Annotated in this window: 115 protein-coding genes and 2 tRNA genes (2 of these 117 cut by a window edge); 36 read left to right on the top strand and 81 right to left on the bottom strand. The window is 69.3% G+C overall.

Features of this window, described 5'->3' with window-relative positions; translation table 11 throughout:
* The 8 genes in view from JMJ56_RS11070 to JMJ56_RS11035 are tightly spaced (at most 47 nt apart) and all read right to left on the bottom strand, a layout consistent with a single transcriptional unit that may run on beyond the window.
* Positions 1–502 carry the beginning of a hypothetical protein gene (locus JMJ56_RS11070; protein ID WP_202831663.1) on the bottom strand. Its footprint begins 653 nt before the window's first position, so only the first 502 of its 1,155 coding nucleotides appear in the window; it begins with the start codon at positions 500–502; its stop codon lies off the left edge, out of view.
* 47 nt (positions 503–549) lie between these two features.
* A complete protein-coding gene (gene tolR / locus JMJ56_RS11065) occupies positions 550–1,053 on the bottom strand; it encodes a protein TolR (protein ID WP_202831662.1) in 504 nt (167 codons plus the stop codon).
* A gap of 4 nt (positions 1,054–1,057) precedes the next feature.
* A complete protein-coding gene (gene tolQ, locus JMJ56_RS11060) occupies positions 1,058–1,816 on the bottom strand; it encodes a protein TolQ (RefSeq protein ID WP_328702348.1) in 759 nt (252 codons plus the stop codon).
* Positions 1,817–1,830: 14 nt separating this feature from the next.
* Positions 1,831–2,265: a tol-pal system-associated acyl-CoA thioesterase gene (gene ybgC / locus JMJ56_RS11055; RefSeq protein WP_202831661.1), complete on the bottom strand. Its 435-nt coding sequence runs from the start codon at positions 2,263–2,265 to the stop codon at positions 1,831–1,833.
* A complete protein-coding gene (ruvB, locus tag JMJ56_RS11050; RefSeq protein WP_202831660.1) occupies positions 2,262–3,347 on the bottom strand; it encodes a Holliday junction branch migration DNA helicase RuvB in 1,086 nt (361 codons plus the stop codon). The genes ybgC and ruvB overlap by 4 nt, the downstream gene beginning before the upstream one ends.
* Positions 3,344–3,952: a Holliday junction branch migration protein RuvA gene (ruvA, locus tag JMJ56_RS11045; protein WP_043364802.1), complete on the bottom strand. Its 609-nt coding sequence runs from the start codon at positions 3,950–3,952 to the stop codon at positions 3,344–3,346. The genes ruvB and ruvA overlap by 4 nt, the downstream gene beginning before the upstream one ends.
* 46 nt (positions 3,953–3,998) lie before the next feature.
* The gene (gene ruvC / locus JMJ56_RS11040) at positions 3,999–4,514 is read right to left on the bottom strand and encodes a crossover junction endodeoxyribonuclease RuvC (protein ID WP_043366574.1); all 516 of its coding nucleotides are present in this window, start codon (positions 4,512–4,514) and stop codon (positions 3,999–4,001) included.
* A complete protein-coding gene (locus tag JMJ56_RS11035; protein ID WP_202831659.1) occupies positions 4,511–5,260 on the bottom strand; it encodes a YebC/PmpR family DNA-binding transcriptional regulator in 750 nt (249 codons plus the stop codon). The genes ruvC and JMJ56_RS11035 overlap by 4 nt, the downstream gene beginning before the upstream one ends.
* Before the next feature lie 120 nt (positions 5,261–5,380).
* Here JMJ56_RS11035 and JMJ56_RS11030 point away from each other — a divergent pair, with 120 nt between their 5' ends.
* Positions 5,381–6,010, top strand: a complete 630-nt coding sequence (locus tag JMJ56_RS11030; protein ID WP_202831658.1) for an MSMEG_1061 family FMN-dependent PPOX-type flavoprotein — start codon at positions 5,381–5,383, stop codon at positions 6,008–6,010.
* Here the strand turns inward: JMJ56_RS11030 and JMJ56_RS11025 are convergent, their stop codons facing one another.
* From JMJ56_RS11025 to JMJ56_RS11015, 3 genes are all read right to left on the bottom strand, one after another.
* Complete coding sequence (locus JMJ56_RS11025) at positions 6,011–6,211, bottom strand: hypothetical protein (RefSeq protein WP_043364805.1); 201 nt, start codon at positions 6,209–6,211, stop codon at positions 6,011–6,013. It abuts the gene before it with no gap.
* Positions 6,212–6,293: 82 nt separating this feature from the next.
* Positions 6,294–7,661, bottom strand: a complete 1,368-nt coding sequence (locus tag JMJ56_RS11020; RefSeq protein WP_202831657.1) for a nucleotide sugar dehydrogenase — start codon at positions 7,659–7,661, stop codon at positions 6,294–6,296.
* A 144-nt stretch (positions 7,662–7,805) separates the two neighbouring features.
* Positions 7,806–9,170 (bottom strand): calcium-binding protein, encoded by a 1,365-nt coding sequence (locus tag JMJ56_RS11015; protein WP_236037641.1) that lies wholly within the window; start codon positions 9,168–9,170, stop codon positions 7,806–7,808.
* Positions 9,171–9,604: 434 nt separating this feature from the next.
* On the opposite strand from JMJ56_RS11015, the gene JMJ56_RS11010 reads away from it, so the two are divergent.
* The 7 genes from JMJ56_RS11010 to JMJ56_RS10980 all read left to right on the top strand — a co-directional run bounded on the left by JMJ56_RS11010 (position 9,605) and on the right by JMJ56_RS10980 (position 19,625).
* Positions 9,605–10,471 (top strand): calcium-binding protein, encoded by an 867-nt coding sequence (locus JMJ56_RS11010; protein WP_236037640.1) that lies wholly within the window; start codon positions 9,605–9,607, stop codon positions 10,469–10,471.
* 95 nt (positions 10,472–10,566) lie between these two features.
* Positions 10,567–12,753, top strand: coding sequence for a glycosyltransferase family 2 protein (locus tag JMJ56_RS11005; protein ID WP_202831654.1), 2,187 nt, complete (start codon positions 10,567–10,569; stop codon positions 12,751–12,753).
* 5 nt (positions 12,754–12,758) lie between these two features.
* On the top strand, positions 12,759–14,003 hold the full coding sequence (locus JMJ56_RS11000) for a glycosyltransferase family 4 protein (protein ID WP_202831653.1): 1,245 nt from the start codon (positions 12,759–12,761) through the stop codon (positions 14,001–14,003).
* A gap of 95 nt (positions 14,004–14,098) precedes the next feature.
* Positions 14,099–14,815 (top strand): hypothetical protein, encoded by a 717-nt coding sequence (locus JMJ56_RS10995; RefSeq protein WP_202831652.1) that lies wholly within the window; start codon positions 14,099–14,101, stop codon positions 14,813–14,815.
* A 4-nt stretch (positions 14,816–14,819) separates the two neighbouring features.
* Positions 14,820–16,556, top strand: a complete 1,737-nt coding sequence (locus JMJ56_RS10990; RefSeq protein ID WP_202831651.1) for an ATP-binding cassette domain-containing protein — start codon at positions 14,820–14,822, stop codon at positions 16,554–16,556.
* A complete protein-coding gene (locus tag JMJ56_RS10985) occupies positions 16,553–18,250 on the top strand; it encodes an ATP-binding cassette domain-containing protein (RefSeq protein WP_202831650.1) in 1,698 nt (565 codons plus the stop codon). The genes JMJ56_RS10990 and JMJ56_RS10985 overlap by 4 nt, the downstream gene beginning before the upstream one ends.
* Complete coding sequence (locus tag JMJ56_RS10980) at positions 18,234–19,625, top strand: HlyD family type I secretion periplasmic adaptor subunit (RefSeq protein ID WP_202831649.1); 1,392 nt, start codon at positions 18,234–18,236, stop codon at positions 19,623–19,625. Before JMJ56_RS10985 ends, JMJ56_RS10980 begins: the two co-directional genes overlap by 17 nt.
* Before the next feature lie 22 nt (positions 19,626–19,647).
* Here JMJ56_RS10980 and JMJ56_RS10975 read toward each other — a convergent pair whose 3' ends face one another.
* Positions 19,648–20,739, bottom strand: coding sequence for a TRAP transporter substrate-binding protein (locus tag JMJ56_RS10975; protein ID WP_202831648.1), 1,092 nt, complete (start codon positions 20,737–20,739; stop codon positions 19,648–19,650).
* 134 nt (positions 20,740–20,873) lie between these two features.
* Between JMJ56_RS10975 and JMJ56_RS10970 the strand changes: the two genes are divergently transcribed.
* From JMJ56_RS10970 to JMJ56_RS10955, 4 genes are all read left to right on the top strand, one after another.
* A complete protein-coding gene (locus JMJ56_RS10970; RefSeq protein WP_202831647.1) occupies positions 20,874–21,626 on the top strand; it encodes a glutaredoxin domain-containing protein in 753 nt (250 codons plus the stop codon).
* Entirely contained in the window at positions 21,623–22,690 is a 1,068-nt protein-coding gene (locus JMJ56_RS10965) for an LLM class F420-dependent oxidoreductase (RefSeq protein ID WP_202831646.1), read from the top strand. The genes JMJ56_RS10970 and JMJ56_RS10965 overlap by 4 nt, the downstream gene beginning before the upstream one ends.
* On the top strand, positions 22,687–23,463 hold the full coding sequence (locus tag JMJ56_RS10960; protein ID WP_202831645.1) for an enoyl-CoA hydratase-related protein: 777 nt from the start codon (positions 22,687–22,689) through the stop codon (positions 23,461–23,463). Before JMJ56_RS10965 ends, JMJ56_RS10960 begins: the two co-directional genes overlap by 4 nt.
* A gap of 85 nt (positions 23,464–23,548) precedes the next feature.
* Entirely contained in the window at positions 23,549–24,499 is a 951-nt protein-coding gene (locus JMJ56_RS10955; RefSeq protein ID WP_202831644.1) for a Bug family tripartite tricarboxylate transporter substrate binding protein, read from the top strand.
* Here the strand turns inward: JMJ56_RS10955 and JMJ56_RS10950 are convergent, their stop codons facing one another.
* Positions 24,500–24,961 carry a TspO/MBR family protein gene (locus JMJ56_RS10950; protein ID WP_202831643.1) on the bottom strand — a complete coding sequence of 154 codons (462 nt, stop codon included), beginning with the start codon at positions 24,959–24,961 and terminating at the stop codon, positions 24,500–24,502. It lies immediately after the preceding gene.
* A gap of 23 nt (positions 24,962–24,984) precedes the next feature.
* On the opposite strand from JMJ56_RS10950, the gene JMJ56_RS10945 reads away from it, so the two are divergent.
* Positions 24,985–26,067, top strand: a complete 1,083-nt coding sequence (locus JMJ56_RS10945) for a phosphotransferase family protein (protein WP_328702346.1) — start codon at positions 24,985–24,987, stop codon at positions 26,065–26,067.
* 31 nt (positions 26,068–26,098) lie between these two features.
* On the opposite strand, the gene JMJ56_RS10940 is transcribed toward JMJ56_RS10945, so the two are convergent.
* Positions 26,099–27,802, bottom strand: coding sequence for an electron transfer flavoprotein-ubiquinone oxidoreductase (locus JMJ56_RS10940; RefSeq protein ID WP_236037639.1), 1,704 nt, complete (start codon positions 27,800–27,802; stop codon positions 26,099–26,101).
* Between the two features lie 94 nt (positions 27,803–27,896).
* On the opposite strand from JMJ56_RS10940, the gene JMJ56_RS10935 reads away from it, so the two are divergent.
* From JMJ56_RS10935 to JMJ56_RS10920, 4 genes are all read left to right on the top strand, one after another.
* Positions 27,897–28,700 carry a uracil-DNA glycosylase gene (locus JMJ56_RS10935; RefSeq protein WP_202831642.1) on the top strand — a complete coding sequence of 268 codons (804 nt, stop codon included), beginning with the start codon at positions 27,897–27,899 and terminating at the stop codon, positions 28,698–28,700.
* 136 nt (positions 28,701–28,836) lie between these two features.
* Positions 28,837–30,699, top strand: a complete 1,863-nt coding sequence (locus JMJ56_RS10930) for a lytic transglycosylase domain-containing protein (protein ID WP_236037638.1) — start codon at positions 28,837–28,839, stop codon at positions 30,697–30,699.
* A 27-nt stretch (positions 30,700–30,726) separates the two neighbouring features.
* Complete coding sequence (moaB, locus tag JMJ56_RS10925; RefSeq protein ID WP_202831641.1) at positions 30,727–31,266, top strand: molybdenum cofactor biosynthesis protein B; 540 nt, start codon at positions 30,727–30,729, stop codon at positions 31,264–31,266.
* Between the two features lie 279 nt (positions 31,267–31,545).
* A complete protein-coding gene (locus tag JMJ56_RS10920; RefSeq protein WP_202831640.1) occupies positions 31,546–32,979 on the top strand; it encodes a DEAD/DEAH box helicase in 1,434 nt (477 codons plus the stop codon).
* A 3-nt stretch (positions 32,980–32,982) separates the two neighbouring features.
* Here the strand turns inward: JMJ56_RS10920 and JMJ56_RS10915 are convergent, their stop codons facing one another.
* The 3 genes from JMJ56_RS10915 to JMJ56_RS10905 all read right to left on the bottom strand — a co-directional run bounded on the left by JMJ56_RS10915 (position 32,983) and on the right by JMJ56_RS10905 (position 36,590).
* Positions 32,983–34,641 carry a Na/Pi cotransporter family protein gene (locus JMJ56_RS10915; RefSeq protein ID WP_202831639.1) on the bottom strand — a complete coding sequence of 553 codons (1,659 nt, stop codon included), beginning with the start codon at positions 34,639–34,641 and terminating at the stop codon, positions 32,983–32,985.
* Positions 34,642–34,654: 13 nt separating this feature from the next.
* Positions 34,655–35,311: a bifunctional nicotinamidase/pyrazinamidase gene (gene pncA, locus JMJ56_RS10910; protein WP_202831638.1), complete on the bottom strand. Its 657-nt coding sequence runs from the start codon at positions 35,309–35,311 to the stop codon at positions 34,655–34,657.
* Between the two features lie 217 nt (positions 35,312–35,528).
* Positions 35,529–36,590: a zinc-dependent alcohol dehydrogenase family protein gene (locus tag JMJ56_RS10905; protein ID WP_202831637.1), complete on the bottom strand. Its 1,062-nt coding sequence runs from the start codon at positions 36,588–36,590 to the stop codon at positions 35,529–35,531.
* A 147-nt stretch (positions 36,591–36,737) separates the two neighbouring features.
* Between JMJ56_RS10905 and JMJ56_RS10900 the strand changes: the two genes are divergently transcribed.
* Positions 36,738–38,270 (top strand): UxaA family hydrolase, encoded by a 1,533-nt coding sequence (locus JMJ56_RS10900; protein ID WP_202831636.1) that lies wholly within the window; start codon positions 36,738–36,740, stop codon positions 38,268–38,270.
* 250 nt (positions 38,271–38,520) lie between these two features.
* A complete protein-coding gene (locus tag JMJ56_RS10895) occupies positions 38,521–40,290 on the top strand; it encodes an ABC transporter ATP-binding protein/permease (RefSeq protein WP_202831635.1) in 1,770 nt (589 codons plus the stop codon).
* A gap of 165 nt (positions 40,291–40,455) precedes the next feature.
* Here the strand turns inward: JMJ56_RS10895 and mnhG are convergent, their stop codons facing one another.
* The 9 genes from mnhG to JMJ56_RS10850 all read right to left on the bottom strand — a co-directional run bounded on the left by mnhG (position 40,456) and on the right by JMJ56_RS10850 (position 49,996).
* Complete coding sequence (gene mnhG / locus JMJ56_RS10890) at positions 40,456–40,812, bottom strand: monovalent cation/H(+) antiporter subunit G (RefSeq protein WP_202831634.1); 357 nt, start codon at positions 40,810–40,812, stop codon at positions 40,456–40,458.
* Positions 40,809–41,090, bottom strand: coding sequence for a K+/H+ antiporter subunit F (locus JMJ56_RS10885; protein ID WP_202831633.1), 282 nt, complete (start codon positions 41,088–41,090; stop codon positions 40,809–40,811). Before JMJ56_RS10885 ends, mnhG begins: the two co-directional genes overlap by 4 nt.
* Positions 41,087–41,578 carry a Na+/H+ antiporter subunit E gene (locus JMJ56_RS10880; protein ID WP_202831632.1) on the bottom strand — a complete coding sequence of 164 codons (492 nt, stop codon included), beginning with the start codon at positions 41,576–41,578 and terminating at the stop codon, positions 41,087–41,089. The genes JMJ56_RS10885 and JMJ56_RS10880 overlap by 4 nt, the downstream gene beginning before the upstream one ends.
* Positions 41,575–43,179 (bottom strand): monovalent cation/H+ antiporter subunit D, encoded by a 1,605-nt coding sequence (locus tag JMJ56_RS10875; protein WP_202831631.1) that lies wholly within the window; start codon positions 43,177–43,179, stop codon positions 41,575–41,577. The genes JMJ56_RS10880 and JMJ56_RS10875 overlap by 4 nt, the downstream gene beginning before the upstream one ends.
* On the bottom strand, positions 43,176–43,520 hold the full coding sequence (locus JMJ56_RS10870) for a Na+/H+ antiporter subunit C (RefSeq protein ID WP_202831630.1): 345 nt from the start codon (positions 43,518–43,520) through the stop codon (positions 43,176–43,178). The genes JMJ56_RS10875 and JMJ56_RS10870 overlap by 4 nt, the downstream gene beginning before the upstream one ends.
* Entirely contained in the window at positions 43,520–46,468 is a 2,949-nt protein-coding gene (locus JMJ56_RS10865; RefSeq protein WP_202831629.1) for a monovalent cation/H+ antiporter subunit A, read from the bottom strand. The genes JMJ56_RS10870 and JMJ56_RS10865 overlap by 1 nt, the downstream gene beginning before the upstream one ends.
* Before the next feature lie 56 nt (positions 46,469–46,524).
* Positions 46,525–46,989, bottom strand: a complete 465-nt coding sequence (locus JMJ56_RS10860; protein WP_202831628.1) for a PTS sugar transporter subunit IIA — start codon at positions 46,987–46,989, stop codon at positions 46,525–46,527.
* 584 nt (positions 46,990–47,573) lie between these two features.
* Complete coding sequence (locus tag JMJ56_RS10855; protein ID WP_202831627.1) at positions 47,574–48,770, bottom strand: LLM class flavin-dependent oxidoreductase; 1,197 nt, start codon at positions 48,768–48,770, stop codon at positions 47,574–47,576.
* A gap of 68 nt (positions 48,771–48,838) precedes the next feature.
* Positions 48,839–49,996, bottom strand: coding sequence for a YncE family protein (locus JMJ56_RS10850; RefSeq protein ID WP_202831626.1), 1,158 nt, complete (start codon positions 49,994–49,996; stop codon positions 48,839–48,841).
* 125 nt (positions 49,997–50,121) lie between these two features.
* On the opposite strand from JMJ56_RS10850, the gene JMJ56_RS10845 reads away from it, so the two are divergent.
* Positions 50,122–50,982 carry an FkbM family methyltransferase gene (locus JMJ56_RS10845; RefSeq protein WP_202831625.1) on the top strand — a complete coding sequence of 287 codons (861 nt, stop codon included), beginning with the start codon at positions 50,122–50,124 and terminating at the stop codon, positions 50,980–50,982.
* Between the two features lie 37 nt (positions 50,983–51,019).
* Here the strand turns inward: JMJ56_RS10845 and rplQ are convergent, their stop codons facing one another.
* From rplQ to JMJ56_RS10660, 37 genes are all read right to left on the bottom strand, one after another.
* Positions 51,020–51,448, bottom strand: coding sequence for a 50S ribosomal protein L17 (rplQ, locus tag JMJ56_RS10840; RefSeq protein WP_202831624.1), 429 nt, complete (start codon positions 51,446–51,448; stop codon positions 51,020–51,022).
* A 26-nt stretch (positions 51,449–51,474) separates the two neighbouring features.
* The gene (locus JMJ56_RS10835; protein ID WP_043364839.1) at positions 51,475–52,491 is read right to left on the bottom strand and encodes a DNA-directed RNA polymerase subunit alpha; all 1,017 of its coding nucleotides are present in this window, start codon (positions 52,489–52,491) and stop codon (positions 51,475–51,477) included.
* 71 nt (positions 52,492–52,562) lie between these two features.
* Positions 52,563–52,964, bottom strand: coding sequence for a 30S ribosomal protein S11 (gene rpsK / locus JMJ56_RS10830; RefSeq protein WP_043340413.1), 402 nt, complete (start codon positions 52,962–52,964; stop codon positions 52,563–52,565).
* Position 52,965: 1 nt separating this feature from the next.
* The gene (rpsM, locus tag JMJ56_RS10825; RefSeq protein ID WP_043340414.1) at positions 52,966–53,343 is read right to left on the bottom strand and encodes a 30S ribosomal protein S13; all 378 of its coding nucleotides are present in this window, start codon (positions 53,341–53,343) and stop codon (positions 52,966–52,968) included.
* Positions 53,344–53,518: 175 nt separating this feature from the next.
* The gene (locus JMJ56_RS10820; protein WP_202831623.1) at positions 53,519–54,172 is read right to left on the bottom strand and encodes an adenylate kinase; all 654 of its coding nucleotides are present in this window, start codon (positions 54,170–54,172) and stop codon (positions 53,519–53,521) included.
* A 23-nt stretch (positions 54,173–54,195) separates the two neighbouring features.
* Entirely contained in the window at positions 54,196–55,554 is a 1,359-nt protein-coding gene (gene secY / locus JMJ56_RS10815; RefSeq protein WP_202831622.1) for a preprotein translocase subunit SecY, read from the bottom strand.
* Between the two features lie 117 nt (positions 55,555–55,671).
* Positions 55,672–56,172, bottom strand: coding sequence for a 50S ribosomal protein L15 (rplO, locus tag JMJ56_RS10810; RefSeq protein WP_202831621.1), 501 nt, complete (start codon positions 56,170–56,172; stop codon positions 55,672–55,674).
* A 16-nt stretch (positions 56,173–56,188) separates the two neighbouring features.
* A complete protein-coding gene (gene rpmD, locus JMJ56_RS10805; RefSeq protein ID WP_043340421.1) occupies positions 56,189–56,377 on the bottom strand; it encodes a 50S ribosomal protein L30 in 189 nt (62 codons plus the stop codon).
* On the bottom strand, positions 56,370–57,020 hold the full coding sequence (gene rpsE / locus JMJ56_RS10800; protein WP_202831620.1) for a 30S ribosomal protein S5: 651 nt from the start codon (positions 57,018–57,020) through the stop codon (positions 56,370–56,372). The genes rpmD and rpsE overlap by 8 nt, the downstream gene beginning before the upstream one ends.
* A gap of 11 nt (positions 57,021–57,031) precedes the next feature.
* On the bottom strand, positions 57,032–57,394 hold the full coding sequence (rplR, locus tag JMJ56_RS10795; protein WP_043364845.1) for a 50S ribosomal protein L18: 363 nt from the start codon (positions 57,392–57,394) through the stop codon (positions 57,032–57,034).
* Positions 57,394–57,927, bottom strand: coding sequence for a 50S ribosomal protein L6 (gene rplF / locus JMJ56_RS10790; RefSeq protein ID WP_202831619.1), 534 nt, complete (start codon positions 57,925–57,927; stop codon positions 57,394–57,396). Before rplF ends, rplR begins: the two co-directional genes overlap by 1 nt.
* Positions 57,928–57,941: 14 nt before the next feature.
* Positions 57,942–58,340 (bottom strand): 30S ribosomal protein S8, encoded by a 399-nt coding sequence (gene rpsH / locus JMJ56_RS10785; protein ID WP_202831618.1) that lies wholly within the window; start codon positions 58,338–58,340, stop codon positions 57,942–57,944.
* Positions 58,341–58,352: 12 nt separating this feature from the next.
* Positions 58,353–58,658, bottom strand: a complete 306-nt coding sequence (gene rpsN, locus JMJ56_RS10780) for a 30S ribosomal protein S14 (protein ID WP_043340433.1) — start codon at positions 58,656–58,658, stop codon at positions 58,353–58,355.
* A 50-nt stretch (positions 58,659–58,708) separates the two neighbouring features.
* Complete coding sequence (gene rplE / locus JMJ56_RS10775; RefSeq protein ID WP_202831617.1) at positions 58,709–59,392, bottom strand: 50S ribosomal protein L5; 684 nt, start codon at positions 59,390–59,392, stop codon at positions 58,709–58,711.
* Positions 59,389–59,709, bottom strand: a complete 321-nt coding sequence (gene rplX / locus JMJ56_RS10770) for a 50S ribosomal protein L24 (protein ID WP_202831616.1) — start codon at positions 59,707–59,709, stop codon at positions 59,389–59,391. The genes rplE and rplX overlap by 4 nt, the downstream gene beginning before the upstream one ends.
* 2 nt (positions 59,710–59,711) lie before the next feature.
* Positions 59,712–60,080 carry a 50S ribosomal protein L14 gene (gene rplN, locus JMJ56_RS10765; protein ID WP_043340437.1) on the bottom strand — a complete coding sequence of 123 codons (369 nt, stop codon included), beginning with the start codon at positions 60,078–60,080 and terminating at the stop codon, positions 59,712–59,714.
* Complete coding sequence (gene rpsQ, locus JMJ56_RS10760) at positions 60,077–60,349, bottom strand: 30S ribosomal protein S17 (protein WP_043364849.1); 273 nt, start codon at positions 60,347–60,349, stop codon at positions 60,077–60,079. Before rpsQ ends, rplN begins: the two co-directional genes overlap by 4 nt.
* Before the next feature lie 16 nt (positions 60,350–60,365).
* Complete coding sequence (gene rpmC / locus JMJ56_RS10755) at positions 60,366–60,581, bottom strand: 50S ribosomal protein L29 (RefSeq protein WP_202831615.1); 216 nt, start codon at positions 60,579–60,581, stop codon at positions 60,366–60,368.
* Between the two features lie 4 nt (positions 60,582–60,585).
* Positions 60,586–61,008 carry a 50S ribosomal protein L16 gene (rplP, locus tag JMJ56_RS10750; protein WP_043340441.1) on the bottom strand — a complete coding sequence of 141 codons (423 nt, stop codon included), beginning with the start codon at positions 61,006–61,008 and terminating at the stop codon, positions 60,586–60,588.
* A 13-nt stretch (positions 61,009–61,021) separates the two neighbouring features.
* Positions 61,022–61,699, bottom strand: a complete 678-nt coding sequence (gene rpsC, locus JMJ56_RS10745) for a 30S ribosomal protein S3 (RefSeq protein ID WP_043340443.1) — start codon at positions 61,697–61,699, stop codon at positions 61,022–61,024.
* Position 61,700: 1 nt separating this feature from the next.
* A complete protein-coding gene (rplV, locus tag JMJ56_RS10740) occupies positions 61,701–62,102 on the bottom strand; it encodes a 50S ribosomal protein L22 (RefSeq protein WP_202831614.1) in 402 nt (133 codons plus the stop codon).
* A gap of 4 nt (positions 62,103–62,106) precedes the next feature.
* The gene (rpsS, locus tag JMJ56_RS10735; protein WP_043340447.1) at positions 62,107–62,385 is read right to left on the bottom strand and encodes a 30S ribosomal protein S19; all 279 of its coding nucleotides are present in this window, start codon (positions 62,383–62,385) and stop codon (positions 62,107–62,109) included.
* Positions 62,386–62,390: 5 nt separating this feature from the next.
* Positions 62,391–63,227, bottom strand: a complete 837-nt coding sequence (gene rplB, locus JMJ56_RS10730; RefSeq protein ID WP_202831613.1) for a 50S ribosomal protein L2 — start codon at positions 63,225–63,227, stop codon at positions 62,391–62,393.
* A 3-nt stretch (positions 63,228–63,230) separates the two neighbouring features.
* Positions 63,231–63,557 carry a 50S ribosomal protein L23 gene (locus tag JMJ56_RS10725; protein ID WP_202831612.1) on the bottom strand — a complete coding sequence of 109 codons (327 nt, stop codon included), beginning with the start codon at positions 63,555–63,557 and terminating at the stop codon, positions 63,231–63,233.
* Entirely contained in the window at positions 63,554–64,171 is a 618-nt protein-coding gene (gene rplD / locus JMJ56_RS10720) for a 50S ribosomal protein L4 (RefSeq protein ID WP_202831611.1), read from the bottom strand. The genes JMJ56_RS10725 and rplD overlap by 4 nt, the downstream gene beginning before the upstream one ends.
* A 12-nt stretch (positions 64,172–64,183) precedes the next feature.
* Positions 64,184–64,870, bottom strand: a complete 687-nt coding sequence (rplC, locus tag JMJ56_RS10715) for a 50S ribosomal protein L3 (RefSeq protein ID WP_202831610.1) — start codon at positions 64,868–64,870, stop codon at positions 64,184–64,186.
* Between the two features lie 21 nt (positions 64,871–64,891).
* The gene (gene rpsJ, locus JMJ56_RS10710; protein ID WP_007004401.1) at positions 64,892–65,200 is read right to left on the bottom strand and encodes a 30S ribosomal protein S10; all 309 of its coding nucleotides are present in this window, start codon (positions 65,198–65,200) and stop codon (positions 64,892–64,894) included.
* 34 nt (positions 65,201–65,234) lie between these two features.
* Positions 65,235–66,422 carry an elongation factor Tu gene (gene tuf / locus JMJ56_RS10705; protein WP_202831599.1) on the bottom strand — a complete coding sequence of 396 codons (1,188 nt, stop codon included), beginning with the start codon at positions 66,420–66,422 and terminating at the stop codon, positions 65,235–65,237.
* A 27-nt stretch (positions 66,423–66,449) separates the two neighbouring features.
* Entirely contained in the window at positions 66,450–66,926 is a 477-nt protein-coding gene (gene rpsG, locus JMJ56_RS10700; RefSeq protein ID WP_043337545.1) for a 30S ribosomal protein S7, read from the bottom strand.
* A 13-nt stretch (positions 66,927–66,939) separates the two neighbouring features.
* Positions 66,940–67,311, bottom strand: coding sequence for a 30S ribosomal protein S12 (gene rpsL / locus JMJ56_RS10695; RefSeq protein ID WP_043337543.1), 372 nt, complete (start codon positions 67,309–67,311; stop codon positions 66,940–66,942).
* A 325-nt stretch (positions 67,312–67,636) separates the two neighbouring features.
* Positions 67,637–71,791, bottom strand: a complete 4,155-nt coding sequence (rpoC, locus tag JMJ56_RS10690) for a DNA-directed RNA polymerase subunit beta' (RefSeq protein ID WP_202831609.1) — start codon at positions 71,789–71,791, stop codon at positions 67,637–67,639.
* A 76-nt stretch (positions 71,792–71,867) separates the two neighbouring features.
* Positions 71,868–76,046 carry a DNA-directed RNA polymerase subunit beta gene (rpoB, locus tag JMJ56_RS10685; RefSeq protein WP_202831608.1) on the bottom strand — a complete coding sequence of 1,393 codons (4,179 nt, stop codon included), beginning with the start codon at positions 76,044–76,046 and terminating at the stop codon, positions 71,868–71,870.
* 201 nt (positions 76,047–76,247) lie between these two features.
* Positions 76,248–76,631, bottom strand: a complete 384-nt coding sequence (gene rplL / locus JMJ56_RS10680) for a 50S ribosomal protein L7/L12 (protein ID WP_202831607.1) — start codon at positions 76,629–76,631, stop codon at positions 76,248–76,250.
* 77 nt (positions 76,632–76,708) lie between these two features.
* Entirely contained in the window at positions 76,709–77,239 is a 531-nt protein-coding gene (gene rplJ / locus JMJ56_RS10675; protein WP_202831606.1) for a 50S ribosomal protein L10, read from the bottom strand.
* Between the two features lie 285 nt (positions 77,240–77,524).
* Positions 77,525–78,226, bottom strand: coding sequence for a 50S ribosomal protein L1 (gene rplA, locus JMJ56_RS10670; RefSeq protein WP_202831605.1), 702 nt, complete (start codon positions 78,224–78,226; stop codon positions 77,525–77,527).
* Positions 78,227–78,230: 4 nt separating this feature from the next.
* Positions 78,231–78,665 carry a 50S ribosomal protein L11 gene (gene rplK, locus JMJ56_RS10665; protein ID WP_202831604.1) on the bottom strand — a complete coding sequence of 145 codons (435 nt, stop codon included), beginning with the start codon at positions 78,663–78,665 and terminating at the stop codon, positions 78,231–78,233.
* Positions 78,666–78,826: 161 nt separating this feature from the next.
* A complete protein-coding gene (locus JMJ56_RS10660; RefSeq protein ID WP_202831603.1) occupies positions 78,827–79,090 on the bottom strand; it encodes a GlsB/YeaQ/YmgE family stress response membrane protein in 264 nt (87 codons plus the stop codon).
* A gap of 140 nt (positions 79,091–79,230) precedes the next feature.
* Here JMJ56_RS10660 and JMJ56_RS10655 point away from each other — a divergent pair, with 140 nt between their 5' ends.
* Positions 79,231–79,803 carry a YidB family protein gene (locus tag JMJ56_RS10655; protein WP_202831602.1) on the top strand — a complete coding sequence of 191 codons (573 nt, stop codon included), beginning with the start codon at positions 79,231–79,233 and terminating at the stop codon, positions 79,801–79,803.
* 38 nt (positions 79,804–79,841) lie between these two features.
* Here the strand turns inward: JMJ56_RS10655 and JMJ56_RS10650 are convergent, their stop codons facing one another.
* The 5 genes from JMJ56_RS10650 to tuf (JMJ56_RS10630) form a co-directional block, all read right to left on the bottom strand.
* Positions 79,842–80,810 (bottom strand): Bug family tripartite tricarboxylate transporter substrate binding protein, encoded by a 969-nt coding sequence (locus JMJ56_RS10650; RefSeq protein ID WP_202831601.1) that lies wholly within the window; start codon positions 80,808–80,810, stop codon positions 79,842–79,844.
* A gap of 92 nt (positions 80,811–80,902) precedes the next feature.
* Complete coding sequence (gene nusG / locus JMJ56_RS10645) at positions 80,903–81,436, bottom strand: transcription termination/antitermination protein NusG (protein ID WP_202831600.1); 534 nt, start codon at positions 81,434–81,436, stop codon at positions 80,903–80,905.
* A gap of 14 nt (positions 81,437–81,450) precedes the next feature.
* Positions 81,451–81,645, bottom strand: coding sequence for a preprotein translocase subunit SecE (secE, locus tag JMJ56_RS10640; RefSeq protein ID WP_043339530.1), 195 nt, complete (start codon positions 81,643–81,645; stop codon positions 81,451–81,453).
* 127 nt (positions 81,646–81,772) lie between these two features.
* Positions 81,773–81,848, bottom strand: a tRNA-Trp gene (locus JMJ56_RS10635).
* 139 nt (positions 81,849–81,987) lie between these two features.
* Positions 81,988–83,175 carry an elongation factor Tu gene (gene tuf, locus JMJ56_RS10630; RefSeq protein WP_202831599.1) on the bottom strand — a complete coding sequence of 396 codons (1,188 nt, stop codon included), beginning with the start codon at positions 83,173–83,175 and terminating at the stop codon, positions 81,988–81,990.
* A gap of 211 nt (positions 83,176–83,386) precedes the next feature.
* Here tuf (JMJ56_RS10630) and JMJ56_RS10625 point away from each other — a divergent pair.
* Together JMJ56_RS10625 and JMJ56_RS10620 are read left to right on the top strand one after the other, a co-directional pair.
* Positions 83,387–83,462, top strand: a tRNA-Gly gene (locus tag JMJ56_RS10625).
* 36 nt (positions 83,463–83,498) lie between these two features.
* On the top strand, positions 83,499–83,717 hold the full coding sequence (locus JMJ56_RS10620; RefSeq protein WP_202831598.1) for a hypothetical protein: 219 nt from the start codon (positions 83,499–83,501) through the stop codon (positions 83,715–83,717).
* A 70-nt stretch (positions 83,718–83,787) separates the two neighbouring features.
* Here JMJ56_RS10620 and crcB read toward each other — a convergent pair whose 3' ends face one another.
* Positions 83,788–84,159 carry a fluoride efflux transporter CrcB gene (gene crcB, locus JMJ56_RS10615; protein WP_202831597.1) on the bottom strand — a complete coding sequence of 124 codons (372 nt, stop codon included), beginning with the start codon at positions 84,157–84,159 and terminating at the stop codon, positions 83,788–83,790.
* A gap of 192 nt (positions 84,160–84,351) precedes the next feature.
* On the opposite strand from crcB, the gene ilvD reads away from it, so the two are divergent.
* Positions 84,352–86,208, top strand: coding sequence for a dihydroxy-acid dehydratase (ilvD, locus tag JMJ56_RS10610; RefSeq protein WP_202831808.1), 1,857 nt, complete (start codon positions 84,352–84,354; stop codon positions 86,206–86,208).
* Between the two features lie 69 nt (positions 86,209–86,277).
* Here ilvD and JMJ56_RS36195 read toward each other — a convergent pair whose 3' ends face one another.
* Both JMJ56_RS36195 and JMJ56_RS10600 read right to left on the bottom strand, forming a co-directional pair.
* Positions 86,278–86,916 carry an NAD/NADP octopine/nopaline dehydrogenase family protein gene (locus tag JMJ56_RS36195; protein WP_202831596.1) on the bottom strand — a complete coding sequence of 213 codons (639 nt, stop codon included), beginning with the start codon at positions 86,914–86,916 and terminating at the stop codon, positions 86,278–86,280.
* Positions 86,917–87,258: 342 nt separating this feature from the next.
* Complete coding sequence (locus JMJ56_RS10600) at positions 87,259–88,596, bottom strand: LLM class flavin-dependent oxidoreductase (RefSeq protein ID WP_202831595.1); 1,338 nt, start codon at positions 88,594–88,596, stop codon at positions 87,259–87,261.
* A 190-nt stretch (positions 88,597–88,786) separates the two neighbouring features.
* Here JMJ56_RS10600 and JMJ56_RS10595 point away from each other — a divergent pair, with 190 nt between their 5' ends.
* Genes JMJ56_RS10595 through JMJ56_RS10585 form a run of 3 tightly spaced genes read left to right on the top strand, consistent with a single transcriptional unit; the run spans position 88,787 to position 91,050 of the window.
* On the top strand, positions 88,787–90,355 hold the full coding sequence (locus tag JMJ56_RS10595) for an ABC transporter substrate-binding protein (RefSeq protein WP_202831594.1): 1,569 nt from the start codon (positions 88,787–88,789) through the stop codon (positions 90,353–90,355).
* A gap of 3 nt (positions 90,356–90,358) precedes the next feature.
* Entirely contained in the window at positions 90,359–90,712 is a 354-nt protein-coding gene (locus JMJ56_RS10590; protein ID WP_202831593.1) for a Lin0512 family protein, read from the top strand.
* Positions 90,709–91,050 (top strand): Lin0512 family protein, encoded by a 342-nt coding sequence (locus JMJ56_RS10585; RefSeq protein ID WP_202831592.1) that lies wholly within the window; start codon positions 90,709–90,711, stop codon positions 91,048–91,050. The genes JMJ56_RS10590 and JMJ56_RS10585 overlap by 4 nt, the downstream gene beginning before the upstream one ends.
* Here JMJ56_RS10585 and JMJ56_RS10580 read toward each other — a convergent pair.
* Genes JMJ56_RS10580 through JMJ56_RS10570 form a run of 3 tightly spaced genes read right to left on the bottom strand, consistent with a single transcriptional unit; the run spans position 91,025 to position 93,470 of the window.
* Positions 91,025–91,756 carry an N-formylglutamate amidohydrolase gene (locus JMJ56_RS10580; RefSeq protein ID WP_202831591.1) on the bottom strand — a complete coding sequence of 244 codons (732 nt, stop codon included), beginning with the start codon at positions 91,754–91,756 and terminating at the stop codon, positions 91,025–91,027. The genes JMJ56_RS10585 and JMJ56_RS10580 overlap by 26 nt on opposite strands.
* The gene (locus JMJ56_RS10575) at positions 91,753–92,559 is read right to left on the bottom strand and encodes a transglutaminase-like domain-containing protein (protein WP_202831590.1); all 807 of its coding nucleotides are present in this window, start codon (positions 92,557–92,559) and stop codon (positions 91,753–91,755) included. The genes JMJ56_RS10580 and JMJ56_RS10575 overlap by 4 nt, the downstream gene beginning before the upstream one ends.
* Positions 92,560–92,579: 20 nt before the next feature.
* Positions 92,580–93,470, bottom strand: coding sequence for a transglutaminase family protein (locus JMJ56_RS10570; protein ID WP_202831589.1), 891 nt, complete (start codon positions 93,468–93,470; stop codon positions 92,580–92,582).
* Positions 93,471–93,736: 266 nt separating this feature from the next.
* Here JMJ56_RS10570 and JMJ56_RS10565 point away from each other — a divergent pair, with 266 nt between their 5' ends.
* Positions 93,737–94,192 carry a DUF6481 family protein gene (locus tag JMJ56_RS10565; protein ID WP_202831588.1) on the top strand — a complete coding sequence of 152 codons (456 nt, stop codon included), beginning with the start codon at positions 93,737–93,739 and terminating at the stop codon, positions 94,190–94,192.
* 3 nt (positions 94,193–94,195) lie between these two features.
* On the opposite strand, the gene JMJ56_RS10560 is transcribed toward JMJ56_RS10565, so the two are convergent.
* A complete protein-coding gene (locus tag JMJ56_RS10560; protein ID WP_202831587.1) occupies positions 94,196–95,821 on the bottom strand; it encodes a flavin-containing monooxygenase in 1,626 nt (541 codons plus the stop codon).
* Between the two features lie 104 nt (positions 95,822–95,925).
* On the opposite strand from JMJ56_RS10560, the gene JMJ56_RS10555 reads away from it, so the two are divergent.
* Complete coding sequence (locus JMJ56_RS10555; RefSeq protein ID WP_202831586.1) at positions 95,926–96,612, top strand: substrate-binding domain-containing protein; 687 nt, start codon at positions 95,926–95,928, stop codon at positions 96,610–96,612.
* 3 nt (positions 96,613–96,615) lie between these two features.
* Here the strand turns inward: JMJ56_RS10555 and JMJ56_RS10550 are convergent, their stop codons facing one another.
* Complete coding sequence (locus JMJ56_RS10550; protein WP_202831585.1) at positions 96,616–97,410, bottom strand: IclR family transcriptional regulator; 795 nt, start codon at positions 97,408–97,410, stop codon at positions 96,616–96,618.
* A 95-nt stretch (positions 97,411–97,505) separates the two neighbouring features.
* On the opposite strand from JMJ56_RS10550, the gene JMJ56_RS10545 reads away from it, so the two are divergent.
* The 5 genes from JMJ56_RS10545 to fahA are packed head-to-tail and all read left to right on the top strand — an operon-like array spanning position 97,506 to position 103,108.
* Positions 97,506–99,176: an FAD-dependent oxidoreductase gene (locus JMJ56_RS10545; protein ID WP_236037637.1), complete on the top strand. Its 1,671-nt coding sequence runs from the start codon at positions 97,506–97,508 to the stop codon at positions 99,174–99,176.
* 10 nt (positions 99,177–99,186) lie between these two features.
* Positions 99,187–99,414, top strand: a complete 228-nt coding sequence (locus JMJ56_RS10540; protein WP_202831584.1) for a DUF2783 domain-containing protein — start codon at positions 99,187–99,189, stop codon at positions 99,412–99,414.
* A 23-nt stretch (positions 99,415–99,437) separates the two neighbouring features.
* Positions 99,438–100,418 carry an MBL fold metallo-hydrolase gene (locus JMJ56_RS10535; protein ID WP_202831583.1) on the top strand — a complete coding sequence of 327 codons (981 nt, stop codon included), beginning with the start codon at positions 99,438–99,440 and terminating at the stop codon, positions 100,416–100,418.
* Positions 100,419–100,430: 12 nt separating this feature from the next.
* The gene (gene hmgA / locus JMJ56_RS10530) at positions 100,431–101,780 is read left to right on the top strand and encodes a homogentisate 1,2-dioxygenase (protein ID WP_202831582.1); all 1,350 of its coding nucleotides are present in this window, start codon (positions 100,431–100,433) and stop codon (positions 101,778–101,780) included.
* 5 nt (positions 101,781–101,785) lie between these two features.
* On the top strand, positions 101,786–103,108 hold the full coding sequence (fahA, locus tag JMJ56_RS10525; protein WP_236037636.1) for a fumarylacetoacetase: 1,323 nt from the start codon (positions 101,786–101,788) through the stop codon (positions 103,106–103,108).
* A gap of 138 nt (positions 103,109–103,246) precedes the next feature.
* Here the strand turns inward: fahA and JMJ56_RS10520 are convergent, their stop codons facing one another.
* On the bottom strand, positions 103,247–104,221 hold the full coding sequence (locus tag JMJ56_RS10520) for a Bug family tripartite tricarboxylate transporter substrate binding protein (protein ID WP_202831581.1): 975 nt from the start codon (positions 104,219–104,221) through the stop codon (positions 103,247–103,249).
* Between the two features lie 85 nt (positions 104,222–104,306).
* Here JMJ56_RS10520 and JMJ56_RS10515 point away from each other — a divergent pair, with 85 nt between their 5' ends.
* A complete protein-coding gene (locus tag JMJ56_RS10515; protein WP_202831580.1) occupies positions 104,307–105,179 on the top strand; it encodes a shikimate dehydrogenase in 873 nt (290 codons plus the stop codon).
* Here the strand turns inward: JMJ56_RS10515 and JMJ56_RS10510 are convergent.
* Entirely contained in the window at positions 105,149–105,802 is a 654-nt protein-coding gene (locus tag JMJ56_RS10510; RefSeq protein WP_202831579.1) for a TetR/AcrR family transcriptional regulator, read from the bottom strand. The genes JMJ56_RS10515 and JMJ56_RS10510 overlap by 31 nt on opposite strands.
* A 69-nt stretch (positions 105,803–105,871) precedes the next feature.
* Here JMJ56_RS10510 and JMJ56_RS10505 point away from each other — a divergent pair, with 69 nt between their 5' ends.
* Positions 105,872–106,669 carry an SDR family NAD(P)-dependent oxidoreductase gene (locus JMJ56_RS10505; RefSeq protein ID WP_202831578.1) on the top strand — a complete coding sequence of 266 codons (798 nt, stop codon included), beginning with the start codon at positions 105,872–105,874 and terminating at the stop codon, positions 106,667–106,669.
* Positions 106,670–106,742: 73 nt separating this feature from the next.
* On the opposite strand, the gene arfB is transcribed toward JMJ56_RS10505, so the two are convergent.
* The 3 genes in view from arfB to JMJ56_RS10490 are tightly spaced (at most 2 nt apart) and all read right to left on the bottom strand, a layout consistent with a single transcriptional unit that may run on beyond the window.
* Positions 106,743–107,165, bottom strand: a complete 423-nt coding sequence (gene arfB, locus JMJ56_RS10500; protein WP_202831577.1) for an alternative ribosome rescue aminoacyl-tRNA hydrolase ArfB — start codon at positions 107,163–107,165, stop codon at positions 106,743–106,745.
* Complete coding sequence (gene eutC, locus JMJ56_RS10495) at positions 107,162–107,890, bottom strand: ethanolamine ammonia-lyase subunit EutC (RefSeq protein WP_456318786.1); 729 nt, start codon at positions 107,888–107,890, stop codon at positions 107,162–107,164. Before eutC ends, arfB begins: the two co-directional genes overlap by 4 nt.
* 2 nt (positions 107,891–107,892) lie before the next feature.
* On the bottom strand, positions 107,893–108,630 hold the 3' portion of the coding sequence (locus JMJ56_RS10490) for an ethanolamine ammonia-lyase subunit EutB (RefSeq protein WP_202831575.1). The gene runs 627 nt beyond the window's last position; 738 of the gene's 1,365 nt are visible here — the last part of the coding sequence; its start codon lies beyond the right edge, outside the window; the stop codon is at positions 107,893–107,895.

The raw sequence follows: 108,630 nt of genomic DNA, 5'->3' as shown, positions 1-108,630 counted from the left end.
CGGGCGGCGTCGGCGTGGGCGGCGTCGGGCGCGGCGGCTCGGGCACGGGGGGCGGCGGCAGGGGCAGCGGCGCGACCTCGGCGACCTGCTGCTGCGGCTGCGGGCGGGGCGGTGCCGGGGCCGGCGGCGCCGGGGCGGGTTGCGGCGGCGCGGGCGTCGGCGGGCTCGGGCGCGGCGGCGCGGCCTGGGCCTGGGGCGCGGGCGGCGGCGGGGCAGCCGCGGGCGGAGGCGGCGGCGGAGGTGGCGGGGTCGGCAGGCGATCCTCGCGCGCCGGCTCCGGCGCCGGCGGCTCGGGCCGCGGCGGCTGCGGGACGGAGGTGGGGGCTGCGACGGGCGCCGCCTCCGACGAGCCCTGGGCCTGCTGGGCGGGCAGGCTGGCGACCAGCTCGACGGCGATGGCCTCCTCCTTCGGCTCATCCAGCTTGGGAGGCAGGCCGAAGACCAGGCCGAGCAAGAGGGCGACGACGTGCAATGCCGCCGAGACGAGCCCCCAGAAACGCATTCCCCTATTCTGCATGACCGCGCCCCCGCGCGTGGCCTTTCTGTCGCTTAGCGGGTCGGACGGGTGGCGGGGCGGGCGGCCGGGGCCGCGCCGGTGGCTGGCCGGCCGGCCGGCTGCTCGGCGAGCAGCGCCACCTTGCTGAAGCCGCCGGCGCTGATGACGCCCATCACCTCCATGACCCGGCCATAGCTGATTGCCTTGTCGCCTCGGACGAAGATGCGGCGCTCCTGCGCGTTCGGCCCCTGGGCGTTGGCGCCGGCGATGGCCTGGAGCTGGGCGACCAGGTTCTCGAGCGGCACCTCGGTCTCCTGGAGGAAGATCTTGCCCTCCGGGTTCACCGTGATGGTGATCGGCTCGTTGTCCTGGTTGAGCGCGCTGGCCTGGGTCTTCGGCAGGTCGACGGGGACGCCCACCGTCATCAGCGGGGCCGCCACCATGAAGATGATGAGCAGCACGAGCATGACGTCGACCAGCGGCGTCACGTTGATCTCGGCCATCGGGCGGTAGCGGCCGCGGCCTCTGCCACGGCCGGCGTTCAGGGAAGCGGCCATGGGGCTATTCCGCGACCGCGGCGGGGGTGCGGGTCTCGGTGCCGATCACCGCGCTTTCCGACTGGCGGGAGAGGATGCCGCCGAACTCGGCTGCGAAGCCCTCGAGCCGGCTGGCGAAGCGGGCGAGGTCGGTGCTGATCTTGTTGTAGGCGAGCACCGCCGGGATGGCGGCGACGAGGCCGATCGCGGTGGCGAAGAGGGCTTCCGCGATGCCCGGCGCGACGACGGCGAGGTTGGTGTTCTGCATGCCCGCGATGGCGGCGAAGCTGTTCATGATGCCCCAGACCGTGCCGAAGAGACCGACGAAGGGCCCGACCGAGCCGACCGAGGCGAGGAAGACCATCCAGCGCTCCAGGCGGTCCATCTCCCGCTGCACGGCGAGGTTCATGCTGCGGTCGATGCGCTCCTTCAGCCCGGCGGCGACGAGGTCGGAGCCGGCGAGGCGCTGGGCGCTGCGGCGCCATTCGCGCATGGCGGCGGCAAAGACGGCGGCCATGGGGTGCGAGGGCTGCTCGCCCTCCTTGCGGAACAGGTCGTCGAGGCTGCCGCCGGACCAGAAGGCGTCCTCGAAGCCGTCGGCCGCGCGGTTGGCGCGGCGGAGGCTGGTGACCTTCTCGAAGACGATGGCCCAGACCCAGACGGAGGCGAGCAGCAGCCCGACCATCACGAGCTTCACCACCCAGTCGGCCTGGAGGAACAGTCCCCACAGGGACAGGTCGTGCAATGCGCCGCCCAGATCCGTCGCCGTCACGCTGCGGTCCACCGCCTCTCTCCTCTCTATCGAGCCGCGCCCGGCGCGTCGGCCAGGGCCGCGCGCCAGGGTTCGGGTATGCGCTTCGGCCGCAGCGTGTCCCGGTCGATGCAGGCCAGTTCCACATGCAGGGCGGCAAGCGCCTCCTCCGCCCAGACCATGCGCTGGTCGAGCAGGAGGGTAACGCCGCGCACCGCCATCACCCGCGTCTCGACCACGATTGCGTCATCGAGCCGCGCGGGGCGCCAATACTCTACTTCGATGCGACGCACCACGAGTATCGAATGATGACGCTCCATCATCAGTTGATGCGGCAAGCCCATGTCGCGCAAGGATTCCGTGCGCGCCCGCTCGGCCCAGCGGAGGTAGTTGGCGTGATAGGCGACGCCGCCCGCGTCGGTGTCCTCGAAATAGACCCGAATCGGGAAATGGTGGGCTTGGCCGGGTGGAGGCGTCTTCACGGCTCGCCGCCCGAGAGCAGGTCAGGTTGGATGGCGAAGCTGGCGGGCGGGCTGAGGCCGAGATGGGTCCAGCCGGGCATGCCGAGCATCCGGCCGCGCGGGGTGCGCAAGATGAGCCCCTCCTGGATCAGGTAGGGCTCGATGACGTCCTCCAGCGTGTCGCGCGCCTCGGCCAGCGCCGCGGCCAGGGTCTCGACACCGACCGGGCCGCCATTGTGGTGCTCGGCGATTCGCCGCAGGTAGCGGCGGTCCATGGCGTCCAGCCCCTTGCTGTCCACTTCCAGCCGGTTCAATGCGCCATCCACCATGGCGCGGTCGGCGGGGATGCCGGCGACGCTGGCGAAGTCCCGCACCCGGCGCAGCAGCCGGCCGGCGATGCGGGGGGTGCCGCGCGAGCGCCGGGCGATCTCCCAGGCGCCGTCCTCCGACAGGACGAAGGACAGCTTCTGCGCGCCGCGGGTGACGATCCGCAGCAGCTCCTCCGGCGTGTAGAATTGCAGGCGGAGCGGGATGCCGAAGCGGTCGCGCAGCGGCGTCGCCAGCAGGCCGGCGCGGGTCGTGGCGCCGACCAGGGTGAAGGGGGGCAGGTCGATCCGCACGGTGCGGGCGGCCGGGCCCTCGCCGATGATGAGGTCGAGCTGGAAATCCTCCATCGCGGGATAGAGGGTTTCCTCCAGCGCCGGCTGCAGGCGGTGGATCTCGTCGACGAAGAGTACGTCGCGGGGCTGCAGGTTCGTCAGGATGGCGGCGAGATCGCCGGCGCGTTGCAGGATGGGGCCGCTGGTCGCGCGGAAGCCGACGCCCAATTCGCGGGCGACGATCTGCGCCAGCGTCGTCTTGCCGAGGCCGGGCGGACCGTGGAGGAGGACGTGGTCGAGCGCCTCGCCGCGGGCGCGGGCGGCCTGGATGAAGACGGCGAGGTTCTCGCGGAGGGATTGCTGGCCGGTGAAGTCGGCCAGGACCTGCGGGCGGAGCGTCGCCTCGGCCGCGTCCTCGTCGGTGCTGACGGGGGTGGTGATGCGGTCGTCGGCTTCGCTCTCCGGCGGGGGCGGTGGGGGCGGACGACGGCGGGAGCCGCTCATCGGGCGAGCTCCTTCAGGCTGTCGCGGATCAGGGATTCAAGCGGCACACCCTCGCCGAGGCGGGCCTGGGCACGGTTGACGGCGGCCTGGGCCTCGGGGCGCTTCCAGCCGAGATTCATCAGCGCGGAGACGGCATCGGCGGCAGCGCCGGCCGGAGGCGCGGCGGTCGCTGGGCCGGTAGCGATGCCGCTCGGCGGCTGGATGCCGCCGGCCCAGTCGCGCAGCTCCGTCACCAGGCGGTCGGCGAGCTTGGCGCCGACGCCGTTCGCCTGGCGGAGGCCGGTGCGGTCGCCGCGGCGGACGGCCTCGGCTAGGTCCTCGGGGCCGAAGGCGGAGAGGATGTCGAGCGCCAGCTTGGTGCCGACGCCCTGGACGGAGGTGAGCTTGCGGAAGGTGTCGCGCTCCGCCGCGCTGCCGAAGCCGACGAGGACGATGGCGTCCTGGCGCACCTGGGTCTCGACCAGCATCGCTGCCTGGCCCTGCACGTCGCGCAGGCGGTCGAGGGTCTTGGTGGAACAGGACAACAAATAGCCCACGCCGTTGACGTCGAAGATGCAGCCGCCCTCGAGTAGCCCGTCCAGCTTGCCGGTTAGTTTCCCGATCATGCCTGCCTCCCGGTGGCGGCAGGGCCGGAAGGCCGAAGCGGCGGGCTCATGCGGGTACGTAGCCCTTGGCATAGGCGAGCTTCGTGCCGCGGTGGTGGGCGTGGCAGATGGCGACCGCGAGCGCATCGGCGGCGTCGGAGCGGCGGATGGTGGCACCGGGAAGCAGGCGGCGGACCATCGCCTCCACCTGCGCCTTGTCGGCATGGCCGGTGCCGACCACGGCGCGCTTCACCTCCATCGCCTGGTATTCGGCGACTTGGATGCCGGCGAGGGCGGGCGTCACCAGCACCACGCCGCGCGCCTGGCCGAGCTTGAGCGCGGCGCCGGGGTTCTTGTTGACATAGGTATGCTCGACGGCGGCCTCCTGTGGGCGCCACTGCTCGATCAGGGCTGCCAAGCCGCGATGGAGGGTGCAGAGGCGCTCGGCCAGCGGCTGGTCGGCATCGGTGGAGATGACGCCGTCGGCCAGGTGGCGGAGCCGGTTGCCGATGCTCTCCACCATGCCCCAGCCCGTATGCTGCAGGCCGGGGTCGAGGCCGAGGAGGCGGACGGCGCCCGTCAGGCGGAGAGCCGCTGCGACACGGCCTCCGACACTTCGAAATTGGCGTAGACGTTCTGCACGTCGTCGCTCTCGTCGAGGCGGTCGATCAGCTTGAGGATGTCCCCCGCCTTCTCCTCGTCGAGGTCGATGCGGATATTCGGCACCCACTCGATCCGGGCGCTCTCCGGGCTGCCGAAGCGGGCCTCGAGCGCGTCGCGGACGGCGAAGAAGTCCTCCGGCGCGCAGGTGACCTCGTGGCCTTCCTCATCGGACTCGACGTCCTGGGCGCCGGCCTCGATGGCGGCTTCCAGCATCGCCTCCTCCTGGCCGGGAAGGCCCGGGAACCAGAGCACGCCCTTCCGCTCGAACTGGAAGGAGACGCTGTTGGTCTCGCCGAGCGCGCCGCCCGCCTTGGCGAAGGCGCTGCGGATGTCGCCAGCCGTGCGGTTGCGATTGTCGGTCAGGGCTTCCACGATGATGGCGACGCCGTAGGGGCCGTAGCCCTCGTAGCGCACCTCCTGGTAGTCCTCGCCCTGGCCGGCCTGGCCAGCGCGCTTGATGGCGCGGTCGATGGTGTCGCGCGTCATGTTCGAGGTGAGCGCGGCCTTGACCGCGGCGCGCAGCCGCGGGTTCATCGCCGGGTCCGGCAGGCCCATCTTGGCGGAGACCGTGATTTCGCGGATCAGCTTGCCGAAGGCGCGAGCCTTCTTGGCGCCCTGGGCCGCCTTGCGGTGCATGATGTTCTTGGCGTGCGAGTGGCCGGCCATGGCCCCAGCCTTCTCCCGTTCCTGAGATTCCGAATGAAGAGCGGCTTATAGCGAGCGCGGAGGCCGAGCGCCACGGGGAGGCTTGCGGATGGGGGCCGCGGGCTGGCAGGCTTCCCCTCCATGGACGCCCTGCCGCCTGCCGATCCCTTCGCCGTCGCCACGCTCGAGGAGCTGGCGCGGCATTACGACCCGCCGCGCGAACTGGTGCTGAAGAAGGTGATCCCACGGCTGGAGGCAAAGGCGATGGCCTTCATCGCCGCCTCGCCCTTCGCCATACTGGCGACGGTCGGGCCGGAGGGGGTGCATGCGACGCCGCGCGGGGATGCACCGGGCTTCATCCAGGCGCTCGACGACCGGACGCTCGCCCTGCCGGATCGGCGGGGGAACAACCGGCTGGATGCGCTGAGGGACATCATCGCCAACCCGGAGGTCGCGCTGCTCTTCCTCGTCCCCGGGGTGGGCGAGGCGCTCAGGGTGAACGGGACGGCGCGGATCACGGCCGACCCGGCGCTGCGCGGGCGCTTCGAGGAGCGGGGGAAGCTGCCGGCGACCGTGGTGCTGGTCAGCCTGCGCGAGGCCTATATGCAATGCGCCAAGGCGGTGATGCGCTCCAAGCTCTGGGGCGAGCGGGAGCGGCCGCAAGCGGTGCCGAGCATGGGCGAGATCATCGCGGCCCATACCGACGGCATGGTCGACCCGGCCTCCTATGACAAGGAGGCGCCGCAGCGGCTGATCGATACGATGTATTGATCAGGCCTCGGCCGGCTCGCGCTCGCGGCGGGGCTGGGTCTGCGGGGCGGGAACGGGGCGGAGCTGGCCGGCCTCGCGGCGGCGGGCGGCCGTCTCGCGGGCGACGGCGTCGCGAAGTGCGCCCTCGTAGCTCAACCCGCCGGCGGCGCCGCCAAGAATCGAATTGCCGGGGCCGAAGCGGCGCGTGTCCTGGCGGTCCATCTCTGCCATCCCTGGCTGCCCCGCGGATTCGTGCACACCCGAGGGGGTGATCGCGATGACAAGAGCGTGATCGGAAGGGAACTTACGCCTTGACGATATGTGGTCCGGTGAGGCCGAGCCGCGCGCAGGCATTGCGGGTATCGACCAGCAGGGGCAATGCGGCGACGAGGCCGGCATAGTCGATGCCGTCATGGTCGGTGACGATGAGGCCGGCCTGGATGCCGGCCAGCGCCTCCGGCCCCGGCGCGATGCCGCGGCGGCCGACGAGGCCAGGGTGGTCGGGCTGGGGCGGGATGACCGGCACCAGCGGGTCGAGATGGAGGACCTCGGCGCCGCGTGCCTCCAGCATCTCCATCAGAACCAAAGCGGGGCTGTGACGGAGATCCTCGAGGTTGCGCTTGTAGCCCAGGCCGATGACGAGAATCCGGCTGCCGCGGAGGCCCCTGCCCTGCTGGCGGTCCAGCGCCTCCGCCAGGCGGTCCAGCACATGGCGGGGCATCGCCGCGTTGATCTCGCTGGCGAGGTCGATGAAGCGGGTGGCGACTCCATGCGCCCGCGCCTGCCAGGTGAGGTAGTGCGGGTCGACCGGGATGCAGTGGCCGCCGAGTCCCGGGCCGGGGAAGAAGGGCATGTAGCCGAAGGGCTTGGTGCGGGCGGCCTCGATCACCTCCCAGATGTCGATTCCCATGGGCTCGAAGACAAGCTTCAGCTCGTTCATCAGGGCGATGTTGACGGCGCGGAAGGTGTTCTCGGTGAGCTTCACCGCTTCCGCCACATCGGCCGAGGCGACGGGGACGGTGTGGGCGACGAAGGCACCGTAGAGGGCGAGTGCCAGGTCAAGGGAGGCCGGGTCCGTGCCGCCGATGACGCGGGGGATGCTGGCGGTGCGGTGCTGGGCATTGCCCGGGTCCTCCCGCTCCGGCGCGTGGGCGAGGAAGAAGTCCTGGCCGCAGCGGAGGCCAGACTGCTCCAGCAGCGGCTGCATGACGCCGCGGGTGGTGCCGGGGAAGCTGGTCGATTCGAGGATGACGAGCTGACCAGGGCGGAGATGCGCGGCGATCAGGCGGGTGGCGGATTCGACGGCTGAGAGGTCCGGCTCGCGGTGCGGGCCGAGTGGGGTTGGGACGCAGACGAGGATGGCATCGGCCTCCGCCAGCGCCCCGCCCTCGCCGGTGAGGCGGAGCCGGTTGGTGCGGAGGGCCGCCAGGACCTCGCCGGACGCGATCTGGCGGAACGGGCTGTGGCCAGCGGCAAGATCGGCGAGGCGCCCCGGATCGGCATCGAGGCCGATGGCGTGGAAGCCGGCCTCGACCAGGGCGAGGATCAGCGGCAGGCCGACATAGCCGAGCCCGATGACGGCGATGGTCGCCTCCCTCTGGCGGAAGCGGGCGGCAAGCGGCCGCATCCGACCGGGGAAGCGTGGCAGGCACGGCGGGAGCGAATCCGGCATAGCTCATCAATGCGAAATCGATACGTAAAATTCAACCGAAATCGGAACGTATTTGTTAAGGAGAGGCCAAGCAAAAAGGCCGGGCTTTGGGGCCCGGCCTTCGCAAAGGAGTGGGTGGAGGAGCGAACGCCCCCCGGCCCGGCTTCAGCTGAAGATGAAGTCGCTGATGCTGAGGTCACCATCGGACAGGATGGTGATGCGGTTGTCGCCGAAGGCCACTTCGCCATCCGCGGTGAAGGTGACCTGGGCGGCGGTGATGCCGTCGAATTCCAGCTTGTCCACGCCCACCTTAAAGTCGAGGATCAGGTCTTCGCCGAACTCGCCGGCGAAGACGAAGGTGTTGGCCCCGTCGCCACCGGTCAGCACGTCGCCGCCCGAACCGCCGACGATCGTATCATTGCCGGCGCCGCCGGAGATGTCATCGTTGCCGGCGCCGGCATCGAGCTGGTTGCCATCGTCGTTGCCGATGATGGTGTCGTTGCCCGTGCCGGTCTTCGCGCCTTCGATCGAGACCAAGTTCAGGTCGAGGGCAGGGCTGACCGGCTGGCTCAGGTCGATCGTGAGAGCAGTGGTCGACTGGCTGTTGTCGAGCGTGTCGATGCCCGCGCCACCTTCCAGCGTGCCGCGGTAAAAGTTGTGGAAGGTGTCGGCGCTGGAGCTGCCGACATAGCGGCCCACGATGGCCGGGTTGTAAGCGACGCTGAAGCCCGAGCCGGTGATGCTGCCATGGCCCCAGATATCGGCACCGCCGGCGGCAAGGGACAGGTCGAGGGTGTTCTCGGCGCCGTCGGCCGCGACGGTGTCGTCGCCCAGGCCTACCATGAAGACGTTGCTGCCGGCGCCGCCGGCCAGGTAGTTGCTGCCCGTGCCGCCGTCGATGGTATCGTTGCCGGCGCCGCCGATGACAATGTCATTGCCCACACCGCCCAGCAGATTGCTGGCGGTGTCGCTGCCGTGGATCTCGTCGTTGCCGGCGCCGCCGTCGACGGTAGCCAGGGAGCCCCAGACGGTGTCGTTGAAGTTGGTGCCTACGATCTTCTCGAAGCCCGCGAAATACACGGTGGAGCCGGCGATGCCGCCAGCCGCGGAGTAGATCTCATGACCGGCGGATGACCTGGACAGGTCTAGCGTGTCGGTGCCGCTGCCCGCGAGGATGGCACCGCCAACGCCCTCGACCCAGTAGACCTGGTTGTTGCCGTTGCCGGCGTTGATGTAGTTGTCGCCGCCGCCGGCCTCGATGGTGTCATTGCCGCTGCCGGTGATGATGGTGTCGCCGAGGGCGGCCGGGCCAACATCGGAGGCGGCGCTGACGAAATGGTTGCCATCGCTCAGATGCGCCACGTCGGCACCCGTGCCGAGATCGATGGTGTTGTTGCCGAGCGCGGCCCAGATGGTGTCGTTGCCAGCGCCGGCGAAGATGGTGTCGTCACCGGTCTGCGGGAAGAAGAGGTCGTCACTTGTGGTGCCCGTGAGACTGTCGGGTCCAAATGTCCCAGGAATGGTAGCCATCGAGGCGCCTCCAAAGGCTGCGAAGCGAATAGGAGCCGACCCCCCCATGGGACGCCCCATTCAACCGATACCGGCGCCTTATACGTCGTTCACAACCGCTGGTGAAGAAGGCAAGCCGTCTCAATTTGTACCAGCGATAGAGACATCTCCCTGTAATTCACGGTTAGGGACTGCCCGGAGTAGTTTTATCGCGATTTCGTGATGACGTTACCGACATGATCCGCCGGCGATGATTTCGTTGGCGCGACAGCAAAGGCGCTTATCCTTCGCACTGCACCATGAGATTTCGGCGCCGCCTCCGTCACGCCACGGCCGGTGTAAAGACTTGTCGCCTCGGTTGCCTCCAGATTGACCAGACTGCAACCACTGGTTAAACACTAACCTCATAGGACGGCGCCTTATCGGTGCCTGACATCGGCGGTGGGGTGATTGTCATGGCGGATTTCGCATCGATAGCCGGGGGGCAACGGTTCGACCTGGCCCAGTTCGGCGACGTGCCGAGCGGAGTTGATGCTTTCTATCATATCGAGACCGGCGGCCTGTTCATCGACCGCGGCCTGTCGGCCGGCGAGACCTTCGTCGATGCCAAGGACGCCAGCGGCGGCATCGCCTTCAAGGACGGCTCCGCCGGCAACAGCCTGGTGGATGACGGGGGCAACGTCCTCGGCTTCTACGGCAGCCGCTTTGCCGACACAGTCAACGCCGGCGGTGGCGACGACAGCATCTCCGCTGGCAATGGCAACAACTATGTCAGCGCTGGCGACGGCAACGACTCGATCACCGCGGGCGACGACAACGACACGCTCATCGGCGGCTCGGGCGACGATCAGATCCTCGGTGGCGACGGCCGCAACAACATCCAGGGCGGCGGCGGCAACGACACGCTCTCCGCCGGTTCTGGCAATGACAGCATCTCCGGCGGCGTGGGTAACGACAGCCTCTGGGGCGGCGACGGCAACGACACGCTGCTCGGCGGCGACGGCATGGATACGCTGGCCGGCGGCGCGGGCAACGACCTGCTGAACGGCGGCGCCGGGCCCGACTACTTCGCCTACGAGGATGGCTTCGGCGGGAACGACACGATCCTCGGCTTCAGCTACGGCGAGGACTTCGTGCAGATCAAGGCCGGCATGGACGGCATCGACAGCCTCGACGACCTCGCCGGCAAGATCACCGTCGAGGGCTCGAGCGTGAAGATCTCGCTGAGCAGCGGCGACACCATCCTCATTAAGGGCATCAGCGGAACCACCGCCCAGGATATGGCCGCCCATCCGGAGAACTGGATCAAGGGTCTCGGCTAGCGCTGGACCGCGCCGGCATAAACACAGCGGAAAGCATTCTCTGATACCCGTGTCTCATGATGACGGGGGCAAGGGTTCTGGATACCTTCGAACCAATGCCGGCGACATCCTCGGATGTCGCCGGTGGCGCTTCTGCCGTGCTTCTCGCACTCTCGCCCGGCGCCGTGCTGCTCGTCCTGCGGGACGGGCTTCCCGGCATCGATACGGGCAACCTCTTCCTCGCCTCGGCCCGTGGGCCGATCGAGCCGCCAATGTCCTGGCAGACCGTGCCGGGGACGGCGCTTTCCCTCCTTCTGCTGAAGCCGCAACCGGGGCTCGCCGTGGGCGAGTGGCTCGATGCCGGCGATGAGGCGGGCGGGCGGCTGCGGCTGCTGCCCGAGGCCGGCAGCGTCGAGGACTGCTTCGGCAACCTGTCGCCGGCGGCCCTGCTGCGTGTGGCGGGATTCCTCGCCGCACGCGGCCGCCGCCTGCTGCGCGGCGCGGAGGATGCGGCCCTCGCCGCGGCCTGCCATGCCGTGGCCGGGCTTGCCCAGGCACCGGAGCGGGGCGCCCGGCCAGCGGTACTCTGCGGTACGGATACGCTGCTCTGGTCCCTCCCCCGCGGCCTCGCGGCGGAGGCGGCCACCTCCTATGTCGTCGGCCGGGACCGGTTGCGGCAGGTGGGACATACGCGCCATGCGCTGATCCTGGACGACCGAAGCTTCGAGGGCGGCTTCCTGCTGCCGGCCGGGGCGGAGGGGCCGATCCATCTCGCGCCGGCGCCGGCCGCGCTGCCGACACTCGGTGACCTGGCGCGCCGGCAGGACGCGGCGGGGCGCGGCCTCTATCGCCTGGCGACGACCGAGCTCGCCCGGCGCGCAGCGACCGAGGAGGCAGCGCGGCGGCTGCTGCGGGACCATCAGCTGGTGCAGCCGGCGCAGCCGGCGGCGCAGGTCAGCCAGCCGGGCGAGCCCTTCGGCGGCGCACTCGAGCTGGCGGTGGACGATCATGCCGGCGGGCTTTTCCTGCGCGGCTGGCTGCGCGATCCGCTGGGACTCGTCGCGCGGCTCACCCTGCAGGGGCGGTTCGGCGAGCAGCGGCTGGCGCCGGAGCAGATGATCCGCTTCCCGCGCCCGGACATCGGCAAGAAATACGCCGAGGCACCGCACGGCGGAGCGGAGCTGAAGGCCGGCTTCATCGCCCACCTGCCGCGGGCGGCATTGCGGCCCTCGGGGCAATGGCGGCTGCAGGTGCGGCTGAGCACGGGTGACGAGGTGGCGCTGGTGGCGCAGCCTTCCATCACCACGCCGCTGCTGGCGCGCGATCGGGTGCTGGGCGGCATCGCCCCGGTGCATGTGACGCCGGAGATCATGGCGCGCTGCATCGCCCCGCCCGTGGAACGCCTGCATCAGCGGGTGATGGCGGCGCGGCAGACGCCCGAGGTGGTGCAAGTCGGCCGGCCGGTGGCAGCGCCGGCGGTCAGCCTGGTGATCCCGATCTACCGCAACGTCTTTTACCTGCGGCATCAGCTGGCGGCCTTCGCGCGGGATGCGAGCCTCGACGAGGCGGAGCTTATCTTCGTGCTCGACAGCCCGGAGCAGCGGGAGGACCTGGAGCACAACCTGCGCGGCTATCACGGCATTGGCGGGCGGCCCGTGACGCTGGTCGTGCAAGCGGCCAACTACGGCTATGGCAGCGCCTGCAACGCCGGTGCGGCGGAGGCGCGGGCGCCGGTGCTGCTGATGATGAACTCCGACGTGGTGCCGGCGCGACGCGGCTGGCTGCGGCCGCTGCTCGGCATGCTGGAGGCGGCACCCGGCCTCGCCGCGGTGGGGCCGAAGCTGCTCTACGGCAACGACTCGCTGCAGCATGCGGGGCTCTATTTCGAGCAGCTTGGCGGCGACGGCGACTGGTACAACAGCCACTACTTCAAGGGCCTGCCGCGCCGCCTACCGGCGGCGAACGAGGCGCGGGAGGTGCCGGGCATCACCGGCGCTGCCTTCTGCGTGCGGCGGTCGGCCTTCGAAGCGGTGGGCGGCGTCACCACGGACTACGTCGTCGGCGACTACGAGGATTCCGATCTCTGCCTGAAGCTGCGGGCGGCGGGGCATGGCATCGGCTATGTGCCGGCCTCGGAACTCTACCATTTCGAGCGGCAGTCCATCGCCCTGCATGGCGGCTACACCAAGACGCTGACGGCGGCCTACAACCGCGGCCTGCACCACCGGCGCTGGGCGGGGGACATCGCGGCGCTGATGGCGCGAAGCTGGCCGGCGGGCACCCTGCCCGGCGGGACGGAGTGACGGCCATGCGCGTGCTCTTCCTTTGCCACAACCATCCCACGCTCCAGCCCGGAGGGACCGAGGTCTTCTCCCGCAACCTGTTCCGCGAGCTGCGCGACCGGCACGGGGTGGAGGGGCTGTTCCTCGCCGCCGTCACCAGCAGCCACCGCGAGCCGCTGCCGGGCACGGTGGTGCAGGCAGTGGGCCAGGCGACGGATGAGATGCTGCTTTGGCTGGATAATTTCGACCGGTTCTTCCTGACGCAGCCGGATACCTATGGGCTGGCGACGCTGGCGCCGCTGATCGAGGCGCTGGCGCCGGATGTGGTCCATGTCCATCACGCGTTGCAGCTCGGCACGGAGACGATCGACCTGGTGCGGCGGTTGGCACCGAGGGCGCGCTTCATCTTCACCGCGCACGACTTCTTCCCGATCTGCCCGCAGGAGGGGCAGCTGCTCACCACGGATGGCCGGCTCTGCAACGGGCCGACACTGGATGGCTGCCTGCGCTGCTTCCCGGACCGGGGGGCGACGGACATCGTCATGCGGCAGCTCGAGCTGCGCGATGTCTTCGCCGATTTCGACCATATCCTGGTGCCGAGCGAGTTCGCCCGCGGCCGCTACGTGGCGAGCGGCTGGTCGCCCGAGCGCTTCAGCGTCATGCCGAACGGCGTGCCGGAACTGCCAGCGGCGCCCTTCCGCACCGTGCCCGACGGGCGGCGGGACCGCTTCGGCTTCTTCGGCCATATCAACCGGTTCAAGGGCAGCCTGATGCTGCTGCGTGCCTCGCACCGCCTGAGCGAGGCCGGGGTGGCGCACCGGGTCACGCTGCATGGCGGGGCGGCCTATCAGTCCGAAGCCTTCATGGCGGAGTTCAACACCGCCCTCGCCGCGGCGCCGGCGGTGCATTACCGCGGCGCCTACGTGGCGGAGGAACTCGCCGGACTGATGCAGCAGGTGGACTGGGTCGTGATCCCCTCCATCTGGTGGGAGAACGCGCCGCTGGTGGTGCAGGAAGCCTTCCGCCATCGCCGCCCGGTCATTTGCAGCGGCATCGGCGGCACGGCCGAGATGGTGCGTGACGGCGTCGATGGGCTGCATGCGCCGGTGAAGGACCCGGCCGGGCTCGCCGAGGTGATGCGGCGGGCGATCGAGACCGAGGGGCTTTGGCAACGGCTGGTCGAGGGCATCGCCCCGCCGGTGACCCTGGCAGAATCCGCGAACCGGCACCTTAGGTTGTATGAAGCTGCACTGGCCGTCGCTTCCGTTTAGAATGTGGCCTGGTTCAGGGCCGGTCTCGCCTGGCCCGCTGTTTCGATCGAGCGATTTCCCCCGGTCAGGGGGCTGCTCCAAGGGAATCTTCGCCGATGTCGATGGATGCCACCCTGGCCGAGGACGCCCCGCTGGCTGAGGAGACGGTCGCGCCCTCCGATATTCGCGGGCTGATCGACAACGCGACGGCCGACAGGCTTTATGGTTGGGTCTGGGATGCGGCCCATCCGGGATACCGCGTGAAGGTCGAGTTGCGCCTGGAGGGCAAGGTGGTGGCCACCGGGGTCGCGAGCAATCCGCGGCCGGACCTCGCCAAGCACGGCATCGGCGATGGCAGCCATGCCTTCGAATTCCCGCTCCAGCGCCAGTGGTTCCGCCAGCTGCGCGACCTCTCGGTCATCGCCTACGGCCGGGACGGCACGACGATGCAGGTGCCGGTGCATGCGCGCCGGCAGGAGGAGGCGCTGGTGCCGGCCACGGCCACGGCGCAGCTCCAGATCGTGGCCGAGACGCTGGTGGCCGAGCAGGCGTCCATGCGCGGGGAGATGGAGGCCATGCGGCGCCGCATGGCCGGCCTGCCGGATGGCGGCGCGCTCGATGCCGTCGCCCAGGCGGGGCAGGAGATGCAGCGCCGGCTGGATACCATGGAACTCTGGATCACCCGGCTGGACGACAGGCTCGCCCAGCTCGTGGCGCCGCCGGAGGCCGGGGCGAAGGGCGGGGTCGATGTCTGGCAGGTGGTGCTGATCGGCCTGCTGGCGGGCCTCGGCTGCGGCGTCATGGCCTTCATCCTCGCCCGCTACGGGATCTAGTCGCTTGGCCCGCGCGACGCTGGAAAGCGGCCTCCAGACCACGCTGTCGGAGGCGATGGGGCCGCTCAGGCTCGGCCTCCGGCGGCTGGTGGCGTTCCTGGTGATGCTGGGGCTGTTCGCCGCGGGAGCGGGCTTCGCCATGGTCGAGGCGGGGGCGACCCTGCTGATCTCGGTGCCGCAGACGCGGAGCCTCGACACCATCGGCACCGTGCTCTGCCTCTGGGCGCTGCTGCTGGTGATCGCCGCCGCGCTCGGCCTGCAGCAGGCGGCGGGGCTGCGGCGGCTCTCGCGCTTCGTCGCCGGACGGCTGGGCGTGGCTGCGGCGCTGGCCATGGCGCAGCGGGCCGGGCGGCCGGAGGCGATCGGCAGCGCGGCGCTCGAGGATCTGGCGGTGCTGCGGCGGGGCGTCGCCGGGCTGGCGGCGCGGGCGCTGGTGCAGATCCTCGCCCTACCGCTGCTGATCCTGCTGGCCTTCGCGGTGCACTGGGCCTTCGCGGTGCTGACCATTCTCTTCTACGGCGTGGCGGGGCTGCTGAGCCATGCGCTGGTCCAGGCGCTGCGGCGGGAGATGGAGCTGACGCGGACCGCGAGTGCCCAGGCGCAGGGGCTGGCCGCCGATGCGATGCGGGCGGGCGAGGCGATCCTCGCCATGGGGATGCTGCCGCGGCTGGCGGGACATCTGCTGGCGACCGGAGCGGAGGCGGCGGGGGAGGCCTTCCTCGCCCGGCGGCGGGCGAGCCGGCTGCGGCTGGCGCTGGAGGTGGTGCTCGGACTGTTCGGCGGTGCCTTCCTCTTCCTGATGGCCTTCCTGGTGCTGGGCGGGGTGGCCGGGCGTGGCGCGGGGATGGAGTATTTCTTCCTCACCTTCGCCCTGGCCACGCCCTTCGCCGCCTTCGTCGGCGGCAGCCGGGAGGTGGCCGAGGCCATGGTGGCCTGGCAGCGGCTGCGGCGGCTGCTGGCGGAGACGCCCAGCGTCCACCGCGGCACGCCCTTCCCCTGCCCACGGGCGCGTCTGGTGGCCGAGCACCTGACCTTCGGCTTCCGCGGGATGCAGCCGGTGCCGCTGCGCAATGTCGACCTCGCCCTGGAGCCGGGCGAGGCGGTGGCGATCGTCGGGCCGTCGGGCTGCGGCAAGTCCACGCTGCTGCGGGTGCTGATGGGGCTTTATCCGCCCGGCGCGGGCGGCGTCTATCTCGACGGCCATGCGGTGCATCAGTGGGACCGCGAGGAGCTGGCGCGGCATGTCGGCTTCCTGCCGCAGCAGCCGCTGCTCGGGCGAGGCACGGTGGCGGAGGCCATCGCCCGGCTCGGTACGCCGGACATGGAGCTGGTGCTCGATGCAGCGCGGCGGGCCGGGGTGCATGAGGCGGTGACGGCCCTGCCGCTCGGCTATGCGACCCCGGTGGCCGGAGCCTGGCCGCTCTCGATGGGGCAGCAGCACCGGCTGGCGCTGGCCCGGGCGCTCTACGGCCGGCCGCGGGTGCTGGTGCTGGACGAGCTGGCGGGCGGGCTGGACATGGCGGGCGAGGCGCAAGTGATAGGCCTGCTCGGCGTCCTGCGGCAGGAGGGGGTGGCGGTGGTCTTCACCACGCACCGGCCGGCGCTGGTCGGTGCGGCGGACCGGGTGCTCGCGCTGCGCAACGGCTCGCTGGTGCCGACCGGGGCGCAGGACGGTCCGCCGCAGGTTGCGGCGGCGGCGCAGGCTCCGCGCCTGGCCAGGCGGAAGGCGGCGGCGGCATGAGCGCGACGGTGCTGCAGCGCCGCGGCTGGCTGCGGGCCATGGGGCTCGGGCCGGGGAGCGTGCTGGCGATCCTGCTGCTCAGCCTTGGCGGGATGCTTGGGCTGTTCGACCTGGTGCTCAGCATCGCGCACATTACCGATGGCGTGCTGGAGAGCAAGAACGGCAACACCGTGCTGGCGCTGATGCTGGTCTTCGCCATGGCGACGCTGCTCGCCGCCTATTACCGGCACCGACGCGAGGCGCTGCTGCAGGCGATGGCGGAGCGGCTGGGCCTTGCCTTGCGGGCGGAAGCCTTGCAGGCGGCGATCCGGCGGGCGGCGCGGCGCGACCTGGTGGCGGGGCTCGACCTGCTCGGGGATGTCGCGGCGGCGCAGCGCTTCGTCGCCGGCGAGGCGGTGGCGGGGCTGCTCGACCTGATGGGGGCGGCGGCGGCGCTGGGGCTCGTCTTCCACCTGCATGCGGGTTTCGGTTGGATCCTGCTGGCCGGGATGGGGGCGACGGCCCTGCTCGGGCTGGTGCTGCGGCGGGTGGCGGGCCCGGCCGCGGCGACGGGCGAAGCGGAGCTGGCGGCTGCGGGCCATGAGCTGGCCGGGCAGCTGGTGCATGCGGACCTGGTGCGCGGGCTCGGCCAGTTGCCGGCGCTGCTCGGGCGCTGGCAGCGGCGCCACGAGGCAGCGCTTGGCCTCGCCGACATGGCCGCGGCGAGGAGCGATGCGATCCGCGAGTTGCAGATGCTGGTCGCGGCGCTGACGATGATGGGGCTGACCGGCTCCGGCGTGCTCCACGTCATTGAAGGGCGCGGGACGATCGGGCTGGTGCTCGGCGCCGTGTTGCTCGGGCAGTTCGCGCTGCGGCCGCTCGCCGGGCTGGTGCAGCATTTCGAGGCCTGGCAGGCCGGCACCCGGGCCTGGGCGCGGCTGCGCCGGGCGCTGGCGGAGGAGGCGCAGGTCACCGCCCGGCCGCCCCTGACCGAGGCGCGGCCGGGGCTGGTCGTCGAGGATCTCGGCTTCCACCCGGTGGGGCGGGACCAGCCGGTCCTGACGGGGCTCGGCCTCGCCCTGGCGCCGGGCGAGGTGCTGCTGGTCGAGGGCGGCAACGGCACGGGCAAGACGACGCTGCTGCGCCTCGTGCTCGGGCTGGTGCCGCCGGATCAGGGACGCGTGCTGCTCGACGGGCAGGACACCTGGTTCTGCGACCGCGGCACGCTCGGCGCGCGGATCGGCTACCTGCCGCAGGACGTCCAGCTGCTGGAGGCGGACATCTTCACCAATATCGGTCGCGGGCCGGGCGCCCCGGCGGAGCTGGTGGTGGCTGCGGCGCGGATGGCGGGTGCGCATGAGATGATCGGGCGGCAGCCGCTGGGCTACCAGGCCCCGGCCGGGACCAGCGCCGGGCTCTCGGCCGGGCAGCGGCGGCTGGTGGGGCTGGCGCGGGCGCTCTACGGCATGCCGCGGCTGCTGGTGCTGGACGAGCCGGAGATCGGCCTCGACGGCGCGGCGCGGCAGGCGATGCGGGCGGCGGTGAGCCAGGCGAGCGCGGCCGGCGCGGTCGTGCTGGTGGCGACGCACGAGCCGGCGACCTGGGCCGACCTCGCAGGGCACCGGCTGCGGCTGGAGGCCGGCGGCACCTTCGAATGGCTCGCAGGCGGGCCCGATGAGAGTGACATGGAGCGGCATCGTGCAGCAGCTGGTTAAGCATGGGGCGCCTGTGGCGCTGCCCCCGGCCCTCCCCTCGGCCCTTCCGCAGGAATCGCTCCAGAAGCAGCTGGAGCGGGCGGTGCAGAGCCCGCCGGTCCATCGGCTGGTACGGCGCTCGCTGCTGACGCTGGCCATCACCCTCCTGCCGATCGCCGGCTGGGCGACGATGACCGTCGCCGAGCGGGCGGTGCTGGCCAGTGGACAGCTCGTCCCCGAGGGGCGGCGGAAGACGGTGAACCTGCTGGAGCCGGGCATCCTGCGGCGCCTGCTGGTGCAGGAAAGCTCCGTGGTGCAGGCGGGCCAGCCGCTGCTGCAGCTTGACGTGACGCAGGCGGAGGCGACGGCGGGGCAGGCCAAGGCCGCCTATTGGAGCGGGCGGGCGCGCGTCGCCCGGCTGCGGGCGGAGCAGGCGGAGCAGCGGCAGCTGGCCTTCCCGGTCGATCTGACGGCGGCGGCGGGGGCCGATCCGGCAATCCAGGTCTTCGTCCGCGCCGAGCAGGCGCTCTTCGCCGCGCGCTGGGCGGCCTTCGACGGGCAGGTCGGCGTGCAGGAGCGCGCCATCACCCAGTTGCAGGAGCAGGTGGCGGGCGCCCAGGCGCAACGCGAGGGCGCCGGGCGGCAGCTCATGGCCGTGCGGGAGCAGATCGCCGGCTACAGCCGGCTGCTGACGCAGGGCTTCGCCTCGCGCTTCACCGTGCTCAACCTGCAGCAGCAGGAGGCGGGGTTCGTCGCCACGATCGGGCAGGCGAATGCGCAGGAGGCGCAGCTGCGCGAGGGCATCATCCAGGCGCAGCGGCAGCTGGAGGGGCTGCGGCTCGCCCGGCTCTCCGACATCGCCACCGACATGCAGACCACCGAGGCGACGACGGCTGCGGCCCTGCAGCAGCTGCGCGCGGCGCAGGACGTGCTGGCGCGGCGCGAGGTGCTGTCGCCCGAGGCCGGCAAGGTGACGAATATCCAGGCCTTCACGCCGGGGGCGACGATCCAGACCGGGCAGCCGATCCTCGACCTGGTGCCGCTGAACGACCGGCTGGTGGTCGAAGGCCGGGTGCAGCCGACCGATATCGAGCAGGTCTCGGTGGGGCAGCGGGCGAATATCCGGCTGAGCAGCTACCGCACGCGCAACGTGCCGATGCTGGAGGGGCGGGTGATCGTCGTCGGCGCCGACGTGCAGGTGCCGCCGAACAACGGCGGCGACCCGTATTTCCTCGTCCGGCTGGAGTTCGATCCCGGGCAGCTGGAATCGGTGCCGGATCTGGCACCGGTCGCGGGCATGCCGGCGGAGCTCTACATCCTCGGCGAGAGGCGGACGCCCCTTGCCTATCTGTGGACACCGTTGAGCGCGGCGGCGCGGCGGGCGCTCAGGGATTAGGAGGGGCGCCAGGCCCCTCCCCTCACCGCCGCTGCGCGGCCTGGGCGATGTAGTTGTCGAAGGACAGCTCGGCGACCCGGAACCAAGCCCGCATGTCGTCGCGCGCCTTCGACCACGCAGCGTGGATCTTGGCATATTCCGGGCTCTTCTGGGCGAGTTCCGCCTCCAGCGCCATGGCCTCGCGGTAGCAGGCGTCCATCACCTCGCGCGGGAAGGCGCGGAGCTGGGTGCCGGCGGCGAGCAGGCGGCGCAGCGCCTCCGGGTTGCGGGTGTCGTAGCGGGCGACCATCCAGTGCGTCGCCTCGGCGGCGGCGGTGCGGATGGCGGCCTGGTAGCTCTTCGGCAGGGCGTTCCACTGCTCGAGATTGGCGACGAAGGTGGTGTTGGCCGCGCCCTCCCACCAAGCGGGATAGTAGTAGAATGGCGCGACCTTGTTGAAGCCAAGCTTCTCGTCGTCATAGGGGCCGAGCCATTCGACCGCGTCGATGGTGCCGCGCTCGAGCGCCGGGTAGATGTCGCCGCCGGCCAGCTGCTGGGGGACGCCGCCGACGCGCTGGAGCACCGTGCCGCCGAGGCCGGCGATGCGCATCTTGAGGCCGCGCATGTCCTCGACCGTCCTGACCTCCTTGCGGAACCAGCCGCCCATCTGCGCGCCGGTCGTCCCCAGCGGCAGGGCGTAGGTGTTGTACTGGCGGAACAGCTCGTTCAGCAGGTCGATGCCGCCGCCCTCGTACATCCAGGCATTCTGCTGGCGGGTGTTGAGGCCGAACGGCACGCCGGTGGCGAAGGCGAAGGCCGGGTTCTTGCCGATGTAGAAGGAGCAGGTTGTGTGGCAGCACTCCACCGTGCCGGTCTGGACCGCGTCCAGCGCCTGGAGGGCGGGGACGACCTCGCCAGGGCCGAAGACGCGGATCTGGAAGCGGTCCTCCGTCAGCTCGGCGACGGTGCGGGCGAAGACATGGGCGGCGCCGTGGATGGCGTCGAGGCTGGTCGGGTAGCTGCTGGTCAGGCGCCAGCGCAGCGCAGGCGTGGATTGCGCGAGGGCGGGCGTCGCCAGGGGGATGGCGGTGGTCGCGGCGAGCGCGGTCTGGCCGAGGATGGCTCTGCGGTTCATTCCTTGGTTCCCTCCGGGGTGCTTTCGGGGCCGGGAAGAACCATGGATGAGGCCGGCGGGGAAGCCCCTGCAACCGGGCTGGTCGGATGGCACGAGGCGTATAGACTGCGGGAAAATCCCGGAGGAACGCCGCCATGCCCGACGATGTGCGGGTCTATTGGATGACCGGCTGCACCAGCTGCCTGCGCACCAAGGAGTTCCTGGCGCGGCACCGGGTGCCCTTCGCCTCACGCAACGTGCTGGCCGACGAGGCGGCCTATGCGGAGCTCGAGCGCTTCGGGCTGCGGCAGGTGCCGATCGTGACGCGGGGCGAGGCCTGGGCGAACGGGCAGGTGCTGCGGGACGTGGCGGAGCTGGTCGGGATCGACCTTGGGGCACCGCAGGTGCTGCCCGTGGCGGAGCTGCGGCGGCGGCAGGAGGCGATCCTCGCCGGGGCGGCGCGCTTCGCGGCGCAGCTGCCTGAGGAAAGCCTCGGGACGCTGCTGCCGGACCGGCCGCGGAGCCATGCCGACCTCGTCTACCACATCGTCAACATCGTCGATGCCTTCCTCGAGCATGAGGCAGGCATTCCGCTGCGCTACGAGGCCTATTTCCGGCTGCCGCCCAGGGCGGAGCGGGCCGCGCTGCTGGCCTATGCGGCGGATGTGGAGGGGCGGCTCGCGGCCTGGTTCGACGGGCCGGGGCGCGGACGGGATTGGACGGAGGCGGCGCAGGTCTATTACGGCCGGCAGTCGCTGCACGAGTTCCTGGAGCGCACCGTCTGGCACAGCGGGCAGCATGCGCGGCAGCTGATGTGGGTGCTGGAGCGGATGGGGATCGCGCCCGACGGGGCGCTGGGGCCGGAGGTCTTCGCCGGCCTGCCGATGCCGGAGGAGGTGTGGGGATGAAGCTCGGGCTCTCGATCGGATATTCAAAGGCGCAGCTGGACGTACCTGTCGCGCTCGTCCAGCGGGCGGAGGAGCTCGGCTACGACTCCGTCTGGACGGCGGAGGCCTATGGCTCGGATGCGGTCTCGCCGCTGGCCTATCTGGCGGCGGTGACGAAGCGCATCCGTCTCGCCACGGGGGTGATGCAACTCGCCGCGCGGACGCCGGCCAATGCGGCGATGTGCGCGGGCACGGTCGACAGCCTCGCCGGCGGCGGGCGGTTCATTGCCGGGCTTGGGGTGAGCGGGCCGCAGATCGTCGAGGGCTGGTACGGCCAGCCCTGGGGCAAGCCCTATTACCGGGTGAAGGACTATGTCGCGATCATGCGGAAGATCTGGGCGCGCGAGGCGCCGGTGACGCATGACGGGCCGGAGATCCCCCTGCCCTATACCGGCCCGGGCGCGCTCGGCATCGGCAAGCCGCTGAAGTCGATCCTGCACATGAATCCCGCCATCCCGGTCTATCTGGGGACGGAGACGGATGCGATGGTGCGGCTGACCGGCGAGATCGCCGATGGCTGGTTGGCTCTCGGCTTCGTCCCAGGCACGCTTCCCCATTTCATGCCGCTGCTGGAGGAGGGTTTCCGCCGCGCCGAGAAGGCGACGGGCCGGCCCAAGACGCGGGCCGACTTCACTATCCATGCCAGCGTGCATGTCGAGGTTTCGGACGACGTGCGCGGCGCGCTGGCGAAGCTGAAGCCGGAGATCGCCCTCTATGTCGGCGGCATGGGCCACAAGGACAAGAATTTCCACCGCGACATGATGGAGCGGCGCGGCTTCGGCGAGGCCGCGGCGCGCATCCAGGAGCTGTACCTGGCCGGCCGGAAGGAGGAGGCGATCGCCGCCGTGCCTGACGACTGGGTGGACATGAAGTCGCTGGTCGGGCCGCCGGCGCGGATCAAGGAGCGGTTCCGCGCCTGGGCGGAGAGCGGGGCGGATGCGCTCAGCGTGCGGTCGCGCCAGCCGGCGGCGATCGAGGTCATGGCGGAAGCGGCGGGGCTGGCTTCGGCGGGAGGCGTGACATGAGCGAGGCTGTGCTGTTCGAGATGGTGGAGCCGCATGTCGCGCTCGTCACCATCAATCGGCCGGAGGCACGGAACGCGGTGAATGCCGCGGTCAGCGCGGGGATGGAGGCGGCGGTCGACTGGGCGGAGGCGGACGCGGAGATCCGGGTCGTGGTGCTGACCGGGGCGGGGCCGCACGCCTTCTGCGCCGGGGCCGACCTCAAGGAGGTTTCGGCGGGGCGGAGCACGGCACTGGCCGGGGCGAGATATGGGTTCGGCGGCTTCGTCAAGGCACCGCGGACCAAGCTCTGGATCGCGGCGGCGCAGGGACATGCGCTGGCGGGTGGGCTGGAGCTGCTGCTGGCCTGTGACATGGCTGTGGCGGCGGAGACGGCGACATTCGGCCTGCCGGAGGTGAAGCGGAGCTTGGTCGCCGCAGCCGGCGGAATATTCCGGCTGCCGCGGGCGCTGCCGAAGGCGATCGCCATGCAGATGATCGCCACCGGGGAGCCGATACCGGCGGCGCTCGCCTTGCAGCATGGCCTGGTGAATGCGGTGGTGCCGCAGGGCGAGGTGCGGGAGGCGGCGCTCGGCCTGGCGCGGCGGGTCACCGCCAATGCGCCGGTGGCGGTGCGGGAGAGCCTCGCCATCGCCCGGCAGGCGCTGGTGCTGGATGACGACACGCTTTGGGCGATGAGCCGATCGGCGAGCGAGCGGATCAAGCAGACCGAGGACTTCCAGGAAGGCCCCAGGGCCTTCGTGGAGAAGCGCCCCCCACGCTGGGTGGGGAGATAGGCTCGGACCGGTCCAGGCCGGGTTCCGGCCTGATGGGTGGGGTTCGGGGAGGGCAAAGCCCTTCCTGTGAGGGAGGAACGAAGCAATGAAGCGCAGAACCCTGCTCGGCGGGATGACGCTTGCCATGCCCGCCCTGGCCCAGACGGAGCGCTGGCCAAGCCGGGAGATCAGCCTCGTTACCGGCTTCGGCCCCGGTGGCGGGACGGATGTGGTGGCGCGGGCAATCGCTGCGCATATGGAGAAGACGCTCGGCGTCGCCATCCCGGTGCGGAACACGCCCGGGGCGGGCGGGACCCTCGGGCCGGGGCGGATCGCGCAATCGCGGCCGGATGGCTACACCTTCGGCCTGGTCGGGCTCTCGGCGCTGGTGGTGGCGCCGCTGACCATGGACCTGCCCTACAAGCCCTGGGAGAGCTTCGACTTCCTCGGCTGCACATCGGAGCTGCGGATCGCGGTGCCGGTCGGGCCGTCGATGCCGCAGGTGCGGACCTTGGCCGATTTCATCGCGGAGGGGCGGCGTCGGCCCATCACCGTCGCCAGCACCAATCCGGGCTCGGCGGTCAGCTTCTTCGACTTGGCGCGGCTGGCGGGCATCCAGATCAGCTACGTGCCCTTCGGCAGCATCACCGAGGCGGCGAGCCAGGTGGCAGGCGGGCATGTCGATACCTATTCCGGCACCTCGGAGATGATCGGCCTCGTGCGGGGAGGGCAGCTTCGGATGCTGGCGAGCGCGAGCGTCGACCGCTGGCCGGACTTCCCCGAAGTGCCGACGCTGATCGAGCAGGGCTATCAGACGGCGACGCGGCAGCTCATCATCTGGGCCGGGCCGGCGGGCCTGCCGGCGCCGATCCGCGATCGGCTGGAGGCCGCGCTGATGGCCGCGGCGAGGGACCCGGAGGTGCTGGCGCGGCAGGCGGCGGGTGGAATCGCCAGCCGGGTGATCGACCGGGCGGGGACGGTGGCGGCGATCCGCGAGGTGCAGCCGGGGGTGGAGGCGGCGCTCATCGCCTCCGGCATGAGCCGGAAGCGAAGCTGATCAGGCCGGGCGCGGGTTTCGCTGCCAGATGGCGAAATTCAGCGCGCCGGCGAAGGTCACCCAGGCGAGGTAGGGCACCATCAGCCAGGCGGCCGTCGTGCTGATGGGGGCGAAAAGCAGGATGCAGCCGAGGATCGAGAGCCAAAGCAGCACCAGCTCGCCGAAGGCGAGGTCGGGGCGCTTCAGACCGAAGAAGACGGCGGACCAGCCGGCGTTCAGCAGGAGCTGCACGCCATAGAGGGCCAGCGCCGGGACAAAGCCAGCCTCGCGCCAGACGAGCCATCCAGCGATGGCGATCAGGATGTAGAGCAGCGTCCAGGCCGGGGCGAAGAGCCAGTTGGGTGGGTTCCAGCTCGGCTTCGCCAGGTTCTCGTACCAGTCGCCGGGGCGGAAGACGGCACCCGAGCAGGCGACGAGGAAGCAGGCCGCGAAGAAGCCAAGGAAGGCGAAGGTGCTGTTCATCGGTGCAGGATAGCGCAAACCGGGTGGAACGGTTGCCCACGCCCCTCGCCCCGGCCATGCTCCCGACAGATGGGGAGGAGACGGGCATGGGCGAGGCGCCTGAATTCGAGGCCGCGCGGCTGGATGGCTTCCTGCGGGAGGCCATTGCAGGGCTCCAGGGTGAGATGGCCATCGAGCGCATCTCGGGCGGCCAGTCGAACCCGACCTTCTTCGTCACCTATGCCAACCGGCGCCTGGTGCTGCGCAAGAAGCCGCCGGGCGAGGTGCTGCCCTCGGCCCATGCGGTGGACCGGGAGGCGCGGGTGCTGCGGGCGCTGGCGGGGAGCGAGGTGCCGGTGCCGCCGGTGGTGCTGTTCCACGAAGGGGCTGAGGTGGTGGGGACGCCCTTCTACGTGATGGACAGGGTGGAGGGGCGGGTCTTCGGCACCTGCGACCTTCCGGGGGCTTCGGCCGGGGAGCGGCGGGCGATGTACCTATCCTTCGCCGAGACGCTGGCGCGGCTGCACGATGCCGACTGGCGCGCGGCGGGGCTCGAGGGGTTCGGGCGGCCGGGCAGTTATTTCGAGCGGCAGGTCGGGCGCTGGACGAAGCAGTGGGAGGTGCAGCGCTTCCGCGACATCCCGGAGCTGGCCGAGCTGGCGGGCTGGGTCGCGGCGCATATTCCGCCCGACGACGGCGAGGCGGGCATCGTCCATGGCGACTACCGGCCGGGCAACGTGATGTTCGCGCCCGATGGCCCGCAGGTGGTGGCGGTGCTGGACTGGGAGCTCTCGACCATCGGGCATCCGCTGGCGGACCTCGCCTTCAGCACCATCCCCTGGCGGAGCACGCCGGAGGAGTATGGCGGGATGCGGGGGCTCGACCTCGATGCGCTCGGGATTCCGGGCGAGGACGAGTATGTGGCGCATTACTATGCCTGCCGACGGACACCGGCGCCGCGGCTGGAGCCTTTCCACCGGGCTTTCGCCATGTTCCGCTTCGCGGTGATCTTCGAGGGCATCGCGGTGCGGGCGCGGACGGGGACGGCGGCCTCGGCGGATGCGGCGAAGGTGGGCGAGCTATCGGTGGCCTATGCCCGGCGCGGGCTGGAGTGCGTCGAGGGGTAGCGGCACCCGGAGGTGCCGCTACCCTGCTCCCTCACATGCCGCCGATGTAGTTCGGCCCGCCGCCGCCCTCCGGCGTGCGCCAGTCGATGTTCTGCGTCGGGTCCTTGATGTCGCAGGTTTTGCAGTGGACGCAGTTCTGCGCGTTGATGACGAGGCGTGCGCCGGCATCGCCCGCTTCGACATCGCCGCCGGGGCCGGTGGCCTCGGGGTCGGGCGTGCCTTTCAGCTCGCGCTCGGCATCGGGGCCGACGGCCTCGTAAACCGCTGCCGGGCAGTAGCGGCTTTCGGGGCTGCGGAACTGGTCCCAGTTCACGCCCTTCCAACGGTCCGGATCGCGGAGCTGGAGGTGGGCGGGCTGGTTTTCCTCATGGTTGGTGTTGGAGAGGAAGACCGAGGAGAGGCGGTCGAAGGTCAGCACGCCGTCCGGCTTCGGGTAGGTGATGCGCTTCGCCTGGGCGGCAGGCTTCAGCGTCTCGTGGTCGGCATGGTGTGGCCAGGTCCAGGGCGCCTTGCCGCGGAAGACGTAGGTGTCGAGCGCGGCATTGGCGAGGCCGCCCCAGAAGCCGTACTTGGCGAAGCCCGGGCGGATGTTGCGGACGCCCTTCAGCTCCTCCCAGACCCAGCTTGCCTTGAGGGCTGTGGGGTAGCTGTCGAGCACCGGCGCGCGCGTCTCGCCGGCGATCGCCGCGGCGGCGGCCTCGGCGGCGAGCATGCCGGTCTTCATGCTGGTATGCGTGCCCTTGATCTTCGGCACGTTGAGGAAGCCGGCGCAGTCGCCGATCAGCGCGCCGCCGGGGAAGACCAGCTTCGGGATGGCCTGGAAGCCGCCCTCGTTCAGCGCGCGGGCGCCATAGGCGACGCGCTTGCCGCCTTCCAGCATCTTCCGCACCTCGGGGTGCGTCTTGAAGCGCTGGAACTCGTCGAAGGGCGAGAGCCAGGGGTTCGAGTAGTCGAGGCCGACGACGAAGCCGATGGAGACCAGGTTCTCGCCCAGCATGTAGAGCCAGGAGCCGCCATAGGTGTCGGAGGTCAGCGGCCAGCCGGTCGAATGCCAGACGAGGCCGGGCTTGTGGTTCTCCTTCGGGATCTCCCAAAGCTCCTTCATCCCGAGCGCATAGGTCTGCGGGGCGACACCCTGACGCAGGTCGTAGCGCTCGAAGAGCTGCTTGGTGAGGGAGCCGCGGCAGCCCTCGGCGAAGAGGGTGTAGCTGGCGCGCAGCTCCATCCCCGGCTCGTAGGCGGGGCCCTTGGTGCCGTCCTTCTGGATGCCGGCGACGCCCGCGACGACGCCCTTCACCTGCCCGTCCTCGATGATCGTCTCGGAGGCGGCGAAGCCCGGATAGATCTCGACGCCCAGCGCCTCAGCCTTGGCGCCGAGCCAGCGGCAGACATTGCCAAGCGAGACGATGTAGTTGCCGTGATTGTTCATCTGCGGCGGCGTCGGCAGCTTGAAGGCGCGCGTCTCCGTCAGCAGCATGAAGCGGTCATCGGTGGCAGGCGTCGCCAGCGCCGGCGGGTCCTCGCGCCAGTCCGGCAGCAGTTCGTCGAGGGCGCGGATCTCGAGCACGGCGCCGGAAAGGGTATGGGCGCCGATCTCGCTGCCCTTCTCGACCAGGCAGACCGTGGCATCGGGCGCGACCTGCTTCAGCCGTATCGCGGCGGCGAGACCGGCGGGGCCGCCCCCCACGATCAGCACATCGAATTCCATTGCTTCGCGCTGTTCGGCACCGGACATGCCTGGCTCCTCCTGGTTCGTCTCCGCATGTAGCGTCGCTTCGGGTTGCACGGAACCCCGGGGGCAGGAATATAGGCCGTTGGCGGGGGCGCGGATGGAGGCTGAGACACAGGAGACGCTGATCGCGGCCCTCAGGCTCCAGCTCGACTGGGGCGTGGACGAGGCGCTCGAAGCGGAGCCGCAGGACCGGGCGGCGCGCGCCTCGGAGCGCGCGGAGGTGCCAGCGGCGCGCTCCCCTTCCCCCGCTCCTGCGCCGTTGCGCGCCCAGCCGCAGCTGCTGCCGGCCTCCGTCGCCGGGACCCGGGCGCAGGCCTTGGCGGCTGGGGCCGACAGCCTACCGGCGCTGCGCGAGGCCATGGCGCAGTTCGAGGGTAGCCCGCTCAAGGAGACGGCGATGAACCTCGTCTTCGCCGATGGCGTGGCGGAGAGCGGGCTGATGTTCATTGGCGAGGCGCCCGGGGCGGATGAGGACCGGCTGGGACGCCCCTTCGTCGGCGTCTCAGGCCAGTTGCTCGACCGGATGCTGGCCTCGGTCGGGCTAAGCCGGGAGCGCGATTTCTACATCACCAACATCCTGCCCTTCCGCCCGCCCGGCAACCGGACGCCGACGGATGCGGAGATCGCGCTCTTCCTGCCCTTCATCCTGCGGCATATCGAACTCGCACGGCCGCGGCTGGTGGTGCTGCTGGGCGGCGTCTCGGCCAAGGCGCTGCTGCGCTCGCGGGAGGGCATCACCCGGCTTCGCGGTCGTTGGCATCAAGTAACAATCAATGAAGGGCAAGCCTTGCCGGCACTCGCCACATTGCATCCTGCCTATCTGCTGCGCACACCTTCGGCCAAGCGCGAGGCCTGGAACGACCTGCTGATGCTGCGGCGGAAGATCGACAGCACAGATTAGATGCCAACGGGATTGTTATACATGCCATTGGCCATGGCATCGCTGCGAATGCACGCCCAGGTGGAAACGATCTTATCTTGATCCCGCAATTGAGGGGTTGCGCTTCAATGCTCGCGACCGCTAACGGGAACGTGCCATGCGCGCGATCAGACCCATGGCCCGCTGCCTCCTTCGCCCCCTGCTTTGCGGGGTCCTGCTGGGGGGGGCGCTGACGGCGGGGGCCACGGCCTCGGCCCAGGCGCAAAGGGCCCCAGCCTCGACCGCCACTCCGGCCTCCTTCGGCCAGACCGCGATGATCCTGCCCCGCCCCGCCCCCACCGGCGGGGTAGCCGGGCTGCCGCAGGTGCTGGCGCCCTCCGAGGCTGCACGGCTCCGGCGCATCTTTCAGGCGCAGGCGGCGGGCGATCTCACCACGGCGGAGCGCGAGACGGAGCGGCTGGAGGACCGGCGGCTGCTCGGCCAGGTGCTGGCCGACCGCTGGTTGCGGCCGGCAGGGCAGCCGAATCCGGCGGCGCTGCAAACCTGGCTGGCGCATCACCCGGATCATCCGGACGCGCCGCGGATCCATGCCCGGCTTGCCGAGATGCTGCCGCGCGGGACGGCGCTGCCGACCCCGCCCGAGGCGGCGGAGGTGCTCTCGCCCGACCAGTCCCTGGCGCCGGAGGAGCGGGACGGTGCGGCCGTTACCCGCAACCCGACGCTCGACCGGGCGGTGCGGGACAAGGCCCGGGAGGGGAATGCTGCGGCGGCGCTGGCGCTGATCGGGCGGACGCGCGGGCTCTCGCCGGCCTATGCGGCGCTGCTGCGGGCCGACCTGGCGATCGGCCTTTTCCGCGCAGGGCGGGACGAAGAGGCCTTCCGTATCGCCGCCGAGACGCTGCGGCAGTCCGCCGGCAGGGGGGAGAACGGCGTCGCCGCCTTCGCCGCCGGGCTCGCCGCCTGGGGGATGGAGCGCTACGACCTCGCCCTGCCCTATTTCGAGCGGGCGGCGCGGACCGAGGCGGCGGCGCCGGCGCTGCGCTCGGCAGCGGCCTTCTGGACCGGGCGGGCGGCGGTCAGGGCGCGGCAGCCGCAGCTCTACGTCTCCTGGATGACGCAGGCGGCGCAGGAGCCGCGGACCTTCTACGGCCAGGTGGCACGGCGGGCGCTGGGCCTGCCGAACAAATTCGCCTGGGAGGGCGAGCTGGCCGGCGAGGCCGAGACCGCGGCGCTGGCCGAGACGGCGGGCGGCTGGCGGGCCCTCGGCCTGTTGCAGATCGGCCAGGGCGTGCGGGCCGAGGCGGAGCTGCGGCAGCTCTGGGGACAGGCCAGGAACAACCCGACGCTGGTGCGGGCAATGCTCTCCGTGGCCTCGGCGGCGGGGATGAACGGCCTCGCCTCGCAGCTTGCGGCGGCGAGCCAGGGGGCGGATGGGCGGCCGCGGGACTTCGCCCGCTTCCCGCTGCCGCGCCTGCAGCCGCAGGGCGGGTTCCGGGTCGATCCCTCGCTGCTCTATGCGCTCGCCTTGCAGGAGAGCCGCTTCGATGCCGCTGCGGTCTCGCCGGCTGGGGCGCGCGGGCTGATGCAGCTGATGCCGGCGACGGCGAGCTACGTGGCGGGAGATCCCTCGCTCTCGGCGGAGAACCGGGACCGGCTGCACGACCCTGGTTTCTCCCTCGATCTCGGCCAGCGCTACGTGCATTACCTGGCGCGGCAGGAGGGGGTGGCGGGCAACCTCATCCGGCTGCTGGCGGCCTATAATGCCGGACCCGGTAACCTACAGAAGTGGCTGCCGGCGAGCGGGCACCGGGACGACCCCTTCCTGTTCATCGAATCCATCCCGATCGACGAGACCCGGGCCTTCGTGCAGCGGGTGATGGCCTATTCCTGGATCTATGCCAGCCGGCTTGGCCTGCCGGCGCCGAGCCTCGACCAGATGGCCGCCGGGAGCGTGCCGAAATTCGCCGGGCCCGAGGATGTAACGGCCATGCTGCGCCGGCGGCCTGCTGCGCTACGGTAGCGCCCGACGAGCCACGGAGCGCCAGCCATGCCGATCGATGAGAGCCTGCCCTTCATCCCCGTGAACATCGCCGTCCTCACCGTCTCCGACACGCGGGACCTCGCCTCCGACCGCTCGGGGCAGACCTTGCAGGAGCGGATCGAGGGCGCCGGCCACCGTTGCGCCGCGCGTGAGATCGTGCGCGACGAAGCGGATGCGATCGAGTCGGTGCTGCGGCGCTGGATCGACGACCCCAGCATCGATTGCGGCATCACCACCGGCGGGACGGGCATCACCGGCCGCGACGTGACCCCGGAGGCCTTCAAGCGTGTGCTGGAGAAGGAGATCGAAGGCTTCGGCGAGCTGTTCCGCATGCTCAGCTACCGCAAGATCGGCACCAGCACGATGCAGAGCCGGGCGATCGGCGGCGTGGCGAACGGCACCTATCTCTTTGCCCTGCCCGGCTCTACCGGGGCCTGCAAGGACGCCTGGGACGACATCCTGCTGTTCCAGCTCGATGCCCGGCACCGGCCCTGCAACCTGGTGGAGCTGATGCCGCGGCTCAACGAGCATATGCGGGCAGCGTGAAGCCCTTGCTTTCGCAGCTGCGAAGGCGTATGTAGGCGGTACCGGCGGCGCCATGCCCCGGTGGTGCCCGGCCGCGTGAGCGGCCACCCTGTCCGGTTTCAGTCCGCGCGCGGCCCCTTGGGCTGCCTTTGCTGGGCGTAGCGGGACGCGGTCGAACTGCCGGCGCACAGGAAGCCATCTTCCGGATCGACCCAGCCACGCGGGGTCTCCACCTGAAACCCCGCGGCGACCCATGACCGGGTCCGCGTCAGGCGCCGCGTGTCTGGGATTACCGATTTCGTGACAAGCTTTACCGATCTTGGCCTCGCCGCGCCCCTCCTGCGCGCGCTCGATGAGTCCGGCTACACCACCCCGACCCCGATCCAGGCGCAGGCCATCCCGCTCGTGCTCGAGGGGCGCGACCTGCTCGGCATCGCCCAGACGGGAACGGGCAAGACCGCGGCCTTCGCGCTGCCGATCCTGAACCAGCTCATCGCCAAGGGCGGCCGGCCGCCGCGCGGCGGCAGCCGCGTGCTGGTGCTCTCGCCGACGCGCGAACTCGCCACGCAAATCGCCGACAGCTTCAAGACCTATGGTGCGCATCTCGGCTTCAGCGTGACGACCGTCTTCGGCGGCGTGCCGCATGGCGGGCAGCGCCGGGCGCTGGCGGCGGGCATCGACGTGCTGGTGGCGACGCCGGGCCGTCTGCTCGACCACATGGCCGCCGGCACGGCACGCCTCGACCGCGTCGAGGTGTTGGTGCTCGATGAGGCCGACCAGATGCTGGACAAGGGCTTCCTGCCCGCAATCCGCAAGCTGATCCCGGCCCTGCCGAAGGCGCGGCAGACCTTGTTCTTCTCCGCCACCATGCCGACCGAGATCGGCCGGCTGGCGGGCGAGTTGCTGCGCGACCCGGCGCGGGTCGAGGTGGCGCCGGTCGCCACCACCGCCGAGCGCGTGGCGCAGCGCGTGCTGCATGTCGAGACGGCGCGGAAGCGCATGCTGCTGGCGAAGCTGCTGAAGGGCGAGGGCGTCGGCCGCACGCTGGTCTTCGCCCGCACCAAGCACGGCGCCGACCGGGTGGTGAAGCAGCTGGCGCAGGACGGGCTCTCGGCCAATGCCATCCACGGCAACAAGAGCCAGGGCCAGCGCGAGCGGGCCTTGCAGGAGTTCCGGGAGGGCAGCGCGCCGATCCTGGTGGCGACCGACATCGCCGCACGCGGCATCGACGTCGATAACGTCACCCACGTGGTGCAGTACGACCTGCCGGACGTGCCGGAGAGCTATGTGCATCGCATCGGCCGCACCGCGCGTGCGGGCGCCTCGGGCGAGGCGGTGGCGCTGGTCGCGGCGGAGGAGCTGGACAAGCTCTGGGCCGTCGAGAAGCTGATCCGCACGCCGATCCCGGCCGAGGACCACCGGCAGGACCAGTCGAGCCCGGTGACGCGGCCGGTGCAGACGGGGCGTCCGGCCGGGCGTCCGCAAGGGCATCGAGGCGGCGGCCAGGGGCGTGGGCGCGGCGGTGCGTCGCGGCCGCAGGGCCAGCCGGGCGGGCAGCAGCAGCGGCCGGCCGGCAACGGCGCCGCCAACCAGACGCGGCGGCGCGCAATGCCGGCAGCCATCGGCGAGCAGACCCGGAGCGACCGGCGCTGGCGCGACGGCGATTTCCGTGACGGCGGCGGCGCCAAGCCGGGCAGCCGGACGCAGACTTGGCGCGTCGGCGGCGATGACTAAGGTCTAGTCTTCCTGCGCGAGGCGGCTCGGCAGCAATTCGCCGCGCCGCTCCAGCAGCGGGTGGGCGACGGCGGCGAGATGGCCGCCGACGCGACGCAGGTCGCGCACCGCATCCAGCAGGAGGCCGGCGGCGCCGCCGCCTTCCGCGGCCGTCAGAGCACCGGCCTCGGCCATGCGCCGGGCGGCGTCGCGTTCGGCGGCGCGCAGGCCCTCCTTGCCGCGGACCAGGCTGCGGGCAGCCTCGGCATCCTCCATCATGAAGACGGCGATCGCCAGGCGGAGCTGCTCCAGCAGCGCCGTGTGCAGCGCCTCGATCTCCCGCGCTGGCTCGGGGCCGAGGGCCAGGCCGCGGCGCAGGCGCTTGGCCGCATGACGCACCAGGTCCCGTTCCACCACATCGGCGGCGTGCTCGAGGGCGATGGCGAAGGCCTGGATCTCGGCGAGACGGCGGTTTTCTTCGTCGCCCAGCCTCTCGCGCGGGATGCGGGCGAGGTAGGAATGGACCGCGCGGTGCAGCCGGTCCACCACGTCGTCCATACGGTTGATGGCGCGTGCGGCCTCGCGGTCCTGGCCGCGGAAGGCGGCGGCGGAGCCGCGTAGCATCGCTTCCAGCTGGTCGGCGATGCGAAGCACCTCGCGGGCGGCATTGGCCAGCGCGACGGAGGGGGTGGTGAGCGCAGCTTCGTCCAGGTAGCGCGGGGTGCCGGCATCGGCGGCTGCGGCCCGCTCCGGCAGCCAATGACGCAGCAGGGCGGCGAGCGCCGGCACCAAAGGCAGGGCGAGCAGGCCCGTCACCAAGTTGAAGGCGAGATGCGCATTGGCGACCAACCGTGCCGGAGCCGGGTCGAGCGCCTGGAGCCAGCCGGTCGCCTGCGGCAGGAGCAGGAGGCCGAGGGCACAGCCGATCAGCCGGTTCAGCAGGTTGCCGGCAGGGACGCGGAGCCGGGCCCGGTCATCGCGGTCGCCGCCCGCTTCCAACAACGGGTTCAGCGCGCTGCCGAGATTGGCGCCGAGCACCATGGCCAGGGCCGCAGCCGGTGCGACGGCCCCGCTGCCGGCGAGGCCGGCGACGAAGAGCAGCCCGGCGACGCTGGAATGCGCTGCCCAGGCGATGGCGGCGGCGAGCAGCAGGTTGGGCAGGGGCTGGTCCGCCACCGCAGTCAGCAAAGCGCGGAGCGTCGGCGAGGCCTCGACCGGAGCCATGGTGCCGACCAGCTCATGCAGCGCCAGCAGCATCAGCCCGAGCCCGATGGCAACGCGGCCGAGATCGCGCGTCTGCGCCCGGCGGCCGCGGCGGAAGGCGACCACGCCGATCAGCACCAATGCGGGGAAAGCTGCCGTCGCGTCGAAGGAAAGGAGCTGGACGATCAGCGCGGTGCCGAGATTGGCGCCAAGCATCGCCGCCAGTGCCGGCGCCAGCGCCACCGCGCCCGATGCGGCAAAGGAGCCGACCATCAGCGCCGTCGCCGTGCTGCTCTGGAGCGCGGCCGTCACCCCAAGCCCGGCGAGGAAGGCGCGGCCCAGGCCACCCAGGGCAATGCCGAGCGCCTGGCGCAAGCGGCTGCCGAAGGCGCGCTGGACGCCACTCTGGACCATGTGCAGCCCCCAGAGCAGAAGGGCCGCCTCGCCAGCCAGTTCCAGCAGCAGCCTTGCCTCGCCCATCCCGGCCCGCCTTTCAGATGACGAAGTCGGCCGCAGTGATGAAGCGCACTCCGGCCGCGGCCAGCCTCGCCTTCGCCGCCGCGATCGTGTCCCCACCCTCAGGGAGGGGCAAGCCTATGCCACGACAGGCGTCTTCGATGACGCAGACGTGGTAGCCGAGCCGGGCGGCGTCCTCGGCGGAGAAGGCGACGCAGTAGTCGGTGGCGAGGCCGGCGAGGAAGAGGCGGCGGATGCCGCGGGCGCGGAGCCAGCCATCGAGGCCGGTGGCGGTGGTCCGGTCGTTCTCGAAGAAGGCGGAGTAACTGTCGATGGCGGGGCGGAAGCCCTTGCGGATGATGAGTTCGATGCGGCGCTGGTCGAGGCCGGGGTGCAGCTCGGCCTCAGCGCTGCGTTGGATGGCGTGGTCGGGCCAGAGGGTCTGCGGGCCATAGGGCATGGCGATGCTGTCGAAGGGCGCGCGGCCGGGATGGCTGGAGGCGAAGGAGGAATGGCCCGGCGGGTGCCAGTCCTGGGTGGCGAAGACCTGAACGAAGGGACCGGCCAGCAGGCGGTTGATGGCCGGGACCACCTCGTCGCCCCCGGCAATGGCGAGCGCGCCGCCCGGCATGAAGCACGGCTGCACGTCGATGAGGCCGAGCATGTCGGTGTCGGTAGGCCGGATCGACGGCATCGCGGTTGTTCCTTCGGAGACAGCGCGTCGGGCCAGGCGAAGGCGCTTCCGCTGGCCGATGAGGCTGGCGCCCGTCCCCTCCCCTTCAACGCCTGAGGCAGCGCTTCGCCGCCGATCCATCTGATTGGCGGCATCGGGCGGCTTCCGCCTGATTGTGTTCGCGGGAGCCGCCCTGGCTTGCTTTCGGACGGGCAGGTCACCCCGTCCGGGATGTGCCCTAGTTCGGCAGGATGACGCCCTTGCCGGAGGTCTGCTGGTCGAAGAGCTTGTAGGCCTCCTCCGCCTGGTCCAGCCGCCAGCGATGGGTGAAGAGCTTGTCCACCTCGATGCCGCGATCAGCGATATAGCGGGCGCATTCGGCCTGGCCGACCGTCGAGAAGGTCCAAGAGCCGATCAGCGTCACCTGCCGGCGCAGGAGGTCGGGGCTGACATCGAGCGTCACCTCGCCCCCCTCCCCCACATAGCAGGCCTTGCCCCAGGTGCGGATGCAGCGCACCGCCTGGGCCCGCGCCTGGGGCGAGGAGGAGGCATCGAGGGAGAGATGGGTACCGAGGCCATGCGTGGCGTCCTTGATGGCGCCCACGACATCATTGGTCTCGACCGGGTTGATGACGAGGTCGGCGCCGAATTCCTTGGCGCGGGCCAGGCGCTCCGGGCTGGTGTCGAGGGCGATGACGCGGGCGCCCATCGCCGAGGCGAGCTGCGTCGCGGAGAGGCCGACCGGACCCTGGCCGAAGACCGCGATCGTATGGTCGCCCTGCAGGCCAAGGCGTTGCAGCGCCCCCCAGGCGGTGCCGGTGCCACAGGAGATGGCGGCACCGGTCTCGAAGGAAAGCTCCTCCGGCAGGGTCACCACCGTCCGGGCCGGGCAGACCATGTAGTTGGCATGCGCCCCGTGGCCGGTGGCGCCATAGACCTGGTCGACACCGTCGTCGCACAGCTGCATCCAGCCGGTCGAGCATTGCGGGCAGACGCCGCAGCCGACGTAGTGGTGCTGCATCGCCCGCTGGCCGACCTGCGCCTGCTTCGGCGAGACGTTCTTGCCGACGGCGACCACCACGCCGCATGGCTCGTGCCCCCGGATGATCGGGCCGGAGAGCCCCTTGGTGAAGCCGAGCGAGGCGGAGGCGCCGCCGGCCGGGGCGCGGTAGAATTTCAGGTCGCTGCCGCACATGCCGGAGGCCTTGATCTCCAGCACCACATCGTCCGGCCCGGGGGTCGGGTCCGGGAAGTCCTGCAAGGCCAATTGCCGGTCGCCGAGGAAGACCACGCCCTTCATGCCGAATTCCCTCCCATTGCGGGCCGCCTGGCCCGGACGGGCATGATGCGGCGGGATCGGGCCGAGGCCCAGGGGGGATCGGCGGCGAAACCCTGGATGCGGGGCCGGAGGAAGGGGGTTAAACTGTCATCAAAGGGAGTTTCGCCGATGGATGCCATGACCCAGCCGCCCGTCATCCGCCTGCATCCGGAGGATGGCGTCGTCATCGCTCGCCAGGTGCTGCCCCCCGGGACGCCCGTCGCTCCGAACGTCCTCGCCGCGGCGCGCATCCCGGCCGGGCACAAGGTGGCGGTGCGCTTCCACGCACAGGGCGAGCCGGTGACGCGCTACGGGCAGATCATCGGCTTCACCACGGAGCCGGTGACGCCCGGGCAGTGGGTGCATACCCACAACCTCGCCATGGGCGACTTCGCCCGCGACTATGCCTGGGGCGTGGATGCCCGGCCGACCGACTACGTGGCGGAGCCGGCGACCTTCCAGGGCATCCGCCGGGCGGATGGGCGGGTGGCGACGCGCAACTACATCGGCATCCTCACCAGCGTGAACTGCTCGGCGCATGTGGCGGACCTCATCGCCCAGGCCTTCCGGCGCAACCCGCTGACCGGCGAGGACCCGCTGGCGGAGTGGCCGAACGTCGATGGCGTGGTGGCGCTGACGCATAAGACCGGCTGCGGCATGACGCAGGGGGAGCCCCTCAATCTGCTGCGGCGGACGCTCGGCGGCTTCGCGCGGCATGCGAATTTCAGCCATGTCATCGGCATCGGCCTCGGCTGCGAGGTGAACCAGATCGGCGGTCTGCTGGAGGAGCAGCGGCTGGCCGGGCGGCTGCGCAGCATGGACATCCAGGAAATGGGCGGCAGCCGGAAGACCGTGCAGGCCGGCATCGACTTCGTGCGCGAGGTGGTGGCCGAGGCCAACCGGGTGCAGCGCGAGACCGTGCCGGCGAGCGAGCTCTGCGTCGCGCTGCAATGCGGCGGCTCGGACGGGTATTCGGGCATCACCGCCAACCCGGCGCTGGGGGCGGCCTCCGACCTCGTCGTGCGGCATGGCGGGACGGTGATCCTCTCCGAGAGCCCGGAAACCTATGGCGCCGAGCATCTCTTCACCCGGCGCGCGGTCAGCCAGGAGGTCGGGCAGAAGCTGGTCGACGTGATGCACTGGTGGGAGGACTATACATCCAAGCTCGGCGCCGAGATGGATGCCAACCCCTCCCCCGGCAACAAGCTCGGCGGGCTGACGACCATCCTCGAGAAGTCGCTCGGCGCGATGGCCAAGGCGGGCTCGACCAACCTCGTCGATGTCGTGCGCTATGCAGAGGCTGTGACGCAGCGGGGCTTCGTCTTCATGGACACGCCGGGCTACGACCCGGTGGCGGCGACGGGCCAGGTGGCGGGTGGGGCGAACCTGCTCTGCTTCACCACCGGGCGCGGCAGCGTCTTCGGCTGCAAGCCGACGCCCTCCATCAAGCTCGCCACCAACACGCCGATGTACGAGCGGATGGAAGACGACATGGACATCAATTGCGGCACCATCGTCACCGGCGAGGAGACGGTGCAGCAGGTGGGCGAGCGCATCTTCCAGCATATGCTGCGCACGGCGAGCGGCGAGCGGACGAAGAGCGAGGCCTTCGACTTCGGCGGGGCGGAATTCGCGCCATGGCCGATGGGCGCCACCATGTGACAAGGTCTTGCCACATTCGAGCTTTGTGAGGGGGCCGGCGAAAGCTGGCCCCTTTTCGTTGCAGGGGAGCTAGATTGCCAGCAAAATCAAGCGTTTGAAGTTTGCAGTATCGCGCCGCAGCTTGGAGCAGCTGCGTATATGGACGTCACACTCGCCATGCTTCCGCCGCAATCCTGCCTCAATTTCCTTGCGACCCTCATATCGCTTTGTATATCTCATCCCGTACTGATTTCAGACGGGAGATTTCGCCTTGGCCGCTTCCCGCATCCAGCCCCCTTCCCAAAGCGCCTTCCGGCGCATTTTGCGCATGGCGCAAGGCTGGTACGGCTCCGAGGAACGGGGCGTGGCCTGGGGGCTGACGGCGGCGACACTCCTCCTGACCCTGGCGCAGATCGGCACGCAGCTTCGCCTCAATCTCTGGCACCGCGACTTCTTCAATGCGCTCGAAGGACGGCAGGCGGCGGCAAGCGCGGGACAGGTTTCGACCTTCCTCATCCTGGCGGGGTTGAGCATGGCGATCGCCGTCGCGCTGCTCTGGGCGCGGCAGATGCTGGCGCTGCGCTGGCGGCGCTGGCTGGTGCATCATCTGCAGGAGCGCTGGCTGGCGGATGCCTGCCACTATCGCATGGGGCTGATGCCGGATGCGGCGGACAACCCGGACCAGCGGATCAGCGAGAACACCCGCTGGGCGACGGTCATGGCAGTCGACCTGGCGACGGGGCTGTTGCAGGCGCTGCTGACGCTCGTTTCCTTCACCGGCGTGCTGTGGACGCTCTCGGACGCGGTGCGGCTCGGCGGGATGGAGGTGCCGGGGAGCCTGGTGCTGGTCGCCGGCCTTTATGCGCTGGCGGGGGGAACGCTGACCTGGCTGATCGGGCGGCCGATGGTCGGCATCAATATCCGCCGCAACCACGCGGAATCCGACCACCGCTTCGCCCTGCTGCGGCTGCGCGAGAGCGCCGAGGCGGTGGCCCTGATCCGCGGCGGGGCAGATGAGGCGGCGGGGCTGCGCGGCAGCTTCGGGCGCGTCGTCGGCGTGATGCATGAGTTGCTGCGCTCAGAGCGGCAGCTGATGTGGCTCGGCTCCGGCTTCGGGATGGTCGCCGCCGTCATTCCGCTGCTGCTGGCGAGCCCGCAGTACTTCGCCGGCGCCCTGACGCTCGGCGCGCTGATGCAGATGGCGCAGGCCTTCACCGAGGTGGTGCGCGCCCTTTCCTGGTTCCAGGAGAGCTGGCCGCGGCTGGCCGACTGGCGGAGCCATGTGGAGCGGGTCGTAGCGTTGGAGGACAGCCTGGATGCAGCCGAGGCGCTGGGGGCGGCGAGCGGCATCGAAACGGAGGAAGGCGGCGAGGTGCTGGCCTTCGACGAGCTGACAGTGCGCGGGCCGGACGGCAATGTACTGATCGCCGGCGCTTCGGCCGAGATCCGCGCCGGCGAGCGGGTGCTGATCCGCGGCGAGAGCGGCACGGGGAAGAGCACGCTGTTCCGGGCGGCCGCGGGGCTCTGGCCCTGGGGCGAGGGGCGCATCACCGTGCCGGCGCGGGAGGAGACGATGATCCTGCCGCAGCGACCCTATCTGCCGCTGGGGACGCTGCGGGATGCCGTCTGCTACCCGGCGCCGGCGGGGCGATTCAGCGATGCGGCGGTGCAGGCGGCGCTGATCCGCTGCGGGATGCCGGGCCTTGCGGGGCGGCTCGACGAGACGGGACGGTGGGACCGTTCGCTCAGCCTCGGCCAGCAGCAGCGGATCGGCTTTACCCGGGTGCTGCTGCACCGGCCGCGCTGGGTGCTGCTCGACGAGGCGACCTCGGCGTTGGACGACGCCGGGCAGGCAGCGCTGATGGGCCTCTTCTCCACGGAGCTGGCGGAGGCGACGCTGGTCTCGATCGGCCATCGGCCGGGCCTCGCCGAGCACCATGACCGGGTGCTGCAGCTCGAGGCGGGGGCGGCCGGGGCGCGGCTCACGGCGCCCCGCCCGGCGGTGACGCTGCCGGCATTGGTGGTCGCGCCGTACCGGTAGGGCTGATACCTAATCCGCCGATCGGAACCGATGTGCCTGGTCGCGCAGCCCAATGGACATGACGATCCGGGATTGGTCCGGCGAGCCTGTTCGAGGCCTGGTGGATTGATGCCAACCTGACTGGTCCGGTAACCCAGGCCGCAACCCTGAACTGCCAACGCTCGGTCATCGGTGGGAGCGTGGCGGAGGTGGCACGGGCGCCTTCCCCTCGATCCGGTCACGGTAGAGCGCTGCGCGGGTCAGCAACATGAGCGTGACCGGGGTCGTGATCACCACCAGCACCGCAATCAGGACCTCGTGGAGGATGAAGCGGGACTGCACGAGCGAGAAGAACAGCATCGAGGCCACAAGCACGCAACCGATGCCGAGCGTGGTAGCGAGGGTCGGGGCGTGGACGCGCTCGTAAAAGCTCCCGAGCCGCAGCAGGCCGACAGCCCCGACGAGCGCCAGTCCGGCACCGAGCAGCAGCAGAACGGCGACCGACAGCGCCGCCCAGGCGGGAAGCTCGGCGGCGTGCGTCACTCGATCACCTCGCCCCGCATGAGGAACTTGGAGAGCGCAGCCGTCGCAACGAAGCCCACCAGGGTGATCAGCAATGCCGCCTCGAAATAATGCGGGCTGCCCGTCCGGATGCCGAACACCAGCAGCAGCATGGCGGCGATGACATAAAGGGTGTCGAGCGCGAGCACGCGGTCCTGCGCCCGTGGCCCCCGCAGTAGGCGGAACGCGGCGCAGCCCATCGCGGCCACGAGCAGGAACTGCGTCACGAGCACGGCCCATCCGAGCAGCGCGGCACTCATTCGAAGATCTCCATCAGGCGCCGCTCCCACCTTTCCTTGACGATGTGGACCCACTCCGCTTCGTCGACCAGGTCGAGCACATGGAGCAGCATGGTGCCCTCCGCCGAGTCGTAGTCCACCCAGACCGTGCCGGGTGTTGCTGTGAGGATGCAGGCCAGCGCTGCCAGCCCGTAGGGCGCCCGCATGTCGAGCGGGATATAAATGAAGCCGGAGCGCCGCACGCCTCCGTCCGCGGGGTGGACGATGATTCGCGCCACCGCATAATTCGAGCGCATCACCTCCACCAGCACGTCGCCCAACAGGCCAGGCAGCACGGTGAGGCGGCGCAGCCGCGCCCTGGGCGACGCCAGCGAGGCCAGGGTCCAGGAGCCACCGACCGCGAGCACGCCGCCGAGCACCACCGCACCTGGCGAGATGCTCTCCATCAGCAGGAGCCAAGCGCTCAGTAGGAAGAGCGCGAGGAGCGGATGCGGCAGGAAGCGCCTCATCGGCCATCCTCCGGCGTCCCCAGCACGCCGCGCAGGTAGTTTGCCGGTACGTGCAGCGCCTCCGCAGCCGCGGTGGTATAGTCCAGGGCCGGGCCCGCGCCGACGGTCAACGCGACGCAAAGCGCGAGAAGCAGTGCCACGGGCAGGAACTCCACGATGCTGACCCGCTGCGGTCTGCCGGCCGGGGATGCCCAGAAGGCGTCCATCCCGGCGCGCACCATCGCCACCACCGTCGCCAGCCCGGACAGGATCAGCGCGGCCGCCAACACCCAGGCCAGTGGGCGCGGCGCGCCTCCGCCAGGGGCGAAGAGCGGTGACAGGATGGCGAACTTGGCCAGAAACCCGGATAGCGGCGGCAGGCCCGCAATCAGCAGAGCACAAGCCAGGAAGGAGACGCCGAGGGTCGCCACCGTGGCCGGGATCGGCACGCCGATGGCATCCCGCTCTCCGGGTTCGCCGTCCTCCTCGTGCTCGCCGGTGCCGAAAGCCTCGCGCGTCACGGCCAGCACGTCCGCGCCGATGTCGCGCCCGCGCTCGACGAGTTCCACCAGCAGGAACAAGGCGCCGATCGCCAGCACGGAGCCCGCGAGATACAGCAGCGCGCCGCCGGTGACGGCGGCCTGGCCCATGCCGATGGCGGCAAGCAGCGTGCCGGATGAGACGAGCACGCTCGCCCCGGCGAGGCGAGCCAGGTTCTGGCTTGCCAGCACGGCGACTGCGCCGAAGGCGACCGTCAGCAAGCCGCCAGCGGTCAGCGCCGTAGCGCCGAAGGCCGCGGAGGAGCCTGCGCCGTCACCGAACAGCAGCAGCCAGATGCGCAGTACGGCATAGATCCCGACTTTACTGAGGATCGAGAGGATGGCCGCCGCCGGCGCGCTGGCCGCGGCGTAGGTGCCCGGCAGCCAGAAGCCCAGCGGCCACATGGCCGCCTTGATCAGGAACGCGATGCCGAGCACGGCGAGCCCGGCTTCCAACAGCGCCCGGTCCTCGGCGGCAATGTCCGCCACCCGGGCCGCCAGGTCCGCCATGTTGAGCGTGCCGGCGATGCCGTAGACGACGCTGACGCCGATCAGGAACAGCAGCGAGGCGAGCAGGTTGATGACGATGTAGTGCAGCCCGGCCCGCACGCGCGCCGTGCCGGAGCCATGCAGCGCCATGCCGTAGGAGGCGGCAAGCATCGCCTCGAAGAAGACGAACAGGTTGAACAGGTCGCCCGTCAGGAACGCCCCGTTCAGCCCCATGAGCTGGAACTGGAACAGCGGATGGAAATGCGCGCCCGCGCGGTGCCAGCGCGCCAGCGAGAAGACGAAGGCGGCAAAGCCGAGTACGGAGGCGAGCGCCACCATCATGGCCGAGAGCCGGTCCAGCACCAGGACGATGCCGAAGGAGACGGGCCAGTCGCCCAGGCGATAGATCCGCACCCCCGGTGCATCCGCCGTAACCAGCAGCATGGCCGATAGCAGGACCAGCAGCACGGTCGAGGCAAGCCCGAGCCCTGCGAGCAGCCGGCGCCGGCCATTGCCTGCGATCACCGTCGCGGCGCCGGCCAGCATCGGGACAACGATCGGCGCAATCACGAGGTGGTCCGTCCAAGCGATCAACGCTCGCGCTCCCGGCCATCCACATGATCGGTCCCGGTAAGGCCACGCGCGGCAAGCAGCACCACCAGCAGCAGCGCGGTGGTGGCGAAGCCGATGACGATCGCCGTCAGCACCAGCGCCTGCGGCACCGGGTCGGTGAATGCCGCGAGCGTGCCGACCTCGCCGCGTCCCAGGATGGCGTCCGCGCCGATGCGCAACCCGCCGGTCGAGAAGATGAACAGGTTCACAGCGTAGGACAGCAGCGCGAGTCCGATCGTGACCTGGAAGGTGCGCGGCCGCAGCAGCAGCCAGACGCCGGACCCGGCGAGCACGCCGATGGCGAGGGAGACGACGAGTTCCATCAATCGCTTCCTGCCGTGACTCGCGTCCGCTCGGCCCGCGCCGACGACACGAGCGCCCGCGAGGTGGCGCGGCGGCCGCGTACGGACTGGTGGGCGAGGGCGACGAGCATCAGGAGCGTCGCGCCTACCACCAGCGCAAAGACGCCGATGTCGAACAGGAACGCGCTCGCAGTCGGCACCTGTCCAATGACTGGGAGTTCCAGGTAGCCGAAATAGGAGGTGAGGAAGGGACGGCCGAAGCCCAGGGCGGCGAGGCCGGTACCAGCCGCAAGCAGCAGGCCCATGCCGATCCAGATGCGGGGCCTGAGCCAGGACAGCCGGTCCTCGGTCCAGGCCGTGCCGCCGATCATGTATTGAAGGATCACGGCGATCGCAACGACCATGCCGGCGGAGAAGCCGCCCCCGGGAAGGTCGTGGCCCCGCAACAGCAGGAAAGCGGCGACCAGCACCATGACGGGGAAGATCAGCCGGGTGAGGGTAAAGGGTATGAGCAGCCAGTCCGCGACCGGCCCTGCCGTCGTCGGCGCCGGCTCTGCTGCCTCTGCAGAGACCTGGTCCTGCTGCTGCATGGGCGGTTCCAGGCTGTCGGGCGCGGGGCGGAAGCGGCGCAACAGCGCATAGGTGGCCAGGGCGACGGCGGCCACCACGAAGATCTCGCCGAGCGTGTCGAAGCCGCGGAAGTCCACCAGCGTGACATTGACCACGTTGGTGCCGCCGCCTTCCATATAGGCGCGGGCGAGGAAGTCCTGCGCCAGCAGCTCGGGCGGCGTGCGCGTCATGACGGCGTAGGAGAGAGCCGCCAGCCCCCCGCCCGCGCCTACTGCCAGGGCAAGGTCGCGCGTGCGCCGTGCGTGGGTCAGCACCTCCGGTCCGCCGTCTCCGGGAACCTGGATGCGCTTGGGCAGCCAGCGCAGGCCGAGCAGCAGCAGGACGGTGGTCACGACCTCGACCGTGAGCTGTGTCAGCGCGAGGTCGGGGGCCGAGAACCAGACGAAGGTGATGCAGACTGCGAGTCCGGCGCCGCCCGTCAGGATCAGCGCCGCCAGGCGGTGGAACTTTGCAAGCGTCGCAGCCCCAAGCGCACAGGCGCCGCCCACTGTCCAAATCAGGGCCAGTACGGGGTCCACGGCGGAAGGCGGCAGGTTGCCCGGCCCCGGGCCGCGCGCCCACACCGCCAGGCCACCGGCCAGGAAGGCGACGACGATGATCAGGCGAAGCTGTGGCTGGAGCCGACGCGTGCTCGCAATCCCTTCCAGCCGCCGTGCAAGGCGCCAGGAGAGGAAGACCATGGCTCGCTCGAAGATCCGCTTCCCTTCGAAGCGACGCAACAGCGGCTCGCCCTCGATCTCGCTCCGGAACCGCCTCTGCAGCACCAGGTAGAGCGCCACGCCCCCGGCAAGCGCGACCATGCTCATCAACAGCGGCAGGTTCAGGCCATGCCACACCGACAGGCTGTAGTAGGGCACGTTGTCGCCCAGTACGGAACGCATGGCAAGGTTGAGAAAAGGGCCCACCGTTGCGGCCGGCAGCACGCCGACGCCGATGCAGGTCAGAACCAGGATCTCGACGGGGAAGCGCATCCAAGTGTCCGGCTCGTGCGGCGTGTGCGGCAGATCCACGGGGTCGGGACCGAAGAAGGCGCCATGGATGAAGCGAAGCGAGTAGGCGACGCTGAAAGCGCTGCCCAGCATGGCCGCGAAGGGCAGCACATTGAGGAGCCCAAGCGGAGCCTCGGCCGACAGCGCCTCGGCGAAAAACATCTCCTTGGAAATAAAACCGTTCAGCAGCGGCACGCCCGCCATCGCCGCAGCCGCGACCAGGGCCAGCCGGGCGGTAAAGGGCATCGACCGGTTCAGCCCCGACAGGCGCCTGATGTCGCGCGTGCCGGTCTCGTGGTCGATGATGCCTGCCGCCATGAACAGCGAGGCCTTGAAGGCCGCATGGTTCAGGATGTGGAACACCGCCGCGACGAGGGCCAGCTCACTGTTCAGCCCGAGCAGCAGCGTGATCAGCCCGAGATGGCTGATGGTGGAATAGGCCAGCACGCCCTTCAGGTCGTTTTGGAAGATGGCGACATAGGCACCCAGCAGCATCGTCACCAGCCCGGCCGTGCCGACGATCAGGAACCAGGCTTCGGTGCCGGCCATCACCGGCCAGAGCCGTGCCAGCAGGAAGACGCCCGCTTTCACCAGGGTTGCCGAGTGGAGATAGGCCGAGACCGGCGTCGGCGCGGCCATGGCGTTCGGAAGCCAGAAATGGAAGGGGAACTGGGCGCTCTTCGTGAGCGCGCCGAGCAGGATCAGCACCAGCGCCGGCAGGTAGAGCGGGTGCTGCCTGATGCGGTCGCCTGCGGCCAGCACCGCGTCCAGCTCGTAGCTGCCGACGATGTGGCCGAGCACCAGAACGCCCGCGAACAGCGCGAGGCCACCCGTGGCAGTGACAGTCAGCGCCATGCGGGCGCCGTCACGCGCCGCCGTCGTGTGGTGCCAATAGCCGATCAGCATGAAGGAGAAGAGGCTCGTCAGCTCCCAGAAAAAGGCGAGCTGCACGAGGTTGCCCGAGATCACCACCCCCGTCATCGCGCCCATGAAGGCCAACAGGAAGGCAAAGAAGCGCGGCACCGGGTCGTCCTCGGCCATGTAGTAGCGCGCGTACAGCACGACGAGCGCGCCGATCCCCGTCACCAGCCCGGCGAAGAGCCAGGCGAATCCGTCCATGCGAAGCGTGAAGTTCAGCCCAAGCGACGGCATCCAGGCGAAATCCGCCCGCAGCACCCCACCGGTCGAAACGGTCGGATACGCGGCCCAGACCAGCAGCAGGGCGGTCAATGCGACCACGCCGGCCAACGCCGCCGCCGCGTTCCGGGCATGCGTCGGCAGCAGGCCGGCGGCGACCGCGCCGGCGAAGGGCAAGCAGACGAGGATGAGAAGCAGCGCGGCCTCGGACATCGCGGCGGCCTAGCGCCCGGTCCGAGGAACAGGCTCTGCGCCGGCGCTTCGCGGCATCACGTCGCCGCTTCCGGGGATGGGCCGGCAAGAAGCGCCACCACCTCATCCGGTGCCCTCGCCGAGCGCAGCCGCCGGAGCACCTGCGGCTCCCGGAGCGACCCGCAAATCCCCGATAAGGTGGGTAGGAACCCTTCGGGCGAGGCCTCGGGCCAGAGAACAAGGATGACGAGGTCCACGGCCTCCTCGTCACGTGCCTCGAAGTCCACGGGACGCTGCAGCCGCGCCACAAGCACGACCGGCGGAAGGTCTCCCTCCAGCCGCGCATGCGGTAGGGCGATGCCCCGGCCGAGCGCCGTCGAACCCAATCGTTCCCGCGCCTGCAGCGCCTCGGAAATTTCGGCTTCCGGCCGCCCCAGGCGGTTGGCCGCCTCGGTGGCCAGGAACTGCAGGACGGTCCGCTTGTTCGGCGCGTCGAGATCGAGGATGACGTCCGTCGCGGAGAGATGGTCCGTGATGCTCATCGCTGTTCCCTGCTGGAGCCGAAGCGCCCACGGTTCGCGCCGCGCGAACCAAGCGGTCAGACAGGAACGCGTGAGCGAAGCCTTTAGCCCCCGATACCGGGCGTGCCACACGTGTCCCGCATGAATGAGCAGGTGCGGCTACCAGCTAAGTTACCGACAGGCAACCCACCGGACGCAGCCGGATAATCGGCTGGAGAACCCGTGATGGCCAGCCAGGCTCGGGGCAAAGAGAGCCCGCTCATGCCTCAGGCGCCGGCGGATGCGGCACTGGTCTCGGCCGGCGCTCCGTCCGGAAATGATGGCCAGAAGGCGCTCGGCCCGCCTGCCTGACCGAGTTGCCTGGCTAGCCTTCCCCTGGCCCTGCGGTCTGGCATCCCTTGGGAAACGGCTGCGGCTCTGGCATGACATGCCGGCGCGGGCTGCGCGACTGGCAGGGGGCTATGGAGCCGCCTCCAACGCGCACCTCGACCGCCCGGGACGGCACAGCGCCATCGAATTTCAGCGGGCAGACCTTGACGCCGCATCCGGTGCAGCCAGTGGAAGGCCGCGCCCTGAGCGAACGATCCCCTCAGGGCGACCGAAGGCTACAACTCGACCTTGCCGGTGTGGAGGCGAAGCCGGATATGGTCCGGCACCTCCTGCCCGGCATCCGTGAAGGCCTTGCGCAGCGCATTCATGCTCGGGCCGAAGATGCCGCTGCGGTTCTCGCTGCACCATTCGCGCGACTGGGCGGGCATCGTCAGGCTGCCCTGGAAGCGGGGCATGACCCAGCGGGCGAAAAGCTCGTAGCTCCGCAGCGTGTCCTCGCGGTTGGCCCATTCATGGGCGCGGAAGAGCACCGCGCCGGCACCGCCCTCGGTGTATTCGAGCAGGCGCTCGATGCCCTTCGCCACCGTCTCCGGGCTGCCGACCAGGGTGGTGCCGGCCTTCAGCCCGTCGCCAAGCGGGTTCTCGCTGCGCATGGGCGGCCGCCCGAGGGTCTCGCTGAAATAGCTGAGTGTCTCCAGCCGCTCGCCGCGGGCGACGTCGTGGAAAGCGCGCTCGTCCTCCTCGGCGCAATGCATGTTCACGACCAGGCGCCAGCCGTCGCGCGGCATGGTCTTGCCGTGCTTCGCCGCCTCGGCCTCGCCCTGGCGCCAGTGCTCGGCGAGCTTCGCGTTGCCGCCCGGCAGACCGGCGCCGAGGGAGAGCAGGCCGACGCCATGCTTGCCCGCGGTCAGCACGCCGGAGGGGGTGGTGGCGCTGGCGACCGCGATCGGGAAGTGCGGATAGGTATAGGGGGCGAGGTGGAGCCGGGCCTGGTTCAGCTCGAACCAGTCGGTCTTCATCGTCACTGGCTCCTCGCACGCCAGCAGCTTCATGATGGCGCCGAGGCTCTCATCCATCATGCGACGCTGATCCTCGGCCTTGATGCCCATCATGTAGGCGTCGGAAACCAGGGCGCCGGGGCCGCAGCCGAGCATGGCGCGGCCGCGCGTCATGTGGTCGAGCTGGACGAAGCGCTGCGCGACGAGGAAGGGGTGATGGTAGGGCAGCGAGGTAACGCCGGAGCCGAGCTTGATGTGCTTCGTGCGCTCGGCCGCCGCACCGATGAAGATTTCGGGCGAGGCGATGATTTCCCATCCGGCGGAGTGGTGCTCACCGATCCAGGCCTCGTCGTAGCCGAGGGTGTCGAGCCACTGGATCAGCTCAAGGTCGCGGCCGAGAGCGAGGGTCGGGTTGTCGCCCACGCGGTGGAAGGGCGCGAGGAAGATGCCGAAACGCAAGCCGCGATGGGCCATGAGGGTACCTTTCTTCTCGGACGTCGGGACAAGGCTAGGAACGGGCGGCAGGTCGGTCAACCAAGCCGTTATCTCGGCCTGTCGGCCACCCGCAGCGCCACAGAGCCGCCGCCGAGGCGGAGGCGCGGGCCGGCCTCGCTCAGCCTGCCGTCCTCGGTGATGCGGAAGACAGAGATGTCCCGCTCCACCATGTTGCCGACGAAGAGCATCCGCCCGTCCGGCGAGAAGGCGGCGCCCTGGGACCAGGTGCCGACATGAGCCTCCGCGACGACCGAGAGGCGGCCGCTGTCGATGCGCAGCAGCTTCACCAGACCCGGCCCCGCGAAAGGCGAGCCGGAGGGCTTGTTGGAACCGTTCATCACCGTGACCGCGACAAGGCGCGGGTCTGGCCCGGTCTGGATGCCTTCCGGCGTCTGGCCGACGCTCACCGTATCGACGATGCGATAGGGCTCGCGGGTCAGGTCGATGAGGCTGACGGTGTCCGCATCGCCGCTGCCGCGGCCGATATTGGCGACGGTGGCGTAGCGGCCGTCTGAGGTCACCGCGAGGCCGTAGGGGCGGACGCCGGTGGTGATGTCGCGGTCGAGCTTCACTACCCGCTCGCCCTCGATCTGCAGGACATTGATCAGATGGTCACCGTTGCGGGTGACAAGGGCGCGGCGGCCGTCCGGGGTGAAGGCGACATGCGAGACCTCGGAGGAAACCGGGCCGATGTCCACCTTGCCGATGGAGGTCACATGGCCATGGGCGATGCGGAAGACGCCCACCGTGCCCTCCGCGCGGTTGGCGACGAGGGCGAGGGTGCCGGCGCGGTTGATGGAGACGCCCGCGGGCGCCGCGCCGGTCGGCAGGGTTGCCACGACGCGGGGCGGCGAGGCGGTGAGGTCCACCACCGACATGGTGTTGCCGGCGACGAGGCGGGCGGGGTCGGCCGGGTCGCGCTGCTGGTTGTTGGTGACGAGGGCCAGGCGCTCGTCGGACGTGATGGCGACGGAGACGGGCGGGCCGACGACGCTGGCGGGGACGGCGATCTCGGCGCGGATGCGAGGCGCACCGGAGGCAAGGTCGATGACCGTCAACGTATCGGGTGGGGATTCACGGAGGGTGCGGGCGACGCCGTTGTCCAGGACCATCTTGTTGTCGTTCGCCGAGAGCAGGAGCTGCGCCGAAGCCTGCCCCATGCCCAGGCTCGCGACGATGATGCCGGCGAGCAGCCGATGGCGCATGTTATCATTCCTCCCGCGGGCGCTGGCCCGGTCCGGAGTGTCCGCTGCGGCCAGGCGGCAGGCAAGGCTTGTGCGGCGACCGGCCGAAATGGGAGATTGCGGCGTCCCCTGAGGTTCGATCTGGCATGGCATTGAGTTTGCGGGCGGTGCTGCGCCGGCTCCGGGTGAAAAACGTTCCCTTGCCCCCTCCCCCGGCACGGCCCGTGCAGCCTTACTGCTACCTCGGCCGGGCCCGGGCGCTGGCGCTGACACATCGCGGGCAGATGATCTATCTCGATACGCGCGACCTTGGCCTCACGCCGCATATCGCCGTTCATGGCACCTGGGAGATGGATGTGGAGGCGGTGCTCGGCCGGATTCTGCACCGCGGGGACCGGGTGGCGGAGGTCGGCGCCAATATGGGCTACCACACCCTGACCATGGCGGAGGCGGTGGGGCCGGAGGGGCTGATCCACAGCTTCGAGGCCAATCCGGCGGTGCTGCCGCTGCTTCGTGCGACGATCGCGGTGAACGGGTTTGGGGACAGGGTGACGCTGCATCCGGCGGCGGCGCTGGACGTGCCGGGAGAGGTCAGCTTCAGCAGCGACCCGGACCATATCGGCAGCGGGCATCTCGCTTTCGAAGGCGAGGCGCCGAACTACTCCCGTCGCGTGACCGTGCCAGCGGTGACGCTGGATGCGGCGCTGGCTGGGCTGCCCTCGCTCGATCTGCTGCGGATGGATGCGGAAGGCTCGGAGCCGCAGGTCCTGCGCGGGGCAGCGGCACTAATGGCGCGCTCGCCGCGGCTACGGATCGTCACGGAATGGTCGGCGCCGATGATGGCGGTACGGAGCGATCTGCCAGCCCTGGTCAGCTGGCTTGGCAGCGAACTGGGCTTCCGCTTCTGGCGAGTGGCGCGGGGCGGGGCGCTGGAGGCGGTAGCTGCGGAGGCGCTGCCCGGCCTGCCGCATGGCGAGCTGGTGATGACGCGGGAGTCGTCACCATGAAAAAGGGCGACGGGTTGCCCCGCCACCCTTCGCTCTCTCAGCCCGCCTCAGCCTGATCGGCCTCGGGGCGCTCCGGCTTCGGGCCGCTATCCTGGCCCTTGGCCGCCGGATCGCGGTCGATCAGCTCAATTACCGCCATGCTGGCAGCGTCGCCGTACCGGATCCCGGCCTTCAGCACGCGGGTGTAACCGCCGTTGCGGGCCTTGTAGCGCTCCGCGATGGTGGTGAAGAGCTTGTCCACCACCTTCTGGTCCATGATCTGTGCATAGGCCTGACGCCGCGCATGCAGGCCACCGCGCTTCCCAAGGGTGATGATGCGCTCCACATAGGGGCGCAGCTCCTTCGCCTTGGGCAACGTAGTGGTGATCTGCTCGTGCTTCAGCAGGCTCGTCGCCATGTTGCGAAACATGGCAAGACGATGGGTGGAGGTGACGCCGAGCTTCCGGCCGGCAATCCCGTGTCGCATGATATGGGCTTCCTACTCCGCCGGACTCAGAACGGCTCTTCGAGTTTCTTGGCCAGCTCTTCGATGTTCTCGGGCGGCCAGCCGGTAACGGTGAGGCCGAGCCCGAGGCCCATCGAGGCCAGGACTTCCTTGATTTCGTTCAGCGACTTGCGGCCGAAATTCGGCGTGCGGAGCATTTCCTGCTCGGTCTTCTGCACGAGGTCGCCGATATAGACGATGTTGTCGTTCTTCAAGCAGTTTGCCGAGCGGACGGAAAGCTCCAGCTCGTCCACCTTGCGAAGCAGGTTGCGGTTGAAGGGCAGGTCGTCCCGCTCCTCCTCCACCTTGCGCTCGCGCGGCTCGTCGAAGTTGATGAAGAGCTGCAACTGGTCCTGCAGAATCCGGGCGGCAAGCGCCACGGCGTCCTCGGGGGCGACGGTGCCGTCGGTCTCGAGGTTCATAACTAGCTTGTCGTAGTCGGTCACCTGGCCGACGCGGGTCGGCTCGACACGGTAGGCGACGCGACGGACGGGCGAGTAGATGGCGTCCACGGGGATAAGGCCGATCGGCGCATCCTCGGGACGGTTCATCGCCGCCGGGACATAGCCCTTGCCAGTGCCGACTGTCAGCTCCATCGACAGGCGGGCGCCGTCGTCGAGGGTACAGATGACGAGATCGGGGTTGGCGATCTCGATGTCGCCCGTGGTCTGGATCTGGCCTGCAGTCACCTCGCCCGGGCCGGTCGCGGTGAGCTGGAGGCGCTTCGGCCCCTCGCCCTGCATCCGGATGGCAAGCTGCTTCACATTCAGCACGATATCCGTGACATCCTCGCGGACACCTTGGATGCTGCTGAACTCATGCAGGACACCGTCGATGCGGATCGCCGTGACCGCAGCCCCCTGGAGGGAGGACAGCAGCACGCGGCGGATCGCATTGCCGAGCGTCATGCCGAAGCCACGCTCCAGCGGCTCGGCTACGATGGTCGCGCTGCGCTCCGGGTCGGCGCCGACCTCGACGCCCAGCTTCTCGGGCCGGATGAGCGACCGCCAGTTCCTCTCGATCACGAACAGTCTCCTAGGCCAACCTCACGCAAGAAAAGGCAGCCGCGCCTTGGACGCGGCCACCACGACGCGTCTCAGACGCGGCGGCGCTTGCGCGGGCGGCAACCATTATGCGGGATGGGCGTCACGTCCCGGATGGCGGTGACGTAGAAGCCGACCGCCTGCAGGGCGCGAAGCGCCGATTCGCGGCCCGAACCGGGGCCGCTCACCATGATCTCAAGCTGCTCCATCCCGTGCTCGCGGGCCTTACGGCCAGCATCCTCGGCCGCGACCTGCGCCGCATACGGGGTGGACTTCCGGCTGCCCTTGAATCCCTGGCTGCCGGAGGAGGACCAAGCGATCGCGTTGCCCTGGGCATCCGTGATCGTCACGATGGTGTTGTTGAAGCTGGCGAGCACATGGGCCACGCCGGAAGAGATGTTCTTCCGTTCTTTCTTGCGCGGCGCGCGGGCGCCACCACGGGGTTCGCGGGCCATATTACTTCGTCACCTTCTTCTTGCCGGCGATGGCCACGGCCTTGCCCTTGCGCGTGCGGGCGTTGGTGTGGGTGCGCTGGCCCCGGACTGGCAGGCCCCGGCGATGACGCAGGCCACGGTAGCAGGCCATATCCATGAGCCGCTTGATGTTCATCGCGACTTCACGGCGGAGGTCGCCCTCCACGCGGTACTCACGATCGATCAGCTCGCGGATGCGCAGAATCTCCTCATCCGTCAGCTGGTTCACCCGACGGTCCTCAGGGATGCTGAGCTTCCCGCAGATCTCGGCCGCGTTCTTCGGGCCGATGCCGTAGATGTAGCGCAGCGAGATCTGCACGCGCTTGTTCGTGGGGATGTTCACTCCGGCGATGCGCGCCACTGCTCAGCTCCTGGAGCCTGTCGCTCCTGCTCCCGCCAGATGGGGAAACCCCGTCCGACGATATGATCAACCCAAAATGCCAACGGCGAAACGCGGCCGGGAGTACCCTGGACCCAGGCCCGGGGGCTGCCTCTGACCGCGAGAGGCGCGGACTATACCGAGAGCCCCCTCGCCGTCAACCCTTCTCCCCGAGGATCGCCTCGATCTGCCGGGCGACCTCGTTCATCTCCGCCATGCCGTCCACCACCCGTAGCACGCCCTGGGCGGCGTAGTAGGGCAGCAGGGGCGCCGTCTGGCGGTGGTAGGCCTCAAGCCGGGCCGCGACCAGCTCTGCCTTGTCGTCGGCACGCCGGGAGAACTCCGTGCTGCCGCAAACATCGCAAGTGCCGGCCTTGGCCGCTGGCTTGAACTGGTCGTGGTAGCCTTCGCCGCATTTGGCGCAGGTGAAGCGGCCGGAGATGCGGTCCACCAGGGCCACGTCATCCACCTGGAGCTCGATGACGTGATGGAGGGGCATGGCCTTCTCCTTCAGCATCAGGTCGAGCGCCTCCGCCTGCGGGACGGTACGGGGAAAGCCGTCCAGGATGAAGCCCTGGGCGACGTTCGGCTGGGCCACCCGGCCGGCGAGCATGGCGATGATGATGGCATCCGGGACAAGCTCGCCCCGTTCCATGATTGCCTTCGCCTGCAGGCCGACCTCGCTGCCTGAGCGCACTTCGGCGCGCAGCATGTCACCCGTCGAGATCTGCTTCAGCCCGTGGCGGTCTTCCAGGCGCTTGGCCTGAGTCCCCTTCCCCGCCCCGGGCGGACCCAGCAGGATCAGATTCATGGCGTGTCCCCCTCCCCCTTGCCTCAACGCGGCCGCGGTGCGCCGCGACCACCCAGACGGGCCTTGCGGATCAGGCCTTCATACTGGTGCGCGAAGAGATGGGACTGCACCTGTGCCACCGTGTCCATCGTTACCGACACGATGATCAGCAGCGAGGTGCCGCCGAAGTAGAAAGGCACGCCGTAATGGCTGATCAGCAACTCGGGCAGGATGCAGACCAGACAGAGATAGAGAGCACCAACGGCAGTCAGCCGCGTCAGCACCCGGTCGAAATAGTCGGCCGTGTGCTGGCCTGGCCGGATGCCCGGCACGAAGCCGCCATACTTCTTCAGGTTGTCCGCCGTCTCCACTGGGTTGAAGACCACGGCCGTGTAGAAGAAGGCGAAGAAAATGATGAGGGCGACATAGAGCGCCATGTAGAGCGGCTGCCCATGAGCCAGCGCTCCGCTGACGGTGCTGAGCCAGCCATCGGAGGCCGGGTCGGCTGCGAATCCGGCGATCGTTGCCGGCAGCAGCAGCAGGGAGGAAGCGAAGATCGGCGGGATGACGCCGGCGGTGTTCAGCTTCAGCGGCAGATGGGTGTTCTCGCCGCCAAACATGCGGTTGCCGACCTGGCGCTTCGGGTACTGCACCGGGATGCGGCGCTGGGCCCGCTCGATGAAGACCACGAGCGCGATCACCGCGAGCGCAATGGCAATGAAGACGATGATGAAGATGGTCGAGAGCGCGCCGGTGCGGCCAAGCTCCAGCAGCGAAACCAGCGCGTGAGGCAGGTTCGCCACGATGCCGGCAAAGATGATGAGCGAAATGCCGTTGCCGACACCGCGCGCCGTGATCTGCTCGCCCAGCCACATCAGGAACATCGTCCCGCCGACCAGGGTGATAACGCAGGAGACGCGGAAGAACGCGCCCGGATCGCCCACCGCCGGCCCGAAGTTGCCGCGCATGCTCTCAAGGCCGACGGCGATGCCGTAGGCCTGGAAGATGGCGATCAGCACGGTGAGGTAGCGGGTATACTGGTTGATCTTCTTCCGGCCCGACTCGCCCTCCTTCTTCAAGGTTTCGAGCGAGGGGATGGCGGCCGTCATCAGCTGGATGATGATGCTGGCTGAGATGTAGGGCATGATGTTGAGGGCGAAGACAGTCATCCGCCCGAGGGCGCCGCCCGTGAACATGTCGAACATGCCGAGGATCCCACCGCCATGCTGGCGCAGGATCTCGCCCATCACCCCTGCATCGACGCCAGGGACCGGCACATAGGTGCCAAGACGGTAGACCAGGAGGGCACCCAGGGTGAACCAGAGGCGCCGCTTGAGCTCGGTCGCCTTCGACAGCACCCCGAGATTGAGATTGGCCGCAAGCTGCTCGGCTGCGGAGGCCATGGATCCTAAACCCTCCTCACGACAGCGGCGCCACCAACCGGAGGGAGATCCCCCGGCCGTGGCGCCGCAGCCACGAACCTCTGACTAGGTAGCGAGCGGCCCGGCGGGCCGCAAGCATCACGCCTCCGCCGGAGCCTCTTCGGCCGTGGCAGGCGGGTTTAGCAGGGTGATGGTGCCACCAGCTGCCTGCACGGCCGCGACCGCGCTGGCCGAGGCGCCGGAGACGGTAATGGTCACCGCCCGGCTCAGAGTGCCATGGCCCAGCAGCCGCACGCCGGCGAGCTTCGCCCCGGTACGGACAATGCCGGCCGCGCGCAGCGCCGCTTCGTCGATCGGCTGGTCACCCGGCAGCTTGCCCTCGGTGATCGCCTGCTCCAGGCGGCCGAGGTTCAGCGGGGCATACTCCTTGCGGAAGATATTGACGAAGCCCCGCTTCGGCAGGCGGCGATAGATCGGGAGCTGGCCGCCTTCGAAGCCGTTCAAGGACACGCCCTCGCGCGCCTTCTGGCCCTTCACGCCCTTGCCCGAGGTCTTGCCCTTGCCGGAGCCGATGCCGCGGCCAAGCCGCTTCGACTTGTAGCGCGCGCCGTCATTGTCGCGCAGCTCGTTCAGTTTCATAGGTCTTGCTCCCCGCTCAGCCTTCCACCTTGATGAGGTGGGCCACCTTACGGATCATGCCGCGGACCGCTGGAGTATCCTCCAGCTCCCGCGAACGGTGCATTTTGTTGAGGCCGAGGCCGATCAGCGTCTCGCGCTGGCCCGGCTTGCGCCCGATCGGCGACCCGGTTTGAGTCACCTTCACGGTCTTTTTCGTCTCAGACATTCGGAGCCTCCGCGGCCGACGTCTCGGCCGGGGCCTGGTCCTTGCGCGGCCCGAGCAGGTCCGAGACCTTCTTGCCGCGCCGGGAGGCGACGGCACGCGGGCTCGTGCTGCGGGTCAGGGCCGAGAAGGTGGCCTTGATCATGTTGTGCGGGTTGGTCGAGCCGAGGCACTTGGCCACGACATCACCCATGCCCAGCGTCTCGAAGATTGCGCGCATCGGGCCGCCGGCGATGATGCCGGTACCAGCGGGCGCCGCCCGCAGGATCACCCGGCCGGCGCCGAACTCGCCGATGACGTCGTGGTGGAGGGTCCGGCCCTCCCGCATCGGCACGCGAATCATGGTCCGCTTCGCCTGCTCGGTTGCTTTGCGGATCGCCTCCGGTACCTCGCGGGCCTTGCCGGCACCCCAGCCGACGCGGCCCTTCTGGTCGCCGACCACGACCAGCGCAGCGAAGCTGAACCGACGGCCACCCTTCACCACCTTGGCGACGCGGTTAATGGTGACGAGCTTGTCCTTCAGTTCATCGCCATCCTGGCGCTCCTGGCGGTTCTCGTTCTCGCGGCCACGGCCACGGCCACGACGGCGATCGCCGCCCTCGCCGCCATGCTCGCCGCCGCCACCGCTATGAGGGGTACGTGCCATCTATGCGATCCTCAGAACGACAGCCCGCCCTCGCGGGCGGCGTCGGCCAGGGCCTTGACCCGGCCATGATACAGGTAAGGCCCGCGGTCGAAGACGACCTTGTCGACCCCGGCGGCACGAGCACGCTCGGCCACCAGCTTCCCGACCTGGGTCGCGGCGTCCTTGTCGGCGCCGGTTTTCAGCGACTCGCGCATCGGCTTCTCGATGGAAGACGCGGCAGCGAGGGTGCGGCCCTGGGCGTCGTCGATCACCTGGGCATAGATGTGCTTGCCCGAGCGGAAGACGGAGAGCCGCGGACGGCCGCCGCTCTTGAGCTTCAGCTGGTAGCGCAGCCGGGAACGCCGGCGCGTCTGCAATGCGAGCTTGTCGGCCATTACTTCTTCTTACCCTCCTTCCGGAGGATCTGCTCATCGGTGTAGCGCACACCCTTGCCCTTGTAGGGCTCAGGATCACGCCAGGCGCGGATCTCGGCGGCAACCTGACCGACCTGACGCTTGTCCGCGCCTTCGACCTTTACGGCCGTCGGGCGTTCGCAGGTGATCTTGATGCCCTCGGGGATCGGGTAGCGGACCTCATGGCTGTAGCCGAGGTTCAGCACCAGATCCTTGCCTTGCACCGCGGCGCGGTAACCGGTGCCGTTGATCTCCATCGACTTGGTGAAGCCGGTGGAGACGCCCGTCACCATGCTGTTGATCAGGCTGCGGGTGGTGCCCCACATGGTGCGGCTGCGGCGGTCGTCCCGGCGCGGCTTTACCGCCACCTGGTTGTCCGCAATCTCCACATCCACTTCATCCGTCAGGTCGAGCTTGAGCTCGCCATTCCGGCCCTTGGCCACCACGGTCCGGCCCTGCAGCGCCACCTGGACGCCGCTCGGGACCGGGACGGGATATTTGCCGACGCGCGACATGCTGTATCCCTCCCTTAGAACACGCGGCAGAGGACTTCACCGCCAACATTGGCGGTGCGGGCCTCGGTATCGCTCATCACGCCACGGGGCGTGGAGAGGATGGAGATGCCGAGCCCGTTGTAGAACTTCGGCAGTTCCTTGATCTTCGAATAGACGCGCCGGCCGGGCTTGGAGATGCGGGTAATCTCCTTGATGGCGGGCTCGCCTTCGGAATACTTCAGCTCGATCTCGATGCGGCTGACGCCGGGGCGCTCCTGCTCCACCCGCCAGGCGCGGATATAGCCTTCGCGCTTCAGCACGTCGAGCACATCGGTCCGCAGCCGGCTGGCCGGGGCGACGCAACGCGTCTGCCGGGCCCGCTGGGCATTACGGATACGGGTGAGCAGATCCCCGAGCGGATCGGACAGAGACATATCCCCGCTCCCTTACCAGCTCGCCTTGGTCACGCCGGGCAGCTGGCCAGTATTGGCGAGCTCCCGCAGCATGTTCCGGCTGAGCTTGAACTTGCGATAATTGCCGCGCGGGCGGCCGGTGAGCTCGCAGCGCAGACGCACGCGCACCTTGGCGCCGTTGCGCGGCAACTGGGCGAGCTTCAAGGTCGCATCAAACCGGTCTTCGACCGGCAGGGTGCGATCCATGACGATACCCTTCAGCGCCGCGCGCTTGGCAGCATGCGTCGACGAGAGCTTCGCCCGACGCTTGTTCTTCTCGACTGCCGAAGTCTTGGCCATACGGTTCTATCCTCCGGAACCTGCCCGGCTCGCCGGGCGGTTTTCCAAGATCAGTTCTGGAAGGGAAGCTGAAACGCCTTGAGCAGCGCCTTCGCTTCCTTGTCGGTCTTCGCCGTGGTGACGAACTGGATGTCCATGCCGCGGACCGTATCCACGCGATCGTAGTTGATCTCAGGGAACACGATCTGCTCCTTCAGGCCCATGGCGAAGTTGCCACGGCCGTCGAAGCCCTTGGTGCCCGGAAGGCCACGGAAATCCCGCACGCGCGGCAGGGCAATGGTGACGAGCCGGTCGAGGAACTCGTACATGCGCGCCTTGCGCAGCGTCACCTTGCAGCCGATCTGCTGGCCTTCGCGGATCTTGAAGCCGGCAATCGCCTTCTTAGCCTTGGTCCGCACCGGCCGCTGGCCGGCGATGGCCGTCAGGTCGGCAACCGCGGCATCGAGCTTCTTGCCATCGGCCGCGGCTTCGCCGACGCCCATGTTGATGACAATCTTCTCGAGCTTCGGCACTTCCATCGGGTTCTTGTAGCCGAACTCCTCGACCAAGCGCTGCCGGATGACCTCAGCGTAGAAGGTCGCAAGGCGGGTGCGCTCGGCCGGTGAAGCGGCGGACTTGCCGGGCTTCGCGGCGACGGTCGTGACGGTGCGGCTGCCTTCCTCGCGGTTGGCTTCCGGTTTCTTGGCGTTGGCCGGGGCGCCCTTCTTGGCGCCGCCCTTCTTCGAATCGCTCATGCGTCAAGCACCTCGCCCGAAGGCTTCGCCACCCGCACCTTCTTCCCATCCTCCAGCAGGCGGAACCCAACACGGGTCGGCTTACCGGATTTCGGGTCGAGGAGCGCCAGGTTCGAGAGGTGGATCGGCGCCTCCTTCTCCTGGATGCCGCCGGGCTGGTTCATGCCCTGCGGCTTCTGGTGGCGCTTCACCACGTTCACGCCCTGCACCAGGGCACGCTTCTCGGTCGGCAACACGGCGATGACTTCGCCGCGCTTGCCCTTGTCACGACCGGTCAACACCTGGACCCGGTCGCCCTTCTTGATCTTCGCCGCCATGGTCAGAGGACCTCCGGCGCCAGCGAGATGATCTTCATGTACTTCCGCGCCCGAAGCTCGCGCACGACCGGTCCGAAGATGCGGGTGCCGATCGGCTCGCCCTGCTTGTTGATGAGCACGGCGGCGTTGTTGTCGAAACGGATCGCCGTGCCATCGATGCGACGCACCGGATAGGAGGTGCGGACGATGACGGCGCGATGCACCTCACCCTTCTTCACCTTGGCGCGCGGGATCGCCTCCTTCACGGAGACGACGATGACGTCGCCGACCGAGGCCGTCTTCCGCTTCGAGCCGCCGAGCACCTTGATGCACTGGACGCGGCGCGCACCGGAGTTGTCGGCAACGTCGAGGTTCGCTTCGACGCCGATCATGCGGACACCGCCTCGGTCGTGGCCGCCAACGGATTACCGTTGCGGAGCACCACCATCCAGGCCTTCCGCTTGGACAGCGGCGGGCACTCTTCGATCTGCACGAGGTCGCCTTCCTTGCAGAGATTGGCCTCGTCGTGGGCGGCGTACTTCTTCGAACGCCGGATGAACTTCTTGTAGAGCGGATGCATCACGCGACGTTCGACAAGGACGGTAACCGTCTTGTCCATCTTGTCGCTGACCACCCGGCCCGTGAGGACGCGCTTCGGCATAGCCGCCGGTCTCCCCTTAAGCCGTGGGTTGAGAAGCTGCCGAGCGACGCCGCTCGGACAGGACGAATTTGATGCGGGCGATGTCGCGCCGCACCAGCTTGATGCGGCCGGTCGCCTCGAGCTGGCCGGTAGCCCGCTGAAAGCGCAGGTTAAACTGCTCCTTCCGCAAGTCGAGGAGCTGCGTCTGCAACTCGTCCGGGGTCTTGGCGCGGATGTCCGCGATCTTGGTCATGGTCTTAGGCCTCCGCCGCGCCGAGACGCGACACGATCTTGGTTCGGATCGGCAGCTTTGCCGCGCCGAGCGTCAGCGCCTCGCGCGCCGTCTCGATGGAGACGCCGTCGATCTCGAACATCATGCGGCCCGGCTTGATGCGGGCCACCCAGTATTCCGGCGCGCCCTTGCCGGAGCCCATGCGGACTTCGGCAGGCTTGGTCGAGACCGGCACATCCGGGAAAATGCGGATCCAGACGCGGCCCTGACGCTTCATCGCGCGGGTGATGGCACGGCGGGCGGCCTCGATCTGCCGGGCGGTCACCCGCTCCGGCTCCAGCGCCTTCAAGCCGAACCCGCCGAAGCTCAGCGAGAACCCACCCTTGGCGAGACCTTTGATGCGACCCTTATGGGCCTTGCGGAACTTGGTGCGCTTGGGCTGCAGCATCTCACATCATCCCTCAGCGCTGCGGCGCCTGTTCGGCGGCGCGCTTGTCCTGCGCCATTGGGTCATGGGCCAGGATCTCACCCTTAAAGATCCAGACCTTCACGCCGCAGGTGCCATAGGTGGTCTTGGCGGTGGCGGTTCCGAAGTCGAGGTCGGCGCGCAGCGTATGCAGCGGCACGCGGCCCTCGCGGTACCACTCCATCCGGGCAATCTCGGCGCCGCCGAGGCGGCCGGAGCAGTTGATCCGGATGCCGCCGGCACCCAGCCGCATGGCCGACTGCACCGCGCGCTTCATGGCGCGACGGAAGGCGACGCGGCGCTCAAGCTGCTGCGCGATGCTCTCGGCAACCAAGGTAGCATCAATCTCGGGCTTACGGATCTCGACGATGTTCAGCGCAACCTCGGCCCCGGCAAGCCTCGCAAGATCCTTGCGCAGCACCTCGATATCCGCGCCCTTCTTGCCGATGACGACGCCTGGACGGGCAGCGTGGATCGTGACGCGCGGCTTTTTTGCGGGACGCTCGATCACCACTCGACTGACGCCCGCGCCCTTAAGGCGCGTGCGCAGCGTGTCACGCAGCTTCAGGTCCTCATGCAGCAGCCGGGAATAGTCGGCATCAGCAAACCACCGGCTGTCCCAGGTGCGGTTGATGCCGAGGCGGAAGCCGATCGGATTGACTTTGTGACCCATGTTACGCGGCCTCCTGCTGGGCCGGTGCCGCGGCCGGCTGTTCGGCGACCACGATCTTCAGATGGCTGAACCACTTCTCGACACGCGCCGCACGGCCGCGGCCGCGGGCGGAGAAGCGCTTCATCACCTGCGAGCGGCCGACCTCGGCGCGTGACACCACAAGCTGATCGACATCCAGTTGGTGGTTGTTCTCGGCGTTGGCAATGGCGCTCTCGAGCGTCTTCTTCACAGTCTGCGCAATGCGGCGCTTGCTGAAAGCGAGCGTCGCAACAGCATCTTGGGCGCGCCGGCCGCGGATCAGGCCAGCGACCAGGTTGAGCTTACGCGGGCTGACGCGGATATTCCGCAGAATGGCCTGCGCCTCGGTCTCAGGAAGACCGCGTTCGTGCTTCGGCTTGCTCATCGGATCAGCCCCGCTTCGCCTTCTTGTCGGACGAATGCCCGGTGAAGGTCCGCGTCGGCGAGAACTCGCCGAACTTGTGGCCCACCATGTTCTCCGAAACCTGCACGGGGATGAACTTCTTCCCGTTGTAGACACCGAAGGTCAGCCCGACGAACTGCGGAAGGATCGTGCTGCGACGCGACCAGATCTTGATGATCTCGTTGCGCGTCGAAGCCCGTGCGGCCTCCGCCTTGTTGAGCAGGAAGCCGTCCACGAACGGCCCCTTCCATACGCTGCGCGGCATCGCCCTCAGCCCTTCGTCGCGGTGCGGCGGCGGACAATGAGCCGATCCGTCCGCTTGTTGTTGCGCGTCTTCGCGCCCTTGGTCGGCTTGCCCCAGGGTGTGACCGGATGACGGCCACCGCTGGTACGACCCTCACCACCACCATGCGGGTGGTCGACGGGGTTCATTACCACACCGCGGTTGTGAGGGCGCCGACCCAACCAGCGGGAGCGACCGGCCTTGCCGATCTGCTGGTTCGAGTTGTCCGGGTTAGACACCGCCCCGATCGCCGCCATGCACTCGGCGCGGACGGTGCGGACCTCGCCCGACATCAGCTTGAGCTGGGCGTAGCCGGCGTCCTTGCCGACCAGCTGCACATAGGTGCCCGCCGAACGCGCGATCTTGCCGCCGGCGCCCGGCTTCAGCTCGACATTGTGCACAATGGTGCCGACGGGGATGGAGCCAAGCGGCATCGCGTTGCCCGGCTTGATGTCTGCCCGCTCGGCGGCGACGACCTGGTCACCGGCTTTCAACCGCTGTGGCGCCAGGATATAGGCGAGCTCACCGTCCTGGTACTTCAGCAGCGCAATGAAAGCGGTGCGGTTCGGATCGTACTCCAGCCGCTCGACAGTCGCCGGAACGCCGAGTTTCGTCCGCCGCTTGAAGTCAACGATGCGGTAGCTCTGCTTGTGTCCGCCGCCCCGGAACCGAACAGTCGTGCGGCCGTGGTTGTTGCGGCCGCCGGAATGCGACTTGCCCTCGGTCAATTGCTTGACCGGCTTGCCCTTCCACAACTCATCCCGCTTGATCAGGATGGTGCCGCGGAGGCTCGGCGTGATCGGATTGAAATTCTTGAGCGCCATGGTTTAGGCGAGCCCCGTCGTCAGATCGATTGTCTGGCCCTCGGCCAAGCGCACGATGGCCTTCTTCCAGTCAGAGCGTTGACCCGGGCGGTTGCGGAAGCGCTTCGCCTTGCCCTTCACCACAAGGGTGTTGACTGCGAGCACCTTCACGCCGAACAGCGTCTCGACCGAGGCCTTGATCTCCGGCTTCGTCGCCTCGAGCGGCACCTTGAAGACAACCTGGCCCTGCTCGGTCAGCAGCGTCGCCTTCTCCGTCACCACCGGGGCGAGGATGGTCTGATACATGCGCTCCCGTGAGAGGAGCGGCTTCTTCTCCTGCGTACCGCTCATGCCAGCCGCTCCGTCAGCGCCGCGACGCCGGCGCGGGTGACCGCGAGGACGTCATGGTTCAGGATGTCGTACACATTGGCGCCGATCGTCGGCAACACATGCATGTTCGGCAGGTTGCGGATGCCGCGGCCAAAGCCCTCATCCACCTGCGCGTCCACGACGAGCGCGCTGCTCCAACCGAGCGCTTTGAGCTGCTTCGCCAGCACCGAAGTCTTGGCCTCGGAAGCGGAGGCGGTGTCGATCACCACCAGCTTGCCCTCGGCCGCTTTCTGGCTGAGCGCACTGATGAGGCCGAGACGGCGAACCTTCTTGTTCAGCGAGTAGCCGTGGTCGCGGACGACCGGGCCATGCACCACGCCACCGGTGCGGAACTGCGGCGCACGCAACGAACCCTGGCGGGCGTTGCCGGTGCCCTTCTGCCGATAAGGCTTCTTGGTGGTGCCGGAGACTTCACCCATCCCCTTGACCTTGTGGGTACCCGCCCGCCGCTTGGCGAGCTGCCAGTGAACGACCCGCGCCATGATATCGGCGCGCGGCTGCGCCGCGAACAGCGCCTCCGGCAGCTCGATCTCGCCTGCCGTGCCGTTATCCAGCGTGATGACCGGAACCTGCATCGTACTTGGTCCTTACGCCGCGGCCGTCGGGAAGGGAGCCTCGGCATGGCGCGCGCGCTTCACCGCGTCCCGCACCAGCACATAGCCACCCTTGGACCCGGGCACCGCGCCCTTAATCAGCAACAGGCCCTTGTCGAGATCGATACCGGCGATCTCGAGATTCTGGGTGGTGATGCGCTCAACACCCAGATGGCCAGCCATCTTCTTGTTCTTGAAAGTCTTGCCCGGATCCTGCCGATTGCCAGTCGAACCATGTGAACGATGGCTGATCGACACGCCGTGCGAGGCCTCGAGGCCAGCGAAGTTCCAGCGCTTCATGGCACCGGCGAAACCCTTGCCCTTCGAGACGCCGGTAACGTCGACGATCTGGCCTTTCACGAAATGCGCCGGGCTCAGCCGTGCGCCCGGATCGAGCGCCGCATCGGCACCGACGCGGAACTCGACGAGCTTCTTCGGTGCCTCAACGCCGGCCTTCGCAAAGTGGCCGCGATTGGCCTTGGTCACGTTCTTGGGCTTCGCGCGGCCGATTCCGAGCTGGACGGCGTCATAGCCATCCTTCTCGGCGCTGCGGCGGGCGATGACGCGCACCTCGTCCAGATGCAGGACGGTCACGGGGACCGTGCTGCCATCGTCATTGAAGATCCGGGTCATGCCCAGCTTCTTGGCGATCAGGCCGGTGCGGCCGGTCTTGGCGGCCATGGCTAGTAACTCCCCCTGGCCTTAGAGCTTGATCTCGACATCCACGCCCGCGGCGAGGTCGAGCTTCATCAGCGCGTCCACGGTCTGCGGAGTGGGGTCGACGATATCGAGCAGGCGGCGATGTGTGCGGATCTCGAACTGCTCGCGCGACTTCTTGTCGACATGCGGCGAGCGGTTGACGGTGAAGCGCTCGATCTCCGTCGGCAGCGGAATCGGGCCGCGCACACGGGCGCCCGTCCGCTTCGCGGTATTCACGATCTCCCGCGTGCTACCGTCGAGCACGCGGTGATCGAACGCCTTGAGGCGGATGCGGATATTCTGGCTGTCCATGGTGAGCGGACCGATCCTCGACTGAGCCTAAGGCTTACTTCACGATGGAGGCGACGACGCCGGCGCCGACGGTGCGGCCGCCCTCGCGGATGGCGAAGCGGAGCCCCTGGTCCATGGCGATGGGCGCGATCAGCTCGACATCCATCGTCACGTTGTCGCCCGGCATCACCATCTCGACGCCTTCCGGCAGCTTCACGATCCCGGTCACGTCGGTGGTCCGGAAGTAGAACTGCGGCCGGTAGTTGGTGAAGAACGGCGTGTGGCGGCCGCCCTCCTCCTTGGTCAGGATATAGGCCTCGGCCTTGAACCCGGTGTGCGGCGTGATCGAGCCGGGCTTGGCCAGGACCTGCCCGCGCTCCACGTCCTCGCGCTTGGTGCCGCGCAGCAGCGCGCCAATGTTGTCGCCCGCCTCGCCGCTGTCGAGCAGCTTGCGGAACATCTCGACGCCGGTCACGGTCGTCTTCACCGTCGCCTTCAGGCCAACGATCTCGACTTCCTCGCCGACCTTGACGATGCCGCGCTCGACGCGACCCGTCACCACCGTGCCACGGCCCGAGATCGAGAACACGTCCTCGATCGGCATCAGGAACGGCATGTCCTTCGGACGCTCCGGCTGCGGGATGTAGCTGTCCACCGCCGCCATCAGCTCGAGCACGGCATTCTTGCCGATCTCGGGCGTCTTGTCCTCAAGGGCCGCCACCGCCGAGCCCTTGATAATCGGGATGTCGTCGCCCGGGAACTGGTAGCTGCTGAGGAGCTCGCGCACCTCCATCTCCACCAGCTCGACCAGGTCGGGGTCCGCCAGGTCCATCTTGTTCAGGAACACCACCAGCGCCGGCACGCCCACCTGCCGCGCCAGCAGAATGTGCTCGCGCGTCTGCGGCATCGGGCCGTCGGCCGCCGAGACCACCAGGATCGCGCCGTCCATCTGCGCCGCGCCGGTGATCATGTTCTTCACGTAGTCGGCGTGGCCAGGGCAGTCGACATGCGCATAGTGCCGGTTCGCCGTCTCGTACTCGACATGCGCGGTCGAGATCGTGATGCCGCGGGCCCGCTCCTCAGGCGCCTTGTCGATCTGATCGTAGGCCGTGAACGTCGCGCCGCCCGTCTCCGCCAGCACCTTGGTGATCGCCGCCGTCAGCGACGTCTTGCCATGGTCGACGTGCCCGATCGTCCCAATGTTGCAGTGCGGCTTGTTCCGCTCAAACTTCGCCTTCGCCATCGTCGTCGTTCCTCGATCGGGTCCGGATTACCAGCGGTAATGGCTGAAGGCTTTGTTCGCCTCCGCCATCCGGTGCGTGTCTTCGCGCTTCTTGACGGCCGTGCCGCGGTTGTTCGCCGCATCCATCAGCTCGCCGGAAAGGCGCTCTTCCATCGTGTTCTCGCCGCGCTTCCGCGCGGATTCGATCAACCAGCGGATCGCCAACGCCTGACGACGCTCCGGGCGAACCTCGACCGGCACCTGATAGGTCGCACCACCAACGCGGCGGCTGCGGACCTCAACGGCCGGCTTCACGTTGTCCATGGCTTCATGGAACATACGCAGCGGGTCCCCATTGGGGCCAACCCGCCGCTTCAGCGTGTCCATGGCAGCGTAGACGATACGCTCCGCAGTGCTCTTCTTGCCGTCGTACATCAGCACGTTCATGAAACGGCTGAGCACGAGATCGCCAAACTTGGGATCGGGCAGGACTTCGCGCTTCTGCGCGCTATGACGGCGAGACATGCCTCAGCCTCTCCTACTTCGGCCGCTTCGCGCCGTACAGCGACCGGCGCTGGCGACGTTTCGGCAGGCCCTGCGTATCCAGGACACCGCGGAGGATGTGGTAGCGAACGCCCGGAAGGTCCTTCACGCGGCCGCCGCGGATGAGCACCACGGAGTGCTCCTGCAGATTATGGCCCTCGCCCGGGATGTAGCTCACCACCTCGTAGCCGTTGGTCAAGCGCACCTTGGCCACCTTACGAAGGGCCGAGTTCGGCTTCTTCGGTGTGGTGGTGTAGACGCGCGTGCACACGCCACGCTTCTGCGGGCAGCCCTGCAGCGCCGGAACCTTGTTCCGCTTCGCGTTCGGCTCGCGCCCCTGGGCGATGAGCTGGTTGATCGTCGGCATGACGCCCCTTCGTGTACCGTCCTGGGCCCCGCAGCCACGCAAAGCCAGAAGCCCGCACGGGCGGAGCTTGTAGCTCGCCGGCGGGCGCCCTGACCGGCACCCGGCCTGAGCAACCTCAAGGGTCGCGGTGCCGGACGCGCAGCGTTGTGGACCAAAGTTTCCTGGCTGTCCGGCGCCGCAGCGCCCGGCCTTGCCAAGGGCGGGCTACCTACGCGGTGCGGCTGGATGAGTCAAGTGAAGCGGAGCAAGCGGGATGAAAAAGCCCGGATAAAAGAAAGGGCCGGGCTCCCGAAGGAACCCGGCCCCGTATCAAAGCAAAGGCAGCTTATTCGGCCGCCTGACGTCCACTTGGCTCCGGCAGGGCCGGCTGGGCCGTGGGCAGGCGCCCACGGTCCCGCTGCGCCGCCAGGGCCCGGAGGCGGTTCATCACCGAGCCCGTACCGGCCGGGATGAGCCGCCCGACGATGACGTTCTCCTTGAGGCCCGCCAGCACATCGACCTTGCCGGCCGTCGCCGCCTCGGTGAGCACCCTCGTCGTCTCCTGGAAGGAAGCGGCGGAGATGAAGCTCGTCGTCTGCAGCGAGGCCTTGGTGATGCCCTGGAGCACCGGCTCTGCCCGGGCAGGCCGCTCCTTGGCCTGGAGGCGCTTTTCGTTCTCCTGCTCGAACTCGATCCGGTCCACCTGCTCCCCGACCAGGTAGGTCGTGTCGCCAGGCTCGAGGATCTCGACCTTTTGCAACATCTGCCGAACGATGACTTCGATGTGCTTGTCGTTGATCTTCACGCCCTGGAGTCGATAGACGTCCTGGATCTCATTTACCAGATAGTTCGCCAGCGCCTCGACGCCCAGCACGCGCAGGATATCATGCGGCACGCGCGGACCGTCGACGAGCGGGTCGCCGGCCTTCACGTAGTCGCCTTCCTGCACCGAGACGTGCTTGCCCTTCGGCACAAGGTACTCGCGGGGAACCGGAGCCTCGTCGCCCTGCTGCTCGGGCACCACGACGATGCGGCGCTTCGCCTTGTAGTCCTTGCCGAATTCCACGCGGCCGTCGATCTCGGAGATGATCGCGTGATCCTTCGGCCGGCGAGCCTCGAAAAGCTCGGCGACTCGCGGCAGACCGCCGGTGATGTCGCGGGTCTTCGACGACTCGCGCGGCAGCCGGGCCAGAACGTCGCCTGCCTTCACCACGCCGCCGTTCTCGACGTTCAGCACCGAGGCCGGCTGCAGGAAGTACTGCTGCATGCCGTCCGCCGAGCGCAGCAGCAGCCGCGGCCGGAGGTTGGCATTGCGGGCCTTGTCGGCCGGCTCGCGCACCACCTTGGAGCTGAGGCCGGTCACCGGGTCCGTCTCCTCGTAGAGGGTCACACCCTCAATAAGGTCGGCGAACTCCAGCGTACCCGCTCGCTCGGTGATGATCGGCAGGGTGAAGGGATCCCACTCGGCCAGCTTCTGACCGCGCGAGACCGTCGCACCCTCGTCGATCAGCAGCCGGGCGCCATAAGGCACGCGGTAGCGCGCCCGCTCGCGGCCGGCCATGTCGCTCAGCACGATCTCGCAGTTCCGGCTCATCACCACCGGCGCACCGGCGCTGTTGGCCACCACGTTGCGGTTGGCGATCTTGACCGTGCCGTCATTGGTGGCCTCCACCGCCGACTGCTCGGCCCCGCGCTGCGCCGCACCGCCGATATGGAAGGTGCGCATGGTCAGCTGGGTGCCCGGCTCGCCGATCGACTGCGCAGCGATGACACCCACCGCCTCGCCGACATTCACCGGCGTGCCACGAGCCAGGTCGCGGCCGTAGCAATGGCCGCAAACGCCGACGCCGGCATCGCAGGTCAGGACGGAGCGAATATACATCTCCTCCACACCTGCGGCCTCGATGCGCTCGGCATCCGGCTCCTCGATCACGGTGTTCCGGGCGGCCAGCACCTCGCCCGTCGCCGGGTCGACCACGTCACGCTGGGTGAAGCGGCCGAGGATGCGCTCGGAGAGCGAGGAAATGACCTCGCCACCATCCATCACCGGGCGCACGGTGATGCCGCGCTCGGTGCCACAATCGTTCATGACGATGATGCAGTCCTGCGCGACGTCCACCAGGCGGCGGGTCAGGTAGCCCGAGTTCGCCGTCTTCAACGCCGTGTCCGCGAGGCCCTTCCGGGCACCGTGGGTGGAGTTGAAGTATTCGAGGACGGTCAGCCCCTCCTTGAAGTTGGAGATGATGGGCTGCTCGATGATCTCGCCGCTCGGCTTCGCCATCAGGCCGCGCATGCCGGCCAGCTGGCGCATCTGCGCCGGCGAGCCGCGGGCACCGGAGTGGGACATCATCCACACGCTGTTGGTCGGCCGGCCGACCTCCTGGCGGGAGATCTCCTTCATCATGGCCTGCGCCACTTCCTCGGTGCAGCGCGACCAGGCGTCGACCACCTTGTTATAGCGCTCGCCCGCGGTGATGAGGCCGTCGAGGTACTGCTGCTCGAACTCCTTCACCTCGGCCTTGGTCTTGCCGATCATCTCCGGCTTGCTGGCCGGGATCATCATGTCGTCCTTGCCGAAGGAGATGCCGGCCTTCGCCGCCTGGCGGAAGCCGAGGCCCATCAGCCGGTCGGCGAAGATCACGCTCTCCTTCTGGCCGCAATGTCGGTAGACGGCATCGATGACGTCGGAGATCGACTTCTTCGTCAGCTGGCGGTTGATGAGGCTGAAGGGCAGCTGCGGGTGCAGCGGCAGCAGCTGGCCCATCATGACGCGGCCCGGCGTCGTCACCGCCCGCTCCATCGCCACCTTGCCGTCGCGGTCCATCGCCGGGCGCCGCATGCGGATCTTGGTGTGGAGCTGGATCGCGCCGGCGGCCAGCGCCTGCTCGATCTCGCCCATGGTGCCGAAGGCCGGGGCCTCCTTCTCATCGGCGACGCGGAACTCGGGCGTCTCCAGGCTGAGATAGTAGAGGCCGAGGACGATGTCCTGGCTCGGCACGATGATCGGCTTGCCGTTGGCCGGGCTGAGGATGTTGTTGGTCGACATCATCAGCACGCGGGCCTCCAGCTGCGCCTCGAGGCTCAGCGGGACGTGCACGGCCATCTGGTCGCCATCGAAGTCGGCGTTGAAGGCGGTGCAGACCAGCGGGTGCAGCTGGATCGCCTTGCCCTCGACGAGGACCGGCTCGAAGGCCTGGATGCCGAGGCGGTGCAGCGTGGGCGCCCGGTTTAGCATGACCGGGTGCTCGCGGATGACCTCCTCAAGGATGTCCCACACCTCGGGACGCTCCTTCTCCACCATCCGCTTGGCGGCCTTAATGGTGGTGGCGTGGCCGTACTTCTCGAGCTTCGAGTAGATGAAGGGTTTGAACAGCTCGAGCGCCATCTTCTTCGGCAGCCCACACTGGTGCAGCTTCATCTCGGGCCCGACCACGATGACCGAGCGGCCCGAGTAGTCGACGCGCTTGCCGAGCAGGTTCTGCCGGAAGCGGCCCTGCTTGCCCTTCAGCATGTCGCTGAGCGACTTCAACGGACGCTTGTTCGCGCCGGTGATGGCGCGGCCGCGGCGGCCGTTGTCGAACAGCGCGTCCACCGCCTCCTGCAGCATGCGCTTCTCGTTCCGGACGATGATGTCCGGGGCGCGCAGCTCGATCAGGCGCTTCAGCCGATTGTTCCGGTTGATGACGCGGCGGTAGAGGTCGTTCAGGTCGGAGGTCGCAAAGCGGCCGCCGTCCAGCGGCACCAGCGGGCGCAGCTCGGGCGGGATCACCGGCACGACGCCGAGGATCATCCAATCAGGGCGCGCACCAGATTCGGCGAAGGCCTCGATCAGCTTCAGGCGCTTCACCAGCTTCTTGCGCTTCGCCTCGGAGGTGGTCTCCTTCAGCTCGGCGCGCAGCCGGGTGGCCTCCTTGTCGCAGTCGATGCCGGAGAGCATCCCCTTCACCGCCTCGGCGCCGATGCCGACGGAGAAGGCGTCCTCGCCGAACTCGTCCATCTTCGCCTGGTACTGGTCCTCGTTCAGAAGCTGGTGCAACTTCAGGTCGGTGAGGCCCGGCTCAAGCACGACGTAGGACTCGAAGTAGAGGACCTTCTCCAGCTCCTTCAGCGACATGTCGACCATCAGGCCGACGCGGCTGGGCAGCGACTTCATGAACCAGATATGGGCGACGGGGCTGGCCAGCTCGATATGGCCCATGCGCTCGCGCCGGACCTTGGCCAGCGTCACCTCGACGCCGCACTTCTCGCAGATGATGCCGCGGAACTTCATCCGCTTGTACTTGCCGCAGAGGCACTCGTAGTCCTTGATCGGTCCAAAGATGCGGGCGCAGAACAGCCCGTCCCGCTCCGGCTTGAAGGTGCGGTAGTTGATCGTCTCCGGCTTCTTGATCTCGCCATAGGACCAGGAGCGGATCTGCTCCGGCGAGGCGATCGAGATCTTGATCTGGTCGAAGGTCATCGCCTGGCCGGTCTGGCCCAGGATCTTCATCAGCTCGTTCATGCGGCCTTCCTTGTGGTCCAGCCCGCCGCCCCGCACAGGTCGGGGCGGCTGTGTAGGAAAGATATGGGCGGCAGCCTCAGCTGCCGCGAGTCTCCAGGTCGACGTTCAGGCCGAGCGACTTCAGCTCCTTCACCAGAACGTTGAAGCTCTCAGGGATGCCAGCCTCGAAATTGTCCTGGTCGCGGACGATCGCCTCGTAGACCTTGGTGCGGCCGGACACGTCGTCCGACTTCACCGTCAGCATCTCCTGCAGCGTGTAGGCCGCGCCATAGGCCTCCAGCGCCCAGACCTCCATCTCGCCGAAGCGCTGGCCGCCGAACTGCGCCTTGCCGCCCAGCGGCTGCTGGGTGACGAGCGAGTAGGGGCCGATGGACCGGGCGTGGATCTTGTCGTCGACCAGGTGGTGCAGCTTCAGCATGTAGATGATGCCGACCGTCACCTTGCGCTCGAAGATCTCCCCGGTGCGGCCATCGGTCAGCCAGACCTGGCCGGAGCTGTCGAGCCCGGCGCGGTCCAGCATGCCCTCGATATCCGCCATACGGGCGCCGTCGAAGACGGGCGTCGCAATCGGGATGCCCTTCTTCAGGTTGTCGCAGAGTTCGATCAGCTGATCGTCGCTCATCGGCGCGATGTCCCGCTCGAAGACTTCGTCGCCATAGGTCACGCGGAGATGGGCCATCAGCTCATCCCGCATCGCCCCGCTGCGGCGATACTCCTCGACCAGATCACCGACTTGGCGCCCAAGATTGGCGCAGGCCCAGCCGAGATGGGTCTCGAGGATCTGCCCGACATTCATCCGAGACGGCACGCCGAGCGGATTCAGCACGAGGTCGGCCGTGGTGCCATCCTCGAGGAAGGGCATATCCTCCACCGGGACGACCCGCGAGACCACGCCCTTGTTGCCATGCCGGCCGGCCATCTTGTCGCCCGGCTGCAGCTTCCGCTTCACCGCGACGAAGACCTTGACCATCTTCATCACGCCGGGCGGCAGCTCGTCACCGCGCTGGAGCTTCTCGACCTTCGACTCGAAACGTTTCTGGAGGCGCTCGACGGCCGCGTCAAACTCGCGCTTCAGCGCCTCGATCTCGGCCATGGCCGCATCGTCCTGCACGCCGATCTGGCGCCAGGTGGCCTTGGCGAACTGGTCCAGCACCTCATCGGTGATGACCGTGCCCGCCTTGACGCCGCGGAAGCCGCCCGAGGCCTTCTTGTTCAGCAGCCGCTCACGCAGCCGGCTGTGGAAGCTGCGCTCCTGGATGGCCTTCTCGTCGTCGCGGTCCTTGGCGAGCCGTTCGATCTCGGCCCGCTCGATCGCCATGGCGCGCTCGTCCTTGTCGACGCCGCGGCGGGAGAAGACGCGGACATCGACGATGGTGCCGGCCACGCCCGGCGGCAGCCGGAGCGAGGTGTCGCGCACGTCGGAGGCCTTCTCGCCGAAGATGGCGCGGAGCAGCTTCTCCTCCGGCGTCATCGGGCTCTCGCCTTTCGGCGTCACCTTGCCGACCAGGATGTCGCCCGGCTGCACCTCGGCGCCGATATAGACGATGCCGGCCTCGTCGAGGTTACGCAGCGCCTCCTCACCCACGTTGGGAATGTCGCGGGTGATCTCCTCCTGGCCCAGCTTGGTGTCGCGGGCCATCACTTCGAATTCCTCGATGTGGATCGAGGTGAAGACGTCATCCTTGGCGATCCGCTCGCTGATGAGGATGGAGTCCTCGAAGTTGTAGCCGTTCCAGGGCATGAAGGCGACGAGGACGTTCCGCCCCAGCGCCAGCTCGCCCAGCTCCGTGCTCGGCCCGTCGGCAATGATCTCGCCGCCGCGCACGGTATCGCCCACCTTCACCAACGGGCGCTGGTTGATGCAGGTCGACTGGTTTGAGCGCTGGAACTTGCGCAGCCGGTAGATGTCGACGCCACGGGTGGTGCCGTCATCGCCCGTCGCGCGCACCACGATGCGGGCGCCGTCGATGCTGTCCACCACGCCGTCACGGCGGGCGACGATGGTCGCGCCGGAATCCCGGGCCACCGCCGCCTCCATGCCGGTGCCGACCAACGGCGCGTCGGCCTGGACCAGCGGCACCGCCTGGCGCTGCATGTTCGAGCCCATGAGCGCGCGGTTGGCGTCATCGTTCTCGAGGAACGGAATGAGCGCCGCGGCAACGGAGACGAGCTGCTTCGGCGAGACGTCGATCGCCGTCACCTCCTCCGGCTTTACCAGCCTGAAGTCGCCGCCCTGGCGCACGCTCACCAGCTCCGACTTGAACTCGCCGGTCTCGGCATCAACCTCGGCATCGGCCTGGGCGACGACCAGCCGCTCCTCCTCCATGGCGGAGAGGTAGCGCGGCTCGCCGACGATCTTGCCGTCCCGCACCAGGCGGTAGGGCGTCTCGATGAAGCCGTACTTGTTCACCTTGGCGAAGGTGGCGAGCGAGTTGATCAGGCCAATATTCGGGCCTTCCGGCGTCTCGATCGGGCAGATGCGGCCGTAATGCGTCGGATGCACGTCGCGCACCTCGAAGCCGGCGCGCTCACGGGTCAGGCCTCCCGGGCCAAGCGCCGAAAGGCGGCGCTTGTGCGTCACCTCTGAGAGCGGGTTGGTCTGGTCCATGAACTGGCTGAGCTGCGAGGAGCCGAAGAACTCCCGCACCGCGGCCGCCGCCGGCTTCGCGTTGATCAGATCATGCGGCATGACGGTGTCGATATCGACCGACCCCATGCGCTCCTTGATCGCGCGCTCCATCCGCAGAAGGCCGACGCGGTACTGGTTCTCCATCAACTCGCCGACCGAGCGCACCCGGCGGTTGCCGAGATTGTCGATGTCGTCGATCTGGCCGCGGCCGTCCTTCAGCTCGAGCAGGACGCGCACCGTGGCGATGATGTCCTGCTTGCGCAGCGTGCGCGTGGTGTCCGGCACGTCCTCAGCCGAGAAGCCGAGGCGCATGTTCATCTTCACCCGGCCGACCGAGGACAGGTCATAGCGCTCGGGGTCGAAGAACAGGCCGCGGAACAGGGTCTCGGCGGTCTCCGGCGTCGGCGGCTCGCCCGGGCGCATGACCCGGTAGATGTCCATCAACGCCTCGTCGCGGTTGGCGTTCTTGTCCACCACCAGCGTGTTGCGCATCCAGGGGCCGACCGACTGGTCGATGGCGAGCGTCGGCAGCCGGTCCAGGCCCGCGGCCTCGATCGCCGCCAGCTTCGGCTCGGTCAGCTCCTCGCCGGCCTCGGCCCAGATCTCGCCGGTGTTCATGTCGACGAGGTCCTCGGCGACGAAGCGGCCGAGCAGGTCGGCGCGGCCGACCAGAACCTCGGTCGTGCCACCCTCGGCGATCTTGCGCGCGGCGCGCGGCGTCAGCTTCGCGTCCTTCTCGGCAACCACGGCGCCGGTCTTGGCGTCGATCAGCGGCTCCTGCAGCTTCACGCCGCGGAAGGCCTCCGGGTCGAAGGGACGCGACCAGCCCTGGGCGCTGCGGGTGAAGGCGACCTGGTTGTAGAACTCGCCCAGGATCTCCTCAGAATCCATGCCGCGGATCTCGTTCGGCTCGAGCGCGGAACCCTTCTCGGCACGCAGCTGCTCGGTGCGGGCCGAATCGAGCGCCAGCAGCAGGGTCGAGGCGGGCAGCTTCCGCTTGCGGTCGATACGGACATAGCAGATGTCCTTGGCATCGAACTCGAAGTCGAGCCAGGAACCGCGATAGGGGATGACTCGGGCGGCAAAGAGGTACTTGCCGCTGCTGTGCGTCTTGCCCTTGTCGTGATCGAAGAAGACGCCGGGGCTGCGGTGCATCTGGGAAACGATGACACGCTCGGTGCCGTTGATGATAAAGGTGCCGTTGTCCGTCATGAGCGGCATGTCGCCCATGTAGACATCCTGCTCTTTGATATCGCGAACGGAACGAGAACCCGTGTCCTCATCCACATCCCAGACGATGAGGCGAAGGCGCACCTTCAGCGGGGCGGCAAAGGTCAGCCCGCGCTGGATGCACTCCTCGACGTCGTATTTCGGCTCTTCAAGCTCGTACTGGACGAATTCCAGCCGGCCGCGGCCGGCGAAGTCGTCGATCGGGAAAACCGATTTAAAAACTTCCTGCAACCCGGTATGGGTGCGCGCGTCAGGGTTGACCTCCATCTGCAGGAAGGCCTCGTAGGAGGCCCGCTGCACGTCGATGAGGTTTGGCATCGGCGCCACTTCCGGCAGCCGGCCGAAGCTCTTGCGGATGCGCTTGCGCCCGGTGAACGACTTGGTGATAGCGTTCATGCCTGTCCCGTATCCCTCTCGCTCGGGCCACCGCCCGTCGCGTGCCGTATCAATATCCGCCCATCGTTTCGCCCCGTCACGCCTGCCGGGAAGAAACGGCAGCACGGGCGGCAACCCAAAGGGTTCCCGCCCGTACCTCCGATAGTATGGCCCCTGCCCCGGCGACGGACTGCCGGGGCGGGGATTGCAGCAGAGGCGACCTTACTTGACCTCGACGGTCGCCCCGTTGTCTTCCAGCACCTTCTTGATCTTGGCGGCCTCGTCCTTCGACGCAGCCTCCTTCACCACCTTCGGCGCGCCCTCGACCAGATCCTTGGCCTCCTTGAGGCCGAGACCGGTGATCGTGCGGATCTCCTTGATGATGTTGATCTTCTTGTCACCAGCCGCAGTCAGGGTGACGGTGAACTCGGTCTGCTCCTCGGCCGGGGCCGCGGCAGCGCCACCGCCAGCGGCAGGCGCCGCCGCCATCGCGACGGGGGCCGCGGCGGAGACGCCCCACTTCTCCTCCAGCATCTTGGAGAGCTCGGCGGCTTCCAGGACGGTCAGGCTGGAGAGCTCATCGACCAGCTTTGCGAGATCGGCCATGTCTGTGTACCCTTTGATCTAATGGCTTGGCTTGCCGTTTGCAACACCCCCACCCTCGGCGGGGGCTATCCCATTGGTCAGGCGGCTTCCGCCCCACCCTCGTCCTTCTTCGCGAAGGCGCTGAACACCCGCGCCAGCTGCGAACCGGGGGCCTGAAGCACCCCGGCGATGCGCGTTGCCGGGGTCTGGATCAGACCCAGCAGCTGCGCCCGCAGCGTCTCAAGCGAAGGCAGCTCGGACAGGGCCTTGATCCCATCGGGGTTCAAGGCCTGGATCCCAAGTGCCCCGCCCAGGATGACGAACTTGTCGTTACCCTTGGCGAAATCCACGGCGGTCTTCGCCACCGCCACCGGGTCCGTCGACCACGCGAGCGCGGTCGGACCCTTCAGCAGCGGCGAAACGGCCTGGAAGCGGGTGCCGTCGAGGGCGAGCATGGCCAGCCGGTTCTTTGCGACCTTGTACGTCGCACCAGCTGCCCGCATGCGGCGCCGCAGCTCGCTCACATCCGCGACCGTCAGACCCTTGTTCTGGGCGACGAGCACGAAGGAGGTATCTGCGAACACCGCGGACAGCTGGGCGATGAACTCGCGCTTTTCCGTGCGGTCCATATCCCGTCTCCGTCGGTGGCCAGTGCCTGGTGGAGGGGCTCCGGCCGGTTCACGCGGGGGCGCATGGCGGAATGCCCTGCGCCCCGGTTCGACTGTCTGAGCGGGATTGCCAAGCCATCAGCGTCGCCGGGTCGCCCCGGCGTCGAAACGCTCCGCACCCCGTCTATCGCTGGCGGGGCTTGCCCCTTTAGGCCCCCGGAGGGGCACCCGCGGTCTCGGACAGGTTCGGGACGGCCAAAGCCGCCCCTGCGCGCCCGCCCCTCAGGGAGCGGGCGAATTGGGGTGTCAGGCCGTCGCGCTCAAGGTGGCGATGTCGACCTTCACGCCGGGGCCCATGGTCGAGGCCACGGATACCTTCTTCACATAGGTACCCTTGGCGCCCGCCGGCCTGGCGCGCTGGATGGCCTCGACGAAGGCACGGGCATTCTCGAGGAGCTTCTCCTCGTCGAAGCTCGCCTTGCCGATGCCGGCATGGACGATGCCCGCCTTCTCCGCGCGGAACTCCACTTGGCCGGCCTTCGCGGCCGTCACCGCACCGCGGACATCCATTGTAACGGTGCCGAGGCGGGGGTTCGGCATCAGGCCACGCGGGCCGAGGATCTTACCGAGCCGGCCGACGAGCGCCATCATGTCCGGCGTCGCGATACAGCGGTCGAACTCGATCCGGCCTTCCTGCACGGCGGCAGCGAGGTCGTCGGCGCCGACCACGTCGGCGCCGGCGGCCAACGCCTCGTCGGCCTTCGGGCCGCGGGCGAAGACGCCGACGCGGACGGTCTTGCCGGTGCCGTTCGGCAAGCCGACCACGCCGCGGACCATCTGGTCCGCGTGGCGCGGGTCGATGCCGAGGTTCATCGAGATCTCGATGGTCTCGTCGAACTTCGCCTTGGCATTCGCCTTCACCAAGCTGATCGCCTGCTGGATCGGCACTATGGTGTCACGGTCGAAGGCACCGTAGATCGCCTTGAGGCGCTTGCCCTGCTTGGCCATCGGATCAGCCCTCCACCACGACGAGGCCCATGGAGCGGGCCGAGCCCGCCAGCATGCGCACCGCCGCTTCCACGTCGTTGGCGTTCATGTCCTTCATCTTGGTCGCAGCGATCTCGCGCAGCTGGGTCTTGGTCACCCGGCCAACGGAGCCACCCTTGCCCGGCGTCTGGCTGCCCTTGTCGATCTTGGCGGCGCGCAGCAGGAAGTGGGTGTTCGGAGGCGTCTTGGTGATGAAGGAGAAGGTGCGGTCGGAGAAGGCGGTGATGACCACCGGCGTCGGCGTTCCGGGCTCAAGGCCCTGGGTCGCCGCGTTGAACTCCTTCACGAACTGCATGATGTTGAGGCCGCGCTGGCCCAGTGCCGGGCCAACCGGCGGCGAGGGGTTCGCCTTGCCTGCTGGAATCTGCAGCTTGATATAGCCTGCAATCTTTTTCGCCATGATACGTCCCTGCGGTCAGGGAGCCGCGGTGCTTACGGCGCCGGCCGCCCCGCATGGGATGGCCGGACGCCTCCCGCGTCCCGATCTGAGTAGAGCGGGGGCGTATGGGCGGGTCCGTAGAGGGAGTCAAGCCATATTCGGCTCGCCTCCCTCCAGGGCTGTCAGATCCGGTTCGAAGCGGAGCGCCGGGTGACCATGTTGTAGATGGCGAGGACAATGACCGCACCGACCACCGCGCCGAGGAAGCCTGCCCCCTCGCCTGCCCGGTACCAGCCGACCGCCTGGCCGAGGTAGGTCGCAACGACCGCACCGACGATGCCCAGCAGCGTCGTGATGATGAAGCCGGAGGGATCCCGGCCCGGATGGAGGAATTTGGCGACGAGACCGGCAAGGAAGCCGATGATGATCGTTCCGATGATACCCATGGCCTGAGATCCTGTGTTGGTGGCGCGCGGCGATAAGCCAGCGCCGGCGCCCGGGTTCCTCGTGACAGATACGATTCCGAACAACGGAATGGTGCTGGCCGCGTTCTCCCCCGAGCACAGCATTCATGGAGCAACGGCAGATGAGCGAGAACCTGTTCGGGCGATCGGGAGGCGGCCTTTCCGGCGGCCTGTCAGGCGGAATGAAGATGGCGGCAATCGCGCTGCTCATCCAGCAGCTGATGAAGCATTCGGGGAGCCAGGCGGCGCCTGGTTCGGCCCCGGCCCAGGCGCCGCAGGCCGATGGCGGGCTGGGTGGGGGGTTAGGTGGTGGGTTGGGCGGCATCATGGGCGGGCTGCTCGGCAGCGGCGCGGCGGGCGGCCTCCTCGGTGGGCTGGGCGGCCTGCTTGGCGGGCTGCGCAATCAAGGGCTGGAGCGGCATGTCGACAGTTGGGTGCAGCCCGGGCCGAACGAGCAAATCTCGGCGGATGAGTTGTCGCGCGCCTTCGACCCGCAGGATGTGGAAGCGGCGGCCCAGCAGGCCGGGACCGACCGGGGCACGCTGATGCACGAGGTCAGCCGCGTCCTGCCCGAGATGGTGGACCGACTGACGCCGCAGGGCCGCATCCCGCAGCATGAGGGCGAACTGGAAGGCGGCAGCTTCGGCGGCCTGCTGAACAGCATCTTTGGCGGCGGCCAAAGCCCCCGGCGGTAGTCGTCGGCGAGGGTTCGGGGAGGCAGGCCTTCCCGACCCTACTTCGCGGCGGCCGGTGCGATGAGCCGCTGCATCCGCGGGATTTCCTCCTCAAGCGCCCGGCCGAGGGCCGGCCCGTCCACACCACCCCAGAGGATGGTGCCGGTACTGTCGAAGAGCGTCTTCACCTCGCGGTCGAGCAGGGCGCGATGGGTCGCCTCGGCAAGGCGCGCGACGATGGCAGGCGGCGTGCGCGCCGGAAGGTAAAGTCCCGACCAGCCCAGCAGCTCGGCGCCCGAAAGCCCCGCCTCAGCCAGGGTTGGCACCTCGGGTGCAATGGCGAGCCGCTCGCCGGCATTGACGGCGAGCGCTTGGAGCTTGCCATCCCGTACATGCGGCAGGGTGCTCAGCGGATAGTCGAACATCAGGTCGAGCCGGCCGGCGACGGTGTCGTTCAGCGCCTGGGCGAAGTTGGAATAGGGGATCAGCGTCAGCTCTACCCCCGCCGCCTGGGCGAAGAGCGCCCCGGCCGCATGCTGGCCGGAGCCGATGCTGGCGCCGTAGGTGACCTGGCCGGGATTGCGCTTCGCATGCTCGATCAACGCCGGGATGCTGGCGAAAGGCTGCTTCAGGCCGCTGATGACGATATTGGCCGAGGCGCCGATGCCATGGACCGGGGTGAAATCCCGCCGCGCCTCATAGCGCAGGTTAGGGATCAGCAGCGGCGCGATGGCGAAGGTGGCGAAATTACCGAAGGAGACGGTGTAGCCGTCCGGCGCGGAGCGGGCGGCGTATTCCGCGGCGAGGGTACCGCCGGCGCCGGACCGGTTGTCGATGACGACGCCCTGGCCGAGGGCGGTGCCAAGCTTCAGCGCGATCAAGCGGGCGGCGACATCGAGAACGCTGCCAGGCCCGCCGGGGACGACCCAGGTGATGGTCCGGGCCGGGTATTCCTCCCCTGCCCTCGCCTGGGGCGCCGGCAACGCGAGCGCGCTCCCGGCCAGGATGGTCCTTCGGGTGATCGCCATGCGCGCCCGCCTTTCCGCCGTGTCCTCGCCGGGCTCTGCGGCCCGTGCGGGTTCAGGCTAGCGCGATGCGCGCGGCTGCGTATACGGCGACGTCAGACCTTCTCGACCTGGGTGTATTCCAGCTCGACCGGGGTGGAGCGGCCGAAGATGCTGACCGAGACCTTCACCCGGCCACGCTCCTCGTCCACCTCCTCCACCGTGCCCATGAAGCTGGTGAAGGGGCCGTCGGCGACGCGGATCTGCTCGCCCACCTCGAAGATCACGGCGGGCTTGCGGGGCTTCTCCACCCCTTCCTTCACCTGGTTGACGATGCGCTGGGCCTCGGCCTCGGTGATCGGGCTCGGCTTGTTCTTGTTGCCGAGGAAGCCGGTGACCTTCGGCGTGTCCTTCACCAGGTGCCAGGCGTCGTCCGACATCTCCATCTTCACCAGCACATAGCCGGGGAAGAACTTCCGCTCGGAATTCACCTTCTGGCCGCGGCGGACCTCGGTCACCTCCTCGGCGGGGACCAGGATCTCGTCGAACTGGTCGCCGAGGCCCTTCTGGGTGGCCTGCTCCTTGATCTGCTGGGCGATCTTCTTCTCGAAGCCCGAATAGACGTGCACCACATACCAGCGCTTGGCCATCGCCTGCTGCTCCCTCACCCGATTCCGAACAGGCCGCGCATCGCCAGGGCGATCAGCTGGTCGGCGACCAGAAAGAAGATGGCCGCCAGCGCCGACATCGCCAGCACGAGGCCGGTCGTGATCAAGGTTTCCTTGCGGCTCGGCCAGGTGACCTTCGCCACCTCCGTCCGCACGTCCCGGACATACTGCGCGGGATCAAGCTTGGCCAAGTCGGGGAACCTTCTGTGCTGCGGTTAACGCTTCGCGGGCGGCCGCCCACTCCCGCAGCATGGGGGGGGATGCCACCCTGGACAAGTCAGGATGCGCCAGGCTAGCCAAGGGGCGAACCAGGGCAGGTGGCAGGGGCGGAGGGTCTCGAACCCCCAACCTCCGGTTTTGGAGACCGGCGCTCTACCAATTGAGCTACGCCCCTTCACGCCGGACGGAGCCGCGGCGCGAGGCGATGCCTATAAGTCAGCGGTGGCGGGCTGTCGAGGGGGAGCAGGCGTTATCCCCAACGCAAACGGGCCGCCCGAAGGCGGCCCGCTCCATATCCAGGCCTTGAGGCCGGCTTACTTCACGATGGAGGCGACGACGCCGGCGCCGACGGTGCGGCCGCCCTCGCGGATGGCGAAGCGGAGCCCCTGGTCCATGGCGATGGGCGCGATCAGCTCGACATCCATCGTCACGTTGTCGCCCGGCATCACCATCTCGACGCCTTCCGGCAGCTTCACGATCCCGGTCACGTCGGTGGTCCGGAAGTAGAACTGCGGCCGGTAGTTGGTGAAGAACGGCGTGTGGCGGCCGCCCTCCTCCTTGGTCAGGATATAGGCCTCGGCCTTGAACCCGGTGTGCGGCGTGATCGAGCCGGGCTTGGCCAGGACCTGCCCGCGCTCCACGTCCTCGCGCTTGGTGCCGCGCAGCAGCGCGCCAATGTTGTCGCCCGCCTCGCCGCTGTCGAGCAGCTTGCGGAACATCTCGACGCCGGTCACGGTCGTCTTCACCGTCGCCTTCAGGCCAACGATCTCGACTTCCTCGCCGACCTTGACGATGCCGCGCTCGACGCGACCCGTCACCACCGTGCCACGGCCCGAGATCGAGAACACGTCCTCGATCGGCATCAGGAACGGCATGTCCTTCGGACGCTCCGGCTGCGGGATGTAGCTGTCCACCGCCGCCATCAGCTCGAGCACGGCATTCTTGCCGATCTCGGGCGTCTTGTCCTCAAGGGCCGCCACCGCCGAGCCCTTGATAATCGGGATGTCGTCGCCCGGGAACTGGTAGCTGCTGAGGAGCTCGCGCACCTCCATCTCCACCAGCTCGACCAGGTCGGGGTCCGCCAGGTCCATCTTGTTCAGGAACACCACCAGCGCCGGCACGCCCACCTGCCGCGCCAGCAGAATGTGCTCGCGCGTCTGCGGCATCGGGCCGTCGGCCGCCGAGACCACCAGGATCGCGCCGTCCATCTGCGCCGCGCCGGTGATCATGTTCTTCACGTAGTCGGCGTGGCCAGGGCAGTCGACATGCGCATAGTGCCGGTTCGCCGTCTCGTACTCGACATGCGCGGTCGAGATCGTGATGCCGCGGGCCCGCTCCTCAGGCGCCTTGTCGATCTGATCGTAGGCCGTGAACGTCGCGCCGCCCGTCTCCGCCAGCACCTTGGTGATCGCCGCCGTCAGCGACGTCTTGCCATGGTCGACGTGCCCGATCGTCCCAATGTTGCAGTGCGGCTTGTTCCGCTCAAACTTCGCCTTCGCCATTGCCCGGCTCCGCTATCCCGTACTGGTCATGTCGCTTGCCCGAGGCCCGTCCGGCGGACAGGGAGCCGCCTGGTCTTTCCCACGAGATGCGTGGGATATAGGCACAATTCTCGGCAATACCAGCCAGCACCCTTGCCGGCCGGCGCGGCTGGCCCTATCAGGAAGCGTGAACGGGGTCAACGCTGGCTGGCGGCCGGCCCCCGTTCCACGGGCGGACGTAGCTCAGCTGGTAGAGCGTCAGATTTCCAATCTGAATGTCGCGAGTTCGAACCTCGTCGTCCGCTCCAGCCCTCCGCCTTCCGCCGCCGGGTCTGCGCCAGGACATGGAGCAGGACCCGCATTTCGCCCGAAACCTGGACATCGCCGGCACCCATCCGTTGGATGGAGCGGAGGATGTTGCGCGGCGTCCGGTCGTCGCCGCACCGCTTCATCAGCCGGGCCAGGCTGCCCGGGGTTTCGCCAAGAGCCATGAGCTCAGCCTGGAACCAGGCGGCGCCATTCTGACTGGGATCGGGGTCGGGCACGAAGGCATCTCCGGCTGAAGGTCGACCGTTCAGGTGGTCCGATGCCGAAGCTTGCTCAATCGATACGATATGGCAACCGAAATCCGCCTTATCCCTGCCCGAGCCAGTAGCCGAGCGCCACGGCCCCGAGGCAGACCAAGACCGAGAGGCCGATATTGGCAAGCGCCAGGTCCATCCGTCCCTTCTGGATCAGCTCCAGGGTCTGCAGGCTGAAGGAGGAGTAGGTGGTGAAGCCGCCGCAAAGCCCCACCATGACGAAGGCCCGCATTTCCGCCGGCACCGCCCAGCGCCCCTCCATCGTCAGCGCCCCGAACCAACCGATGACGAAGGAGCCGAGGACGTTGATGAACACCGTCGCCCAGGGAAAGACCGGGCCGAAGAGCGGGAAGGTCGCCAGGACGAGCCAGTAGCGCGCCATGCCGCCGAGCGCGCTGCCGACGGCCACCCAGGCATAGGTCATTGAGTCTCCGCTCCTCTCCTCCGCCGGAAAGGGCCGGGCTGGCGCCTGTGCGGGGCAGGAGATCAGCCTCCGCAGCGGTTGAAGGGCCCCCTGCCCCATGCCGTCAGCTTAGGCCTGGGATGCGCCATGGCGAAGGGGTGGCCGGCGCCACGGCTTGGTAATATGGAAGCCGCGCCCGAGAAGGACCGTCCCATGCCGCAATACCGTTCCCGCACCACCACCCATGGCCGCAACATGGCCGGCGCCCGGGGCCTCTGGCGCGCCACCGGCATGAAGGACGGGGACTTCGGCAAGCCGATCATCGCGGTCGTCAACAGCTTCACGCAGTTCGTCCCCGGCCATGTCCATCTGAAGGACCTCGGCCAGCTGGTCGCGCGGGAGATCGAGGCGGCGGGTGGCGTCGCCAAGGAGTTCAACACCATCGCAGTCGATGACGGCATCGCCATGGGGCATGACGGCATGCTCTACAGCCTGCCCTCACGCGACCTCATCGCCGACAGCGTCGAGTACATGGTCAACGCGCACTGCGCCGACGCCATGGTCTGCATCTCCAACTGCGACAAGATCACCCCGGGCATGCTGATGGCGACCATGCGCCTCAACATCCCGACCATCTTCGTCTCCGGCGGGCCGATGGAGGCGGGCAAGGTGGTGCACCGGGGCCAGAAGCGCTCGGTGGACCTGATCGACGCCATGATCGTTGCCGCCGACCCGACCGTGACGGATGAGGAGGTGGCGGTCATCGAACGCTCGGCCTGCCCGACTTGCGGTTCCTGCTCCGGCATGTTCACCGCCAACTCGATGAACTGCCTGACCGAGGCGCTGGGCCTCGCCCTGCCCGGCAATGGCACGATCGTGGCGACCCATGCGGACCGTAAGAGCCTGTTCCTCCAGGCCGGGCGGAAGATCGTCGAGATCACCCGGGCGCATTACGAGACGGAGGACTTCTCCGTTCTGCCGCGCAGAATCGCCACCATGACGGCCTTCGAGAATGCGATGACGCTCGATATCGCCATGGGCGGCTCGACCAACACGGTGCTGCACCTGCTGGCGGCGGCGCATGAGGGCAGCGTCGGCTTCACCATGCAGGATATCGACCGGCTCTCGCGCCGGGTGCCGGTGCTCTGCAAGGTGGCTCCCTCGGTCGCCAACGTGCATGTGGAGGACGTCCACCGGGCGGGTGGCATCATGGGCATCCTCGGCGAGCTCGACCGCGCGGGGCTGATCGACACCTCCGTCAGCCGGGTCGATGCGCCGAGCCTCGCCGAGGCGCTGGCGCGGTGGGACGTGCAGCGGACCGCCGACGACAAGGTGCGGCACTTCTTCCAGGCAGCGCCGGGCGGCATCCCGACCACGGTCGCCTTCAGCCAGGGCGAGCGCTGGGAAAGCCTCGACACGGACCGCGCAGGCGGCGTGATCCGCGACAAGGCGCATGCCTTCTCGCAGGATGGCGGCCTCGCGGTGCTCTACGGCAACCTGGCCGAAGAGGGCTGCATCGTGAAGACGGCGGGCGTCGATGCCAGCATCCTCGCCTTCTCCGGCCCGGCGCGGGTCTTCGAGAGCCAGGATGCGGCGGTCGAGGGCATCCTCGGCGGCGCGGTGCAGCCGGGCGATGTGGTGCTGGTGCGCTATGAAGGGCCGCGCGGCGGGCCGGGGATGCAGGAGATGCTGTATCCGACGAGCTACCTGAAGTCGAAGGGGCTTGGGAAGGTCTGCGCCCTGGTGACGGATGGGCGCTTCTCCGGCGGCTCCTCGGGGCTGTCCATCGGGCATCTGTCGCCCGAGGCGGCGGAGGGCGGGCTGGTCGGGCTGGTCGAGGATGGCGACCGGATCGAGATCGACATCCCGAACCGCCTCATCAACCTCGCCGTGGCGGATGCGGTGCTGGCCGAGCGGCGCGCGGCTATGGAGGCGAAGGGGGCGGCGGCCTGGCAGCCGGCACAGCCCCGCAAGCGCCAGGTCTCGACCGCGCTGCAGGCCTATGCGGCCATGGTGACCAGCGCGGCACGCGGCGCGGTGCGCGACCTGAAGGGCATGCGGCGGGGCTAACCCTCGCCCCGGGCCAGGACGCGGAGGCGATCCGCGTCCAGCCCGTCCAAGCCGAGGGCCGGCAGCAGGTCATTGGCCGCGGCCAGGTCGCCGGCCGTAGAGCGCGGAAAGCAGTGCGATGCCGGCCTCGTGCAGCACGGCGGGCCGGCCGGCGAGACGGCCGAGCCGTGCGGTCGGCACCAGGCCGAAGGGCACATCCTCCAGCACATAGCGCGTCTCAAGCGTCGCCGGCGCCATGGTGCGGTCGCCGCGCCCGACCATCGCCCGCGCCATCTCGCCGAGCGGCGCCTCCTCGATGTGGAAGGAGAGGTGGAAATGCTGCCGCACCGTCCGCACCGCGGCGCCGAGGGCCGCGGCGATGGCCAGGCGCTCGGCATCCAGCGCCTCGATCAGCCGCCCCACCGCATCGGTGATGTTCTCGTTCTGCGACCAGGCTTCGCCGCGCTCCATGCGGGTGAGGTTGCAAAGGGCGATCGCCATGTGGTTCTGCGGGTTGACGTTGCTCAGCGCGATGGCGACCAGGTCCCCGCGCGGCACGAAGCGCTCGCCGAACAGCGTCTCGCAGAGCGCCAGCCCCTCGCCGATCCCGCCCGCCGGCAGCGTCGCCACATCGACCTTGGCGCGGATTGTGGCGATGCGGAGCTGGTCGGGCGCGAGGCGGCGGCCGGTGGAGAGGGTGGTGCCCCAGAGGATGATCGGCAACCGCACCCCCGCTTCGCCAGGCGCCGCGCGAGGTAGAGGCCGGCGAAGGAGAGATGGCCGCTCAGGATCACCGCCTGGCCTTCCGTCAGATGCGGCAAGGCGGCGTCCAGCACCGCCTTGTGGCCATAGGCCGGCAGGGCGAGCATCACCACGCGGGCGCCGGCGATGGCACGGGCCATATCCGGCTCGAAGGCGAAGGCGAAGCGGCCGGACAGCGCGCCGCTCGCCTCCTACACCGGCGGCACCGTGCCCGAGCGGGTTCAGAGCACCGGCGCTGGCCACGTTCGGCCAGCAAGGCGGCGGAGCCGAGGCCGATGGCGCCGGTGCCGAGGATGGCGACGCGCAGGCTCATCCCCGTGCCGCCGCGTAGCGGTTGGCCGGCATCGGCACGCCCAGATTCTCGCGCAGGGTCGTCCCCTCGTATTCGGTGCGGAACATGCCGCGCCGGCGCAGCTCCGGCAGCACCAGCTCGACGAAATCGTCGAGGCCGACCGGCAGCACCGGCGGGCAGATGTTGAACCCGTCCGCCGCGCCGGCCGCGACCCATTCCTCCATGTCGTCGACGATGCTCTCCGGCGTGCCCACCACCACCCGGCCGCCGAAGCCGGCGGCGATGCGGCTGTAGAGCTGGCGGATGGTCAGGTTCTCCCGCCGCGCCAGGTCGAGCGCCATCCGCGCCATGCTGCGGATGCGCGGGTCCTGCGGCTCCGGCACCGGCCCGTCGAGGTCGTAGCCGCTGAGGTCGCCCATCTGGCCGTAGAGGTAGGAAAGGCCGAGTTCCGGCGCGACGAGCTCATTGAGCTGGTCGAGCTTCGCCTGCGCCTCGGCCTGGGTGCGGCCGATGAAATAGGTAATGCCGGGCATCACCTTGAGGTCGTCCCAGCCGCGGCCGTACTTGGCGAGCCGCCCCTTGAGCTTGGCGTAGTAGTCGCGCGCCGCCTCCAGCGTGTGCGATGCGGAGTAGACAACGTCGGCGCTGCGGGCGGCGATCTCCAGCCCCTGCTCCGAGGCACCGGCCTGCACCAGGATCGGCCGGCCCTGCGGCGTGCGGGCGACGGTCAGTGGGCCGCGCACCTTGAAATGCTTGCCCTTGTGGTCGAGCACATGCAGCTTCGACTGGTCGAAGAAGATGCCGCTGGCCTTGTCATGGACCAGCGCATCGCCCTCCCAGCTATCCCAGAGCCCCTTCACCACCTCGACGAACTCGGCGGCGCGCTCGTAGCGCAGGTCGTACTCCATGTGCTGGTCGCGGTTGAAATTCCACGCCTCCGCCTCCGACCAGGAGGTGACGATGTTCCAGCCGGCGCGGCCGCCGCTCAGATGATCGAGCGAGGCCCATTTGCGGGCGATGTGGAAAGGCTCGTTGTAGGTGGTGGAGGCAGTGGCGACGAGGCCGATGCGGCTGGTCAGCCCGGCCAGCGCCGAGAGCAGCGTCAGCGGCTCCAGCTCCGCCGTCTGGTGCGAGCGGCAGAGCGCGCCTGGCGGCTCGTCCCGAGTGCGGAGGCCGATGCCGTCGGCGAGGAAGAGCATGTCGAGCTTCGCCGCCTCCGCCGTCCGGGCGATGCGAAGGAAATGGCCCAGCTTGGAGGCGGCGCCGGGATCGGCCTCCGGGTGGCGCCAGGCCGCAGCGTGGTAGCCGAGATAGCGCATCGAGAGGCCGAGCTTGATGGGCTTGCGGGTGCTCATATGGGTCCTGGATCGCTGCCGGCGCGCATGATGCCCCGCAGCGCGGGTGGCGCAAGCACCAGGCGCCGGGCCTTCCGCTGCGGCCATCCCGCCCTTGTCCGGATTTGCGGCAGGCATTGCAGCGACGGCCAAGCGGGTGGACACTCCCCGGCAAGGCCCGCCACAGGGCCAATGAGGGAGAATGCCGAGGATGCGACGCCGCCAATTGCTGGCTGCCCTGCCCGCCGGCCTTGCCCTGCCGGCGCTCGCCGCCGAGCCGCGGGTGCTGATCCATGTGCCGCAGGCCAACCTCACCAGCCTCGACCCGGTCTGGACCACGGCGGTCGTTACCCGCAATGCCGCGCACCTGCTCTTCGAGACGCTCTACGGGCGAGACGAGGCGCTGAACCCGCAGCCGCAGATGGTCGAGGGACACCGGGCCGAGGACGGCGCGCGGCGCTGGACCATGCGGCTGCGGGACGGCCTCTGCTTCCATACCGGCGAGCCGGTGCTGGCGCGGGACTGCATTACCTCGCTGCGCCGGTGGATGGTGCGCGACCCGATCGGCCAGACCATCGCCGCCCGGCTCGATGCGCTGGAGGCGCCGGATGACCGCACCCTGGTCTGGCGACTGAACAAGCCCTTCGCCTCCCTCCCCTATGCCCTGGCGAAGACCCAGCCGAGCCCCGTCATCATGCCGGAGCGCGTGGCGCGGACCGACCCGTTCCGGCAGATCACCGAGATCACCGGCAGCGGCCCCTTCCGCTGGGTGGCGGAGGAGTATGTGCCGGGCAGCCGCGCCGTCTTCGCCCGCTTCGACGCCTACCGGCCGCGCGACGAGCCCGCCAGCTACGCCGCCGGCGGCTACCGGGTGATGGTGGACCGCGTCGAGTGGCGCATCATCCCCGATGCGGGGACGGCGGCGAATGCGCTCATCAACGGCGAGGTGGACTGGGTCGATCAGCCGCTGCCGGACCTGCTGCCGCGGCTGCGGCGGGCGCGGGGCGTGACGGTCGGGGCGCTCGACCAGTACGGCACCTTCGGTGCGCTGCGGCCGAACCACCTGCACGGCGCCACGGCCAATCCGGGCGTCCGCCGCGCCATGCTGGCGGCGATCGACCAGGTGGAGGTGATGACGGCGGTCATGGGCGAGGACCGCTCGCTCTTCCGCGCCCCAGTGGGCTTCTTCCTGCCCGGCACGCCTTCGGCCAGCGAGGCGGGGATGGAGGCGGTACGGCGCCGCCGCAGCCCGGGCGAGATCAGGCGGATGCTGGCCGAGGCAGGCTATGCCGGCGAGCGCATCCTGCTGATGCACCCGACGGACCAGACCTTCTACGACGCAATGTCGAGCGTCGCGGCGGCCGCCTGGCGCGCGGTCGGGCTCAATATCGACGACCAATCGATGGACTGGGGCACGGTCGTCCAGCGCCGCACCAGCATGGAGCCGCTGGAGCGCGGCGGCTGGTCGGTCTTCCCGGCCGGCTACCCGGCGGCGGAGTACCGCGACCCGGTCTTCGCCTCCAACATCCGCGGCAACGGCCGCGGCGCCTGGTTCGGCTGGCCGGAGGATGCCGAGCTCGAGGCAATGCGCGACCGCTGGATGGAGGGCACCGACGAAGCGGAGCTGCGCCGGCTCGACCAGGCGATCCAGGTCCGCGCCTTCGAGACCGTGCCCTTCATCCCGCTCGGCCAGTACCTGCCGCCGGCGGCCTGGCGGAGCAGCCTCAAGGGATTGCTGAAGGGGCCGGTGCCGGTGTTCTGGAACGTGGAGAAAGGGTAGCGCATGCCGATGAAACGCATGGTGCTGGAGCTCGGCATGGGGACCGATATCCGCGGCACCGACTACACCAAGGCCGCGGTGCGGGCGCTGCGCGATGCGCTCTGGCACAACTCACTCACCATCACCCATGCGCTCGGCCTGCATGTCGACAGCATGGAGGTGGAGGTGCGGATCGGCGTGTCGAAGCCGGATCAGGTCGACAAGGAAGCCGTGCTGGCCGTGCTGCCGCACGGCACCGGGCAGGTGACGGTGGTGGAAGGCGGGCTCGAGATCCCGAACGAGGCGGGCACCGGCTCCACCGTCATGGCCCATGCCGCGGCCATCGTCCGGCTGGACCTGCCAGAGCGGCCGGCATGACGGCGCGGCGCGTGATCCTGGAGATGGGAGCCGGCAACGACCTCCACGGCGGCGACTATACCAAGGCGGCGCTGCGGGCGGTGCAGGACGCGCTGCACCACTCCTCCCTGACGATGCTGCGCTCGCTGAAGCTCGACCCAAAGACCATGCTGGTCGACGTCACCATCGGCGTGCAGCGGCCGGAGCGCGTCGATGCCGAGCGGGTGCGGTCCTCGCTGCCACATGGCATCGTTACCGTAAAGGTGATGAAGGGCGGCCTCGACGTGCCGGGTGACGAGGGCAGCGACGTGGCGGTGATCGCCAGCGCCGCGATCAGCGTGAGGCTTGAACTGCCCTGAACGCCGGCACGAGGCGCGCCGCCCAGGCTTCTATGCCAGCCTCATCGGCCACCAGGTCCTGCCGCACCTCGAGCAGCGCCGCCGGCAGGCCGCGCGCGTCGCCATGCACCGGCACGGTGTAGTCGTGCTCGGGCTCGATCCGGTAGGGCTCGTTGTCACCGATCACCAGCGCCCGGTCGGCGGCCAGGGCCTCGATCAACCCGCGTCCGAGCGCCGCCGCCCCGGCATAGAGCAGGCCGGCATGCCAGGGGCGGCGCACGCCCTGATAGACCGGGGTGAAGCTGTGCACGCCGATGACGATGGCAGGCCCGCCGCGCCGTGCATCGAGGCAAGCGGCGACGGCGTCGTGGAGGGGCCGGAAATAACGGTTCTGTCGGGCCGCGACCTCCTCGGCCGGAAGGTCCAGGTTGCCGGGGATGTCGGTATCCTCGCTGCGGAGCGGGATGGAGGTCGGCGCCCCGAGCGGCCGGTTGCAGTCGATCAGCAGCCGCGAATAGCCGGACAGGAAGAGCGGTGCATCCAGCCGCTCCGAGAGCAGCCGGGCCAGCGCCGCCGCACCGATATCCCAGGCGATATGCCGCGCCAGGTCTGCCGGCCCCAGTCCGAGCCCGGCATAGGAATCGGGGATATGGTTCGAAGCGTGCTCGCAAAGCAGGACGAAGGGAGAAGCGCCCTCCGGGTTGAGCGTGGTGACCGCCGGCCTCACCCCGGGATCTCGTCGGTCACCACCTGGAAATCCACCAGCATGCAGGGGCCGAAGCTGGTGCTGATCGCCACATCGGTCGCATCGCGGCCGCGCGCCATCAGGATGCGGCCGATGCGCGGCTGGTTGTTGCGGGCATCGAAAGTGTGCCACTCGCCGCCGAGATAGACCTCGAACCAGGCCGCGAAATCCATCGGCCCGCCCGGCGGCACGCCGATATCGCCGAGCCAGCCGGTGCAGTAGCGCGCCGGGATGTTGAGGCAGCGGCAGAAGGCGACCGCCAGGTGGGCATAATCGCGGCAGACGCCGCGGCGGTCCATATAGGCGCCCCAGGCCGTGCGCTGGGAGTTGGCATGCTCGTAGCCGAAGGTGATGTGGTTGTGGACCCAGTCGCAGATCGCCTGCACCCGGGCCCAGCCCGGCTGCGTGCCGGCGAAGAGCGACCAGGCTGTGTCCGACAGCCGGTCCGTTTCGCAATAGCGGCTGCCAAGCAGGAAGACGATGGCCTCATCGGGCAGCTCCTCCAGCGGATGCTGGATCGCCTCGGGCACCACCCGGTCCCAGGTGCCCGGATCGCGCATCACCAGGTCTGCCGAAATGGTCAGTCGCCCCGCCGGCGCGGTGACGCGCGTGCAGAGATTGCCGAAGCCGTCATTGTACTGCCGCGCCGGAACCGGCGGATCGAAGACGACCTCGTGCGGCGCCTCCAGATCCGGCATGCGGGAGGGATGCGGGCTGACCATCAGCAGCATCGGGGTCGGCTGGGGGCAGTCATAGACGATTTGGTAGCCGGCGCGGATGCGCATGGGCAGAATCCTTCTTGCGATCAGGGCCGGGGCGGCGCATTCGGCACCGCCTCCGTGACGGTAACATCGACGCTCATGCCGAGGCTGTCGGCGGGGAAGCCGGTCCAGGTGCCATGCAGCGGCACCGCCTGGCGATGGTCACGGGCAACGGCGACGCGGATCAGGTCGCGATTGCCGATGATGCCGTTGGTCGGATCAAGCTCCACCCAGCCTGCACCGGGGACGTAGACGCGCAGCCAGGCATGGGTGGCGCCGCCGCCGATCCGCCCGCCTTCCCGCGGCACGTAGAGGTATCCGGTGACGAAGCGGGCGGCGAAGCCGAGGGCGCGCACCGCCTCGATCATCAGTACGGCGAAGTCGCGGCAGGTGCCGCTGCCGAGACGGAGCGTGGTCAGCGGCTCCTGCACGCCCTTCTCCTGACGGGACACGTAGGTGAAGCGCGCGCGAATCGCATGGGTGATGCCGGCCAGCAGCTCCCGCGTGCCGGTCGGGCCGTCCCTGCGCAGAAATTGCCGTGCCCAGCGATCCAGCTCGCCATCCGGGTCCGGATATTGCCGCTCGATGGAGCGGGAGAGATCCGGCATCTCCTCCACTGCATAGGAGAAGGGGTAGGTCTCGGCTCCCTCGCCAGCCGGCAGTTCCAGCGCATTGCCCGGCGAATGCTCCAGCCGCACACGGCTGTCGAAGCGGAGTTCGCGCGCACGGCTGGCGAAGCGCGCGACGGCGACGCTGTTGCCGAAGACATCGTGCAGCCAGCGCAGCTCCACCGGCTTCGGCGTGATGGTCAGCACTTGGTCCAGCAAGCGCTGGTCATGCCCCTCCCGCGGCCGCAACATCATTCGATGTTCGCCGAAGGCGACCGGCTGGCGATAGCGGTAGGTGGTGACGTGCTGGACGGTAAGGACCGGCATCCGGTCAGCCGAACCGGGTCGGAAGGATATTGCACATGGTCAGGTCTCCGGTGCCGCCGGAGGGCCGGTCGGTGCGCAGGATCGGCTTTTGGGGATTGATCCGGAGATAAGGCCGCCACACCTCACCTGTCGAGGCCGTTCAGCACGAAACCGTATGCCAGAGCGGCTTTCGCCTTTTCGTGATGGCTCGGTGCCATGCCGATACGTCATGCCCGCATCGCGGTTACGGCCTATACATCTTGGACCCGTTTGAGTAGAAGCGCGCCATGCCCGCCTTCAAATCCGACAATTTCAACGACCGTCTCAGCGCCGCCTCCAAAGCCCGCCAGGCCCTGATGGAGAAGTTCCGCAGCCAGCCGAAGCCTGACGATCCGGCGGTTCAAGAGCGCCTGGCACAGCAGAAGGCGATCGCCGAGGCCCGTGAGGCCCGCGTCGCCGAGCGCAAGGCAGCGAAGGAGGCCGAACTCGCGCGCCTCGCCGCCGAGGAGGCCGCGCGCCGCGCCGAGCAGGAGCGCCTCGCCGCCGAGGCCCGGCAGCGTGCGATCGAGGAGGCCGCCCGCCGCGCCGAGGAGGCCCGCGCACTCGCCCTCGAGAATGCGGACCGCGAAACACGCGCCCAGATCCTCGACAGCGAGAAGCGCGAGCGTGCCCTCGCACTGGCCGCCGAGCAGAAGGCGGCGCGCGATGCGCGCTACGCCGCCCGCAAGGCGCGCAAGAAGTAGCGGCTACTCCGCCGCGGCCGCCGGCATCGCGCCAGCGGAAAGGCGGAAGCCCTCATAGCCCTTCGCTGCGATTTCGGCGCACTTCTCCCGGTAGGTGCCGACGCCGCCGATATAAGGCATGAAGACCCGCGGCTTGCCGGGCACGTTCGCGCCCATGTACCAGGACGCCGCTTGCGGATAGAGGGTGCGCTCGGCCACCTCACTGCCATGCGCGACCCAGGCCTCCTGCGCCTCCGGCGTCGCCTCGATGGTGGTCAGGCCGCGCGCCCGCATATGGGCGAGGCAGTCGCTCAGCCAGTCCACATGCTGCTCGATGGAAACGATCATGTTGGACAGCACGGAGGGGCTGCCCGGCCCGGTGATCATGAACAGGTTGGGGAAACCCGCCGCCATCAGCCCAAGGTAGGTGCGCGGCCCCTCTGCCCATGCCTCAGCGAGGCCGAGATCGTCGCGGCCACGGATGTCGATGCTGGTCAATGCCCCGGTCATCGCATCGAAGCCGGTGGCGAAAACCAGCGCGTCGAACTCGTGCTCGCCGGAGCGGGTGCGGACCCCGCGCGGGATGATGGCCTCGATCGGCGCCTCCCGCACATCCACCAGCGCGACGTTCGGGCGGTTGAAAGTCTCGAAATACTCGGTGTCGACGCAGATGCGCTTGGTGCCGATCGGATAGCCCTTTGGCGCCAGGATTTCTGCAACCTTCGGATCCTTGACCATGCCGCGGATCTTGCGGCGGACGAACTCGGCTGCCGTGTCGTTCGCCTCCCGGTTGGTGATGAGGTCGCTGAAGGCGCCCATGAAGGCGGTGCCGCCGCGGGCCCAGCGCGCCTCGTATTCCGCCTCGCGCTCCTCCGGCGTCACCTCGAGCGCCGACTTGTCGTTGAGGCCGTAGAGGATGCCGGTGCGCATCATCCGCGCCTTGGCCCGGTGCGCCGCGTAGTCGGACTTCCACCAAGACTCGTAGTCGTCGTCCATCGGCGCGTTGCGCGAGGGGATGCTGAAATTGGGCGTCCGCTGGAAGACGGTGAGCTGCGCCGCCTGCCGCGCGATCACCGGAATGGCCTGGATGGCGGAGGAGCCGGTGCCGATGACGCCGACGCGCTTGCCGCTAAAATCCACCCCCTCATGCGGCCAGTGGCCGGTATGGTAGGTGGCGCCCTGGAAGCTCTCCAGCCCGGCGATCTCCGGCAGCCTTGCGGTGGAAAGGCAGCCTGTCGCCATGACGCAGTACTGCGCGACGTAACGGTCGCCCCCATCCGTCTCGACGGTCCAGAGGGCGTTTGCCTCGTCATAGGCGGCCCGCGTCACCCGCGTGTGGAAGCGTATGTCGCGCCTGAGATCCAGCCGCTCCGCCACATGGGCGGCATAGCGCAGGATTTCCGGCTGCGAGGCAAAGCGCTCCGACCAGCTCCACTCCTGCTGCAATTCCGGCAGGAAGGAGAAGGAGTATTGCATGCTCTCGACATCGCAGCGGGCGCCGGGATAGCGGTTCCAATACCAGGTGCCGCCCACATCCTCGCCCTGCTCCAGCACCACCGCAGGGATGCCGAGGCCGCGCAGCCGATGCAGCATGTACATGCCGGCGAAGCCGGCGCCGACGATCACCGCATCGATCCTGGTCTCGGGCATGCTTCCTCTCCTCCGGGCCGTTTCGGCGCCCTGCTTGATCCTTGCCGCCAGCCCGCCACACTCTGGCCCCCGAAGTCAACGCCCGCAGGCCGGAGAGGCTGACCATGCAGGAACAACCGCGTGCGCCCCTCCGGCTCTACTCCACCCTCGCGGTGATGGGCCTGTTGCAGGAGATGCTGCCGGGGCTGGAGGCGGCACTGGGCCGGCCCGTCGCCGCGGCATTCGCCCCGACTGCCGCCCTGCTCCGCCGCATCGAGGCAGGCGAGGCCGCGGACCTCGCCATCCTGACGGCCGAGGCGGTGGAGGCGCTGGCGGCGGAGGGCCGCCTCCTCCCCGGCAGCCGGAGGGATCTCTGCATCTCGCTCATCGGCGTGGCAGTGCGCGCCGGAGCGCCACGCCCGGACATTGCCACGCCCGAGGCCTGCCGGGCGGCGCTGCTCGGCGCCGGGTCGATCGCCTATTCGCGGGCCGGGGCGAGCGGCATCTTCTTCGCCGGGCTGATCGAGCGGCTGGGCATCGCCGAGGCGGTCAATGCCAAGGCCACCGTCATCCCGCAGGGGCTGACGGCGGAGCTGGCGGCGCGGGGCGAGGCGGAAATCGCCATCCAACAGGTGAGCGAGCTTATGGCGGTGCCGGGCGTCGACATCGTCGGGCCGCTACCGGAGGCGCTCAACACGAGGGCGGTCTTCTCCGCCGGCCTGTTCACAGCCGAGGCAGGCAGCCTGCTGGAGGCGATCGTCCGTGCGATGACGCCGGACCGGCTGAGGGCCAAGGGGCTGCTGCCGGCCTGACCGTCACAACTCCGCGGCGAGGGCGCGGGCCGCCTCGACCACCAGCGCGACGACCGGACCGTCCGCCGCCACGTTGAGCCGCCCGACCCGGCCGAAGACCGTCAGCGCCAGCAGGAGGCGACCGCTCCCGGCCTTGAAAACCGGGGCGGAGACGGCGGCCAGCCCGCCATTCCCCTCGTTTTCCACGGTGGCGAAGCCCTGGGCACGCACCCTGGCCACCAGCCGCTCCAGCTCTGCCATCAAGGCCGGGGCGCAGGGGCGGGCGATGGCGCGGTTCTGCGCCAGCTCCCGCTCGGCCAGCGGGCGGGTCAGGCCGGACTCGCCGAAGGCGCAGAAGACGAGGCCGGAGGCCGAATAGGTCATCGGGCAGACATGGCCGGGCGGGACGCTGGCGGCCAGCTCGTGCCGCGCCGCGACCAGGCGCACATGGGTCGGGCCATGGGTGCCCCAGACCGCGGCGGCGGCGGTCTCGCCGGTGCGGGCGGCGATGGCCTCCAGCGCCCGCTCCGCCCGCTTCAGCGCGTCGGAGCGGCCGAGCGCGGCGAGGCCAGCGCGCAGCATCAGCGGGCCGAGATCGTAGCGGGTGGTGGCGGCATCCTGCTCGGCGAGGCCGGCCCGGGCCAGGCTGACCAAGTAGCGATGCGCCTTGGCCGAGGGCATCCCGGCAGCACGCGCCAGGTCGGCAAGGCGCATCGGCCCGCCCGCCTCCGCCAGGATACGCAGCAGACGCCCAGCGACCTCGACCGAATTGACCCCGCCGCGCGAATCCTCCGGCCCGGCCTGCCCATCGAACGCCACTTGCGATGGCCTTTCACACTTTGCTACAACATTCATAGCGTATTACACAATGCGTAGCAAGATTGGCGGTAAAGCCAGGTCGCGGAGGGGCAGAAATGGACGGCAGCATGGCCGAGCGGGTGGATTACCAGGCCCTCGTCCTGCCGTATGCGCGCTCGCCCGATCAGGATGCTCAGCGGCCGGTGCGCCATCCCGTCATCATCGTCGGCGCCGGGCCGGTCGGGCTCGCCGCGGCCATCGACCTGGCCCAGCAGGGCATCCGCGTCGTGTTGCTCGATGACGACGACCGCCTCTCCACCGGCTCGCGGGCCATCTGCTTCGCCAAGCGCACGCTCGAGATCTTCGACCGGCTCGGGTGCGGCGAGCGCATGGTCGGCCAGGGCATCACCTGGAACCTGGGCAAGGTCTTTTTCCGCGAGGAGCCGGTCTATAGCTTCAACCTGCTGCCCGAGGCCGGGCACCGGCGTCCGGCCTTCATCAACCTCCAGCAGTATTACGTCGAAGGCTTCCTGCTCGATCGGGCTCAGGCGCTGCCGCTGATCGATATCCGTTGGAAGAACCAGGTGACGGCGCTGGAGCCGCAGGCGGACGGGGTCCTCCTGCAGGTTGCCACGCCCGAGGGCGAGTACCGGCTGGAGGCTGACTGGCTGGTCGCGGCCGACGGCTCCCGCAGCCCGATCCGCCGCGCGATGGGGCTGGAGAGCAAGGGGCAGACCTTCCGCGACCGTTTCCTCATCGCCGATGTGCGGATGGACGCCCCCTTTCCTGCCGAACGCTGGTTCTGGTTCGACCCGCCCTTCCACCCCAACCGGTCGGTGTTGCTGCACCAGCAGCCGGACGGCATCTGGCGCATCGATTTCCAGCTCGGCTGGGATGCCGACCCGGTAGCGGAGCGCCAGCCGGAGCGGGTGATCCCGCGCGTGCAGGCGCTGCTCGGGCCGGAGGCGCGGTTCGAGCTGGAATGGGTCAGCGTCTACACCTTCTCCTGCCTCAGGATGGAGCGCTTCCGCCACGGCCGCGTGCTCTTCGCCGGCGACAGCGCGCATGGCGTCTCGCCCTTCGGCGCGCGCGGCGCCAATGGCGGTGTGCAGGACGCCGAGAATCTGGCCTGGAAGCTGGCGCTGGTCGTGCAAGGCCAAGCGCCGGAGAGCCTGCTCGACAGCTACGATGCCGAGCGGGTCCGTGCGGCGGACGAGAACATCCTCAACTCCACCCGCAGCACCGATTTCATCACTCCGAAGAACGAAGCGAGCCGCGCCTTCCGCGATGCTACGCTGGAACTGGCACGTGACTGCGGCTTCGCCCGGCGGCTGGTGAACAGCGGGCGGCTGTCCCTGCCCTGCACCTACCGGGACTCGGCGCTGAACACGCCCGACACCGACGCCTTCGACGGGCCGATGCAGCCCGGCGCTCCGGCTGCCGACGCGCCGGTGCGGGCCGGTGGCGAGGAGGGCTGGTTCCTCAGCCAGATCGCGCATGGCGGCTTCACGCTCCTCTGCTTCGGTGAGGAGCCGCCGGATAACTTCCCCGGCATCCGCGGAGTCCCGCTACGGCCGTTGCTGGTCGTGCCGGCCGGCGCTGCGCAGCGCCAGGCGGCCGGGCTGCCTGTTATCGAGGATGCGGCGGGGCTGCTCGCCCGGCGCTACGATGCGGGGCCGGGCGCCACCTATCTGCTGCGGCCGGACCAGCATGTCGCCGCCCGCTGGCGCCGCTTCGAGCCGGTGCTGGTGACTGCCGCGCTGGCCCGCGCCACCGGCCAGGGTTGAGGAGCGCAGGATGCTGAACACCGATCTCAACCTCGCCGCGCCCGACGACGTGTACGAGGCGTTGATCGAGCTCCACCGCGACCTGGCGCCGGAGCAGAGCCGGCTGGTCAATGCCAAGCTGATCCTGCTGCTGGCGAACCACATCGGCGATGCCGCCGTTCTGCGCCAGGCCATGGCCAAGGCCCGCGAGGGCATCAGTCCCGCCGGGCAGGATGCCACCCTGCGCGCCACCGCCTGAACCCCACGAGAGGATGAGACCCCATGTCAGGCTTCGCCAGCACCACGGACCTCGCCGACAAGAACGTCTCCTTCGAGGAACTCGGTCCCGGCCTCTACGGCTGGACGGCGGAGGGCGACCCCAATTCCGGCATCGTCATCGGCGATGACAGCGTGCTCGTCGTCGATGCCCAGGCGACGCCGGCCATGGCGCGCGACGTCATCGCCCGCATCCGGGAGGTGACCGACAAGCCCGTCCGCCATGTGGTGCTGAGCCACTACCATGCGGTCCGCGTGCTCGGCGCCTCGGGCTACGAGGGGGCGGAGATCATCGCCTCCGACGTCACGCGGGACCTGATCGTCGAGCGTGGCCAACAGGACATGGACAGCGAGATCGGCCGATTCCCGCGCCTGTTCCGGGGCAAGGAGAGCATCCCCGGCCTCACCTGGCCGCATGTCGTCTTCCACAAGCGGATGACGCTGTGGATGGGCCGGCGCGAGGTGCAGATCATCCATATCGGCCGCAGCCATACGGCGGGCGACACGGTGGTCTGGCTGCCGCAGGAGCGGGTGCTCTTCGCCGGCGACACGGTGGAATTCGGCGCGACGCCCTATTGCGGCGATGCGCATTTCACGGACTGGCCGGCGACGCTGGCCGCGGTGCGGGCGCTGGGGGCCGAGAAGCTGGTGCCCGGCCGCGGCCGCAGCCTGCTGAACAAGGCGGAAGTCGAGGAAGGCATCGCCGGTACCATCGCCTTCACCTCGGACCTCTTCGCCATCGCCAAGGCGGGCGTCGCCAAGGGCGCCACGCTGAAGCAGGTGTACGATGAGGCCATGGCGGCGATGCGCCCCAAATACGGGCAGTGGGTGATCTTCGAGCATTGCATGCCCTTCGATGTCAGCCGCGCCTATGACGAGGCGCAGGGCATCGACCACCCGCGCATCTGGACCGCCGAGCGCGACATCGAGATGTGGCGGGCGCTGGAGCAGGGCAGCGCCATGAAATCGGCCGAAGTGCAGTCCTGAGGGAGCAGCAGCATGAACCTCGTCCAGCCCTTCACCGCTGCCGGTGCGGGCACGGCGGAGCCGGCCTATCTCTCCGGCTTCGGCAACCAGTTCGAGACGGAGGCGCTGCCGGGCGCCCTGCCGGTCGGCCGCAACTCGCCGCAGCGCTGCGCCTATGGCCTCTATGCCGAGCAGCTCAGCGGCTCCCCCTTCACCGCGCCGCGGGCGGCGAATGAGCGGAGCTGGCTCTACCGCATCCGCCCGACGGTCGCGAATTGGGGGCAGTTCCGCCGGGCCGAGCCAGGGCTCTGGCGCACCGCGCCCTGTGCGGAGGTGGAGGTGCCGCCGGCGCCGATGCGCTGGAGCCCGGTGCCGATTCCGGAGCGGGGCCTGTCTTTCATCGAGGGGATGCATACCGTCACCACGGCGGGCGATGCCGGCAGCCAGGCTGGGATGGCGGCGCATCTCTACTTCGCCACGCGCTCCATGGAGGACGAATACTTCTACAACGCCGATGCCGAGATGCTGCTGGTGCCGCAACAGGGCGCGCTGCGGCTGGCGACCGAGTTCGGCCTGATCGACATCGCACCCGGCGAGATCGCGGTGATCCCCCGCGGCGTCAAATTCCGTGCGGAGCTGCGTGGCGGGTCAGCGCGCGGCTATGTCTGCGAGAATTACGGCGGCGCCCTCACCCTGCCGGAGCGCGGGCCGATCGGCGCCAATTGCCTTGCCAATCCGCGCGACTTCCTCACACCCGCCGCCGCCTATGAGGACCGGGAGGTGAAGAGCCTCCTGACCGTGAAATGGGGCGGCACGCTCTGGCAGGCGGAAATCCCAGCCTCGCCGCTCGACGTGGTGGCCTGGCACGGCAATTACGCGCCCTATAAATACGACCTCAGGCGCTACTCGCCGGTCGGGCCGGTGCTGTTCGACCATGCGGACCCATCGATCTTCACGGTCCTCACTTCGCCGAGCGACACGCCAGGCACGGCCAACATCGACTTCGTCATCTTCCCCGAGCGCTGGATGGTGGCCGAGAACACCTTCCGCCCGCCCTGGTACCACATGAATGTCATGTCGGAATTCATGGGGCTGATCTACGGCGTTTATGACGCCAAAACGGGCGGCGGCTTCGCCCCGGGCGGCTTCTCGTTGCACAACACCATGCTGCCGCACGGGCCGGACATGTCCGCCTTCGAGGGGGCGAGCAAGGCGGAGCTGAAGCCGCACAAGCTGGAGGGCACGCTGGCCTTCATGTTCGAGACGCGCTTCATGCAGCGCGTCACCGCCTATGCCGCCGGCCTGCCGGAGCTGCAGCGCGACTACGGCGATTACGGCCAGGCGTTGCAGCGCCATTTCGACCCTAGCCGACGCGAGTGGTGAGCGGCATGGCCATGATCGACGCGACGCATGACGCCGGGCTGCGCAGCTGGGTGGACTCGGCCAATGGCCATCCGGACTTCCCGATCCAGAACCTGCCGCTTGGCATCTTCTCCCCGTCAGGCGGCGGGCCGCGGGCAGGCGTCGCCATCGGGTCGATGATCCTAGACCTCGGCGCGGCGCAGGCGGCCGGGCTGCTGCTGGGAGATGCGGCCCGTGCGGCCGAGGCCATGTCCGGCGGCACGCTGAACGCCTTCTTCGCCCTCGGCGCCGGACCGCGCGCCGCGCTCCGCGTCCGGCTCTCGGCCCTGCTGGCCGAGGGCAGCGCGGAGCGGGCGAGGCTCGAGCCCTGCCTCCACCCCGCCGAGGGCTGCACGCTCCACCTGCCTGCGCGGATCGGCGACTACACCGACTTCTATGTCGGCATCCATCACGCGACCAATGTCGGCAAAGTCTTCCGCCCCGACAACCCGCTGCTGCCGAACTATAAATACGTCCCCATCGGCTATCACGGCCGCGCCTCCTCCGTGGTGCCCTCCGGCACGGTCATCCGCCGGCCGCAGGGCCAGCGCAAGCGGCCCGAGGAGAACGCGCCGAGTTTCGGCCCCTGCCGCAACCTCGACTACGAGTTGGAGCTCGGCATCTGGATCGGGCCCGGCAATGCGCTCGGCGATCCAGTGCCGGTCGGCGAGGCGGCCCGGCATGTCGCCGGCTATTGCCTGCTGAACGACTGGTCGGCGCGCGACATCCAGGCCTGGGAGTACCAGCCGCTCGGTCCCTTCCTCGGCAAGAGTTTCGGCACGACGATCAGCCCCTGGGTCATCACGCCCGAGGCGCTGGCGCCCTTCCGCCTGGCCCAGCCGCCGCGCCCCGAGGGCGACCCGCCCCCTCTGCCCTACCTGCTTGACGAGGTCGATCAGCGCGAGGGCGCCTTCGACCTTGAGCTGGAAGTGCTGCTGGAGACGCCAGGCCTGCGGGAGCGAGGCCTGCCACCGCACCGGCTCGGCCTCAGCAGCACGCGGCACATGTATTGGACGGTGGCGCAGATGGTGGCGCATCATGCCAGCAACGGCTGCAACCTCCAGTCTGGAGACCTACTCGGCTCGGGCACCCTCTCCGGCCCGGAGGACTCGGCACTCGGCAGCCTGCTGGAGATTACCAGGGGCGGCAAGCACCCCCTGCTTCTCGCCTCGGGCGAAGAGCGGCGCTACCTCGAGGATGGCGACGCGCTGGTGCTCCGCGCCCGTGCCCGGCGCGAGGGCTTCGCCTCCATCGGCTTCGGCGAGTGCCGCGGCAGCATCCTGCCGGCACCCGTCGCGAAGGTCGCATGAGAAACAGCCTCCGATTCCCGCGCCGTGCCGACCTGGGAGGGATGATCTGCCCTGTCGAACAACAGTCTGGAGGCTCCTCCGCGAGCGTAGTCGGCCGGAAGAGCCTCCAGGGCGGGGGCTAAGCGGCCCGGCTTGCCTCTATTCCAGCGTGATCCCGCGGCTGCGGATCACTTCGCCCCATTTGGCGCTTTCCGCGGCGAGATAGGGCGGGAATTCCTCCGGCGTGCCGAAGGTCGGGAAGATGGAGCCCTGCCGCAGCCGCTCCAACACCTCCGGGTTCTTCATGGTGGCGGCGAGGCCGGCGGAGAAGCGGCGGATGATCGGCTCCGGCGTACCGGCCGGGGCGAGCAGGGCGAAGTCGCTGGTCGCCTGGAAGCCGGGGAAGCCGCTCTCGGCGATGGTCGGCACATCGGGCGCCAGCGGGTTGCGCTCGAGCGTACTGACGCCGAGTGCGGCGATCTGCCCGCCGGCCATCAGCGGCAGGGCAGTGACGGCATCGACGAAGGCCATCTCCACCTCGCCCTGCACCAGCGCCTGCACCGCCGGCGCGCCGCCGCGGTAGGTGACGTTCTGCACCGCGATCCCCGCCGAGCGAAGGAACAGCTCTGTCGCCAGATGGGCGGAGGAGCCGGCGCCGGAGGAGCCGTAGCTCAGCTTGCCCGGCATGGACTTCGCCTTGGCGACGAAAGCGGCGATACTCGGCGTGCCGAGCTTCGGGCTGACGCAGAGGAAGATCGGCGAGATGGCGATGCGCCCGATCGGGGCGAAGGCCCGGTCATCGTCATAGCCGCGCTGCGGGAAGAGGTGGCGCGACATGGCATAGGTGGAGTTCACCCCGAGCAGCAGGGTGTAGCCGTCCGGCCGCGCGCGGGCGACGCTTGCATGGCCGACGGTGCCGGAGGCGCCGGGGCGGTTGTCCACCACCACGTTCCCGTTGATCTCCCTGGAGAGCTGCTGCGCCACCACGCGGCCGACGAAATCCGTGGAGCCGCCCGGCGCCCAGGCGACGACGATGGTAATCGGGCGCCCTGCGGCGGGCCAGGCCTCGTCCTGCGCCAGGACAGGGCGGGCACCGAGCAGGGCGGGGCCGGCGAGCAGGGCGCGTCTTTGCATGGATCCTCCCTCATTCCTTCTGGCTTGACCTGTACGTACCAGTGAGTACATAGATCGACAAGCGGAAACGCTGAAGGATCATGCCATGAGCGAATGCTGGGAGAGCAGGCCCGCCTATCTCGCGGGACTGATCGGCAGCGGCATCGCCGCCTCCCTGACGCCTGCGATGCATGAGCGCGAGGGGGCCGTGCAGGGGCTGCGGGCGATCTACCGGCGGCTCGACCTCGCCGTGCTCGGGCTGGATGCAGGGGCGCTGGACGAACTCCTGATCGCGGCGCAGCGCCTCGGCTTCGCCGGAGTGAACGTCACCCATCCCTGCAAGCAGGCCGTCATCCCCTTGCTCGACGAACTGTCGGCGGAAGCGCGGGCGTTGGGCGCGGTCAACACCGTGGTGCTGCGGGAGGGCCGGCGGATCGGGCACAATACCGATTGGTCGGGCTTTGCCGAAGGCTTCCGCCGCGGATTGCCGGATGCGGCGCGGCGCCAGGTGGTGCAGATCGGCGCCGGCGGGGCCGGGGCCGCGGTGGCGCATGCGCTGCTGGTGCTCGGGGTGGAACGGCTGGCGGTGTTCGACACCGATGCGGGCCGCGCGGCCCGGCTGGCCGAGGCGCTCGCGGCCCGGTTCGGCGCCGGGCGGGCGGTGGCGGGCCTGGACCTGGCCGGGGCGATGGACGAAGCGGACGGGCTGGTGAACTGCACCCCGGTCGGCATGGCGCAATATCCCGGGCTGCCGTTGCCGCCGGAGCTGCTGCGGCCGGCGCTCTGGGTCGCCGAGATCGTCTATTTCCCGCTGGAAACCGAGCTATTGCGGGTGGCGCGGGCGCTGGGCTGCCGGACGCTCGAGGGCGGCGGAATGGCGGTGTTCCAGGCGGTCGGCGCCTTCCGCCTCTTCACCGGCATCGAGCCGGATGCCGGGCGGATGCTGCGTCACTTCTCGGAACTGGTGGGCGCCAGGTAGCACAGCACCATCTCCACCGCCATGCGCCGGTGCGCGGCGGCGACCTCCGCCACCCTCAGGTCGCGCCCGAAGATGGCGCCCAGGGTGTGGCTGTTGGAAACGCGGTAGAAGCAGAAGCTGCTGATCAGCATGTGCAGGTCGAACGGATCGACCCCCGACCGGAAGGCGCCCTCCCGCTCGCCCCGCGCCAGCACCGCGCCCAGCGTGCCGATCACCGCCGCACTGCGCCGGCGGATGGTCGGCGAGGCGGCGACGTTCCTTGCCTCAAGGATGTTCTCGACGCTGACCAGTCGGACAAATTCCGGATGCGCGGCGTGGTGGTCGAAGGTGACTTCCACCAGCCGGCGCATGGCCTCGACGGGTGGCAGGATGTCGGTGGCCAGCTCTCGCTCGGCGTCGCGCATGCCGCCATACATCTCCTCGATCACGGTGGCGAAGAGCCGTTCCTTGCTCTGGAAGTAGTAGTAGATCATCCGCTTGGTGGTGCTGGTGCGGGCGGCGATGTCATCCACCCGGGCGGCGGCGAAGCCCATCTCGGCGAATTCGGCGATGGCGGCGTCGAGGATGGCGCGGCGGGTCTGCTCTGGATCGCGGCTGCGGCGCGGAGCCTGATTATCCGGCATGGTTTGTACTCGACGGTTCGTACAGGGCTAGCACAGCGCGCCTGCCAGCGCGACGGGAGGACAAGAGCGATGACCAAGGACAACCCCTACCCTGCCGACCTATTCGCCGGGGAGACGGCGCTGGTGACCGGGGCGGGCTCCGGCATCGGTCGCGGCGTCGCCGAATGGCTCGGCCGCTGCGGCGCCCGGGTCCTGGCCAGCGACCTCCACGGCGATCGTGGCGAGGCGGTGGTGACGGCGCTGCGGGCGACCGGGGTGGCGGCGGAGTTCCTCCAGGCCGACCTGGCAAGCGCCGAGGGCCACGCCGCCCTGGCGGAGGCGGCCTCGGCACAGGGGCCGGTGGCGATGCTGGTCCACAGCGCCTCCCCACCGCGACCGGAGCGGCAGACGGTTGGCGCCGTCACGCCGGAGGAGTGGGATGCCATGGTCGACACCAATCTGCGCTCCGGCTTTTTCCTGGCCCGCACCCTCGGGCAGCGGATGGTGCAAGCGGGGCTGCGCGGGCGGATGGTCTTCGTCGCCTCGCTGCATGCAGGGACGCCGCGCAACCTGCCGCATTACAGCGCCGCCAAGGCCGGGCAGGTGATGCTGGTGCGGGAGCTGGCGCGGTATTTCGGTCCGGCCGGCATCCGGGTGAACGCGGTGGCGCCGGGGGCGATTCCAGGCGGCGGCTTCCAGGGTGATTTCACGGCGCTGGCGCGGAAGGTGCCGATGGGCCGGGTCGGCAGCCCCGAGGACATCGCCCGAGCCGTGGTGCCGCTGCTGTCGGACCGCTGCATGCCCTACGTCACCGGCGCATTCCTGCCCGTGGACGGCGGCTTGGCCCTCGGCAACTGGATCGACAACGCCTCCGCCCTCGACGACTAGCGGACTGAAGCCGGTCCAGGCCGGATTCCTGCCTGGTGCATGGGGTCTGGGGAAGGCAAGGCCTTCCCCAGGATCAGTCCGTCGGCTGCCGCCCCCGCCCCTTCTTCACATCCGCCCGCTTCGCCTTCCCCTCCAGCCTCCGTTTCTTCGAGGCCAGGGTCGGCCGGGTTGGCCGACGCGGCGGAGGGGGTGGGATCGCCGCCTCGCGGATCAGTTCGAGCAGTCGCTCCAACGCATCCTCCCTGTTCCGCTCCCGCGTGCGGAAGCGCTGGGCGGTGATGATGATGACGCCGTCCTGCGTCAGCCGGTGCCCCGCCAGCCGCTCCAACCGCGCCCGCACCGCATCGGGCAGGTTGGGCGAGAGCCTGGCATTGAAGCGGAGCTGCACGGCCGTCTCCACCTTGTTGACATTCTGCCCGCCGGGGCCGGAGGAGCGGATGAAGTCCTCGGTCAGCTCATCCTCGGCGATGGCGATGCGGTGGGTGACCCGGATCATGGGGCGAGACGCGGCGCGTTGGGCTGCTCGTCCTTCAGGGCGACACCGGTGGCGCCCAAGCGCCGCGCGGCGCCGGCGAGCCAGAGCAGCTTCTCCGCCGCCGCCTCGGGCGCGAGGCCGCCGGGGCGGATGTTGGAGATGCAGTTGCGCTCGGCATCCGTTCGCCCGCGGGAGGGCCCGAGGGTGAGATAGAGGCCGAGGCTGTCGGTTGCCGACAGGCCAGGCCGCTCGCCGATCAGCACCGCCACCATGGCGGCGGCCATGGCCTCGCCGATCTCGTCGCCCAAGGCGACGCGGGCCTGGCTGGCGAGGACGATGGGGGCAAGGGCGAGGCCGGCCGCCTCCAGCAGCGGCCGGGCGGCGGCGATCAGCGCCGGGGCCTGGTGTTGCACGCCAATGGCGCAAAGCCCATCCGCCACGACGAAGAGGAAGGCGCCGGGCGCCGGCGGCAGGCTGGCGCGATCCGCCTCCCTCAGCCGCCGGCCGAGATCGGGACGCAGGAGGTAGGCCCGGCGATCCGCCGCCTGGCTGGCGACGCGGATGGAGGGCCGGCCGAGCGCCGCCTCCAGCGCATCGAGGTCGAGCGCCGAATGCACCGCATCCCGCGCCCGCGCATGCGCCTCTTGGAAGTCGAGATGCGCCGCGGTCGGCAGCCCATGCCCGGCCCGGCCAAGCGCCACGCGCGCCGAGGTGAAGCGGCGCAGCTCCACCCAAGGGGTCGGCATCGTCATGTCAGGCCGATCAGCGCCGGGGCCAGCGGCAACTGCCCGGCCCCGCTCGCCGCCTCGATGCCCATGCGCTCCATCCAATCCTCGAATTCCGGCGCCGGCTTCCGGCTGAGCGCGGCGCGCAGGTAGAGCCCGTCATGGAAGGAGGTGGATTGGTAGGCCAGCATCACGTCATCCGCCCCGGGCACGCCCATCACATAGGTGACCCCGGCCACGCCGAGCAGGGTCAGCAGCGCGTCCATGTCGTCCTGATCCGCCTCGGCATGGTTGGTGTAGCAGACATCCACCCCCATCGGCAGGCCGAGCAGCTTGCCGCAGAAATGGTCCTCCAGCCCCGCCCGGGTGATCTGCTTGCCGTCGAAGAGGTATTCCGGGCCGATGAAGCCAACGACGGTATTCACCAGCAGGGGCGAGAATTCCCGCGCGACGGCATAGGCCCGCGCCTCGATGGTCTGCTGGTCGCAGCCGTGATGCGCCTCGGCCGAGAGGGCGCTGCCCTGGCCGGTCTCGAAATACATGCAATCGGTGCCGACCGTGCCGCGCTTCAAGGCCAGTGCAGCGTCCTGCGCCTCCCGCAGCAGGGCGAGGGAGACGCCGAAGCTGCGGTTCACGCCCTCCGTCCCGCCTATCGACTGGAAGACGAGGTCGACCGGCGCCCCGCGCTCCATCGCCAGCAGGCTGGTGGTGACATGGGCGAGAACGCAGGACTGGGTGGGGATGGCATAGCGCTCCCGCAC

Origin of the sequence: Belnapia arida, assembly GCF_016773205.1 — a bacterium.
Lineage (GTDB): Bacteria > Pseudomonadota > Alphaproteobacteria > Acetobacterales > Acetobacteraceae > Belnapia > Belnapia arida.
Note: the sequence above shows the minus strand (reverse complement) of the source record. Positions and strands in the feature narration are given on the sequence as shown.

What these genes read in the sequence shown, in the direction of transcription:
- JMJ56_RS10850 (WP_202831626.1), bottom strand. Translation starts at nt 49,996, where the DNA reads ATGCGCCATCGGCTGCTCGCCGGCATCATCGTCGCGAGCCTGGGCATG.
- JMJ56_RS10905 (WP_202831637.1), bottom strand. Translation starts at nt 36,590, where the DNA reads ATGAAGGGCGTGGTCTTCCTCGGCGACCGGCAATTGGCCTTGCAGGAC.
- JMJ56_RS10565 (WP_202831588.1), top strand. Translation starts at nt 93,737, where the DNA reads ATGCCCGCCTTCAAATCCGACAATTTCAACGACCGTCTCAGCGCCGCC.
- rpsQ (WP_043364849.1), bottom strand. Translation starts at nt 60,349, where the DNA reads ATGCCGAAGCGCGTCCTCACGGGCCGGGTGGTCAGCGACAAGATGGAC.
- rpsE (WP_202831620.1), bottom strand. Translation starts at nt 57,020, where the DNA reads ATGGCACGTACCCCTCATAGCGGTGGCGGCGGCGAGCATGGCGGCGAG.
- JMJ56_RS11010 (WP_236037640.1), top strand. Translation starts at nt 9,605, where the DNA reads ATGGCGGATTTCGCATCGATAGCCGGGGGGCAACGGTTCGACCTGGCC.
- rplA (WP_202831605.1), bottom strand. Translation starts at nt 78,226, where the DNA reads ATGGCCAAGCAGGGCAAGCGCCTCAAGGCGATCTACGGTGCCTTCGAC.
- rpsL (WP_043337543.1), bottom strand. Translation starts at nt 67,311, where the DNA reads ATGCCGACGATCAACCAGCTCATCGCCCAGGGGCGCGAGCCGAACGCG.
- rpoC (WP_202831609.1), bottom strand. Translation starts at nt 71,791, where the DNA reads ATGAACGAGCTGATGAAGATCCTGGGCCAGACCGGCCAGGCGATGACC.
- rpoB (WP_202831608.1), bottom strand. Translation starts at nt 76,046, where the DNA reads ATGAACGCTATCACCAAGTCGTTCACCGGGCGCAAGCGCATCCGCAAG.
- rpsJ (WP_007004401.1), bottom strand. Translation starts at nt 65,200, where the DNA reads ATGGACAGCCAGAATATCCGCATCCGCCTCAAGGCGTTCGATCACCGC.
- rplC (WP_202831610.1), bottom strand. Translation starts at nt 64,870, where the DNA reads ATGGCCGCCAAGACCGGCCGCACCGGCCTGATCGCCAAGAAGCTGGGC.
- rplR (WP_043364845.1), bottom strand. Translation starts at nt 57,394, where the DNA reads ATGGCCGACAAGCTCGCATTGCAGACGCGCCGGCGTTCCCGGCTGCGC.
- JMJ56_RS11020 (WP_202831657.1), bottom strand. Translation starts at nt 7,661, where the DNA reads ATGCCGGATTCGCTCCCGCCGTGCCTGCCACGCTTCCCCGGTCGGATG.
- rplO (WP_202831621.1), bottom strand. Translation starts at nt 56,172, where the DNA reads ATGAAACTGAACGAGCTGCGCGACAATGACGGCGCGCGCTACAAGTCG.
- rplX (WP_202831616.1), bottom strand. Translation starts at nt 59,709, where the DNA reads ATGGCGGCGAAGATCAAGAAGGGCGACCGGGTCCAGGTGTTGACCGGT.
- nusG (WP_202831600.1), bottom strand. Translation starts at nt 81,436, where the DNA reads ATGGCCAAGCGCTGGTATGTGGTGCACGTCTATTCGGGCTTCGAGAAG.
- JMJ56_RS10560 (WP_202831587.1), bottom strand. Translation starts at nt 95,821, where the DNA reads ATGCCCGAGACCAGGATCGATGCGGTGATCGTCGGCGCCGGCTTCGCC.
- rpmD (WP_043340421.1), bottom strand. Translation starts at nt 56,377, where the DNA reads ATGTCTGAGACGAAAAAGACCGTGAAGGTGACTCAAACCGGGTCGCCG.
- JMJ56_RS11025 (WP_043364805.1), bottom strand. Translation starts at nt 6,211, where the DNA reads ATGGACCGCCAGGACACGCGCCGCTTCGGCCCCGGCAATTCGATTCTT.
- JMJ56_RS10570 (WP_202831589.1), bottom strand. Translation starts at nt 93,470, where the DNA reads ATGCCGGTCCTTACCGTCCAGCACGTCACCACCTACCGCTATCGCCAG.
- rplE (WP_202831617.1), bottom strand. Translation starts at nt 59,392, where the DNA reads ATGAGCGATTCGAAGAAGGGCGGCGCCAAGAAGGGCGCCCCGGCCAAC.
- JMJ56_RS10650 (WP_202831601.1), bottom strand. Translation starts at nt 80,810, where the DNA reads ATGGCGATCACCCGAAGGACCATCCTGGCCGGGAGCGCGCTCGCGTTG.
- ruvB (WP_202831660.1), bottom strand. Translation starts at nt 3,347, where the DNA reads ATGAGCGGCTCCCGCCGTCGTCCGCCCCCACCGCCCCCGCCGGAGAGC.
- rpsH (WP_202831618.1), bottom strand. Translation starts at nt 58,340, where the DNA reads ATGTCTCTGTCCGATCCGCTCGGGGATCTGCTCACCCGTATCCGTAAT.
- rpsK (WP_043340413.1), bottom strand. Translation starts at nt 52,964, where the DNA reads ATGGCCCGCGAACCCCGTGGTGGCGCCCGCGCGCCGCGCAAGAAAGAA.
- JMJ56_RS10520 (WP_202831581.1), bottom strand. Translation starts at nt 104,221, where the DNA reads ATGCAAAGACGCGCCCTGCTCGCCGGCCCCGCCCTGCTCGGTGCCCGC.
- JMJ56_RS10930 (WP_236037638.1), top strand. Translation starts at nt 28,837, where the DNA reads ATGCGCGCGATCAGACCCATGGCCCGCTGCCTCCTTCGCCCCCTGCTT.
- tuf (WP_202831599.1), bottom strand. Translation starts at nt 83,175, where the DNA reads ATGGCGAAGGCGAAGTTTGAGCGGAACAAGCCGCACTGCAACATTGGG.
- rpmC (WP_202831615.1), bottom strand. Translation starts at nt 60,581, where the DNA reads ATGACCAAGATCGCGGACATCCGCGCCAAGACCCCGGACGAGTTGCAG.
- ruvA (WP_043364802.1), bottom strand. Translation starts at nt 3,952, where the DNA reads ATGATCGGGAAACTAACCGGCAAGCTGGACGGGCTACTCGAGGGCGGC.
- rpsG (WP_043337545.1), bottom strand. Translation starts at nt 66,926, where the DNA reads ATGTCTCGCCGTCATAGCGCGCAGAAGCGCGAAGTCCTGCCCGATCCC.
- JMJ56_RS10600 (WP_202831595.1), bottom strand. Translation starts at nt 88,596, where the DNA reads ATGAGCACCCGCAAGCCCATCAAGCTCGGCCTCTCGATGCGCTATCTC.
- rplF (WP_202831619.1), bottom strand. Translation starts at nt 57,927, where the DNA reads ATGTCGCGCGTCGGCAAATATCCCGTCCCGGTCCCGAGCGGCGTCCAG.
- JMJ56_RS11035 (WP_202831659.1), bottom strand. Translation starts at nt 5,260, where the DNA reads ATGGCCGGCCACTCGCACGCCAAGAACATCATGCACCGCAAGGCGGCC.
- JMJ56_RS10505 (WP_202831578.1), top strand. Translation starts at nt 105,872, where the DNA reads ATGACCAAGGACAACCCCTACCCTGCCGACCTATTCGCCGGGGAGACG.
- JMJ56_RS11015 (WP_236037641.1), bottom strand. Translation starts at nt 9,170, where the DNA reads ATGGCTACCATTCCTGGGACATTTGGACCCGACAGTCTCACGGGCACC.
- ilvD (WP_202831808.1), top strand. Translation starts at nt 84,352, where the DNA reads ATGCCGCAATACCGTTCCCGCACCACCACCCATGGCCGCAACATGGCC.
- eutC (WP_456318786.1), bottom strand. Translation starts at nt 107,890, where the DNA reads ATGCCGACCCCTTGGGTGGAGCTGCGCCGCTTCACCTCGGCGCGCGTG.
- JMJ56_RS10865 (WP_202831629.1), bottom strand. Translation starts at nt 46,468, where the DNA reads ATGTCCGAGGCCGCGCTGCTTCTCATCCTCGTCTGCTTGCCCTTCGCC.
- JMJ56_RS10555 (WP_202831586.1), top strand. Translation starts at nt 95,926, where the DNA reads ATGCAGGAACAACCGCGTGCGCCCCTCCGGCTCTACTCCACCCTCGCG.
- moaB (WP_202831641.1), top strand. Translation starts at nt 30,727, where the DNA reads ATGCCGATCGATGAGAGCCTGCCCTTCATCCCCGTGAACATCGCCGTC.
- JMJ56_RS10540 (WP_202831584.1), top strand. Translation starts at nt 99,187, where the DNA reads ATGCTGAACACCGATCTCAACCTCGCCGCGCCCGACGACGTGTACGAG.
- rplQ (WP_202831624.1), bottom strand. Translation starts at nt 51,448, where the DNA reads ATGCGACACGGGATTGCCGGCCGGAAGCTCGGCGTCACCTCCACCCAT.
- JMJ56_RS10535 (WP_202831583.1), top strand. Translation starts at nt 99,438, where the DNA reads ATGTCAGGCTTCGCCAGCACCACGGACCTCGCCGACAAGAACGTCTCC.
- JMJ56_RS11005 (WP_202831654.1), top strand. Translation starts at nt 10,567, where the DNA reads ATGCCGGCGACATCCTCGGATGTCGCCGGTGGCGCTTCTGCCGTGCTT.
- rplP (WP_043340441.1), bottom strand. Translation starts at nt 61,008, where the DNA reads ATGCTGCAGCCCAAGCGCACCAAGTTCCGCAAGGCCCATAAGGGTCGC.
- JMJ56_RS10965 (WP_202831646.1), top strand. Translation starts at nt 21,623, where the DNA reads ATGAAGCTCGGGCTCTCGATCGGATATTCAAAGGCGCAGCTGGACGTA.
- JMJ56_RS10960 (WP_202831645.1), top strand. Translation starts at nt 22,687, where the DNA reads ATGAGCGAGGCTGTGCTGTTCGAGATGGTGGAGCCGCATGTCGCGCTC.
- rplB (WP_202831613.1), bottom strand. Translation starts at nt 63,227, where the DNA reads ATGGCGCTCAAGAATTTCAATCCGATCACGCCGAGCCTCCGCGGCACC.
- rpsS (WP_043340447.1), bottom strand. Translation starts at nt 62,385, where the DNA reads ATGCCGCGCAGCGTATGGAAGGGGCCGTTCGTGGACGGCTTCCTGCTC.
- JMJ56_RS10725 (WP_202831612.1), bottom strand. Translation starts at nt 63,557, where the DNA reads ATGAGCGGTACGCAGGAGAAGAAGCCGCTCCTCTCACGGGAGCGCATG.
- JMJ56_RS10955 (WP_202831644.1), top strand. Translation starts at nt 23,549, where the DNA reads ATGAAGCGCAGAACCCTGCTCGGCGGGATGACGCTTGCCATGCCCGCC.
- tolR (WP_202831662.1), bottom strand. Translation starts at nt 1,053, where the DNA reads ATGGCCGCTTCCCTGAACGCCGGCCGTGGCAGAGGCCGCGGCCGCTAC.
- JMJ56_RS10975 (WP_202831648.1), bottom strand. Translation starts at nt 20,739, where the DNA reads ATGAACCGCAGAGCCATCCTCGGCCAGACCGCGCTCGCCGCGACCACC.
- JMJ56_RS10950 (WP_202831643.1), bottom strand. Translation starts at nt 24,961, where the DNA reads ATGAACAGCACCTTCGCCTTCCTTGGCTTCTTCGCGGCCTGCTTCCTC.
- hmgA (WP_202831582.1), top strand. Translation starts at nt 100,431, where the DNA reads ATGAACCTCGTCCAGCCCTTCACCGCTGCCGGTGCGGGCACGGCGGAG.
- JMJ56_RS10655 (WP_202831602.1), top strand. Translation starts at nt 79,231, where the DNA reads ATGAGCGAGAACCTGTTCGGGCGATCGGGAGGCGGCCTTTCCGGCGGC.
- JMJ56_RS10915 (WP_202831639.1), bottom strand. Translation starts at nt 34,641, where the DNA reads ATGGGCGAGGCAAGGCTGCTGCTGGAACTGGCTGGCGAGGCGGCCCTT.
- rplL (WP_202831607.1), bottom strand. Translation starts at nt 76,631, where the DNA reads ATGGCCGATCTCGCAAAGCTGGTCGATGAGCTCTCCAGCCTGACCGTC.
- rplD (WP_202831611.1), bottom strand. Translation starts at nt 64,171, where the DNA reads ATGCAGGTTCCGGTCATCACGCTGGATAACGGCACGGCAGGCGAGATC.
- JMJ56_RS11030 (WP_202831658.1), top strand. Translation starts at nt 5,381, where the DNA reads ATGGACGCCCTGCCGCCTGCCGATCCCTTCGCCGTCGCCACGCTCGAG.
- JMJ56_RS10510 (WP_202831579.1), bottom strand. Translation starts at nt 105,802, where the DNA reads ATGCCGGATAATCAGGCTCCGCGCCGCAGCCGCGATCCAGAGCAGACC.
- JMJ56_RS10575 (WP_202831590.1), bottom strand. Translation starts at nt 92,559, where the DNA reads ATGCGCATCCGCGCCGGCTACCAAATCGTCTATGACTGCCCCCAGCCG.
- JMJ56_RS10515 (WP_202831580.1), top strand. Translation starts at nt 104,307, where the DNA reads ATGAGCGAATGCTGGGAGAGCAGGCCCGCCTATCTCGCGGGACTGATC.
- JMJ56_RS10845 (WP_202831625.1), top strand. Translation starts at nt 50,122, where the DNA reads ATGGCATTGAGTTTGCGGGCGGTGCTGCGCCGGCTCCGGGTGAAAAAC.
- crcB (WP_202831597.1), bottom strand. Translation starts at nt 84,159, where the DNA reads ATGACCTATGCCTGGGTGGCCGTCGGCAGCGCGCTCGGCGGCATGGCG.
- rplJ (WP_202831606.1), bottom strand. Translation starts at nt 77,239, where the DNA reads ATGGACCGCACGGAAAAGCGCGAGTTCATCGCCCAGCTGTCCGCGGTG.
- JMJ56_RS10935 (WP_202831642.1), top strand. Translation starts at nt 27,897, where the DNA reads ATGGAGGCTGAGACACAGGAGACGCTGATCGCGGCCCTCAGGCTCCAG.
- pncA (WP_202831638.1), bottom strand. Translation starts at nt 35,311, where the DNA reads ATGCCGTCGATCCGGCCTACCGACACCGACATGCTCGGCCTCATCGAC.
- JMJ56_RS10940 (WP_236037639.1), bottom strand. Translation starts at nt 27,802, where the DNA reads ATGTCCGGTGCCGAACAGCGCGAAGCAATGGAATTCGATGTGCTGATC.
- tuf (WP_202831599.1), bottom strand. Translation starts at nt 66,422, where the DNA reads ATGGCGAAGGCGAAGTTTGAGCGGAACAAGCCGCACTGCAACATTGGG.
- arfB (WP_202831577.1), bottom strand. Translation starts at nt 107,165, where the DNA reads ATGATCCGGGTCACCCACCGCATCGCCATCGCCGAGGATGAGCTGACC.
- JMJ56_RS10585 (WP_202831592.1), top strand. Translation starts at nt 90,709, where the DNA reads ATGACGGCGCGGCGCGTGATCCTGGAGATGGGAGCCGGCAACGACCTC.
- JMJ56_RS10820 (WP_202831623.1), bottom strand. Translation starts at nt 54,172, where the DNA reads ATGAATCTGATCCTGCTGGGTCCGCCCGGGGCGGGGAAGGGGACTCAG.
- JMJ56_RS10595 (WP_202831594.1), top strand. Translation starts at nt 88,787, where the DNA reads ATGCGACGCCGCCAATTGCTGGCTGCCCTGCCCGCCGGCCTTGCCCTG.
- JMJ56_RS10880 (WP_202831632.1), bottom strand. Translation starts at nt 41,578, where the DNA reads ATGAGGCGCTTCCTGCCGCATCCGCTCCTCGCGCTCTTCCTACTGAGC.
- JMJ56_RS10855 (WP_202831627.1), bottom strand. Translation starts at nt 48,770, where the DNA reads ATGGCCCATCGCGGCTTGCGTTTCGGCATCTTCCTCGCGCCCTTCCAC.
- JMJ56_RS10985 (WP_202831650.1), top strand. Translation starts at nt 16,553, where the DNA reads ATGAGCGCGACGGTGCTGCAGCGCCGCGGCTGGCTGCGGGCCATGGGG.
- JMJ56_RS10995 (WP_202831652.1), top strand. Translation starts at nt 14,099, where the DNA reads ATGTCGATGGATGCCACCCTGGCCGAGGACGCCCCGCTGGCTGAGGAG.
- rpsN (WP_043340433.1), bottom strand. Translation starts at nt 58,658, where the DNA reads ATGGCCAAGACTTCGGCAGTCGAGAAGAACAAGCGTCGGGCGAAGCTC.
- JMJ56_RS11000 (WP_202831653.1), top strand. Translation starts at nt 12,759, where the DNA reads ATGCGCGTGCTCTTCCTTTGCCACAACCATCCCACGCTCCAGCCCGGA.
- JMJ56_RS10970 (WP_202831647.1), top strand. Translation starts at nt 20,874, where the DNA reads ATGCCCGACGATGTGCGGGTCTATTGGATGACCGGCTGCACCAGCTGC.
- rpsC (WP_043340443.1), bottom strand. Translation starts at nt 61,699, where the DNA reads ATGGGTCACAAAGTCAATCCGATCGGCTTCCGCCTCGGCATCAACCGC.
- JMJ56_RS10590 (WP_202831593.1), top strand. Translation starts at nt 90,359, where the DNA reads ATGCCGATGAAACGCATGGTGCTGGAGCTCGGCATGGGGACCGATATC.
- secY (WP_202831622.1), bottom strand. Translation starts at nt 55,554, where the DNA reads ATGGCCTCCGCAGCCGAGCAGCTTGCGGCCAATCTCAATCTCGGGGTG.
- JMJ56_RS10545 (WP_236037637.1), top strand. Translation starts at nt 97,506, where the DNA reads ATGGACGGCAGCATGGCCGAGCGGGTGGATTACCAGGCCCTCGTCCTG.
- rplK (WP_202831604.1), bottom strand. Translation starts at nt 78,665, where the DNA reads ATGGCGAAAAAGATTGCAGGCTATATCAAGCTGCAGATTCCAGCAGGC.
- JMJ56_RS10885 (WP_202831633.1), bottom strand. Translation starts at nt 41,090, where the DNA reads ATGAGTGCCGCGCTGCTCGGATGGGCCGTGCTCGTGACGCAGTTCCTG.
- fahA (WP_236037636.1), top strand. Translation starts at nt 101,786, where the DNA reads ATGGCCATGATCGACGCGACGCATGACGCCGGGCTGCGCAGCTGGGTG.
- rplN (WP_043340437.1), bottom strand. Translation starts at nt 60,080, where the DNA reads ATGATCGGCGTCGAAGCGAACCTCGACGTTGCCGACAACTCCGGTGCG.
- JMJ56_RS10620 (WP_202831598.1), top strand. Translation starts at nt 83,499, where the DNA reads ATGGAGCAGGACCCGCATTTCGCCCGAAACCTGGACATCGCCGGCACC.
- JMJ56_RS10870 (WP_202831630.1), bottom strand. Translation starts at nt 43,520, where the DNA reads ATGGAACTCGTCGTCTCCCTCGCCATCGGCGTGCTCGCCGGGTCCGGC.
- rplV (WP_202831614.1), bottom strand. Translation starts at nt 62,102, where the DNA reads ATGAGCAAGCCGAAGCACGAACGCGGTCTTCCTGAGACCGAGGCGCAG.
- JMJ56_RS10900 (WP_202831636.1), top strand. Translation starts at nt 36,738, where the DNA reads ATGGATGCCATGACCCAGCCGCCCGTCATCCGCCTGCATCCGGAGGAT.
- JMJ56_RS10860 (WP_202831628.1), bottom strand. Translation starts at nt 46,989, where the DNA reads ATGAGCATCACGGACCATCTCTCCGCGACGGACGTCATCCTCGATCTC.
- JMJ56_RS10660 (WP_202831603.1), bottom strand. Translation starts at nt 79,090, where the DNA reads ATGGGTATCATCGGAACGATCATCATCGGCTTCCTTGCCGGTCTCGTC.